Origin of the sequence: Micromonospora sp. NPDC047467 (genome assembly GCF_040643095.1) — a bacterium.
Taxonomy (GTDB): domain Bacteria; phylum Actinomycetota; class Actinomycetes; order Mycobacteriales; family Micromonosporaceae; genus Micromonospora.
On the sequence record NZ_JBEYTO010000014.1, the window covers coordinates 24,882 to 125,111 of the forward strand.

At 69.3% G+C, this 100,230-nt stretch carries 85 protein-coding genes, 9 pseudogenes and 2 CRISPR repeat arrays; of the genes and pseudogenes, 45 read left to right on the forward strand and 49 right to left on the reverse strand.

Features of this window, described 5'->3' with window-relative positions; genetic code table 11:
• The first annotated feature begins 59 nt into the window (after positions 1–59).
• A CRISPR array of direct repeats spans positions 60–2,916; the repeat unit is 37 nt; unit sequence GTTGCGATCCTCGCCCGGTCCGAAGACCGGGCGCAGC.
• A gap of 647 nt (positions 2,917–3,563) precedes the next feature.
• From ABZ780_RS29010 to ABZ780_RS29050, 9 genes are all read right to left on the reverse strand, one after another.
• Positions 3,564–4,700 (reverse strand): class II histone deacetylase, encoded by a 1,137-nt coding sequence (locus tag ABZ780_RS29010; RefSeq protein ID WP_357488072.1) that lies wholly within the window; start codon positions 4,698–4,700, stop codon positions 3,564–3,566.
• 46 nt (positions 4,701–4,746) lie between these two features.
• Positions 4,747–5,952 carry a histidine decarboxylase gene (locus tag ABZ780_RS29015; protein WP_357488073.1) on the reverse strand — a complete coding sequence of 402 codons (1,206 nt, stop codon included), beginning with the start codon at positions 5,950–5,952 and terminating at the stop codon, positions 4,747–4,749.
• Positions 5,949–6,683: a hypothetical protein gene (locus tag ABZ780_RS29020; protein ID WP_357488074.1), complete on the reverse strand. Its 735-nt coding sequence runs from the start codon at positions 6,681–6,683 to the stop codon at positions 5,949–5,951. Before ABZ780_RS29020 ends, ABZ780_RS29015 begins: the two co-directional genes overlap by 4 nt.
• A gap of 269 nt (positions 6,684–6,952) precedes the next feature.
• The gene (locus ABZ780_RS29025; RefSeq protein WP_357488150.1) at positions 6,953–8,398 is read right to left on the reverse strand and encodes an APC family permease; all 1,446 of its coding nucleotides are present in this window, start codon (positions 8,396–8,398) and stop codon (positions 6,953–6,955) included.
• 11 nt (positions 8,399–8,409) lie between these two features.
• Positions 8,410–8,784 (reverse strand): hypothetical protein, encoded by a 375-nt coding sequence (locus ABZ780_RS29030; protein ID WP_357488075.1) that lies wholly within the window; start codon positions 8,782–8,784, stop codon positions 8,410–8,412.
• A 130-nt stretch (positions 8,785–8,914) separates the two neighbouring features.
• The gene (locus tag ABZ780_RS29035) at positions 8,915–9,568 is read right to left on the reverse strand and encodes an N-acetyltransferase (RefSeq protein WP_357488076.1); all 654 of its coding nucleotides are present in this window, start codon (positions 9,566–9,568) and stop codon (positions 8,915–8,917) included.
• Positions 9,565–10,170: a hypothetical protein gene (locus ABZ780_RS29040; protein ID WP_357488077.1), complete on the reverse strand. Its 606-nt coding sequence runs from the start codon at positions 10,168–10,170 to the stop codon at positions 9,565–9,567. The genes ABZ780_RS29035 and ABZ780_RS29040 overlap by 4 nt, the downstream gene beginning before the upstream one ends.
• Positions 10,167–10,388: a hypothetical protein gene (locus ABZ780_RS29045; RefSeq protein WP_357488078.1), complete on the reverse strand. Its 222-nt coding sequence runs from the start codon at positions 10,386–10,388 to the stop codon at positions 10,167–10,169. The genes ABZ780_RS29040 and ABZ780_RS29045 overlap by 4 nt, the downstream gene beginning before the upstream one ends.
• Positions 10,389–10,789: 401 nt before the next feature.
• Entirely contained in the window at positions 10,790–10,999 is a 210-nt protein-coding gene (locus ABZ780_RS29050; protein ID WP_357488079.1) for a hypothetical protein, read from the reverse strand.
• Positions 11,000–11,127: 128 nt separating this feature from the next.
• On the opposite strand from ABZ780_RS29050, the gene ABZ780_RS29055 reads away from it, so the two are divergent.
• Together ABZ780_RS29055 and ABZ780_RS29060 are read left to right on the forward strand one after the other, a co-directional pair.
• Positions 11,128–11,919 carry a GntR family transcriptional regulator gene (locus tag ABZ780_RS29055; protein WP_357488080.1) on the forward strand — a complete coding sequence of 264 codons (792 nt, stop codon included), beginning with the start codon at positions 11,128–11,130 and terminating at the stop codon, positions 11,917–11,919.
• Positions 11,916–12,470 carry a GCN5 family acetyltransferase gene (locus ABZ780_RS29060; protein WP_357488081.1) on the forward strand — a complete coding sequence of 185 codons (555 nt, stop codon included), beginning with the start codon at positions 11,916–11,918 and terminating at the stop codon, positions 12,468–12,470. Before ABZ780_RS29055 ends, ABZ780_RS29060 begins: the two co-directional genes overlap by 4 nt.
• A gap of 10 nt (positions 12,471–12,480) precedes the next feature.
• Here ABZ780_RS29060 and ABZ780_RS29065 read toward each other — a convergent pair whose 3' ends face one another.
• The 7 genes from ABZ780_RS29065 to ABZ780_RS29095 all read right to left on the reverse strand — a co-directional run bounded on the left by ABZ780_RS29065 (position 12,481) and on the right by ABZ780_RS29095 (position 19,998).
• Entirely contained in the window at positions 12,481–13,317 is an 837-nt protein-coding gene (locus ABZ780_RS29065; protein ID WP_357488082.1) for a thiopeptide-type bacteriocin biosynthesis protein, read from the reverse strand.
• Positions 13,314–14,540, reverse strand: a complete 1,227-nt coding sequence (locus ABZ780_RS29070; RefSeq protein WP_357488083.1) for a lanthionine synthetase C family protein — start codon at positions 14,538–14,540, stop codon at positions 13,314–13,316. Before ABZ780_RS29070 ends, ABZ780_RS29065 begins: the two co-directional genes overlap by 4 nt.
• Positions 14,537–17,584, reverse strand: a complete 3,048-nt coding sequence (locus tag ABZ780_RS29075) for a lantibiotic dehydratase (RefSeq protein WP_357488084.1) — start codon at positions 17,582–17,584, stop codon at positions 14,537–14,539. Before ABZ780_RS29075 ends, ABZ780_RS29070 begins: the two co-directional genes overlap by 4 nt.
• 81 nt (positions 17,585–17,665) lie before the next feature.
• The gene (locus ABZ780_RS29080; RefSeq protein WP_357488085.1) at positions 17,666–17,815 is read right to left on the reverse strand and encodes an FxLD family lanthipeptide; all 150 of its coding nucleotides are present in this window, start codon (positions 17,813–17,815) and stop codon (positions 17,666–17,668) included.
• 66 nt (positions 17,816–17,881) lie between these two features.
• Entirely contained in the window at positions 17,882–19,111 is a 1,230-nt protein-coding gene (fxlM, locus tag ABZ780_RS29085) for a methyltransferase, FxLD system (RefSeq protein ID WP_357488086.1), read from the reverse strand.
• A 328-nt stretch (positions 19,112–19,439) separates the two neighbouring features.
• A complete protein-coding gene (locus ABZ780_RS29090; RefSeq protein ID WP_357488087.1) occupies positions 19,440–19,742 on the reverse strand; it encodes a hypothetical protein in 303 nt (100 codons plus the stop codon).
• A 7-nt stretch (positions 19,743–19,749) separates the two neighbouring features.
• Complete coding sequence (locus ABZ780_RS29095; RefSeq protein ID WP_357488088.1) at positions 19,750–19,998, reverse strand: hypothetical protein; 249 nt, start codon at positions 19,996–19,998, stop codon at positions 19,750–19,752.
• A 161-nt stretch (positions 19,999–20,159) separates the two neighbouring features.
• On the opposite strand from ABZ780_RS29095, the gene ABZ780_RS29100 reads away from it, so the two are divergent.
• On the forward strand, positions 20,160–20,675 hold the full coding sequence (locus ABZ780_RS29100) for a hypothetical protein (RefSeq protein ID WP_357488089.1): 516 nt from the start codon (positions 20,160–20,162) through the stop codon (positions 20,673–20,675).
• Between the two features lie 85 nt (positions 20,676–20,760).
• Positions 20,761–21,222, forward strand: a complete 462-nt coding sequence (locus tag ABZ780_RS29105; protein ID WP_357488090.1) for a hypothetical protein — start codon at positions 20,761–20,763, stop codon at positions 21,220–21,222.
• 76 nt (positions 21,223–21,298) lie between these two features.
• Here the strand turns inward: ABZ780_RS29105 and ABZ780_RS29110 are convergent, their stop codons facing one another.
• From ABZ780_RS29110 to ABZ780_RS29125, 4 genes are read right to left on the reverse strand one after another with little or no spacing between them, the layout of a single operon-like run.
• Positions 21,299–22,066 carry a TatD family hydrolase gene (locus tag ABZ780_RS29110; protein ID WP_357488091.1) on the reverse strand — a complete coding sequence of 256 codons (768 nt, stop codon included), beginning with the start codon at positions 22,064–22,066 and terminating at the stop codon, positions 21,299–21,301.
• The gene (locus ABZ780_RS29115; protein WP_357488092.1) at positions 22,063–23,352 is read right to left on the reverse strand and encodes a hypothetical protein; all 1,290 of its coding nucleotides are present in this window, start codon (positions 23,350–23,352) and stop codon (positions 22,063–22,065) included. Before ABZ780_RS29115 ends, ABZ780_RS29110 begins: the two co-directional genes overlap by 4 nt.
• Positions 23,349–24,110, reverse strand: a complete 762-nt coding sequence (locus ABZ780_RS29120; RefSeq protein ID WP_357488093.1) for a hypothetical protein — start codon at positions 24,108–24,110, stop codon at positions 23,349–23,351. The genes ABZ780_RS29115 and ABZ780_RS29120 overlap by 4 nt, the downstream gene beginning before the upstream one ends.
• A 3-nt stretch (positions 24,111–24,113) precedes the next feature.
• Entirely contained in the window at positions 24,114–26,003 is a 1,890-nt protein-coding gene (locus tag ABZ780_RS29125) for a P-loop NTPase fold protein (RefSeq protein ID WP_357488094.1), read from the reverse strand.
• A gap of 255 nt (positions 26,004–26,258) precedes the next feature.
• Here ABZ780_RS29125 and ABZ780_RS29130 point away from each other — a divergent pair, with 255 nt between their 5' ends.
• The 3 genes from ABZ780_RS29130 (at position 26,259) to ABZ780_RS29140 (ending at position 28,305) form a co-directional block, all read left to right on the forward strand.
• Positions 26,259–26,444 carry a hypothetical protein gene (locus ABZ780_RS29130; protein WP_357488095.1) on the forward strand — a complete coding sequence of 62 codons (186 nt, stop codon included), beginning with the start codon at positions 26,259–26,261 and terminating at the stop codon, positions 26,442–26,444.
• A 681-nt stretch (positions 26,445–27,125) separates the two neighbouring features.
• On the forward strand, positions 27,126–27,428 hold the full coding sequence (locus tag ABZ780_RS29135; RefSeq protein ID WP_357488096.1) for a hypothetical protein: 303 nt from the start codon (positions 27,126–27,128) through the stop codon (positions 27,426–27,428).
• Positions 27,429–27,489: 61 nt separating this feature from the next.
• Positions 27,490–28,305, forward strand: coding sequence for a GNAT family N-acetyltransferase (locus tag ABZ780_RS29140; RefSeq protein WP_357488097.1), 816 nt, complete (start codon positions 27,490–27,492; stop codon positions 28,303–28,305).
• On the opposite strand, the gene ABZ780_RS29145 is transcribed toward ABZ780_RS29140, so the two are convergent.
• The 7 genes from ABZ780_RS29145 to ABZ780_RS29175 form a co-directional block, all read right to left on the reverse strand.
• The gene (locus ABZ780_RS29145; protein ID WP_357488098.1) at positions 28,203–29,492 is read right to left on the reverse strand and encodes a hypothetical protein; all 1,290 of its coding nucleotides are present in this window, start codon (positions 29,490–29,492) and stop codon (positions 28,203–28,205) included. The two genes, ABZ780_RS29140 and ABZ780_RS29145, sit on opposite strands and share 103 nt — an antisense overlap.
• Entirely contained in the window at positions 29,489–30,148 is a 660-nt protein-coding gene (locus tag ABZ780_RS29150; protein ID WP_357488099.1) for a GGDEF domain-containing protein, read from the reverse strand. The genes ABZ780_RS29145 and ABZ780_RS29150 overlap by 4 nt, the downstream gene beginning before the upstream one ends.
• Positions 30,149–30,440: 292 nt before the next feature.
• Entirely contained in the window at positions 30,441–30,719 is a 279-nt protein-coding gene (locus tag ABZ780_RS29155) for a hypothetical protein (protein ID WP_357488100.1), read from the reverse strand.
• A gap of 254 nt (positions 30,720–30,973) precedes the next feature.
• A complete protein-coding gene (locus ABZ780_RS29160; protein WP_357488101.1) occupies positions 30,974–31,426 on the reverse strand; it encodes a hypothetical protein in 453 nt (150 codons plus the stop codon).
• Between the two features lie 5 nt (positions 31,427–31,431).
• The gene (locus ABZ780_RS29165) at positions 31,432–32,466 is read right to left on the reverse strand and encodes a DUF4192 domain-containing protein (protein ID WP_357488102.1); all 1,035 of its coding nucleotides are present in this window, start codon (positions 32,464–32,466) and stop codon (positions 31,432–31,434) included.
• 535 nt (positions 32,467–33,001) lie between these two features.
• Positions 33,002–33,844, reverse strand: coding sequence for a DNA methyltransferase (locus ABZ780_RS29170; protein WP_357488103.1), 843 nt, complete (start codon positions 33,842–33,844; stop codon positions 33,002–33,004).
• Complete coding sequence (locus ABZ780_RS29175) at positions 33,837–34,553, reverse strand: hypothetical protein (protein ID WP_357488104.1); 717 nt, start codon at positions 34,551–34,553, stop codon at positions 33,837–33,839. The genes ABZ780_RS29170 and ABZ780_RS29175 overlap by 8 nt, the downstream gene beginning before the upstream one ends.
• Positions 34,554–34,782: 229 nt before the next feature.
• Here ABZ780_RS29175 and ABZ780_RS29180 point away from each other — a divergent pair, with 229 nt between their 5' ends.
• On the forward strand, positions 34,783–35,466 hold the full coding sequence (locus ABZ780_RS29180) for a hypothetical protein (RefSeq protein WP_357488105.1): 684 nt from the start codon (positions 34,783–34,785) through the stop codon (positions 35,464–35,466).
• Between the two features lie 127 nt (positions 35,467–35,593).
• Here the strand turns inward: ABZ780_RS29180 and ABZ780_RS29185 are convergent, their stop codons facing one another.
• Positions 35,594–36,070: a DUF6326 family protein gene (locus tag ABZ780_RS29185; RefSeq protein WP_357488106.1), complete on the reverse strand. Its 477-nt coding sequence runs from the start codon at positions 36,068–36,070 to the stop codon at positions 35,594–35,596.
• A 188-nt stretch (positions 36,071–36,258) separates the two neighbouring features.
• Here ABZ780_RS29185 and ABZ780_RS29190 point away from each other — a divergent pair, with 188 nt between their 5' ends.
• Both ABZ780_RS29190 and ABZ780_RS29195 read left to right on the forward strand, forming a co-directional pair.
• On the forward strand, positions 36,259–37,392 hold the full coding sequence (locus ABZ780_RS29190) for a sensor histidine kinase (protein WP_357488107.1): 1,134 nt from the start codon (positions 36,259–36,261) through the stop codon (positions 37,390–37,392).
• Positions 37,389–38,045: a response regulator transcription factor gene (locus tag ABZ780_RS29195; protein ID WP_357488108.1), complete on the forward strand. Its 657-nt coding sequence runs from the start codon at positions 37,389–37,391 to the stop codon at positions 38,043–38,045. Before ABZ780_RS29190 ends, ABZ780_RS29195 begins: the two co-directional genes overlap by 4 nt.
• Positions 38,046–38,149: 104 nt before the next feature.
• On the opposite strand, the gene ABZ780_RS29200 is transcribed toward ABZ780_RS29195, so the two are convergent.
• Positions 38,150–40,729 carry a PKD domain-containing protein gene (locus tag ABZ780_RS29200; protein WP_357488109.1) on the reverse strand — a complete coding sequence of 860 codons (2,580 nt, stop codon included), beginning with the start codon at positions 40,727–40,729 and terminating at the stop codon, positions 38,150–38,152.
• A 176-nt stretch (positions 40,730–40,905) separates the two neighbouring features.
• Between ABZ780_RS29200 and ABZ780_RS29205 the strand changes: the two genes are divergently transcribed.
• Complete coding sequence (locus ABZ780_RS29205; RefSeq protein WP_357488110.1) at positions 40,906–41,346, forward strand: hypothetical protein; 441 nt, start codon at positions 40,906–40,908, stop codon at positions 41,344–41,346.
• Positions 41,347–42,057: 711 nt separating this feature from the next.
• Here the strand turns inward: ABZ780_RS29205 and ABZ780_RS29210 are convergent.
• A complete protein-coding gene (locus ABZ780_RS29210; RefSeq protein WP_357488111.1) occupies positions 42,058–42,480 on the reverse strand; it encodes a hypothetical protein in 423 nt (140 codons plus the stop codon).
• A gap of 225 nt (positions 42,481–42,705) precedes the next feature.
• Here ABZ780_RS29210 and ABZ780_RS29215 point away from each other — a divergent pair, with 225 nt between their 5' ends.
• The 3 genes and pseudogenes from ABZ780_RS29215 to ABZ780_RS29225 all read left to right on the forward strand — a co-directional run.
• Complete coding sequence (locus ABZ780_RS29215; RefSeq protein WP_357488112.1) at positions 42,706–48,630, forward strand: TIR domain-containing protein; 5,925 nt, start codon at positions 42,706–42,708, stop codon at positions 48,628–48,630.
• 558 nt (positions 48,631–49,188) lie between these two features.
• Positions 49,189–49,779, forward strand: a pseudogene (locus ABZ780_RS29220) (transposase family protein); the annotation flags it as partial.
• A gap of 26 nt (positions 49,780–49,805) precedes the next feature.
• Positions 49,806–49,997 (forward strand): annotated as a pseudogene (locus ABZ780_RS29225) (transposase family protein); the annotation flags it as partial.
• On the opposite strand, the gene ABZ780_RS29230 reads toward ABZ780_RS29225, so the two are convergent.
• Both ABZ780_RS29230 and ABZ780_RS29235 read right to left on the reverse strand, forming a co-directional pair.
• On the reverse strand, positions 49,985–50,212 hold the full coding sequence (locus tag ABZ780_RS29230; protein ID WP_357488113.1) for a hypothetical protein: 228 nt from the start codon (positions 50,210–50,212) through the stop codon (positions 49,985–49,987). The pseudogene ABZ780_RS29225 and the gene ABZ780_RS29230 overlap by 13 nt on opposite strands.
• Before the next feature lie 181 nt (positions 50,213–50,393).
• Entirely contained in the window at positions 50,394–50,549 is a 156-nt protein-coding gene (locus ABZ780_RS29235; RefSeq protein ID WP_357488114.1) for a hypothetical protein, read from the reverse strand.
• Positions 50,550–50,621: 72 nt separating this feature from the next.
• On the opposite strand from ABZ780_RS29235, the gene ABZ780_RS29240 reads away from it, so the two are divergent.
• Both ABZ780_RS29240 and ABZ780_RS29245 read left to right on the forward strand, forming a co-directional pair.
• Positions 50,622–50,939 carry a transposase gene (locus ABZ780_RS29240; protein WP_357488151.1) on the forward strand — a complete coding sequence of 106 codons (318 nt, stop codon included), beginning with the start codon at positions 50,622–50,624 and terminating at the stop codon, positions 50,937–50,939.
• Between the two features lie 207 nt (positions 50,940–51,146).
• Positions 51,147–52,882: direct repeats of the CRISPR family, unit length 28 nt; unit sequence CTGCTCCCCGCGCATGCGGGGGTGATCC.
• 142 nt (positions 52,883–53,024) lie between these two features.
• Entirely contained in the window at positions 53,025–53,216 is a 192-nt protein-coding gene (locus ABZ780_RS29245; protein ID WP_357488115.1) for a hypothetical protein, read from the forward strand.
• A gap of 26 nt (positions 53,217–53,242) precedes the next feature.
• On the opposite strand, the pseudogene ABZ780_RS29250 reads toward ABZ780_RS29245, so the two are convergent.
• Positions 53,243–53,496: pseudogene (locus ABZ780_RS29250) on the reverse strand (transposase family protein); the annotation flags it as partial.
• Positions 53,497–53,813: 317 nt separating this feature from the next.
• Between ABZ780_RS29250 and ABZ780_RS29255 the strand changes: the two are divergent.
• Positions 53,814–53,975: pseudogene (locus ABZ780_RS29255) on the forward strand (transposase); the annotation flags it as partial.
• A 185-nt stretch (positions 53,976–54,160) separates the two neighbouring features.
• On the opposite strand, the gene ABZ780_RS29260 reads toward ABZ780_RS29255, so the two are convergent.
• Positions 54,161–56,134, reverse strand: coding sequence for a hypothetical protein (locus ABZ780_RS29260; protein WP_357488116.1), 1,974 nt, complete (start codon positions 56,132–56,134; stop codon positions 54,161–54,163).
• A gap of 680 nt (positions 56,135–56,814) precedes the next feature.
• On the opposite strand from ABZ780_RS29260, the gene ABZ780_RS29265 reads away from it, so the two are divergent.
• From ABZ780_RS29265 to ABZ780_RS29350, 18 genes and pseudogenes are all read left to right on the forward strand, one after another.
• Entirely contained in the window at positions 56,815–57,111 is a 297-nt protein-coding gene (locus tag ABZ780_RS29265) for a pilin (RefSeq protein ID WP_357488117.1), read from the forward strand.
• A gap of 11 nt (positions 57,112–57,122) precedes the next feature.
• Positions 57,123–58,040 carry a hypothetical protein gene (locus ABZ780_RS29270; RefSeq protein ID WP_357488118.1) on the forward strand — a complete coding sequence of 306 codons (918 nt, stop codon included), beginning with the start codon at positions 57,123–57,125 and terminating at the stop codon, positions 58,038–58,040.
• Positions 58,037–58,924: a PrgI family protein gene (locus ABZ780_RS29275; protein ID WP_357488119.1), complete on the forward strand. Its 888-nt coding sequence runs from the start codon at positions 58,037–58,039 to the stop codon at positions 58,922–58,924. The genes ABZ780_RS29270 and ABZ780_RS29275 overlap by 4 nt, the downstream gene beginning before the upstream one ends.
• Positions 58,921–60,672, forward strand: coding sequence for a DUF87 domain-containing protein (locus tag ABZ780_RS29280; RefSeq protein ID WP_357488120.1), 1,752 nt, complete (start codon positions 58,921–58,923; stop codon positions 60,670–60,672). Before ABZ780_RS29275 ends, ABZ780_RS29280 begins: the two co-directional genes overlap by 4 nt.
• Positions 60,669–63,128 (forward strand): DUF87 domain-containing protein, encoded by a 2,460-nt coding sequence (locus ABZ780_RS29285; protein ID WP_357488121.1) that lies wholly within the window; start codon positions 60,669–60,671, stop codon positions 63,126–63,128. The genes ABZ780_RS29280 and ABZ780_RS29285 overlap by 4 nt, the downstream gene beginning before the upstream one ends.
• Positions 63,129–63,331: 203 nt before the next feature.
• Complete coding sequence (locus ABZ780_RS29290) at positions 63,332–64,183, forward strand: replication-relaxation family protein (RefSeq protein WP_357488122.1); 852 nt, start codon at positions 63,332–63,334, stop codon at positions 64,181–64,183.
• Positions 64,184–64,483: 300 nt separating this feature from the next.
• The gene (locus ABZ780_RS29295) at positions 64,484–65,170 is read left to right on the forward strand and encodes a hypothetical protein (RefSeq protein ID WP_357488123.1); all 687 of its coding nucleotides are present in this window, start codon (positions 64,484–64,486) and stop codon (positions 65,168–65,170) included.
• A gap of 97 nt (positions 65,171–65,267) precedes the next feature.
• Entirely contained in the window at positions 65,268–65,999 is a 732-nt protein-coding gene (locus tag ABZ780_RS29300) for a hypothetical protein (protein WP_357488124.1), read from the forward strand.
• Positions 66,000–66,012: 13 nt separating this feature from the next.
• Positions 66,013–66,597: a hypothetical protein gene (locus tag ABZ780_RS29305; protein ID WP_357488125.1), complete on the forward strand. Its 585-nt coding sequence runs from the start codon at positions 66,013–66,015 to the stop codon at positions 66,595–66,597.
• 184 nt (positions 66,598–66,781) lie between these two features.
• The gene (locus ABZ780_RS29310) at positions 66,782–68,077 is read left to right on the forward strand and encodes a MarR family transcriptional regulator (protein ID WP_357488126.1); all 1,296 of its coding nucleotides are present in this window, start codon (positions 66,782–66,784) and stop codon (positions 68,075–68,077) included.
• Between the two features lie 78 nt (positions 68,078–68,155).
• Positions 68,156–68,692, forward strand: a pseudogene (locus ABZ780_RS29315) (DUF932 domain-containing protein); the annotation flags it as partial.
• A 251-nt stretch (positions 68,693–68,943) separates the two neighbouring features.
• Positions 68,944–70,182, forward strand: a complete 1,239-nt coding sequence (locus tag ABZ780_RS29320) for an IS701 family transposase (RefSeq protein WP_357488152.1) — start codon at positions 68,944–68,946, stop codon at positions 70,180–70,182.
• Positions 70,183–70,778: 596 nt separating this feature from the next.
• Positions 70,779–72,566 carry a group II intron reverse transcriptase/maturase gene (ltrA, locus tag ABZ780_RS29325; protein ID WP_357488127.1) on the forward strand — a complete coding sequence of 596 codons (1,788 nt, stop codon included), beginning with the start codon at positions 70,779–70,781 and terminating at the stop codon, positions 72,564–72,566.
• Between the two features lie 58 nt (positions 72,567–72,624).
• Positions 72,625–73,080 (forward strand): annotated as a pseudogene (locus ABZ780_RS29330) (DUF932 domain-containing protein); the annotation flags it as partial.
• Positions 73,081–73,265: 185 nt separating this feature from the next.
• Positions 73,266–73,601, forward strand: a complete 336-nt coding sequence (locus ABZ780_RS29335) for a hypothetical protein (RefSeq protein WP_357488128.1) — start codon at positions 73,266–73,268, stop codon at positions 73,599–73,601.
• Entirely contained in the window at positions 73,598–74,044 is a 447-nt protein-coding gene (locus ABZ780_RS29340) for a hypothetical protein (RefSeq protein WP_357488129.1), read from the forward strand. Before ABZ780_RS29335 ends, ABZ780_RS29340 begins: the two co-directional genes overlap by 4 nt.
• Positions 74,045–74,143: 99 nt before the next feature.
• Positions 74,144–74,473 (forward strand): hypothetical protein, encoded by a 330-nt coding sequence (locus ABZ780_RS29345; RefSeq protein WP_357488130.1) that lies wholly within the window; start codon positions 74,144–74,146, stop codon positions 74,471–74,473.
• A 468-nt stretch (positions 74,474–74,941) separates the two neighbouring features.
• On the forward strand, positions 74,942–75,985 hold the full coding sequence (locus tag ABZ780_RS29350) for a C40 family peptidase (protein WP_357488131.1): 1,044 nt from the start codon (positions 74,942–74,944) through the stop codon (positions 75,983–75,985).
• A 237-nt stretch (positions 75,986–76,222) separates the two neighbouring features.
• Here ABZ780_RS29350 and ABZ780_RS29355 read toward each other — a convergent pair whose 3' ends face one another.
• Positions 76,223–76,825: a helix-turn-helix domain-containing protein gene (locus tag ABZ780_RS29355; RefSeq protein ID WP_357488132.1), complete on the reverse strand. Its 603-nt coding sequence runs from the start codon at positions 76,823–76,825 to the stop codon at positions 76,223–76,225.
• A 73-nt stretch (positions 76,826–76,898) separates the two neighbouring features.
• On the reverse strand, positions 76,899–77,690 hold the full coding sequence (locus ABZ780_RS29360) for an SDR family NAD(P)-dependent oxidoreductase (RefSeq protein WP_357488153.1): 792 nt from the start codon (positions 77,688–77,690) through the stop codon (positions 76,899–76,901).
• Here ABZ780_RS29360 and ABZ780_RS29365 point away from each other — a divergent pair.
• Positions 77,577–77,924 carry a hypothetical protein gene (locus tag ABZ780_RS29365; protein ID WP_357488154.1) on the forward strand — a complete coding sequence of 116 codons (348 nt, stop codon included), beginning with the start codon at positions 77,577–77,579 and terminating at the stop codon, positions 77,922–77,924. The genes ABZ780_RS29360 and ABZ780_RS29365 overlap by 114 nt on opposite strands.
• A gap of 30 nt (positions 77,925–77,954) precedes the next feature.
• On the opposite strand, the gene ABZ780_RS29370 is transcribed toward ABZ780_RS29365, so the two are convergent.
• Positions 77,955–80,681 carry a transcriptional regulator gene (locus ABZ780_RS29370; RefSeq protein ID WP_357488133.1) on the reverse strand — a complete coding sequence of 909 codons (2,727 nt, stop codon included), beginning with the start codon at positions 80,679–80,681 and terminating at the stop codon, positions 77,955–77,957.
• A gap of 160 nt (positions 80,682–80,841) precedes the next feature.
• Here ABZ780_RS29370 and ABZ780_RS29375 point away from each other — a divergent pair, with 160 nt between their 5' ends.
• Positions 80,842–82,779 carry a hypothetical protein gene (locus tag ABZ780_RS29375; RefSeq protein ID WP_357488134.1) on the forward strand — a complete coding sequence of 646 codons (1,938 nt, stop codon included), beginning with the start codon at positions 80,842–80,844 and terminating at the stop codon, positions 82,777–82,779.
• A 259-nt stretch (positions 82,780–83,038) separates the two neighbouring features.
• Here ABZ780_RS29375 and gdhA read toward each other — a convergent pair whose 3' ends face one another.
• The 3 genes from gdhA to ABZ780_RS29390 form a co-directional block, all read right to left on the reverse strand.
• Positions 83,039–84,385 (reverse strand): NADP-specific glutamate dehydrogenase, encoded by a 1,347-nt coding sequence (gene gdhA / locus ABZ780_RS29380; protein WP_357012906.1) that lies wholly within the window; start codon positions 84,383–84,385, stop codon positions 83,039–83,041.
• A 776-nt stretch (positions 84,386–85,161) separates the two neighbouring features.
• Positions 85,162–86,601 (reverse strand): MFS transporter, encoded by a 1,440-nt coding sequence (locus tag ABZ780_RS29385; RefSeq protein WP_357488135.1) that lies wholly within the window; start codon positions 86,599–86,601, stop codon positions 85,162–85,164.
• Positions 86,602–86,647: 46 nt separating this feature from the next.
• A complete protein-coding gene (locus ABZ780_RS29390) occupies positions 86,648–88,072 on the reverse strand; it encodes an aldehyde dehydrogenase (RefSeq protein WP_357488136.1) in 1,425 nt (474 codons plus the stop codon).
• 221 nt (positions 88,073–88,293) lie between these two features.
• Here ABZ780_RS29390 and ABZ780_RS29395 point away from each other — a divergent pair, with 221 nt between their 5' ends.
• Positions 88,294–88,842, forward strand: coding sequence for a helix-turn-helix domain-containing protein (locus ABZ780_RS29395; RefSeq protein WP_357488137.1), 549 nt, complete (start codon positions 88,294–88,296; stop codon positions 88,840–88,842).
• A gap of 238 nt (positions 88,843–89,080) precedes the next feature.
• Complete coding sequence (locus tag ABZ780_RS29400) at positions 89,081–89,308, forward strand: transposase family protein (RefSeq protein WP_357488138.1); 228 nt, start codon at positions 89,081–89,083, stop codon at positions 89,306–89,308.
• A 161-nt stretch (positions 89,309–89,469) separates the two neighbouring features.
• Here ABZ780_RS29400 and ABZ780_RS29405 read toward each other — a convergent pair whose 3' ends face one another.
• Positions 89,470–89,976, reverse strand: coding sequence for a carboxymuconolactone decarboxylase family protein (locus ABZ780_RS29405; protein WP_357488139.1), 507 nt, complete (start codon positions 89,974–89,976; stop codon positions 89,470–89,472).
• A gap of 123 nt (positions 89,977–90,099) precedes the next feature.
• Between ABZ780_RS29405 and ABZ780_RS29410 the strand changes: the two are divergent.
• Positions 90,100–90,345 (forward strand): annotated as a pseudogene (locus ABZ780_RS29410) (transposase family protein); the annotation flags it as partial.
• Between the two features lie 301 nt (positions 90,346–90,646).
• On the opposite strand, the gene ABZ780_RS29415 reads toward ABZ780_RS29410, so the two are convergent.
• On the reverse strand, positions 90,647–90,955 hold the full coding sequence (locus ABZ780_RS29415) for a hypothetical protein (RefSeq protein ID WP_357488140.1): 309 nt from the start codon (positions 90,953–90,955) through the stop codon (positions 90,647–90,649).
• Between the two features lie 361 nt (positions 90,956–91,316).
• Between ABZ780_RS29415 and ABZ780_RS29420 the strand changes: the two genes are divergently transcribed.
• Complete coding sequence (locus tag ABZ780_RS29420; RefSeq protein ID WP_357488141.1) at positions 91,317–91,628, forward strand: hypothetical protein; 312 nt, start codon at positions 91,317–91,319, stop codon at positions 91,626–91,628.
• Positions 91,629–91,738: 110 nt separating this feature from the next.
• Here ABZ780_RS29420 and ABZ780_RS29425 read toward each other — a convergent pair whose 3' ends face one another.
• The 4 genes and pseudogenes from ABZ780_RS29425 to amcB form a co-directional block, all read right to left on the reverse strand.
• Positions 91,739–92,308, reverse strand: coding sequence for a kinase (locus tag ABZ780_RS29425; RefSeq protein ID WP_357488142.1), 570 nt, complete (start codon positions 92,306–92,308; stop codon positions 91,739–91,741).
• Between the two features lie 15 nt (positions 92,309–92,323).
• Positions 92,324–92,986 carry a pentapeptide repeat-containing protein gene (locus tag ABZ780_RS29430; RefSeq protein ID WP_357488143.1) on the reverse strand — a complete coding sequence of 221 codons (663 nt, stop codon included), beginning with the start codon at positions 92,984–92,986 and terminating at the stop codon, positions 92,324–92,326.
• Between the two features lie 60 nt (positions 92,987–93,046).
• Entirely contained in the window at positions 93,047–93,229 is a 183-nt protein-coding gene (gene amcA / locus ABZ780_RS29435) for a multiple cyclophane-containing RiPP AmcA (protein WP_357488144.1), read from the reverse strand.
• A pseudogene (gene amcB, locus ABZ780_RS29440) lies at positions 93,226–94,206 on the reverse strand (cyclophane-forming radical SAM peptide maturase AmcB); the annotation flags it as partial. The gene amcA and the pseudogene amcB, both read right to left, overlap by 4 nt.
• Between amcB and ABZ780_RS29445 the strand changes: the two are divergent.
• Positions 94,119–94,394, forward strand: a pseudogene (locus ABZ780_RS29445) (nucleotidyl transferase AbiEii/AbiGii toxin family protein); the annotation flags it as partial. The pseudogenes amcB and ABZ780_RS29445 sit on opposite strands and share 88 nt — an antisense overlap.
• A 47-nt stretch (positions 94,395–94,441) precedes the next feature.
• Here ABZ780_RS29445 and ABZ780_RS29450 read toward each other — a convergent pair.
• Together ABZ780_RS29450 and ABZ780_RS29455 are read right to left on the reverse strand one after the other, a co-directional pair.
• Positions 94,442–94,912 (reverse strand): UPF0158 family protein, encoded by a 471-nt coding sequence (locus ABZ780_RS29450; RefSeq protein WP_357488145.1) that lies wholly within the window; start codon positions 94,910–94,912, stop codon positions 94,442–94,444.
• A gap of 154 nt (positions 94,913–95,066) precedes the next feature.
• Positions 95,067–96,296, reverse strand: coding sequence for a DUF6880 family protein (locus tag ABZ780_RS29455; protein WP_357488146.1), 1,230 nt, complete (start codon positions 96,294–96,296; stop codon positions 95,067–95,069).
• A gap of 60 nt (positions 96,297–96,356) precedes the next feature.
• On the opposite strand from ABZ780_RS29455, the gene ABZ780_RS29460 reads away from it, so the two are divergent.
• Positions 96,357–96,695: a hypothetical protein gene (locus ABZ780_RS29460; RefSeq protein WP_357488147.1), complete on the forward strand. Its 339-nt coding sequence runs from the start codon at positions 96,357–96,359 to the stop codon at positions 96,693–96,695.
• A gap of 24 nt (positions 96,696–96,719) precedes the next feature.
• Here the strand turns inward: ABZ780_RS29460 and ABZ780_RS29465 are convergent, their stop codons facing one another.
• The gene (locus tag ABZ780_RS29465; RefSeq protein WP_357488148.1) at positions 96,720–97,709 is read right to left on the reverse strand and encodes a hypothetical protein; all 990 of its coding nucleotides are present in this window, start codon (positions 97,707–97,709) and stop codon (positions 96,720–96,722) included.
• 6 nt (positions 97,710–97,715) lie between these two features.
• On the opposite strand from ABZ780_RS29465, the gene ABZ780_RS29470 reads away from it, so the two are divergent.
• Positions 97,716–97,904: a hypothetical protein gene (locus ABZ780_RS29470; protein ID WP_357488149.1), complete on the forward strand. Its 189-nt coding sequence runs from the start codon at positions 97,716–97,718 to the stop codon at positions 97,902–97,904.
• 1,401 nt (positions 97,905–99,305) lie between these two features.
• Positions 99,306–100,085 carry a transposase family protein gene (locus ABZ780_RS29475; protein ID WP_357005219.1) on the forward strand — a complete coding sequence of 260 codons (780 nt, stop codon included), beginning with the start codon at positions 99,306–99,308 and terminating at the stop codon, positions 100,083–100,085.
• Positions 100,086–100,230 lie beyond the last annotated feature (145 nt).

The window sequence follows — 100,230 nt, forward strand, 5'->3', positions numbered from 1 at the left end:
CGTCCGAAGACCGGGCGCAGCCCGCGTCCGGCCGGTCCGCCGACGCCGAACAAGGCGACGTTGCGATCCTCGCCCGGTCCGAAGACCGGGCGCAGCCAAGGACGGCAAGCCGGTCGAGCCCCGCGTGACCGAGTTGCGATCCTCGCCCGGTCCGAAGACCGGGCGCAGCTCTCCCGGCTGTCCGGGTAGTTGCGGGCCAGCCAGTTGTTGCGATCCTCGCCCGGTCCGAAGACCGGGCGCAGCCGGATCGAGCTTCGCGCCGACGGCCGGCAGGTCTGGGTTGCGATCCTCGCCCGGTCCGAAGACCGGGCGCAGCCGGCGACGAGTTCCGCGGCGTGGCCATGCCGGTGCGCCTGTTGCGATCCTCGCCCGGTCCGAAGACCGGGCGCAGCGCTTATGCACGGATGGGTTTGCTTGTCAACTCACATCAGCGTTGCGATCCTCGCCCGGTCCGAAGACCGGGCGCAGCCATTTCCTATCCCCACCGGGCAGCGGTGCCTTCGCGCGTTGCGATCCTCGCCCGGTCCGAAGACCGGGCGCAGCCCTGGTCGTCGAAGTAGACCACCCGGTCGATGCCCCCGTTGCGATCCTCGCCCGGTCCGAAGACCGGGCGCAGCTGACCCCCCCAAATCCCCAGGTCAACGGGGGGTCAGGGTTGCGATCCTCGCCCGGTCCGAAGACCGGGCGCAGCAGCGGCGCTCGGTGCTCGCCGCGATCGACCAGGAGATCGTTGCGATCCTCGCCCGGTCCGAAGACCGGGCGCAGCCTGGACCCCGACCTGCGCCGGTGGACCGAGGCGTTCGAGTTGCGATCCTCGCCCGGTCCGAAGACCGGGCGCAGCCGAGGCCGTCCCGGTGCACCAACTCGACGGGCAGCAGTTGCGATCCTCGCCCGGTCCGAAGACCGGGCGCAGCGACCACCCCGAGACCGAGGGGCGCGCGATGGCTATCGTTGCGATCCTCGCCCGGTCCGAAGACCGGGCGCAGCCCGACGTCGCCGGCGGCATGGCGCTGGTCTGCACCGAGTTGCGATCCTCGCCCGGTCCGAAGACCGGGCGCAGCACCCGGGCGCGGCGCTCGACGACGCGATCGGGTACCTGTTGCGATCCTCGCCCGGTCCGAAGACCGGGCGCAGCAGACGCACGGCCGCCCTGGTCGGCGACCCATCAACAGGTTGCGATCCTCGCCCGGTCCGAAGACCGGGCGCAGCGGAAACCCCAGCTCGATGTCGACGCGGATGCGCGTGTTGCGATCCTCGCCCGGTCCGAAGACCGGGCGCAGCCCCCGCATGCGCGGGGAGCAGAAGATGACAGAGCAACGGTTGCGATCCTCGCCCGGTCCGAAGACCGGGCGCAGCGCACCGCCAACCTCACCATGCAGCAACTACGTGGCAAGGTTGCGATCCTCGCCCGGTCCGAAGACCGGGCGCAGCAATCCGGTCGTACTCGTCGGGGTACTGCTCCCACCACGCGTTGCGATCCTCGCCCGGTCCGAAGACCGGGCGCAGCTCGACAAGGCGGGCGGGTTCACCGCCGGGACCGCGAAGTTGCGATCCTCGCCCGGTCCGAAGACCGGGCGCAGCGTAATACTCCAGGACGAACTGGGCTTGCTCCGTGGTGTTGCGATCCTCGCCCGGTCCGAAGACCGGGCGCAGCCCGGCCGCCGCGACCGCCAGCGCCGCCCCTGCCACCCGTTGCGATCCTCGCCCGGTCCGAAGACCGGGCGCAGCACGTTATACGCCTGCTTTGGTGGGCTCCATGGCTACTGTTGCGATCCTCGCCCGGTCCGAAGACCGGGCGCAGCTCGCCGGGCTTGCCGGAGCCAAGCTGAGGCTGACCGGTGTTGCGATCCTCGCCCGGTCCGAAGACCGGGCGCAGCCTGGAAGAACACCGAGGGCGCCGTAGTCGGAGCAGTCGTTGCGATCCTCGCCCGGTCCGAAGACCGGGCGCAGCGATCACCAAGCCACTCACTGCGGATTCTCGGGAGTCGAAGTTGCGATCCTCGCCCGGTCCGAAGACCGGGCGCAGCATCTACGACCTGATCTCGGGCGGGAAGCTGCGGTCGGTGTTGCGATCCTCGCCCGGTCCGAAGACCGGGCGCAGCACCCGCGTGTGCAGCTCCACCGAGCAGGTGCCGCCGGTGTTGCGATCCTCGCCCGGTCCGAAGACCGGGCGCAGCTTCTGCGGCCGGGGAAGACCTGCGCGGTCACCCCGGGTTGCGATCCTCGCCCGGTCCGAAGACCGGGCGCAGCCCGAGGCCACCGACGAGACCGGGCTGCGTCGGGTGTGGTTGCGATCCTCGCCCGGTCCGAAGACCGGGCGCAGCCCGCCGCGCCAGTGGCGTCCGGCGACCGCGCAGGAGGTTGCGATCCTCGCCCGGTCCGAAGACCGGGCGCAGCCTGGCGCTGATCGCCAGCCAGCACGACGACGAGCTGTTGCGATCCTCGCCCGGTCCGAAGACCGGGCGCAGCGCGCTCGCGGGGCATGGCTCCTCCAAGCCAGAGGCCCCGTTGCGATCCTCGCCCGGTCCGAAGACCGGGCGCAGCCTGTCAATGATTCGGCCGAAACTACTTTGCGTAACAACGTTGCGATCCTCGCCCGGTCCGAAGACCGGGCGCAGCGCCCCGTCGGCCTGATCCGGGCGTTGACGTTGTCAAAGTTGCGATCCTCGCCCGGTCCGAAGACCGGGCGCAGCCTAGAACGGTGCGGCCGAATTGCTTTCCGTTGATGTAGTTGCGATCCTCGCCCGGTCCGAAGACCGGGCGCAGCGATCGCCGACGGGGACAGCACGATCAACCTGGCGCTGTTGCGATCCTCGCCCGGTCCGAAGACCGGGCGCAGCGACCAGCCACCCAGACCAGCCAGCCCACCCACGACGGTGGTTGCGATCCTCGCCCGGTCCGAAGACCGGGCGCAGCAGTTGCTCAACAGCATAGATTCATCAACTTCGAGCATCACTAGACACTCCACTTGGGCGGAAGTTGCCGCATTGTCCGATTTCTTAGTTCGGAACCCCAAGCTCAACCCACCATCGCCAGAGGTTCCTAGATCAACTGATCCCAGCGCCTAACGGGGGCAGTTCGGCGACACCGCCGAACTCCGCCCATGCGGCACGGCGAGCCGCCGGATGATGGTCCGGCTTACTAGTCCGCGAACGCGACGCCGTGCACCGCCGACCGAACGTGCCCGCAGTAACTCCTGATCACTGAAATGTCCACGAAAACTCAATGGGCGATCAGGTCGAGCACGGCATCGGGTCGAGTAGGTCAGCGACGTCCGCCCGAGGCAGGCGAGGACCCGCCGCAGAAGCAGGTCATCACCTGGGCCGCTCAAGGTTCGGACACGGTGAGCGGGACATGCGCACTACCCCACCATCAGCTTCTTAAGGGCGTCGATGACGGGCGTCGGTTGAGGTAGCTGGTGTCCTTGGTTGACCCCGCTGACCGCGCCATAGGTGCCGACAAGTTGGGCCAGGTGGGCGGTAATCGCTCCGCACCATCTCCGTCGTCCGGTGTCGATGTGGATACGGCTCGGGCAGCAACGCCGGTTAGACAAGGCGTTCCAGTCAGCGAGTGGCCGGAGAGGCGGCGGTGCGGATCCCAGCCACAAGTTGGGCGGCCTCGTTGATCGCTTCCTGCTGCTGGGGCGTGAGCGGCTCGGCGGCGTATCCGGCGACGACGGCGGCGAGTGGGTCGGTGACGTGGGTGGTGGTGCCGGCGAGTTGTTCGAGGAACGCGAGGACGCAGTAGGGGGTGTAGAAGGGGCTGTATCCGCCTTCGTGAGCGCCGACGAGCCGCCCGTGGCAGAGCCGGTTGGCCGCGTCGACGAGCAGCTTGGTCATGTCGCGGTACGAGGCGGAGGTGAGCATCTGTCTCGCCATGGGGTCGAACACGCCCGCGTCGAAGCCGTTCGCGAGCAGGATCAGGTTCGGTGCGAAGCGGTCCAGTGCGGGCAGGACGACCTCGGTCATGGCGTGGAGGTAGGCGGCGTGGCCGCTGCCGGGCGGTAGTGGCACGTTGAGGGCGTAACCGGTGCCGTCGTCAGCGCCGTTCTCGTGGGTCCAGCCGGAGTCGGGTGGGAAGCAGCCGGCTTGGTGCAGGGAGATGGTGAGTACGGTCGGGTCGGTGTAGAAGATTGACTGAGTGCCGTTGCCGTGGTGGGCATCCCAATCTACGACCGCGATCCGCGCAAGGCCGAGTTCGGCCTGTGCGTGGCGTGCCGCGATGGCGATGGAGTTGAACAGGCAGAAGCCCATCCCGGAGTCGGCGGTGGCGTGGTGTCCGGGCGGGCGGGTCAGCGCGTATCCGTTGGTGATGTCGCCCTGGGCGACGGCGGTGACGAGTTCGATCAGGCCGCCGGCTGCGAGGCGGGCGATGTCGTAGCTGCCGTGACCGACCGGGGAGAAGCCGTCCCCGGCGTCCCCTCTCCCGCGCAGCTCGCTCTGGGCCTTGATGTGCTGGAGATGCTCGCCGGTGTGCGCGCGCAGGAGTTCCGTCACGGTGGCACGCCGGGGCTCGATGATCACCAGCTCGGCGAGGAGCCCGGAGGCGTGGATGAGTTCGTGGGCGCGTCGTTTGGCTTCGGGGTTCTCGATGTGCACGGCGGGTTGGATGCCGGCGGTCGGGTGGGCGGGCAGCAGGCCGGCGCTGGTGCCGGTGTCGTGCCAGAGGTATTCGGGGTGGAAGACGTAGCCGGTGCTCATGGTGATTGTCTCCGTTGGTCGGTAGGGGGAGCTCAGGGCAGGATCGTCAGCGCGCTGAGGTGCTGACCGGTGCTGCGGTCGCGGGCTGGGGCCGTGGGATCGATCGTGGCGGTGCGGCGGCGGTGAGGTCGGCGACGAAGGCGCCGATTTGGCCGTGGGTGATGCCGGGCATGCAGATGAGGTGGCTGGTGTCGCCGTCGGTGGCGAGCAGCCACTTCTTGCGTACCTGCTCGGGTGGGGTGGGCAGGACGACGGTGAAGGCGTGCGGGTGTCGCCAGGCGGGCCAGCCGACGGCGGTGAGCTGCTCGACGGTGTAGGCCGCGAGTCGGCGGGCGTGGGTGACCCGCCAGCGGTGTCCTTCCCGGCCGTGGGTGGCGATGGCGTGCCACAGCAGCGCGGCGGCCAGGCCGCACCGCGAGCCGGTGATCGTGGTGTCGGCGGTGGCGGTGTAGGCGACGTGGCGGTGGTGGGTGCGCAGGTGGTCGCGGATGAGGACGACTCCGCATGGTGTCGGCACGCCGAGGAATTTGTGGCCGCTGATGGCGATGCTGCCGATGCCGCTGGCGTCGTCGAGGCGCAGCCGCCCGTCGAGGGCGAGGGGGATGCCGGACAGGGCTGCGTCGACGTGCAGGTGTCCGCCACCGGTGTGCTCGTCCAGGACGGCGCGGATGAGGGCGGTGTCATCGACCGCCTCGGTCATGGTGGTGCCGGCGGTGGCCACGACGATGGCGGGCCAGCGGCGCCGGGTGCGGAGCTGCGCGGCTAGATGCGCGTAGTCCATCTCCCCGTCGGTGCGGGCGTCGATGACGACTCCCCGCGCGCCGAGCAGTCCGACGGTCTTGGGAATCGAGTAGTGCGCGGCGCTCGAGTGGTAGATCCGGGCTGTGGGGTGGCGTCGGTAGGCGGCGTGGAGGGCGGACAGGTTGCCCTCCGTGCCACCGGTGGTCACGTAGCCCCACCGGTCGTCGGCTGGCATGGCGAGGATGTCGGCGAGCCAGGTGATGACGGCCCGCTCCAGCACTCGTGTGTGTGCGGTTCCACCCGTGTCGGCCGGGTCGCCGATGTTGTTCCACAGGCGGTTGCCGAGGCGCGCCAGGACTTCGCTGTGGTCGAGGTCCACGGCGCCGGGAAACCCGATGCTCGTGGCCGCGGCGGCGTCGGCCTCGCGGACGAGGTGGTCGAGGGCAGCTGCGACGTCGATCGGGGCACGGCCGAGGTCCACGGCGTCGGCAAGGTTCAGGGTGTGGGTCACACCGGCCGCCCGGAGTGCAGATGGGTGGTGAGGGTGTGGTTCAGCGCGCCCAGCTGCCGCCATACGTGCCGGGTGGCATCGTCGCAGTCCTCGGTCAGGTTCTCGTGCCGGTTGAAGTAGGTGACCCGGTCCGGGTCGAGGGTCCGGTTGCAGCGGATGCCATCCACGCCGAGGCGTGCGTGCGGGTCCCGGTCGATGTGCATCGCAGTGCCGTCGGTCAGCAGCACGTAGCACTGGCCTTTGAGGTCGAAGACGGACCGGCGGCGACCGGTGGTCGGCAGGTCTCGCAGCGTGTGGGCGAGCTGGTACCAGCGGCCCTGGTCGGAGTCGAGGGTGCTGACGCCGACGCCGACGTAGGTGGACCCATTTGGCAGGCTCATGTCCCCGCCGTTGACCATCGAGCCGTCCGGCCCAAGGGGATGCCAGCGGCGCCGCATGGAGGCCGCGCGCGCGATGTTCTCGCTGGCCACCTCGGCGAGGTCGGCGAGCAGCCGAGGAAGGTCGTCGGCTTCTGGGGAGGCCAGCCACAGCCGGTAGGCGGTATGCAGCTGGTAGCCGTACGGCTCGGCGGGGACGTCAGAGACGAAGAACAACACCACCCCGTGCGGGCCGATCGCGTGGCGTTGCCCGAAGCGCTGATCCGCCTCCACCATGTGGCCGGTGTTGATCCGCTTGCACCGGTACGCGACCTGCTTGCGAAGGTCAGCCCAGCGGTGGACCTCCGGCGGCATCCCATCACCGACCGGCACCTGCTCGAACGCCGACGAGGGCGCGGGCCGAAGCGGTGGCGGTGGGACCTTGGCCTCAGGCGGTCGCGGGTAGACGGGAGGCACACGAGCCCCTCGGTAACCCGGCGGCGGCACGGGGGCCGCAGACCCCGGCGGAGCGGCGGGCGGTGCCGTCGATGCGAGATCCGGCCGCCAGCCCGAGTTGACGGGATCGAGGTCGTAATGCCTGCCAGGAGGCGGTACTGCAGCGTGGGTCATCATCGTCGCGCCCTTCAAATCGAGATGTTGATGGCGTCGGGGACGGCGTGTGTCTTCGGGCTGCCACGGCCGATGGCGGCGTAGACCTCCGGCCGGGTATGCCGTAGGTGTCCGGCCCACACCCCGCCCACGACGGCAGTGGCGGCGAGGATCGCGGGCAGGAAGAACGGATACATCGACCCGGGGGTGGTACCGAGCAGGGAACCGACGTTGCCCACCATCAGGGCCAGCACCACCGAGCCGCCGAGCACGCCCAAGGCGGGGGCGAGTCGCCACTCCCACGCACCGGCCTGCGGGCCGCGCACGCTGGCCGGGGCCGTCATCGCGGCCACCGAGGCGGCCAGCAGCAGGCATAGCAGGCCCATCGCTCCCAGCGTCGACAGCCAGGTGAACATCACCGCGATCGGGTCAGCGCCGGCCAGCGCGAACGCGCCCACCACCACGGTCGCAGTGCCGGTCTGCGTCAGCGACCCGCCGCGCGGCGCGCTGACCCTCATTGCGCTGCCGGTCTGCGCCAGGCCGGCGGGCAGGACACCTTCGCGGGCCATCGCGAACACGTACCGGGCGGCAACGCTGTGGAAGGCCAGCATTGAGGTGACGATTGCGAAGATCAGGACCAGCTCCGCGAGGGGTACCCACCAGCCGCCGAGGCGCTCCAACACCGCGAACGGCAGCCCGGCTGCAGGGTCGGCGGCCGCCTCGGCAACGGAGCCGGGGCCGACCGCCACGCCCATCGCCCACGCGGCGAGCGCATAGACCCCGCCCAGGACGACCACTCCCCCGATGGTGGCCCGGCCAACTGACCGGCGGTCGATGGCCTCTTCGACGAACGACCCCGGGGCGTCAACTCCCATGAACGCGGCCACGCAGAACGCGACCGCACCTCCTATGCCACTGACCGCCAGTCCCGAGGCGTCGAAGCCCTCCCAGGACAGCCCACCGGCCGCAGGCTGTCCGGCACCGGCCAGCACGAAGGCCGCGACGATCAGCAGCGACACCGTCAGGACGGCGGCCAGCACCCGGGTGGACAGCACGATGGCCCGCACCCCTAACACCCCGACCACGGCCAGGGCGATGCCCGCCCACACCCACCACGCGCCGCCCAACTGCGCGGTCATCGTCGCCCCGAACAGCCCGAACAGGCTGGTCTGGATGGCGTTGTACGCCACGAGGGCGACCAGGCCGGCGGCGACACCCCAGCCACGGCCGAGACCGTGGGCGAGGATGCCGTAGTAGGCCGCCGGGTGGCCGAGCTGGCGGGCCATCGCGGTGTACCCGACCGCAAGCACCGCGACCGTGCCCGCCACCAGCACGAAGGTCAGCGGCAGGGCCGTCGCCCTCGTGGTCGCGTAGGTGGCCACGATGCCTCCGGCGAGCACCACCATGGGCGCCGACGCCGCCGCGCCGAACACCCACAACCCGAACGGAGTCAGCGTCCGCCGTGCGAGGGCCACCTGCATGTGTCTCGACTTCACCGCTGCCCCCGCTGGGTGGAGTCCGGGCAGCCAGAGTGGCGGCAGCCGTTCACCGGATGACGGTTCACGTCGGCGGCGTTGGCGGCCACGAGGTACACCGCTGTGGGCCTGATCGGCCCGCTACGCCAGTAGTCCCGGTCCCGGTCGAGCCGCCGCTGCGCGAGGTCGGCCCGAGGTGTGAACCCGAACAGGTCGTGAGCGCCGTCCGGCCACTGCCGTCGAACCGCGTACCCCCACGCGTACTCCGTCGGCGCCACGTCTCCCACGCCTGCGGCGGCGCTAGGCGCGGTGGGCAACCGGGCCGACCACCGCCCGGTGCTCAGCCGCCTTGGTGGGAAGGTGGAGAGGGATCGGGTGAGAGCAGACAGCATGAGGGGTACCTCCATCGATCAGGGGTGCAAGGGTGGACTGCCGTGAGGTCAGCGCCGACAGGTGATCAACAAGTGGTGCTCGACCGGACGGTCAGGGAAAACAAGGTGCTGCCGCCGCTGCGGCCCGACCTCAAAACGGCGTCGCGGCGCGATGCAGGCGCACCCGGCGCGGTAGTCCGACGGGTAGCCGCTCGCCTGGGTGGGGCCGCCACATCCGCCACAGCGTCGGGCCGCCCGGCTCCAGCAGGATCGGTGAGCGTGGCTCGTAACCGAGCCAGGCGAACAGGTCCTCTCGAGGACGGGTGCTGCTGATCTCCGTGTACGCCGGCAACCCCTCCGCATCCAGCCTCTGGTGGTGGCTGACCAGCAACGCTCTCGCGGCACCGCCCCGCCCTGGACGGGCCACGACGTGCGCGAGGTGGTGGTGTGGTGTGTGGGGCAGCACCGCGTCGACGTAGGCGTGCAGCAGGGCGAACCGGGGAGCGTGTGGCCCGAGGAGCCGGTCCAGGTCGTACATCCACGTCGCAGCCGGCGGGGCTGGTTTCAGCCGCCTGTACCAAACCGTCACGGCGGCCAGGTCGTCGGTGGTGTCGACCTGGCCGTGCTCGAACCCGTGCGTCAGCACGAGATGCGCATAGCGGTGCAAGAGGGCCGGTCGCTGGGCCACGTCCGGAACCAGCCAGGCTCCAATGGGCCGGGCGACCAACGCGTCCGCCATGACCGTCGACAGCGCAGGGAAGTCCTCTTCGACTGCGGGGCGTACCGCCGCTTCCACCAGCCTCATGGCGCATCCCTCGGTGTGCGGTCGGGGCCGGGGCCTTCGGCCACCGTGTCCAGCCCGAACGTGGACTCCACGGCGCGTGCTGACCGTTGGCGGGACACCCACGGCGCCGAATCGAGCGCGCGCTCGAAGGTGGCGGCGAGGTGCAGGCTGTCGGGGGCGACCCCTGCCACGGGCAGGAGCTCCCGGGCGACCTCGATCAACCGCGGTGAGCCGCAGATGTAGAACGCCTGCCCTGCGCGATGGTGGTACAGGGCCCTGCCGGCGGCCTGCTCCAGAGCGTCCTGGTAGTCGGGTTCGACCGCCGGCGGAACCTCGCCGCGCCCGTACCAGACCGCTACGGCGGACAGATCGGCGTTGGTGTCCACGGTGCCGTGCTTGAGCGCGTGTTGAAGCACCAGTCGGAAGTAGCGGTAGCAGACGGGACGCCGGTCGTTCTCGTCGGGAACGAGCCACGCGACAAGGGGCACCTGGAGGAACGATTCCGCGAGCGCGAAGAGCAGCGGGCCTTCGTCGTCGGGGATGGCGCGGCGGACGGTGACGGCGGGTCGTATGGGCTGGTGACTCCTGGCCGGGCGCGTTAGCAACGCCGGGGGTGTGCTCACCGGGGGTCGCCTCTCTCGTGCTCGGTCGTCAGCTGAGGGGTAGCGCTGCGCCGCTGCATCTCCGAGTGCGCCGCCAGCTCGGCCTGTGCCCAGTCGTTCTGCTTGCAGCCGTCCGGGGTGCAGTTGAGGCAGCGGCCGCCGTTCTGGTGCTGAAGGTCCGTCAGAAGTGCGGATTCGAGCCGGTCGGCCAGCCGCACGCTCTCGTCTCGGCCGCTCATCCGTGGTTCCGGCGGCGCCGTAGAAGCGTGTGGAGCAGCCCTTTGCTGTTCGTGAAAGATGTTGCACACCGCCATCCCCGCGCCCAGCAGCCAGTGGGCGCTGCGTGGCCTCCCAGAATGCCTGGTTGCGCCGGGCCAACTCGTCGGGCGACTCGGCGAGCGAACCCGCCGGCGCGGTGAACCCGTCCTGCCGGCTGTAGAGGGTGGCCGCGCGCAGGTCGGCGACGCCGAAGGCGTTGTAGGGGTCGTCGTCACTGGCCGGGACGAACCATTTGATGCGCCGCATGGGCGTAACCCTCCTTCCGAGGGGTGCGCGGCCGGGCCCTCCCCGGCTTCGACCGCGCTCCCCGGCGGCTTGGGTGCAGAGCCGTCCCTGGGGACCGGGCGGCTCTGCACCCGGATCATGGGCGGGGCTGGGCCCGCAGGTATCGGGTGACCCGGCCGGCCGAATCCTCGGCCTGTTCGACGAGGGTGCGCAGCGGCGAATTGGCCGGGCGCCGCAGCTCGCGTGCCCTGTCGACCTGGTCGAGGCCGGTCAAGAGGATGCGGACTTCTTCGAGCGCCCGGTTGACGGTCTCCATCTCCCGAGACATCTCGCCCGGAGTGCTCATCCCTGCTCCTTGTTGATCACCATCCAACGTTCGGTAACGTTGGATTCATACCAACCATTGCAGTGGACTGGGACACAGTCAAGACCATCCCCTAGATTGGTTGGTACGACATGACGGAAGGTGTGAGCGTGCCGCAGCCGAAGTACCAGAGGATCGCCGACGATCTACGTCATCAGATCGTCGGCGGGATGCTGCGCGTGGGAGACCGGCTCCCTACCGAGCCTCAACTTCAGGAGCAGTACGACGCCTCGCGCAACACCGTCCGCGACGCAACCGCCGTGCTCGTGAACGAAGGACTGGTCGAGCGGGTGCCCGGCCGCAGCGGCGGCATGGTCGTCCGCGAGAAGGTGACGCTGACCTTCCACGCGCACCGCGCGGAGATGCCGGCCGGCCCAACGAGCGAGACGGACGCGTGGCGGTCCGAGGTCGAGCAGCAGGGGTACGAGGCGTCACAGGAGTTCCAGCTGACGATCGAGGTGCTACCGCGCGACATGGCCGAGCGCCTGCACGTGGAGCCGGAATCAGCAGCGGTGCTGCGCCGGTGCGTGCGGTTCATCAACGGGCAGCCGTCCTCCGTCCAGGACACGTATTACCCGATGGACCTCGCCAACGAGGTCCGAGAGTTGTTGTCGCCGAAGGACATCCCGCAGGGCACGACTCGGCTGCTCGCCGAGCGGGGCTTCGTTCAGACGGGCTACTTCGACGAGTACATCTCCCGGATGCCGAACCCCGAGGAAGCAGCCTTGCTCGGCTTGCAGCGCGGTACGCCTGTCCTGCTCCACATCCGCACCGGGTACACCGAGAACCGTCCCGTCCGGGTTTCCATCAACGCGTTCGCCGGCGACCGAAACCGGATCGTCAGCACCCACGGCGACGCTGCCGTCATCGCGAAGTTCCGGCCGGAGGAAGAGCCCCAATGATCATCACGCCTGCCCGACTTAGCGACGTCGACGTCATCATGAGCTGGCGACGCGAGCGCGCCGCCTGGCTGGCCGCCCGAGGCGAAGAGCAGTGGTCCATCCCGCTGCCGCGCTCCGCCGTGGCGTCGACCGTCTCGGCCGGGCAGACGTGGATGGTCTGGGACGGCGACGATCCGATCGCCACGATCACCCTGACCGCCTACGTGGACGTCGACAGCCTGTGGAAACCGGACCGCGATCCCGAGGCGCTGTGGTACCCGGAGGACGACCCAGCCGACGCGCTGTACGCCGCGAAGATGATGATCCCGCTGCGCCACGCCGGCGAGAACCTGGGCGGCGAAATGCTGGACTGGGCCGGCGGCCGAGCGTACGAGGCCGGGCTGACGTGGCTGCGGCTGGACTCCTGGACCACGAACCACCGGTTGCACGACTACTACCGCCGGCAGGGCTTCCGGCACGTCCGCACGGTGGAGTCCCGGGTGTCCGGTGCCTGCTTCCAGCGGCCGGCGCAGCGCTACACCGGCCACCGGTTGAAGACCGAGGCGAGCTGATCCCTGGCCTTCAGTCGGCGAGGATCACGTCCCGGGCCGTCGCCGCCAAAGCGTGCTGCTCGAGATACGGCAAGCCGGCGCGGTTCCATCCGGGCAGCACCAGGTACGCGAGCACGGCGCGGAGTCCCCGGGTGAGCCGTCCTGAGTGGGCCAGGGCATTCAGCTCGGCGCCGGCGGTCCGGAATCCGGTCATCCAATCGCTGGCGAACGCCAGCGCACCGCTGTTGAGCAGCGGCCCGTCCGGGGACGTGTCCACAGACAGGTAACGGAGCACGGCTTCGGCGAGGCCCGCAGGCGGCCCGGGCGGCTGCTCGACCGGCCGGCAGGCCACGACCCGCGACCACACGTCGCCCTGCTCGAACCATTCCTGCCCGGCGGCGCGCAGCAGCGCCGTGGCCAGGAGCAGGGACAGCTCACGTCGGTGGTCGCGCTGGCCGCCGGTGTCGGCGCGGTACGCCATCACCGCTCGGCTGTCGTGGTGGAAGAGGCGGTGCGCGACGCGCATCCCGTCCGGCCCGCCGAAGGCGTGCACCTCGGGCTCGTAGATGACCTGCGCCCAGTCCCGGATGCTGTCCTCGGCCCGAAGGCGGGCCAGCGAGGCGGTGATCGCTGACGTGGCCGCCTCCATCGGCACGTCCGGCCCAGGCTGGTAGCGCAGGCGCCAGTGGCCCTGCTTGCGGACAAAGAACCAGGCGGCGATCACCCGGTACTGCTCGGCCTCGGCGAGTTGCCGAGCCAGCGTGCTCGCCACCGCAAGCTCCGCCTCCGGGCTGTCGGCGAGCTCCGCGTTGAGCTGCCCCCACAGGTCCAGATCGGTGTCCACCGCGCTTTCCTCCCAGCAGGTCATGCGAGCAGCATGCAGGCGTCCCAGCCGGACACGGGTGCACCGTGCGCGGCGGTGTGCAGCGCCAGCACGACACCCGCGTCGCCTTCCAGCAGCCCTGGCGGGCTGCCATGCGGGCCGCTGCCGGACAACAGCCGGCCGACCAGCTCGGCCAGATGCTCAGCGACACAGGGCGTACGGGCCTCCGCCGCGAAGCGGGCGGCGACCTGAAGGAGACCCGCCCAGCCGTGGCAGAGGCTGTTGTCGACCATCAACCCGAGCGGGCCTGGCGTGGTCAGGCACGCGGTCATGGCGTCCTCGGCGGTGTCGAGCAACGCGGCGTCGTGCAGCGTGATCCCGGCCAGTTGCAGCGCCCTGGCGATCCCGGGGGTGCCGTAGCACCAGGACGGCCGGCCGGGTGTCTGCTGGCCGGGTCGCAGCCGCCCGGAAGTGTCGACGGTGAGCCACTGCGGCCACCACGGCGTCTCGTCGTGCGGCTGACGCCAGTCGGTGAGGAAGGTGCAGATCCGGCGGATCGCGGCGGCTTGGCCGTCGACGAGCGCACCGGCGCGGGCGGCGAGGGCGAACAGGGCGAGCGGGCCGGTGATGCCGTGGGCCATGCCGAGGTTGCCGTGCCCCTGCGCGAAGTCGGGCGTCACTCGGTTGCGCGGGCTCCGGTACGTCCACCAGCCGGGCAGTGTTGCGCCGCGGTAAGGCAGCGGCTCCGTCAGCCGCACCAGGTACGTCAGGACCTCCCTCAGTAGCCGGCCGCCCGGGTCCCGGCGCAGGAGCAACGCGCCGATGCCGGTCAGGCCGGTGATGAGGTCGAACTCGGTGGTGGCTGGCAGGTCGCCTCGGTCGATGCGGGCGTGGGCCTGGTCGAGCCGGTCGACGGTCATCGTGGCGACGGCGTCGTCAATGGTGTCCAGGGCCCGCCTGTAGCGGCCCGGCTCGCCGGCGGCAGCGGTGTGGATGGCGTACGCGGCGGCCGGCGCGCCGAAGAACAGGCCAGCGTCGGGCCCGGACGACAGGCCGGCGCTGATGACGGTGGTCAGCCAGGTGTGGACGGTCACCCAGTCGCCGAGGCCAGCGTGGGCGCGTTCGGCGTGCAGCAGGGCGACCCCGGCGGCGCCCTTGCCGAGGGACTGATGCCAGCCGGGCATCGGCTCGTCGGTGGGCGGGATGGTCAGCGGCTCGATCAGCGCGGTGAGCGTGCTGCCAGGCAGGGTGCTGATGTCAGTGGTCATCGCAGGGTCCTTCCGGTCCGGACCGTCCAAGCAAGGGCGGCTGCGCGGGCGAGGCGGTGCACGGTCTGCTCGGCGTCCCGGTTGATGCCGGCCATTCGGATGTGGTGCAGGTGCAGCAGGGACGCCAGCACGGCGTGCGGGTCGGTTTCGCCCTGGGCGAGCTGCTGCCGGTAGGCGACGAGTGTCTTCCGGCGCTCCGACCACGCCTCCCTGACCGCGCGGCCGCCGCCGACGCTCAACAGCGCAGCCCAGTCGTCGGCCGGGTCGGCGAGGCGCACGGCGTCGCGCTGCGCGTCGCGGGGCAGCGGGGTGGGCGAGTGCGCGGGGACGTTGTCGACGAGCCAGCGCATCCCGTCGGCGACGCTGCCGGTCAGGCCGGTGACGATCGCCGTCATGCTCGCCGCGGCGATCGCCTCGGGCGTGACAGTGTCCATGCGGTCGGCGGTGAGCTGGGCGACGGCAGCGGCGGAGTCAGCGGCGAAGACCATCTCGGCGGCGGCCATGGCCGGGCCGGTGCCGTACCGGCCGGTCTCGGGCTGGTAGCTGTCGAGGGTGAGGTGGCTGATCAGCCCGACGCGGCGCAGCTCTGCGGCCCACCGGCCGACCCGGGCGGCGGCCGGACCGTACCCGTCCGGGTCGGGCAGACGGATGCGCAGCCGCAGGTGCGGCTCCGGGTCGCTGTAGCGCAGGAACCACCATCCGTTGGGCGGTGCCGGCCAGTCGTCCAGTAGCTCCCGGAGGCGGTCGGTCAGCACGGTCGTCTGCCGGTCGGGGTGGCCGTACAGCTTCGCGTGCAGCCAGGTGGAGCAGCCCGGAAGGTGCCCGTGGTCCCGGTCGATGACGCGGGCCCGGGCGTCGCGGGGCCGAGGGATGGGCGGCCAGCTCAGTGCGACGGTCGACGCGAGCGGCACGACGACCTCGTGGGCGTGCCCGTCGATCCAGCCGTACGCGGCCGGGGCGGGGGTCTCGTGGAGGGTGGCGTGGCCTCGCCGTTCGAGGTGCGCGCGGAGCAGGTGCAGGTGCGCGTCTTCGCCGAGGTCGAGCCGCAGCCGCTGGTCGTCCCCGCCGACGCACACGGTGGCCGGAAGCCCCACTTCCTCGGACCAACGGGCCAGGCCTTCTCGCCACTGCGGCCAGCTCGCCGCCGCCGGGGCGACGTCGGCAGGGGTCAGGTTCCACCGCGCCGAGGAGAGCACCAGCCGCCCATGGCGGATGCGCGGCAGGAACGGCAGCTTGCTCGCCGCCGCCCAGACGAACGGTCGACACGCTGCGGTGCGCGCCCGACTCAGCTCGCACAGGAACCGCACCAGTGGCTGCGTCGCGTTGCTGAACTCCACCGAGTGCAGTGCGGTGACCTCGACCGGCCGGCCAGCCGACAGGGAGAGCAGTTGCAGCCGCCGGGCATCACCGGTGACGGCCAGGTCGTCGAGCGTGATCCGCTCCGTCCCGGGCGTGGGGTGTTCACCGAGGGACAGCAGCCGGGGCAGCACTGCCGGGGTGCGGGCAAGCTGTTCGGTGCGCAGGAGCAGCGGCGGGGCGGATATCTGCACGGCCAGCGCGTCTGGGTCGACCGTGGGCAAGTGTGCGTACGCGCGGCGGACCTGCTCCAACTCGGAGGGGTCGAGCAGGTGCAGGAACCGGCCGGTGCTGGTGCCGGCGGCGCGGTGAACCGCAACAACCACCAGGTCGAAATCGCCCCGGTCGACCGCGTCTCGCGAGGGCGCGTGCACCTGGAAGCTCAGCTCGGTGTGCGGCGGCACCTGCGTGGTGGCCGGGTCGCTGGACAGCGCGTCGACGAGCTGCTCGTCGAGGGTGATCTCGTCGGCGTCGCGCATCGCGGTCCGCTGCGCGAGCGCGAGCAGCAGTCGGTCTCGGCCGGTCATCGCCGGCGGGCGCTGCTCGTACTGGCTGCCCAGGTATCCGGCTGGGAAGCCGAGCCCGCCGTCGCTGACCAGGTCGCGTACCGGGACCACAGCGCCGGGCCCGTACCGATCGAGGAACCGGGCCTGGTAGTCCACCCACGCGCTTTCCCCCCGAGCAGCCGGGTTGAGGCGCACGAGCAGGGCGGCGGCCTCTTCGGCGGCGCGGGCGACGCGCGCCGGAAGTGCGGCCGCGCAGTCCACGCGCAGGTCGACGGCGACGGCCGCCGGTTCGGCGGCGACCCGGGTCATTCGACGGGCGGCGCGTGCCCGTCCATCGCGCGGCTGGTCGAGGTCGTCTCGGATCGCGTGCAGCGCCGGGATGAGCGCTGCCAGTCGTTCGTGCCTGTCCACGCCCGTCTGCGCGAGCTGGTCGACCAGGTACCCGAGCGGGTCGACGGCGGTCATCGGCGGCCGGAGGGCGCTGAGCAGCACCTTGCGGGTCAGCAGGTCACCGATCAGCCGGCGGATGCCCTGCTCCCACCCGGGGTAGCGCTCGGCCACGCGGGCGGCCAGTTCGCCAAGCGGCAGCGGAGTCCGCGCGATCCGGATCGCGTCGGCGACGACCGGGGAGTGCTTGACGGTCACCTCGGCCGAGGGCCCGTCCGGGTGCGGCTGGCAGGGCACGACCAGCCGGTCACCGCGGACGAAGGCCAGGTCGTTGGTCACGACCGGCACCAGGTCCTGCACCTCGGGCAAGGATTCGAGCTGGTCGACGCGGCTGGCCATCCACGCCGGCTCTGGCCGGGCCACCGTCCGGTGACTGGTCCCCCAGCGAACGGAGGTCCTGGCGGCGTCCAGGCGAAGCGGCGCGACGCCTGCGAAGAGGCCGAATGGCGTGGCGCGACTGGTCATCCGTAGCAGGTAGCGGATAGTCGAGACGACCAGTCGGCGTACGTGCCGCGTGTCGAGGAGCGGTCCGTCGCACAGCTCTCGTTGGGCGCGGTCGGCGAGGACGGGGCTGGCGAGGGCGATGGCGTCGGAGACGTCGTGCTGCGACCAGACTTCGGTCAGCCAGGCGCGCCACTGGTCGACATCGTCGTGGGTGAGGTCGGGCCAGGTCGTGGGTGGTTCGAGCGGGTGCGCGGCGGCCCGCAACATCGCCGCGTCGAGGGTCTTGAACATCAGCGGCACCTTCCCCGGAAATCGGGCAACCCCGGTACCCGCCCAGCAGGAGCGGGCGCGGCACCGGGGTTGCCGTCGTCGTCAGCTACAGCTGGTGCAGGCGCTGGAGCAGGTCGAGCCGCACCCGTCGTCGGTGGCGCGCATCAGCTCCGGCACGACAGGGGCGTTGGAAATGACCTCGGGATCGAGGTTGAGGTCCGGCGGTTCGACGATCTGGACGTCGTTGGACATGGAGGAACCTCCTCGGTAAAGGGTTGGATGTTTCAGGTCCGGCGCTGATGACGGGCGCCTTCGCCATCAGGGCCAGGAGATCGTGACCCGGGTATGGGGCTTGTCGATGACGAACCCCTCGGGCAGGTGGGAGTCGGGGGTGTCGGCCGGGTAGGCGGTGATCCATGCGCCCGGTCCGCCGCGCTGGCACTCGTTCCAGGTGCGGATCTGTTCGGCGAGCTGCTCGGCCAGCTCGGCACCGCGCGGGCCGTGGCCGCGTACGCCGAACTCGTAGCTGGTGTGGTCCTCGTCCACCGGGCGGGGTCGCATCCGGTAGGCGAAGCTGTCACCGACGACAACGGCCGGGCTGGCCGCGCGCCAGGGCGCGTTCACGAGACCGCTGTCGAAGGCCGACTTCTGCGCGGCGAGCTGGCAGAAGCCGGGCAGGGCGGTGGACAGTCGAAGCTCCAGGTCGTCGAGCGGCTCCTGCTGGCCCACGGTTACGCCGGTCCACAGGTCCGTGCCGGTCTGGGTCAGCGCCGTCCGCAGGGCTTCCGCGTCGACCTGCATGCCGCCGTCGAGGCGCAAGCCGACCTCCCGGCCGGCGAGCAGCACGAGCTGTTCCCGGTCCTCCCCGGCGCCCTGCATGGGCACAAAGCCGCACGGCCCGTATCCGTCGCTGGCGAGGTGGTCACCTCTGCGGTCGAAGGCGATGGCACGGGTCAGGTTGCGCAGCCGCAGCGGCACGACGATCCGCCCGTCCGGGGCGAGCTGGTGGATCCAGGTCGGCGGGATGTCGGCCGCGCCCACGGTGACGATGATCCGGTCGTACGGAGCGCCGTCGGGTGCCCCGTACTCTCCGTCGGCACACAGCACCCGGACGTCCGGGTAGCCGGCGGTGGTGAGGAACTGGCTCGCACGGTCGACCACGTACTGGTCGATGTCGAGGGTGGTCACGTGGCCGTTGTCGCCGACCAGCTTGCGCAGCAGGGCCGCGTTGTAGCCGCCGGAGCCGATTTCGAGGACGTGGTGGCCGGGGCGTACGTCGAGCAGCTCCAGCATCATCGCGATGGCCTGTGGAGCGGACACGGAGCTGATGGCTAGCCCGTGCTGGTCGCGCTTTGTGACCACGGCCTCGTCGGCGTAAGCCTGCGCGAGCGTGGCTTCGGGGGCGAACACGTGCCGAGGTACGGTGCGCAGCGCGTGTTCGACCGCTTCGGTGCGGACGGTGCCGTCGGCGACGAGGTTGTCGACCAGCTTGTGGCGGAAGGCGTGGGCCTGTCGTTGTTCCTCGGTCCCGTCGTGGCCTGTACTCACGTGGATACTCCATCCCCTGTCGGCGATAAGGTGGCACCGCCGCGATCCCCGAACCGCAGGAGATCGCCGGAGTGATCATGCCTCAACGCTAAGTAACGTTGGATTCATACCAACCATTGCAGCGGCAGGGCGGCGCGTCAAGGGACTCCCACGAATCCGTTACCGGAAACGACGAAGGGCCCGGAGGGGTGACCTCCGGGCCCTTCGCTTCGTACGCCGCGCTGTCGGCAATCCAGTGGAGCCGCCTACCCGGCCGACGCGACCAACCGCGGCCAGGCCGCGTTGCGCCCCGCCTCCAGCAGGGACACCAGCCGGAACGCGTGGTCGGTCAGGCCGGCGACCGTGTGCCGAGTGCCCGCTCCGGACGCGTTCGCGCCGACCCGGTAACGCCGATGTTCCAGGTGTAGACCGGGACGTCCTTCGGCACGATCTGGTCGATCGTGCGGTAGCGGCCGGTGTTGTGCTGCTCATCGGTGACGATCAGCACCCGGTCGTGACGGTCGAAGTGCGCGGCGACCGCGCCGAGCGTGTCGGTGTAGTTCTCGATGCGGAACCGCTCCATCACCTTCAGCAGCGCGTCACCACGGCGGAAGTCCACCCGGTACGACGCACCGCCGTACCCGGCCAGCATGGCGTCGTCAGCGCGCAGCGCGACCGCCGAACCGAACAGCGCGGCCAGATCGGCGTTGGTAATGTACTCTCGCTCCTGCTTCGTCGAAGTACCCGTGGCCTGGGAACATGGATGGCGACTGGTCGATCACCACGAGGGTGCGCCCGGGCAGCGCCGGCACGTTCCCCAGTGAAGCCTGCAACGCCTTCTCCAGCGCGGCGCCCCAGCGCAGCGAACCGACGGCCTTGTGGGCACCGTAGAAGTTGAACGGAAACAACCGCGACTTCGCGACCCGCGCCGGGTCGGCCAGCCGCGCGCTACCCGGTCGGCGACGTCGTCCGGCACGCCGGAGTCGTCGAAGTTCCGCAGGTCCTTCAGCAGCGCCCCGTACCCCAGGACCGGGATGACGGCCGACCAGGCGGCGGCATCCATCGGACCATGCAGCCAGCCCGCGACGGCCTCCCAGGTCATGCCGGCCACCGCGTCGACCGGTTCTGCGTCCTCGTCCGTGACCTGGCCGTGAACGATCCGGCCTGGCTGATCGACTTCCTGCGCTGGCTGCGCGTCGAGGGAAACCTGCGTACCGCGCCGCTTGTCGCCGCGGCCGAGTTCACCGCCGCGCGCCGTGGTATGCAGGACCCGGACCAACTCGTCACCACGGTGGTCGACGCGGTGCTCCAGCGCGCCGACGAGCCGGGCGAGCTGGTCGCCTACTGGACCAGTCGGTACGGCAAGTCCATCCCGAAGGGCATGAAGAAGGGCATCGCGAGGGCTGTGATCCGGCTCTACGACGAGTACAGCCTGTCCAAGTACGCCCGTGGTGAGGGTCAGCGTGTAGTGCTGCCCGGCGTCGCTGACCTCCCACGACAGCACCCGCGGCGTCGGATCCGGCGCAAACTTCGATCCCCTCGCCGGCGAGCCGGACCCAAGGACCCCGGCTGTTCCCCGCGGTGACATCCCCTACGAACTCGACCTCACCGGCTTCCCCTCCGAAACCGCGCTCGCGGACGCGGTCCTCAACCGGCTCAGCGGGACCTTCATGATCCACCGAGAACGCCGGGGAACTGACTGTTCAGGACGACAGGCGCGCATCGACGCGGTGATCCAGGGCCATGACTCCACCGCTTGGAAAGACGACGATGTCACCTTCGGACTGGAGTTCAAACTCCCGGGGCGGGACTCCGGGATCAAGGGCTACACCAAGTGGATCGCTCAGGCCGCCGACTACACCCACGTCGATTGGGACGGATTCGGCCGCCTCCCGATCCTGACCTGCCCCGGCCCTGCCGCCTGGCTGGATCGCCTCCAGCAGCACCCATCGGAGGACCCCCTGGCTGGGCTCGCACGTCGACTGACCGGCCAGCTCGGACTGGGTGAGGTCCAGCTGCGCTGGCACCACGGCCTGACCATCATCATGAACGGCGAGCAGTTCTGGTCCGAGCGATACGGCGTCCGGCGCGGCCGCATCTGGTCGACCAAGCTCAAGGTGGGCTCACGGTAACCGCCGAAGTAAGCCGCGCTCAATGAGCGCGGCTGCTGGGGGTCAGAGGGTATCCGGCCGCCGTGATCGGCGGATGTCATCCGGCGGCGGCGAGGTGAGTGATCAGAGTCCGGTTGAGCAAAGCGGCGCAGCCGGTCGACGTGACCAGCCGACTCAGGTTCTGCCAGGTCACGGCGCGCAACTGCGCGGGCGTGATGCGGTAGTGCGCGGCGAGAGCGGTTTCGACGCTGGCAGTGTTGCCCGGCAGCCGAGGCGGTGGGGCGGAACGGTCACCGAACGGGTGGTCGGTTTCGGGCAGGATCCGCTCGCGGGGAATCTCACCGATGGCGGAGAGGCGCCGGGCGGCGCTGTGATTCATCGAGAAGTAGCAGCCGAGGTCGACGGCGCGGCGGGTCTGGTCCGGTGTGCCGAGCCACCAGTGCAGGATCGCGCCGCGGATGGGCCGGCGGGCCAGCGCGGCCAAGAGCTCGTCGTGGGCGCCGGTCGAGTGGAGGCTGGTCAGGCGCGGGTGCTGCTGCAAGATCTCAAGGATGGTGTCGAGAGTGGCAGTCTGCCGGGGCAGGTTCGCCTTGCTGCCGTCGAGGCCGATCTCGCTCACGTACGGCGTCTGTGCCACGAGCTGTTCGAACCAGCCGGGATCGAAGCTGCTGTGGTTGCGGGCGAGGCCGGGGTGGCAGCCGGCGCCCCAGATGACGCGAGCATCACGGCGCCGCAGCGCGGTGTCGGACTCGGCGAGGGTGCGGCAGGCCGCGAAGACGACGCCGGGCAGGGTGATGAGGTCGGCCGGGTCGATGGCGGGATCGATGTGGGCGTGCATGTCGAGGGCGGGCTGGCGGGCGCTCATCGGGCGACGGTCTCCAGCTCGTGCATGCCCCGCTCGATCAAGGCTTTCGCGGCGGCCAGGGGGTAGTGCTCCGGCAGGGTGAGGCTCAACAGGTCGGCGGTCCGCAGGCCGCGGGCCAGGAAGCCCCGCAGCGCAGTCTCCATCGATTTGTCTCGCAGGTAGCCGGCCAGGTTCGGGTCGCCGGCGTCGTTCAGGTAGGTGGTCTGGTCGCGGATGCCGCTGGCGTTGAAGGACGCGCGTCGCAGCAGGCAGCCGAAGCAGACCCCGCAGTGCGACATCACCGGGTAGTGGTGACTGCGGTGTCCGGTGTGGCCGCAGGAGTGAGTGCCCGAGAGGAATCCGGAGGCGGCGTGAACGCCGATCAGCTCGCCGGTGCGGGTGAACATCTCGCCCTTGGTCATGGCGGCCAGGGGGTTGATCACGGAAGCGTGCGCTCCGCTGGCGGCGGCAACCTGGCTCAGTTCGTGCAGGAAGTACGGGTGCGTGGTGCGGGTAGACAGGCTGCCGCGTTGGTCGGCGCTCAGCGGCAGGTTCAGGGAGGCGAATCCGTTCTCCGGGATGTGCAGGTCGAGCTCTTCGATGGACGCTACGGCCAGCCCCAGTGCGAGGAACAGCAGCGAGCGGGTCCGGGTGGATCGCTCGTCCGGGAACGAGTGGCCGCCCGGTTGCCTCAAGTTGCGGCTGAAGCGGATCTGCTGATGCGGCAGGTCGGCGGCGCCGGTCAGGGCGGTGATGCGGGCGGCGATGTCGCGCTGCAGCGGGGCGATGGTGGTCGCTCCGACATGGGAGAACAGCAGCTGCCGACGGCCGCCGAGCTCGTGCTGGCTGAGCAGGGCCCCGACGGCCGAGTCGGCGCCGCCGCTGAGCAGCACCACCCGTTCAGAGCCCGGGTAGCGGTATGGGGAGAGCGGCTCGGCGGGCAGCCGGCTGCGGCGAAAGGTCAACGACCACGAGTCACCGGAAAGGAAACCCAGCAGGGCCTCCCAGCGGGCCTGGGTGCCCTGCCAGGCCGCCGGGTCGGTGACCGGCACGTCCAGCTGCAGGTCGCGGCGCGACCAGCTGGCACCGCTAGCTCGGCGCAGCACCGACCGGTCGGCGGCGTAGACCAGCACGGCAAGCCGGACAAGGTCGGCGTTGGCGGGTCTGACCGGACCGAACAGGCCGAGCCGGGGGCGCAGACGGGTGGTGAAGGAGCCGGTGCCATTCGGTGTCCAGTAGAAGGTCGACCCGGCTTGTGCCGGCGTGAGCTGTTCGGGAAGCTGGAATTTCATCGTGAAGGTGGTCATGCGTCACCCCAGATCACGCGCAGCGACTCGATGCCTTTCGCGATGGCCGTGTTCAGCTCCTGTTCGGTTGCCCCGGTGGCACTCAGCTCGGCGTTCCCGGCCAGCACGCGCGCGGTGGCACGCATCTCATCCTCGGCGGCCAAGATCGCCGTCGCGGACGGGTCGCCCTGCTGCAGGCGGGCGGCCGTCTCGGTGCAGGCGGCCTCGAAGATAATCAGTGCGATGGTCTCGCGGACGATCTCGTCGGGGGTCGGGGGGCTCCCGCCGGAGTGGGCGTCCAGGATCCAGCCGGCGATCTCGGCGGCCACCAGCCGCTGCTCGTGGTCCTCGATCGTGCCGTCTGCCAGGGGGCCGCAGGCCGCGTCGACGATGGCTTTGGTGACCTGTAACGGATCCTGGTTTGCGCGCAGCGCGTTGTAGTCGAGTCCGAGGTCGGCCAATGCCTGCGCGTCGCCGGTGCGCAGGCCGTAGGCAGCGGCTGCGGCCCGGCTTGCCGCGCGCGCTGAGGCGGCGACGGATCGCTGGGCACCTCCCCCACCGCCACCCCCGCCGGCTCCGCTGGCGCGCCCGCCTCCTCCGGGGCCGTCCGCGCCGCTGCGGAACAGCCGCAGGGCCGGACGCAGCGCGGCCGGCGGTAGCGCCGGGCGGGGCTGGTTGTTGCCGGCCGCCGCGGCGATGTCGGCCCACTTCGAGACGGCGTCGCGCAGGTCTTTGCCCGCCTTGCCGCCCCCGCCGGTGTAAGACCCTTTAGTGCCCACGGATTACTCCGCGAGGCCTGGTAGGAGGGTGAGCGTCCGCTTCACTTGGGTGTTTGTCGCGGTGTCACGCCAATGCCGTAGCAGCGGGGCGAAGGCCTCGGTGTCCTTCTCGAACGCGAGGATCGTGGAGGGCTTCAGGTCGTCCGCGGGCAAGGTCATCAGCGTCTCGTTGGCCGGGCCGGCCAGCTGCGGGTGCCGGGCGACGAGCCGCAGGATGGCGCTGACCACGGTGAGCTGGTTGCTGGGCTGGTCCCGGCCGACCCGGGTGAGGTAGTCGACCAGCAGGGTGGCGTCGGCGACGCCGAGCGCGTCGAGGTCCTCGTCGGTCACGGACTTCTGCTCGGTCCGCGAACGGGACAGCAGGTTCGCGGCCAGGTCGCGCAGCCGGCTCGGCAAGCCGGTGTCGAACAGCGGTCTGCCGGTGAACGATGCGGCCAGGTACAGGTACGGGGCGAGGTCGTTGTTGGCCAGCGCAGGCGGGAGTTTGGCCCAGCGCAGCAGGTCATCGTCGAACTCCGCCGCCGGAACTCCTGCCGGCGCTGTCGCAGTGGCCCGCTTTTTGCCGGCAGGCTTCGGCGCCGGTTCCGCACTGGTGTCCGGCTGCGGCGTCGGGTCGCTGATCGCCCGTCCGGCCGCCTTTTCCAGCGCGCGGATCTGGTCTCGCAGCTCGCCCTTGGCTAGCCAGTCCAGAACTTTCGTGAACCCACCCTTGATCAGCTTCTCCAGGACCATCAGCTTCGCGACGACGTCCCCGTCCAGGGTAATCCCTCGGTGCCCGGCCACCGACTGACGCACCCGCAGGTCGTTGAGGAAACGCTTGATCCGGCGTGGGTTGCCGCGCAACTTCTCGTACAGGATCGGGGTCAACCGAGCCGCGAACGCCATCTCCGTGGTGACGTTGCGGCCCTTGAGCACTGTGCCGAGATCGTCGAGATTGCCGCCCGCGCGCCGCTGCTCGTCGCAGTGCCGGGTGTAGAAGTCCAGCTCCTCGCGTTCGATGGAGTGTGACAGCTGAAGCAGGACCAGGTAGGCCTCGGTGTCGAACCTGCTCAGCGCGGGAATCGGCACGGTGGTCTGCACGATCTTGTGCAGGTACAGACTGGCCGGCTCCTCCGGGCCGAACTCGTCGGCCGGATCCAGGGTGCCGCCGGGTTTCGGGAAGCGCTCCCGGATCGCGTCGGCGACCCGATCCTCGTCGGCGGCGATGACGAACGCCATCTTGGGCACGGCCAGGAACAGGCGGATCGCCTCAAGGGTCTCGATCACCGTGTCGCGAAGGCACCGGTCGAGGTCGTCCACCAGGACGACCACGCGTTCAACCCCGGAAAGATCCTTGGACGCCATGAGCGTGCCGAACTCGGTTCGGAATTGGTCGAGACCACGCGGCGCGCCGGCCCCATCACCGGAGGGCTCGGCGACCAGCTCCAGCAGCTCCTCGACCTTGGGCAGCTGCATCGTCAGGCCGGTACGGGCGGTCAGCTTCAGCGCCTTGGCCCACTGGACCCGTTTGGCGAGTTTCTTGGCCAGCTCCAGCGCGACACGCGACCCGGTGTCGGTGTGCAACTCGTGCAGCTTGCCGATGACGGCGGCAAGGATCTCACCGATCAGGGTTTCCTTCGCCCCGGCGGCCGGGTCGTAGCGCCAGGGGTCGGTACTGACAATGAGGATCTGCTTGTCGGGGCCGAGATTGCGCTCCCTGAGACCGCTCTCGATGAGCTTGAGGACGGTGGTCTTCCCACTGCCCCACGCCCCGGAGACGCCAATGGCCAGGGGGTCGAGGGTCTCGTCTAGGACGGCGTCGATCACGGTCGTCGCCACGGCGGAGAACGCCAGCAGGTCAACGTTGTGGGGCTCATCCGACCACAACCCCGACCGATGCTCATCAGTGCGCATCACGCTTCATCCTCCCCAGGAAAGCGACATCGCAGCCTAGCGTGGTGAGTGGTCCGCCACCGGCCCCACACAGTGTCCGGCTTAGAACATATGTCCACCACTGCGACACGCGGTCCTCCTGCGGGGATCCTGAATGTCAGCCGCCAGCGGTTGGCAACCACGCAGATCGGCGGCAGTTCGGATGCAGGCCCCGGCGACGGTGGTAGCCGACGCGCTCGGCTTCCACCAGACCAGCACCGCCCGGCGCGGCCGGCGGTGTCACAGCATCTCGGGAAGCTGCGGTTGGCCGGGCTGGTCACGGTACGGCGGGAGGGCCGCCGCGCCCTCTACACGGCCCGAGGCGGGCACGTGCGTCGGCTCGTGACGGAGGTATTGCAGGCCGCGTCGCACCGGGTCCAGGGCATCCCCGAGCACGACCTGAGCCGACAGGCTAGTCGATGAGCTTCAAGCGCGGGTCGGCAAACCAGTCACGGGCGAACTGGCGCAGCGCGTCGGCGTTGACGGCCTGGCAGGCGACGGTGCCTAGGCGTGGACTGCTTTGACGGCCTCTTTCTGGCCGGTCGCGGGGCCGCCGACGACCTTCCGGCGCGGCGGGGTCGGTGACGAACGCGCGCACCTGGGCGAGCTGGTCGGCGGGCAGGTCGGACCGGTAGTTGACATCACGTACCCGTCGCCGATGACATGGCCGAACGAGGTGGCCGGGGCCGTCTCGCCGGGCTCGAAGAAGTCCTTGGCCGGGTGCGCGTTGGCCGGGAACGTCTCGGTCCGTTTGCGGACCTCGCATCCGACGGACGCCGCCTGAGCTTCGGCCTGAACCGGGCGGAGCACCCCCTGCCGGAGGTGATGACGAGGACCGCTGTGGCGACCACACCGGTCGCGACCAGCGCGCCATGCAAAAGCCGCCCGTCCCGCAGGCGAGGCAGATAGGTGCCGCCACTCTGCACATCCGCGTCCGCTCAGTGCTGACCGGCCGTCGACGCAGAGGACCCGGCCCAGCCCCACGCCCCGCCCGCCCGACCACCGGAGGGACGGAGCGGATGAGCGTCGACTACGACGAGAACCCGATGACGACGGAGCTTGTGGGGCTGGCCAGAGCACCGGCTTCGACACACCGAGTCGTGGGTGTACACGCACGCGGGCAACTATCGAAGGGCAGAGCAAGCGCAGGACCGCGCGCTCAAGCTGTATCCCGCGTCGCAGACGCGGCTACGCACTCAGGTGCAGCTACACCAAGCGGCGGCGCTCATCCGCAATGGGCATGTGCCGGACGGGCTGCGTCTGGCGGCCGACCTGATGGACGGGCTACCGGCCGATCAGCACAACGAAATAGTTCGTAGCGTCGCCCGCCAAGTCGCTGCAGCTGTGCCCGAGCCCGAGCGAAGCCGGCCACTATACGACGATCTGCTCAGCCGGGTACGGCTCTGACTGCAACACGAGCACAACTCGCCGGCGCTGCCGCACAGGGATCGGCCCGTAACATCCGGTCATGCTCAGCTACACCGCCCAGACTGGCCCGGCCGTCAGCCATCTCTTCGGTCCTCTCGAAAGCCTGTACGCCCTCGTGTATGCGGAGCCCCCCTACAACGAGGGGCCGGAGCAGGTCGCCAGATTTCGCGAGGGCCTGCCTGGGGAAGCCACCCGGCCCGGGTTCACGTTGATTGCTGCGGATGAGGGTGGGCATGTGATCGGAGCGGCGTACGGGTGGACGATGCCCGCTGGCACCTGGTGGTCCCGCGCCGAGCAGGAACCCTCCCGCGAGGTGCTCGACGCGGACAAGTTCGCAGTGATGGAGTGGATCGTGCATCCCGAGCGTCGAGGCGAGGGCGTCGGTTCGGAGTTGATGCGGCGATTGCTAGCAGACCGGCTCGAACATTGGGCGACCCTCGCTTCGGATCCCCGGACGCCCGCCCGAGCCATGTACGAACGAGCCGGATGGAGACAGGTTGCGACATCGGTGCTCCCGTGGGGCCGCCCATGGACCTTCTGGTCCTGCCCCTGCCTGTCGTCGACGTCTGACGCTCCGTTGAGACCGCGCCGAGGGTGCGAGGTCCCCCGCTTACCCACGTTCCTGAAGGAACAATTGCAACCTCAGGCGAAGGGACGCGCGAGGCGGCGGCCGTTCAGCTATCTGCGACGTTTGCATTCGAGGCCGGTGGTGGCGCAACTCGGTGACCGACGCCACCACCGGCATCGCTGCTGCTACTGCTCTTCCGGGCTCGGACGGCGGCTGCTGAGCATGCGTACGGTGGTGCTCAGTTTGATCGGCGCGTCGTCGGGGCCTCTGAGGAAGGGGTGGATGTAGACGGGGCGGCGCAGCGCTCGGCCGGGGCCGTGGGCTTGGTTGCGCCAGTGGCCGGAGACCCAGGACCGGCTGGTCTGAGAGCGCTCGTGGCTGCCTGGCGTCGGTTCGTCCGGGCCTGGGGTGGTGCGGCGACCGCGGATGCGCACGATGCGCAGCTCGGGTAAGGGCCGGTTGGTGCGGGCGTAGGTCTTGGCGACGGCTTTGTCGACTCGTGCCGTGGTGACGTCTGCGGTTTGCTGGGCGATCAGCAGCCACGTCGCGACCAGCGCTGCCGCCGGATGGTCACCGGGTATCAGGTGCTGTTCGGGGAGGTGGGCTGCGCTCGTCGGTGCGAGCCAGCCGACCTGTTCGCGTAGCCGCTGCAGCGGCTTGCCGTGCAGTCCGGCGCCGACGGTGCGGTAGAGGACGACGCGCAAACCGTGGATGGTGTTGGTCCAGGACGCGGCGGTGAGCTGTCGGTGTGTGACTGGTCGGGGCCAGATGAGCATTCCGTCGGTCGCGGGGGTGAGGTCGCGGCTGAGGTGTACGTCGGGGAGCTGGGCTGCGGCGTGCTCGGCCAGGTCGGTGAAGTCGTTGTCGATCCAGTACAGGTGTGATCGCTCGAGACCGGCGGCTATCTGCTGACGTGCGTCGGTGATTGCGAGCGTGGCGGGCAGGTTGTCGGTGCCTCGGTAGAAGCGGGTGAGCCGGTCACGGACCTTGGGCAGCTCTGCGGCGGTGATGGTGGTGGCCGGCCAGGCGGTCGTCGTGATGAGTGTTCGGCCGGGGAGTCGGGCGTTGAGGAACGCCTGGTGCAGCTCCTCGATTCGTTGTCGTGCCTGGGGATGGTTGGCGAGGCCGAGTGCCTGTACGGCGCGGTCGATGACCTTGTCGTTGCGGCCGTCGTCGATGTGGGTTTGGCAGGCCGCGCATGCTGCCCAGGAGTGGCCGAAGTCCTGGACGAGCCCTGCGGTGGGGCCGATGGCGATGGCGGTCACGTCGCCGCCGCGCAGTGTCCAGATCGGGTAGGGGTCGCCGCAGAAGTCGCAGCTTCGGCGCACGGTGTCGAGCTGGCTGACCGGGACGGGCGCGGGTTGGTGTCCGTCGGTGGCGAGGTGGGTTGGGTGTACGTAGGTGGGTGGCATGCCGAGGGTGTTCAGCGGGGCGAGGCAGGTCTGGCAGGCCATCTCTTCGTGCGGGGCGGTCATGCCGTGGCCCCGCCGGTCGGCTGGCGCCGGTCACGCAGGCGAGGCCCGCGACGGTGCTGTGCGGGCGGCATGGTCATGCCCGGCTGGTAGATGGCGTGGCGGTTCCGGCCGTTTCGCTTGGCGTGGTACATGGCGATGTCCGCGCGGTGCAGGGCCACGTCAGTGAAGGGGTCGCTGGTGTCGACGAGCGCCAGGCCCACGCTGGCGGTGATGGTGACCGTGGCGGGGCCGCCGTCTGCGGGAGACGCGACGGGTTGGGCGATGATCGTGGTGATGGTGTCGGCGATGCGGTTCAGGTCGTCGGTGCGGGCCGGCAGGATTGCGGCGTATTCGTCGCCGGCGAGCCGCGCGGCGGTGCCTCCGTGAAGGGCGGCGATGTCGGTGATGCGCTGGCCGATGTCGATGAGGAGGTCGTCTCCCCGGCGGTGGCCGTGGGTGTCGTTGACGCGTTTGAAGTCGTCGAGGTCGATCAGGGCGACGATCAAGGGCTGCGCGGGGGCAGTTTCGGCGAAGGTCGCGTGCGCGGCGTGCAGGCCGGCGCGGTTGAGCATGCCGGTGAGCGGGTCGTGGAGCATCGACCGGGTGGCGTCGGCGAGGTGGGTGCGGAGGCGGTGAATTGTCGGCCAGGCGGTGAGCCTGCCCAGGGCGAGCGCCACCGCGGCGGTGGCGATCATGATCAGTGGTAGGGACACTGGGTTCCTCCTTTGCGGGAGAACCCGGGACGCGAACGTTTGGTAGGCGGCGCGTCCCGGGTCCTGATACGACGACGGCCCGCCTCTGGGGCGGGCCGGGTTTACGGGTTCGTGCCGCTCGGGCTCACGGCATCGGTGACGACGTCCCGAGGAGGCGTCATCGGGTCGGTTCAGTCAGCAGTGCTCGTGATGGTGTGCCTGCGAGTGGGTTGGAGCATCGGCGTGCGATGTGACGTCGGCCGACCGGGAGTTGGTGTCAGCGGCGCAGCGGGTGCGCGGCCTGGTCGGCGCGGAGTTTGGCGGGTAGGTCGGCTGGTATCTCGGCGTAGGGTGCGACGGCTATGAGCACCTCGGCCGGGTCGAGAATCGTCTCGATCCGGCCGAGCTGGATGGTGTCGGGTTGGTGGTGGGGTTCGGTGACCGGGTCCCAGGTGAAGTCGACGACGGTGGCGACGTACGTGCGGTGGGGGTTCCAGCCGACCTGGATGGTGTACCGCTCGAATCCGGGTTTGGGTGTGAGGGTGTACAGGCTCATGGGTTCCTTTCCTGGGTTGCTGCCTATGCCCGGCGCGTCCTGCGCCCGTAGCAGGTTGTGCGGCAGCGGCCGATGACCTGGATGGTTCTGCCGGGTGAGAGGTTCCGTCGTCGTGGGCCCACTCCCCCGTCGTGAGCCGCGCTGCTAGGCGCCGACCGGGTCTGGTCTGCCACAGCCGCGAGGGAGCGCGGCGTGCTGTTGCGCCCCGGGTCAGACGGCGAGCGGGGGGGTGCCGCCGGCAGGTGGGCCGGTGCTCATGCCGGCAGGTGGCGGGCGCGTTCCTCTGCCACTTCGAGGATCTTGTCGCGTCGCGCGGCGGGCAGGTCGGCGAGCAGGTCGGCGTAGTGCTGTTCCTGCGCGGTGAGCGGCTCGGCGAACGCCGCCTTGTAGGCCAGGCGCGCTGCCTCGTGTGCGGCCTCGATCGGGCCGCTGTGGTCGTAGGCGGAGGTGACCTGGCGAAGTTGCGCGGCTGCCGTGAGCGGGTCTCGGGACAGGGTGGTGTCGTAGAGGCGGAAGTTCGCCGGAAGGTCGGCTGCGGTGATCGCGGTGATCAGGCACAGGTTGGCTTGGACGTCGTAGGAGAACGCCTCGGTGCGGGTGGGCGTTTCCCCGCGGGCGCGCAGTGCGGCGCGTTCGGCGTGCCAGCGCAGTCGGGCCTCTTCGGCGGTGCGGGCGAGGGACAGCAGGATGCTGCGAATGGGATCCACCGTGGTTACTCCTGTACTGAGGCGGTGTTCGGGCTCGGGATGGATGGGTTGGGGTGGGTGCTGGTGATCGCCTGTTCGACAGCGGAGGGCGGCACGCCGGCGTGCAGGGCCTGCAGGAGCAGGTCGGCGAGCTGGTAGTCGGGGTCGATCTGCAGGGCACGCTCGGCGGCCATGACGGCCAGGACGCCGTCACCGCAGCGCCATGCGGTGAGCGCGAGGACGGTCGCGGGCGCCGGCACGAGCGGCTCGTCGGCGCGGCGGGTGACCTCGGCCCAGAAGGTGACGTGCTGGTCGTGCGGTTGGGTGAGGTCGACGGCGAGGTCCCGCACGGGCTTGTGTGTCAGCAGCACGGTCAGCCGGGCCACCTCGTGGTCGGTGAGACGTGTGCCGTCGTCGTGCTGTCGGAGCGCGCCGCGGACCGTGTGGACGCCGGCCTCGTACACCGTGGCGCTGCCGCTGGCCTTCAAGGCCGCCATGCGGGCGGTCGCCTCGGTCGTGGCGTGTCGGATGCCCTCGCCGGTGCTGTCGACGGTGGTGAAGCGGCTGGCCACTGCCGCCCGGTCCGGCCTTGCGACGAGCCCGGCGACGGTCGCGTGGACGGCGACGAGTGAGGTGGTGGGGTCGACGGGGGTTCCCTGTGGTGGGCAGCAGCCGGGATCGTCGCAGGTGAGGCTGAAGATGCGGCTTTCGGTGACCCGCAGCAGTTCCCGCACGGCCAGGCCGGTGGCGGTGAACGCCTCGCCGACGACACGCAGCGCCGGGTCGATGTGTCCCTGGGTGCCGTAGCCGACGATCACGAGGTCGCTGATCGGCTGCTGCCGCTGCACGACCGGAACGAGGTGAGCGGTGAGATCGCGCAGGTGATGTGCGGCGGATGCGGGGGCCGGCAGGTCACCTCGGGCGGCGAACACGATCCGCCGGTCTCGGCAGGCGATCACGACGATGCTGCCGTCGCCGGGATGGAAGCCGATGAGATACGGCACCGCGGCAGCCAGGTCGGCCGAGGATCGGACCGTCAGTTGGTTCTCGGGGAACGACACGTTGATCTCCCGTCAGAGTGGGGTCGGTAGAGGAGTGGAAAGCCGGCGGGACGGCGCAGTCGTCGCGCATCGCGCCGATCCGCAGGCAGGTGCCACCCGAGGGTGGGGCGACGCATGTTGTCCTCCGTAGGACAGCAAGGAGGCGGCCACCGGTTGGTGGCCGCCTGAAGGGCTGGTGGATCCGCGCCCTGGTCGCGCGGGGGCGAAGGGTGGGGGATTGGTGCGTGCCAGATCCGAGGCCGGCGGCGGCAGCCGACCAGGGTTGGTGGGCGCGATGCCGTCGCGAGGCGTCAGATCAGAGGCACGTGAAAGGTAAGGAGAGTCCTCAAGCTAGCCGGTCCGGGAGCGCCGTTGACGAAGCTGTCGGGTTCGGCCTCCTGACAGAACCTGACAGCCCGGCAACCCTGTCGGGTCTGCTGGCCCGCGGCGGGACTCGCCGGAACTGAGGCTCCCCTGGCTGATCTCGGTCGGCGGCGTGGTCAAGCCCTCCGGCGTCGGTCTCGTCGGGTTCGATACTCCTGAACTCCGGCAAGTCTCAAGGGCGGCGGAGGACCAGCACGTCCTCGTGCGCCACCAGGTGCACGGGGATGCCGTCGTCGCGGCTGCGGCGGACCGCCATCATTGCGAACATGCTGGCGCGGTGCACGACCTGCCCGTCGCGGACGGCGGCGAGCATCGCCGCCGTCCGCTCCACCGGGACCAGCCCGGCTGACCGTGCGACGGCGAGCAGTTCGCCGGGCAGGTCGATCAGGTCATCGCGTTGGCGACGTACCGGCCGGGAGGTGATCACCACGGTCCCGCCGGGACGCAGCAGCTGGTAGCTGGCGGACAGGATGGAGGCGAACCCGTCGAGCAGGCGGGACCACCCCGCGTAGGCGAGGTTGCCACGCTCCCGGTCCCCATACAGGTGGTCCCGCTTACGCACCCCGGCCCTCGTCGTCTGCACGAGGCCATGCGTCCCGCGCCCGTACGGCGGCGAGGTAAGCACAAGGCTCACCCGGCCGACCGCCGACGCGGGCACCAGGTCGAGCAAATCGGTGGCGTCCCCGGTGAACACCGTCGCCGTACCGGCCGCACCCTGCGACGCGGCGAGGGCGACGTTGGCATCGGCGAGCGCGGTGTAGCGGGGCTCGATGTCGATCCCGATACCCTGCCGGCCGAGGTGCATGGCCTCCACCAACGTGGTGCCGCACCCGCACATCGGATCAAAGACCACATCGCCCGGCGCGGTGTACGCACTGATCGCGTGCGCGGCCAGGTGAGGCAGCATCTTGGCCGGATGGCTGGAGGTCTGCCGGACGTAGCGGCCTCGCCGCTGGTCACGGGCGGGTATCTGGCAGGTCAGCCACACCGACGTGATCGACAGGCTCTCACCCATCGACTCCCCCGCCCTCTATAGCGCTACGGATCATGATCAGAACATCGGTGTGGATCGCCAGCTGCGCCTGCTCGCCGCGTCGGGGCAGCCGGTCGGCCGCCACGATGTGCTGCAGATACGCCAGCCCGGCCCGCTTCGCGGCGATGACGACGTCGACCGGCAGGGCGACGTCGCCGTGCGCCAGCACCACCGCCACGCAGCCGCCCGGCACGAGATGGGCGCGGCAGCGAAGGAAAAACTCAACCGGAGAGGCGTCGGCAACCGGCCAGCCAGTGACGATCAGCGTCGCCGACTCACGGCCCCACCCGACCGGGCGCGCCGCGTGCAGATGACTACGGCGGTGTGCCGCGATGATCGCGCGCGCCAACTGTGGTCCTTCGGCCAGGTCGATGATGAGGTCGGACGGGTGGGTGAGGTTGTGGACCAATCGCACACCCATCGCGTTGGACATGGCCTCGCCCTCGTGCGGGGCGGGGACCGGCCAAACAGTGATCGGCACAGGCGGGTCGCCGGGCACCACGTCCCCCACGGGAACCGGTGCACGGTGATGGTTTCTGTCGGTCATGGGCACGGTGGCCCCCGGACCGGCGGGCGTACTGACGATTCCCAGTGCGCCGCTGACAGGCCGATCGAACCCATCCCTGACCTGACAGCACCGGTCACCAGACCGGTCGGACAGCGGCATCAGCGAACCGGCGGTGCTGAGCACAGCGGCGAACCTGACACGCCCGGTCACGACCTATCCGGGTCTGACAAACACTCGTTGTGTCAGGTCGCGCTGTCCCAATCGGAGGTCTCGGAGTCTTCGCACGAGGCGAAGCGCTCCCGGCAAGGGGGACATCACCATGGCAACGACCACGCGCACGAGGACGGCCAACACGGCTCTGACCACCGCCGAGAAGGCTTTCGCACTGCTGACCTGCGAACCCGCACCGCTGGTGTTCGACGCCCGGCCGGTGCCGGGCCTGCCAGACACCACGATGGCGCTGGACGAGCTCCGCAAGCTACTCATGGTCGAGCGCTACGACAGCGACACCACCGACGAGCTGTGGCGGCAGCTGGCCCACCACGCCCGCGAATGGGGACCGGCCTGGGTCGTCGGCGCGATCGGCGTGGCGTTGCCCGCGCTGACGCACCTCGCGGCGAAAATCAGCCGCGGCTACGCGCGTCACGCCGACGACGTGGACTCCGAAGTCCTGGCCGGATTCTTGCAATCGTTGCGCAGTGCGGATCTCGCCCCGCCCCGACTGTGGCTGCGGCTGTGCTGGGCAGCCTGGCGCGCCGGAACCGCGGTCATCAAGACCCACGACGGCGAGGAACTGCCGCTGGACCTGCCCACCGGGTCGCGCTCACCAAGGATGCCGTACGGGCATCCGGACCTGCTGCTCGGTCGGGCAGCCGCCGCCGGCCTGATCACGGCCGAGGCCGCTGAATTGATCAGCGCCACCCGGTTCGGCGACGCGCTGATCGAGCAGCTGGCCGCCGAGAAGGGCGTGACCGGACCAGCCCTGCGGATGCGCCGCCGCCGCGCCGAACGCATCGTGGCCGACGCGGTCACGCGCGGCGACCTGTCCGGTCCGAGCTCTTCGGCCAGCCGCCGCGAAGGCGCCATAGCCGCCTGAGAGCACCACCCGGTCGGCAACAGCTGAGCGACGTCGGTGCCGTCCCGCTCTGGATCGTGCTGCTGCTCGCGGTCGCTGCTGCCGGAGCCGCTGTAACCGACCCCGCAGACGGGGCCTGCCTCGAGCGTCACACCCGGGTTTGGGCGAGGTCGCGGCTGGCGGTGGCTGGAATGGCCCGGGGCCAGGTCCATGCGGCTCGCAGGATGAAGGCCAGGAGCAGCAGCTCGAGCCCGATGGAGAAGCCGTAGAAGTAGAGGTAGGTCCAGGACTCGCCGTCCGCGTTGTACACCGTGACGGGGATGTAGAGCGTTGCCACGACGAGGTTGGTGGCGCGGTTGACGCGGGCGGGGAGTGTCGTGGAGAGCAGGATCATGAGGATCGGGATGGCCATGAGTGTGAGCGCGAGGGCGACGAAGGTTGGGCCGGTGTCGAACTCGTGCACGGCGCCGGCCAGGATGTGGTTGATGAAGCCGGGCTTGTACAGGGCGAGGTAGTCGACGTAGATGTAGAGGAACATGAAGCTGGCCCAGGCCGCGGCGAGCTTCGCCTGGACCGGGATGTGCGCTTGCTGGAGCGCACCGGCTGGTCTGCCGGTTCTGGTCATCACGTCTCCTGTTTGCTGGCGTCAGCCGGGTCGGCTCACTCGATGTCTCCACCATGACCAGCGTTGGCGGGCGCCACATCCGCTTGCGGGCTCCGGCTGTCCTGGCCCCAGGCGCGGGACACTCGCCGTACTTTCGGCTGATCCGCCCTGAGGGGCGGCCCCCTTACGTTCTCTGGGAGGGGGGAAGCATGCTTGCTGAGCTCTGGGCTGAGCCTCGCCCCACACGTCCGCCGGTGCGGGTGTGGCGGGACTGGGCGCTGTCCTCGGCTCTTGTCGTGATCTCGGTCGTCGAGTTGCTGCTGCGCGACGACAGGGCATGGGCGCCGCTGCTGGTCGGTGTCAGCGTCGTGGTCGCGGCGTGCCTGCTGTATCGACGCACGCGACCGCTGGCCGCAGTAACCGTTGCCTTCGGAGCCGTTCTCGTCTTCGACATCGCGAGGATCGCGGTCATTGACGCCACCGGCCTGCTGGGTATCGCAGGGCTGCTCGTGTTGCCCTACGCCCTGCTGCGCTGGGGGGCAGGTCGCGAGGTTGCCCTCGGACTCGGCATCATCCTCGTCTGGCTACCCGTCACCCTCGTCGCGGAGTCGACCTCACCCGCGGAGAAGGTCGCCGGTTACGGCTTTTTCTTGTGCTCGGCCGCGCTCGGAGCGGCAGTGCGCTACCGCACCAGAAGCCACGACCGCGATGTCGAGCAGGTCCGGCTCCACCAGCGCAACGAACTCGCCCGCGAGCTGCACGACACGGTCGGCCATCACGTCTCGGCCATCGCCGTCCAGGCACAGGCAGGTCGCGCGCTGGCCGCCACGGATCCGGAGCGTGCGCTGGCCACCCTGGTCACCATCGAGGAAGAGGCGTCCCGGACGCTCAGGGAGATGCGAGCCCTCGTGGGCGTGCTGCGCGACGGTACGGACGCCGATCTCGCCCCTCGGCGAGGAGTGGTGGACATCGAACGACTCGCTCGTCCCGGCGGCGAGGTGCTGGGCGTCCGCGTGCAGGTCTCCGGTGACGCCGAGGCCGTTGAGCCGGCAGTCGGCACCGCCCTCTACCTGATCGCCGCCGAGGCGGTCACCAACGCGACCCGCCACGCCTGCGGCGCCACCCACGTCACCGTCGACGTCACCGCATCCCGCGGCCAGGTGCACCTGCGGGTGCGCGATGACGGCGAGGCCACCACGACCAGCTCCCCGCACGCCGGCTACGGGCTGCGCGGCATGGCCGAGCGGGCGAGCCTGCTCGGCGGCACCCTCCGGGCGGGACCTGCCCCGGACGGCGGCTGGAGCGTCGACGCCTCGCTTCCTCGGACAGTGCGCGCGTCATGACCATCCGCGTGCTGGTCGCTGACGACCAGGACATCGCCAGGGCAGGGCTCTGCATGATCCTGGACGCCCAACCGGGCATCGTCGTCGTCGGCGACGCCGCCGACGGCCGCCGGGCGATCTCCATGGCCCGTTCGCTGCGTCCCGATGTGTGCCTGCTGGACATCCGCATGCCCGAGGTCGACGGGATCGAAGCCACCCGCCAGCTCGCCGGGGCCGACGTCGCCGATCCTCTGGCCGTCGTCGTCATCACCACCTTCGACCTCGACGAGTACGTCTACGGCGCGCTCAAGGCAGGCGCCCGAGGCTTCCTCCTCAAGGACGCCGGCGCCGAGATGCTCACCCAGGCCATCCATGCCGCCGCCCGGGGCGACGCCCTGATCGCACCGAACATCACCGCGAGGCTCCTGTCCTCCTTCGCGAACAGCCGCTCGCGCTCGGTGCCACCTGAGCCTGTCGAGCCGCTGACCGCTCGCGAGGAACAGGTCCTGCTGGCTGCCGCTCGCGGGCGGACCAACAGCGAGATCGGCGATGAGCTGTCCATCAGCCTCAGCACGGTCAAGACCCACATCGCCTCCCTGATGCGCAAGCTCAACGCCCGCAACCGCGTCGAGATCGTGATGTGGGCCTACGAGACACGCCGCGTCGGCACCTGATCGGCGCCCGCATACGCGAGTCGCGGAAGCAGGAGTGCCGAGGGCCCGGATATAAGTTGCTCCGGCCCGGCGCCGGCCGTGATCGGCCGGCGCCGGATGCCGGTTCAGCGCGTTGCGGTGCGGTGCAGCTGGACGGCGCCGGAGGTCAGATCGCGTGGGGCGATCCGGTCGACGTCGAACTCGGTGCTGCCGGGGCTGTGGTCGTAGATGACCGTCCCGGTGGTGGTTTCGAAGACGACCAGGCGGGCCCGGTCGGTGGGGATGGCCACGCAGTCGGTGCGGCCCGACGAACAGGCGTCCCAGCCGTAGATCACCCAGGTGTAGCCGGATCGGCCGTTGAGGGTTCCCGTACCACGGGAGGCGACCTTGCCGTCCTTGGTGAGCACGAGCCATTCCAGGGAGCTGGGTTCGAGCCGGAAGCTCGTCCCGTCCGTCCACGCCTTGCCCTGGCCGACCGGGGTGGTGGCACTGCTGCTCTGGTACTGGGCGGTGTTGTGCAGCCATGTCTGGCCGGCCGCGTTCGGCTCGCTGACCAGGGCGCCGGCCGGGGTGGCGGTGGAGCCGTCGATGTTCGCGGTGCCGGCGTCGGGGTCGTAGACCACAATCATGCTGCCGGAGGTGTCGATGGCGGCGTCGTCGTCGCGGACGGTGACGTCGATGGTGTACATGCCGGCGTCAGTGAAGGTGTGCGTGGCCCGGCAGACGTTGTTGGTGGCAGTCACTGATTCGGTACGGCCGTCGTCCCAGACGACGGTGCAGGTGTGGGTGTCGTTGGTGCCGGGATCGTTGAACGGGACCTTCAGCTCGAACGCCGTACGGGCCCGATGTACGGGCCACTGGGTGGGCGCGACGGCCGCGGCGGCCGCGCGCAGCGGGCTCGGCGCGGGGGTCTCCCGCAGCGACGGAGCGACGTTGCTCAGCGTGACCGTCGCGCTGTCGCTGACCGCTCCGTTGACGCCGTCGTCGGCGGTGAGCGTGACGGTGAAGGTGCCGTCGTCGGTGCAGCTGATCGTCGTGACCGGCGTGCCGGCGTCCTCGAAGGCGCAGGTAGCGCCCGCGTCCACGTCGGAACCGGCGGTGTATGACCACCGGGTGCTCGGGGCGCCGCCGTCGTCGCGGGCGGAGCCGTTCAAGCCGACCGGGCTGCCCTCGTTGCCGCGGCGGTCGGGACCGGCGCTGACCACCGGCGAGTCGTCAACGTCGGGGTTGTCGGGCGGGGGGTTGCTGACGTTGCCGTCGCCGACCGGGATGAACAAGTTGTCGTAGTCCAGCAGCCGGTCGTTCTCCATCCAGATGCCGATGCGGCCACCGGCCTCCTGGTTCTCGGCGCGGGCGACGAACCGGACGGAGTAGTTGTCCGGCAGCTGCACCGGCCGACCGCGCTCGAGGTCCTCGTCGTGGAACTCCGGTCCGGCCGAGCCCTCGTACGTGGCTGCGATCGGGTACTCGTCGCAGTCCCAGTTGGGAACGGTCGGGTCGGCCGGCGGTGGCGGCATCGACGTGCGGGCGCAGGTGTTGGTGGAGACGGTCCGGTTGCGGTCCGCGCGGAACCGGTGCTCGGCGCTCTTGGCGCGCGGGATCCGGTGCAGCGGGTCGCTCGCGGTCGCCCCACGCAGGACCTTGTTCGGGTTGGGCGGCCAACTGGCCGACGGGTTCGCGCGGGCCTCCTCGATGTGCACGGCGGCGCCCTTGATGGCCGGGTCGGTCGTGCTGAGGAAGATGCCCGGGACGGCGCGGTCGAAGACCGATCCGAGCTGCCGGGCACGGGCGCTGCTCAGATACCACGCGCTGTCGAAGCGCATCCCACCTTCTTCGCTCTCCGTGTCGACGAACTGGAAGTACCAGCCCGGCAGGTCGAAGTCGTACTCGATGTGGAACACGCCCGTCGCGATCTGCTCGCCGTTCGCCGCGGCCGGCTCACGGGCATCGGACATCAGCTCGAAGAAGGCGTAGTTGTTGGCCCGCCAGCCCGGGATCGTCTTCTCGGTGTCGTCGTCCGGCCCCGGGAAGCACGCGTAGTCGTCGTCGACGTCGAAGACGGGGTCGCGATAGCCGCCGTCGCACTCCATGGTGGCTTTCATTTTCGCCGTCGGCGCCGAGAACACCCCCCGGGCCCACAGCACCTCGACCTCGAGGGTGAAGCTTGCCCACCGCAGTTTGCTCGGGTCGTTGATGTGGCCGCCCTGCTTGCCCTCGCCGCGCAGCATGTTCTGCGAGAGGTACTCACCGCTCAACCGGCACGACGGCGGGAACAGCCCGCATTCGATCGCCCCGATGTACACCATGTGGCTCTGGCAGTAGGAATACCGGTTCTTGATCCAGCCCTGCTCGCGCTTGGCCTCGTCGCTGTGCTCCTCGCACTGCTCGCGCGTCGCGTAGTCGTACACGTCGTCCGGCAGCGACCCGCGCGGGAAACGCCCGGAGTCCACCACGTAGCTCTCGGGACCGGCCGCCGCGGCTCGCGGCCGCGCCCTGGTCGACTCCGAGGGCCCGTCGGCGGTCGCCGGCTTGACGCCGAGGTTATCGAGGTTCAGGTTCTTGCGGAACTCCTCGCTCACCCGCTCGGGATGCTCGATGAGATCCGGGTCGGAGATGACGTACGCAACGAGCTTGCGGGTCGTCTGGTCCGGGCTCGGCTCGGCGTGGGCCGGATAACCGGGGATCAGGCCCACGAACATCGACATCAGGATTGTGACAGGCAGCAACCATCGTCGCATCAGCGCAACTCCCCCGTGGATAGGTGATGTGGGAGTAGTTCAGTCAACGATGCTGGTCGATGCAAGGGTGAGTAAGCATGCGGACACTCACAGTCGGCGGGAGATCGCTACCCTCGTAGTCGACCGAGCGGGGAGGGGTCAGCATGGCGGCGCTGGTCGAGCACACCGAGCTGTACGTCGATGTCGACTATCGACTGTTCGCGATGATCGACGACAGCAACGACCGGCGCAACGTTCCGCCCCCACCGCACGAGCTCGATCAATGGGTCAGCTCGGCGTCGGGCTACGTGGTGGTCGAGAACATCGACGACGCCGTGGTGCTGGGTAGCGACACCCGGCTGGAGACCTGGGACGGGCCGGCTGACTTCGATCCGGCCGACTGGGACCGCAGCCACGTGCTCGAGGTGGTCTTCGAGTCTGGCATCCTCGGGTTCTCCAGCGGCACGGCCGGCGGCATCGCCGACGCCTACCGCCTTCCGCCGGGCCGCCGATGGAGCGTGCGGCTGGCCTGGCGCACCGAGGCGCCGCCCGCTCCGGACGAGCTGCCGACCGCGTCGGTCCTCATCCAGTTCAGCCCGGCCTGAGCCGCCGAGCCGACACTTCGCGGTCGGGCGTGTCAGTCCCCGTGAGTTCGGCAACACCCACGCAGACGCTGACTCTCGGCGCTACTCAGCGCTCAAAGCGGGCAGGCACCCACCGCCTGCGGGCCCGGGCGACCGTGGTCACGGCGATCCGGCGGCGCACAATCAGCGCCGCGACGACGCCCCCGGCCAAGGCCAGAATGCTGGCCGTCGGCACGGGGTTCTGGCGGGCGGCGCCTCCCGCCTGACGCACCCACGGCGAGGTGGCTTCCCGTACGCGGGTCCCACGCGTTCTGATCGCGTGGCGCAGGCGGGGCCAGGTGTCTCGGGCGTACAGATCGGGTCGTCGATGGAAACGTCCGAACCGTAGAGGTCCGCAGACCCGAGTCCGTCTGGCTGCCAGTCTTCTCACTGCTCATGGCATCGCCCGCTCCACGATGGGCCGACGGTGAGCACTGTGGCGCAGCTGGCCGAAGTCTTTCACCGACGCCGCGACCAGTGCGAGGTCACCGTCCTGGACGTGTGGGGGTGGCGAACACGGTACGGTCCGCGTACCGCTGTCGAGGAATCTCGGAGAAACGCGTGACCGAGCATCCGCTCAGCGGCTAGATGTGTGCACTCGGTCTTGGGTAGACCGCCGACCAGCGATAGATACCGGCCCAACTCGCCGCGGGAGAGCTGCGCTCAGACCAGAAGGACCTTGTTGGCTAGCCGTTAAACTGCTCCCATTCGAGGCGAGAGCGTAGGGGCCGCAGGGCTGAGCGTCGGCTGCCGGCTGCCGGCTGCCGGCTGCCGACGCTCAGCCAGATGCCACTCCCGCCATAGTCGACGGCCTCGGCGACCAAGCCGGGAGCCACCCAATGGCGTCGGGTTGCCCGGTACCCGCATCGGCTGCAGCGGCGGGACGGGAACCAGATCCTCGACGAACCAGTCCAGCACCTCCGTGGTGACCGTGGCGAAACCGGTGAACGGTGAGGTGCTCGCCGCTTCGTTGAGGGCGAACTGGAACACAAAGCCGCTGAGCTGTTCCCGCTCGCGCAGCCGCTCCGGGCCGCCGTCGTACCAAACCACCGGATCATCGTCGGTGGGGTCGATCAACGCCACCCAGACGCCCTGATTCTCGGCCGCGAAGACCACCAGCGGCTCGTCTTCCAGGTACTCGATCCTCTCGAGCGACTTTTTGAAGTCCTGCCGGCCGAGGATCTCCGTTTCGACCAGAGGGCCGGACAGGTCGCGGTCGGTAGGTCAATGCTGCGCGAGGACGATTGATCGCGTGGCGCTTCGCCCCGGCGACCCGGTGGCCGCCCCGCGCCAGCCTTGAGGTCGATCCCGGCCTTGCGCACTCACGGTTAACCTGGCGGCATGGGTGGGCCGCCATGGCTGGAGTTCGCCGATCAACTCGGTTCGATCGTCGGGGCGGCAGCAGGCGTGCTGAGCGTCGCCCTCGTCCTGCGGCGGGCCCGGTCGTCGTCCACGATGTCCCGATCGGTCGCTGCACCGTCGCGCTGGCTGTGGGTCAGCGTCGTCTCGGGACTGCTCGCGGTCGTCGCCGCCGCGCTGCACCTGTTCGGCGGGGGGAGAGTCGGGCTCGCGGTGCCGATGTCCGTGGCGGCGCTCGTCCTCGGCGCCGCCGCCGCGACCATGTACCTCGTCGACCGACGCCGACCCCTGCTCGCCGACCAGCATCCGCTCCGCGCGCTCCTGGCCGCGCAGTGGGAGGACGCGGCGACGCACCGGTACCAGTTCTTCGCTGGCCATGCTCCGGCGCTGCCGAAGGTCTACGTCGAGCAGCGGGCGATGACGCCGGCTGACCTCGCGGGCAAGGCGCATCCCAAAGTGCTGACCGTCCCGCAGATGCTCGCCAACTTCGACGACGCTCTGGTGGTAGCGGAGCCGGGCATGGGCAAGTCCACGATGGTGGCTCTGATTCAGCATCTCCAGTCGCGGTGGTGGCTCGACGCCAAGCGCGGCACCCGGCTGAGCCGCGCTCCATTCGGCCCGGTCGTGCCGGTCGCGGTGCCGGCCAGAGCGCTGGTCGACCGGCGACTTTCCGACGCGCTGGCGGAGTCCTACGGGCTCCGGAGCGGCGTCGACGTTGACGCCGTGCTCTTCAATGCGCCCCCGCTACCCGGCACGCGGTGGCTGGTCCTCATCGACGGGGTCGACGAGGTGCTCAGCGGCAACGACCGCTCGGATGTCGTCATCAGGATCGCGAGTTGGCTGCAGAGTCCCAGCCCGGCGCAACGGTTCCTGGTGGCCACCCGTCCGCTACTCTTCGGCGAGTTGGCTGAGGTGAAGGGCCGTTCGGTGGCGGAGTTCGCGCTGCGCCGGTTCGATCCCACGGACCTGGAGACGTTCGCCAGCAGATGGTTCGCGGCCCGAGCCGCCGACGGTAACGGCGCAGCCGACGCGCAACGATATCTGCGCGCCGTGGCGGCAGCCCGACTCGGTGCCGTCGTCGAGGTGCCACTGCTGGCCACGATCGCCGCGCTGGTCTTCGAGCACGATCAGCACCGGCCGCTGCCGAGTAGCCGTACGGAGCTGTACGCGGAGTTCGTTCGGCATCTGCTCGCCGGTAGGCCGTCAGTCGTCGAGCAGCGCGCCCGGATCCGCGCCGAGTTCGAGCGCTACGGCGATTCGGGCCGGCGGTTCTGGGCGTGGCTCGACCGGAACCTGAAGGACTTGGTGGAGAACCTCGCCGACGCGCAGTTGACCAACGACACGTTGTCGCTGGTCGAGCAGACCCGCACCTGGGTGCGCGACCAGGCGCCGCGGGACACGCTCGACGCGGTCCCCGACTGGGACCGGCACGTCCGCGCGATGTTGACCAGCACCTCGGTGCTCGTCGAACGCGGTCCCGGCCTTGCCTTCACCCACCGCAGCCTGGCGGAGTTCCTCGCCGCAGGGGAACGGGCGAGGCACTTCGACGAAGCTGCGTGGCTGGCGGACGTGCGGGCCCCCAACCGCCGCAACCTGGCACTGTTCGTGCTGGGCCGCCGGCAGCACGTACCGGCCGATCCTCTCGTCGAGACGCTGCTGAACAGCCAGGACGCCGATGTCGCCATCGCCGGCGAGATCCTCGCCGAGGGCATCGACGTCGCCGGCCCGTTGCGTCAGCGGGTCATCGACGCTCTGCTCGCCCAACTCCGGGCTGAGGATCCGACCGCACCCGAAGCGCTACAGGCGCTGGTCGCGCTCTGCCGTGACGACCGTGTCGCCGCCGCGCTGCAAGCGATCACCGCGGACGTCGCCGCGCGGCCGTGGGTTCGTCTGCTGGTCGCTGACGCACTCGATGAGGCCGCCGTGACCGCGGGCGGCGTCCAGCGGCTCGTCGTGGACCCGTCGATACCGAGCAACGTCCGCCGCTGGGTGCAGCGAGCCGCGTCGGAGCCAAGCAGTTCCCGTTCCGCGCCCGACGCCGCTGCGGCATCGGTGCCGAGCCACCTCCAGGCGTTCGCGTACCGCAGAGCCCTCAACGAGGGCCACAGTGAGCCCGGCTACCGGCTCATGGTCGCGCTGGAACTCGCTGGCTCGGGCGATCCGCCGGGTGTGACGGCGCTCCGCGGCTGCTGCGTCGACCGCGGGCTACGAGTCGACCTGCGGTTGCAGGCGGCCCGGGCGTTGCTGCGCCTCGCCGCCGCCGACCACCTCGACTGGCTCCGCGGCCTAGCCGCCAACGAACACCTCGATTCCGACTCCCGAGCGGCCGCGGCGACCGCGTTGCTCGAAGTCGACGACAACGACGCCGAGCGGCTGGTCCGTGAACTGGCCGCTCTGGACGACACGCTCGCCAGTCGGCTGCCAGCGATGCGCGTCGCGCTTGACCCGACAGCCCGGCCCGGCCGGAGCGGCTACGACCGCTTCGACGAGGTGCGGCTACGTGCTCCGGGCAAACACCTAGCACCCGACGTCGCTTCCCAAGTCGAGCAGACGACGGGGTCCGGCCAGATCATTACCTTCTACTCCTACAAGGGCGGCACCGGCAGGACGATGGCGTTGGCGAACGTCGCCTGGATCCTCGCGAGCAACGGCTACCGCGTCGCCGTGCTCGACTGGGATCTGGATTCGCCCGGCCTGCACCGGTACTACCTACCGTTCCTGCTCGACGAGGACCTGAGGTCGTCGCCCGGCCTGATCGATATGCTCCGCGACTACGTCTCGGCGATGATGGATGCGGGCGGTGATCGTGCCGAAGCGGCCGAGGCGGCCGTCGACGTCAGCCCCTACGCCACCAGACTCGGCTGGACCTTCCCGGACAACGGCCTGATCGACTTCGTCTCGGCCGGACAGCAGAACTCCGGGTACTCGAGATCCGTCGCGACGTTCGACTGGAAAGCCTTCTACGAGCGCCTCGGCGGCAAAGATTTCTTCGAGGCGCTCCGCGCGGACCTGCGTCGGCGCTACGACTTTGTCCTGCTCGACAGCCGGACGGGCATCGGCGACGGTGCCTCCATCGCCACCGTGCAGCTACCCGACACGGTGGTCAACTGTTTCACGGTGAGCCAGACGGGGATAGACGGGGCGGTCGCCATCGCCCGTTCGATCCGCGATCAGCGGCCGGCCAACCCGGTGCGGATGGTGCCCGTGCCAATGCGCGTCGAGTCCGGCGAACTGGCGAAGCTCGAGGCCGGCCGCGACTACGTCCGCGCGCGATTCGACCCGATGCTCACGTCGTCGGGACGAAGCGACCTCGACCGCTACTGGGCAGCGGTGGAGATTCCGTACCGGCAGTTCTACGCCTACGAGGAGATCCTTGCGGTCTTCGGTGACCGACCCGGGTCGGTGGGTTCCCTGCTCGCGGCGTACGAGCGGCTTACGAGCGAAATCACCGGCACCGGCATGGAGCTTCCGCCGATCGACGAGCGGGAACGCGTCCGCTGGCTCGCGGACTTCGACCGAAGTCGGATCGCGCCCACGTCGACCTCGCTGACCATCAGCTACGCGGCGCCGGACCGGATGTGGGCCGAGTGGATCGGCGCCCAACTCAACTCGGCGGGGCAGCCCAGCGTGCTGTTCGAGATCCGGGACTGGGTGGCGGCGATGGACGGTGCCGACCGGATGTTGGTGGTGCTGACACGCGCATACCTGGACGCGGCGGAAGCCACCGATGTCGCGCGGGTCGGAGGCGAACGACTGACGCAAGGGCCTGACCCGTTCCTGGTTCCGGTGCAGGTCGGCCGGGTGCGGCCAACACGTGCCTTCGCCGTCGTCCCGACCGTCGATTTGGTCGACATGACCGAGGACCAGGCACGCGAGGCGTTGTTCGCCGCGTTGCAGCCGCCGAACCCTGTCCCCCGAATCGCCGGCGCCTGGCCGCGATTGCCCACCGTCGCACCGCAAGTGTGGAACGTGCCGGCGCGCAACCCGAACTTCGTCGGACGCGACGCGATCCTGCAAGCGCTGCACGGCCGACTGGCCGAGCACCGCGCCACGGCGGTCATCGGCAGGGCCGGCATCGGCACGACCGAGGTGGCGCGGGAGTACGCCCACCGATTCGCGGCCGCGTACCGGCTCGTTTGGTGGGTAGACGCCGCAAGCCCGCTGGCAATCCCCGATCAGCTCGCGCAGCTCCATGCGAGCCTCGACCTGGGCCGCACGGTCGATGCCCTCGACCACCTTAAGCGGACCGACCACTGGCTTATCATCTTCGACAACGCCGACGACCCAGAGGCCCTGCGCGCTTACCTGCCCCACGGCCCCGGCAGCGTCCTAATCACCTCGCGCAGCGCGGCCTGGACGGACGCCGTCGATGCCCTGCACGTTGACAGGCTCGAACGGGCCGAGTCAATCGCGCTGGTGAGGCGGCGGGTGCCCGGAATCGCGCCCGGCGATGCCACGGCCATCGCCGAACGCTCCGACGGCCACCCGCTCTTCCTGAGCCTCGCCGGCGCGTTCCTCGCCACAACGGATATGACGGTGCCGGAGTACCTGGAGGGCCTCGACCGCTCGGAGACCCACAGCGAGTTCTTCGTAGGGCTGACGGTCCAGCGGCTGCGCATGCAACGACCGGCCGCCTACCGGCTCCTGGAGATCCTCGCCTGCTTCGAGCAGGAGACCGTTGCCATCCGGACGCTGTCGTCGCCCGCGGTGTTGCGCGAACTCGACGAGTACGAACCCGACCTCGGTGGCTCCCCCGCAGCGTTGGTCCGTGACATCGCCCGGCTCGGCATGGTTCGCATCGACACCGACGCCGACACGGCCATCACGCATCGGCTCCTGCAGCGCACCATCCGGGAGACGATGCCCGAGGAGCGGCTTGTCGCCACCCGCAGCCTCGCTCGACGACTGTCTGCCGCCGCTGCGCCGGACCGAGCGCCGCACCTGTCCGGCGATTTCGCACGCGCCCTGAAGGTGGCGCGCGAAACGTGGGACGACCGTCGGTCTTCCGTCGGGGCGAACGACCCCCGCACGCTCGACGCTGCCCACGACCTCGCGATCGTCCAGTTGCTTCTCGGCGAGTTCACCGAGGCGACCGAGCGGGACTGGGACACCTACGGCCGGAGACTGCGTACCCGCGGCCCGCGGCACCCGGCGACGCTGCTCAGCGAGGACAACTACGGTCGGGACCTACGCGAGATCGGCGACTACGAGGGCTCCCGGAACCAGTTGGTCCGGACCCTGGAGACCGCCCGTGCAGTGCTCGGCGGCGAGCATCCGGTGAGCCTGCGCGTCGGCCGGAATCTCGCCGTGAGTCTGCGCCGTCTCGGCGACGTCGCTGCCGCTCGCGACCTGATCACGTTCGCCCGCGACCGCTGGGCGGCGACGCGGGGTCCGCGGGACCCCGAGACCGCCGCGTGCGACGCCGAACTGGCCTGCATCTGCGCCGCTGAGCAGGACAGTGACCACGCGAAGCACCACGCGGTGGCGGCACTCGGGGTGTATCGCGACACGTACGGCGAGGACCACCCGCTGACCCAAGTGGTCGCGAACACGCTGGGCGTGGTGCTGCTCGGCGCTGACGATCCTGGCGGGGCCCGCCCGGTCCTGGCGGATTGCGTCCGGCGTCTGCGCGGTCGGCTCGACGAGCGCCACCCCTACGTCCTGGTCGCTCAACTGAATCACGCCACCGCCCTGGGTGACGCTGACGAGGCGAGACGCCTCGACCAGCATGTCCACAGCCTGCTGGCCACCCGGTACGGTTCCCACCATCCCCTGAGCAGGGCAGCCGCGACCAACGTCGCCCTCGGGGCGGGTGACGGGGCCAGGCTCACCATCGACCTAGAACCGCTGGTTCTGCCCATACCGACCGGGTCCGCGCCAGATGCCGGCGACCCTGATCGCTGGTGATCGGCGCTCGGCCAGGAGGTAGCGGCTGTGTGGCGCGCAACGTTTGCGGAGGGCACCTACCTTGTGGCTATTACACGGCGAGAGACGGCGCTGAGGGCCTAGCGGCTCGACTACATCGGCCGGCTTCCCGATTGGCTGGCCGGCTGTCGAACTGCGGCCTGCCGACGCCAATCACAAGCCCATCACGCATTGATGTGCGGCTCATGCTGTCGTAGTGGTGACGTCGGTCCAGGTCCCGCGAGCTGAGACCCAGATCCCACTGGCGGACCTCTGAGCAGGGATTTGAGTTCCCCCCGCCTTGACGGAGCGGTGGTTACCTGCTGCCGGCTGGTGCAGGGGCGGCGATAGTTGGTTCGGCTGGCTCCGTCTGGCGGGTGTGCCAGGCGGTCTCGTACTCGTCAGGGCTGAGGTAGCCCAGCTCGCGTTGGATGCGGTGGGTGTTGTACCAGCCGTCTATGAGCCTTTTCCAAGCTGATCTTGCAGCTCAGGGTGGATGCGGCGAGCCCGGAGATCGATGAGGGCGAGGCTCCAGGTAAGACAGCAGTCGACCAAGATCCGATGCCCCGACCGGGAGCCTCGCCTGTGCTGTCTTACCCTTCCACGATCTCGCTGTCCAGCCGCACCCTGAACCACCTCGCCGACCCCATCCGCCGCCACCGCAACCAGCATCGACCCCGGTGGCGGCACCTCGACCCGGGCCGGCAGGCGCTGCTCGCCCTGGCCCACCTGCGCAACGGCGACACCTACACCCGGCTCGCCGCCGGGTTCGCCGTCGGCATCGCCACCGCCTGGCGCTACGTACAGGAAGCAATCGTGCTGCTCGCAGCAGTCGCCGAGGACCTGGCCACGGCGATGCGGCGCATCCGGCAACTGGCGTACGCGATCCTGGACGGCACTCTGATTCCGATAGACCGGGTCGCTGACCAGAAGCCGTACTACTCCGGCAAGCACAAGCGCCATGGCGTAAATGTGCAGGTCATCGCCGACGCCGCCGGCCGGCTCATATGGGCCTCACCGGCACTGCCGGGCTCGGCGCACGACCTCACCGCCGCCCGTATCCACGGCATCATCGAAGCGCTGACCAGCGCGGACGTGATGACCTTCGCCGACAAGGGGGCTACCAGGGCGCCCGGGGCAGCGCGCGCACGCCGTTCAAGCGGCGCCGCTTCCGGCCGAAACTGTCGCGCCGGCAGAAGGCGGTCAACCAGGCACACGCGAAGATCCGAGCCCGCGGCGAACGGGCCATCGCCACGCTCAAGACCTGGAAAATCCTGACCAAGCTCCGCTGCTACCCGCGCCGCGCCACCGCGATCGTGCAGGCCATCCTCGTCCTGCACCACGTCGAAGCGAACCGCTACGCAGGATGAAAAGGGCTGTGAAGGTAGGCGAAGATCGCGTTCTCGGCCTCGTCGCGGGTCCGCCAGGACGTGCGGTAGACGAGTTCGATCTTCAACGTGGACCAGAAGTTCTCCATCAGGGCATTGTCGAACGAGTCGCCGTCTGCGAGGCACCCAAACCCGCCGCAGCGGCCCGCCGCCGAGGCGGCAAGTCCGACCAACTCGACGCGGTCGCCGCCGCCCACGCCGTGCTCGCCCTACCCGTGCAGCGCATCGCCGCTCCCCGAAGCGACGGACCACGCGAGGCACTGCGCCTGCTGCTGGTCTGCCGCCGGCACCACAGCGACGCCCGCACCGCCGCGATCAACCTGACCAAAGCGCTGATCCCTGACCGCCGACGACACCCTGCGCCACACCCTGCACGGACTATCGACCACCACTCAGGTCACCCGCCTGGCCGCCCTCGACCTGCCCGAAACCACCGACCTGCCCATCGAGCAACACACCCGCCGCCGCGAACTGGCCACCCTGGCCCGCCAGATCCAAACCCTCGACGCCACACTCGCCGACAACCACCGGCACCTACGCACCCTCGTCGGCCAACTCTGCCCACCCCTGCTCGACCAACCCGGAGTCGGACCCGTCACCGCCACGATCGCCCTCACCGCCTGGTCCCACCCCGGCCGCATCCGATCAGAAGCCGCCTACGCCACCCTCGCCGGCACCGCCCCCATCCCCGTGGCCAGCGGCCGCACCGACCGACACCGCCTCAACCGCGGCGGCGACAGAACCCTCAACAGCGCCCTGCACACCATCGCCCTAACCCGCCGACGTATCCACCCCGAAACCCGCGACTACATCACCCGCCGCCGCGCCGAAGGCCGCACCACCAGAGAAATCACCCGCTGCCTCAAGCGCTACATCGCCCGACAGCTCTACCGCACCATCACCACCCACCACCGCACCCCTTGACAACCCCACTCACAGATCAGCTGTACCTAGCTCTGCACTCCAGGCCGTACCCCGACATGAGCCTCACCAACTACGCTGTAGCCGAGCTCGCTTGCCCCTCCACGTACGTCCTTGTACCAACCAGAACCGAGACCGAGCGGGATGATCTTGCGGAAGCTAGTGAACAAAGACTGCGAAGTCGATCTCTAACGCTGCAGGTCAGGAAGTCTGCTCCCCGCGCATGCGGGGGTGATCCCTACTGAGTAGTCGCCTGGGCTCTACGCTGTGCCTGCTCCCCGCGCATGCGGGGGTGATCCCGAGGGGATCAAAGCGGAGGCCGAAGTGGAGCGCTGCTCCCCGCGCATGCGGGGGTGATCCATGAGCACCACCCTGGCCGGCCTTCACGAACGCCTGCTCCCCGCGCATGCGGGGGTGATCCCGAGGGATGCCTCTACCTGTCGACGGCTACAGACTGCTCCCCGCGCATGCGGGGGTGATCCGTGGTTGCCGTAGATGTTGACCAGGGTGCCACCCTGCTCCCCGCGCATGCGGGGGTGATCCCGCGCTGCGGAGTCTCGGGCAGGCGTACGCCGACTGCTCCCCGCGCATGCGGGGGTGATCCGGACACCTCGTCGACGAGCAGCAGGATGTGCGGGCTGCTCCCCGCGCATGCGGGGGTGATCCCTTCTCATCCAGATCGGCCAACCGATCCTCGATCTGCTCCCCGCGCATGCGGGGGTGATCCCAGCACGAAGACTGACCAGGATGGAGAGCAGCACTGCTCCCCGCGCATGCGGGGGTGATCCCAGGCATCACGGCCGGGTCGTCCGACTGGCGGACTGCTCCCCGCGCATGCGGGGGTGATCCGTCCTCCGGCGGGGACTTCCAGGACGGGGCCCTCTGCTCCCCGCGCATGCGGGGGTGATCCGTCGACATACTTCACGTATCCCCCGCTGGGGATCTGCTCCCCGCGCATGCGGGGGTGATCCTTCCAGCACCGCACCGGCAAGGCCATCGCCCGCCTGCTCCCCGCGCATGCGGGGGTGATCCCGGGAACGGCTCCAGGTCGGCGTCGGCTATGGCCTGCTCCCCGCGCATGCGGGGGTGATCCCGACACCGACGGTCACACGTACGTCGAGGTCTGCTGCTCCCCGCGCATGCGGGGGTGATCCCCAGTTGTCGATGTGGGTCGACGCGGTGACAGCCTGCTCCCCGCGCATGCGGGGGTGATCCGCCGAACATGGTGATCTCCTCAGATCGGAAGCTCTGCTCCCCACGCATGCGGGGGTGATCCCGGTGTACCCAGGTTCGGGCGGGGCCGAGCCATCTGCTCCCCGCGCATGCGGGGGTGATCCCGTCCACCGGATCATTCCGGCGGCGGCGACGATCTGCTCCCCGCGCATGCGGGGGTGATCCACGTCGGCAACATCTGGCGCAGCGCGGTATTCACTGCTCCCCGCGCATGCGGGGGTGATCCCTACGACCCCGAGATCGACGACAACCCGCTACCTGCTCCCCGCGCATGCGGGGGTGATCCCGGCACCGTCTACCTCGGTGCCAGCTTTGCAATCTGCTCCCCGCGCATGCGGGGGTGATCCGGTCATCGACGGTCGGGTGGTGGGTAGCAAGCGCTGCTCCCCGCGCATGCGGGGGTGATCCCGCGATCGAGTTGTGGTCGGTGTGGCAGGCCCTCTGCTCCCCGCGCATGCGGGGGTGATCCAGTACGACTTGCCCGAGCCGGACGGCCCATAGACTGCTCCCCGCGCATGCGGGGGTGATCCCCTCCGCAGCCTCTTCCGCCGCAACGCCGGACCCTGCTCCCCGCGCATGCGGGGGTGATCCGGCGTGGCCCGCGCGTAAGCGTCCCGATGGCACCTGCTCCCCGCGCATGCGGGGGTGATCCCGCGACGACGTTGCCCTTGATGTTCTGCCGGATCTGCTCCCCGCGCATGCGGGGGTGATCCTGCCCCGTCGCACCCGATGGGGTACGACGGGCAACTGCTCCCCGCCGCCATGACGTCGAGTCAGCCTGGCAGCAGGAGTTGCGCAGCCAACTGGAAACTGCGCGCGCCGCCCATGACGACGTAAAGGTGGTGCTTGGTTCGTATGAAGCTCGGCAATCCCAAGGTCCGGCTGGCGGAAGAATTGTGGCCGGCGCTGCGGGCGAAGTTCGAGCGGGAGTGGGTGGCTGGCGAGCCTGTCACGCCCGTCGTCAAGCTGATCGCTGATGTCCGCCGCATCTACCACCGCATCAGCGGGATCCGGGCGATGGCGGTTCCTGACGGCTTTGATGCGTGACGCCGTTAGCGTCCTCTGAGACATTTTCATCCTGGGTAGCGGTTGGTTTCGACGTGGTGCAGGACGAGGATGGCTTGAACGATCGCCGTGGCTCGGCCGTGGGCAGCAGCGCAGCTTGGTCAGGATCTTCCAGGTCTTGAACGTGGCGATCGCCCGTTCTCCGCGGGCGCGGGATCTTCGCGCGGGCTTGGTTGACGGCCTCGTGCCTGGATGACAGCTTCGGCCGGAAGCGGCGCCGCTTAAATGGGGTGCGCACGCTGCCGCGGACGCCCTGGTAGCCCTAATGGGTGCAGAGCGGGTCGGGCCTTGCCGCGACTCCTTTGGTATCCCCGGCGTTCGACGCCTCACGATAAGGCGGGAGCTGCTGCGTGGCTCGGCCCGCTCTGCAGGTTCGGGTCCGATTGGATCTGTTCGTGGTTCGAGCCCGCCAGCACGGAGCATCCCTCGGTTATCCGGGGCCAGGAGCCCTCGACGTGAGACGGGGAGCCGTGCCGGTCGCTGGGATCAAGGACGGCTCATCGGATGTCAGGCCATCGAGCCTTTCCATTAGGGCGCCGCATGATCCCGATCAGGGCAGAGACCAGCCCAACTCCCGGCATGGAGGACATATTGAAGGTCACCTGCGGCATCGACTGGGCCGCGAAACACCACGACATCGCGCTCGTCGACGACAACGGCACTCTGGTAGCGAAGGCCCGCATCACCGAGTCCGTCAAGGGCTTCCAGACGCTTCTGGCGATGCTGGTCGAAGCCGGCGACGACGGCGACTTCCTGCGGAGGAGGTTTGCGAGGGCTGTGCCGGCGACCCCGACGCCGACCAGCAGTATGAGGGCAGCGCCGATTGTGAGGCCGATCCTGAAACGGCGCGGGCGCCTATCCTGCGGTACTTGGGCGGCATGACCTTCGGTTTTGTTGGGTCGTGGCGCTTCCCTTCTGGACCTCTACTACCAGGCGACGTGGTTGGACTCGATACCGCCGCCGGTGACCCAGTGGTCGGGTCCGTCGGCGGAGTAACACAAGGTGGAGTCGGCTGCTCGTCCGTCGCCGCCGATGGTGAATTTCTGGCTGTAGAAGCCGCCGGGGTCTCTAGAATCGCGGCAGGTGACGGTGACGGCGGCACCGGGCGTGAACCCGGAGAGGGTGACGTTGTACCAGGAGCCGAATGGAGCCGCGCCGCCCCGGGCGAGGTCGATGCGCGGGCTCCCGGCTGGCGGGGGTGGTGGGGCGTTGCCCCACGACACGTGGTTGGACTCGATACCGCCGCCGGTGACCCAGTGGTCGGGTCCGTCGGCGGAGTAACACAAGGTGGAGTCGGCTGCTCGTCCGTCGCCGCCGATGGTGAATTTCTGGCTGTAGAAGCCGCCGGGGTCTCTAGAATCGCGGCAGGTGACGGTGACGGCGGCACCGGGCGTGAACCCGGAGAGGGTGACGTTGTACCAGGAGCCGAATGGAGCCGCGCCGCCCCGGGCGAGGTCGATGCGCGGGCTCCCGGCTGGTGGCGGTGGCGGTGCTTGGGTTCTCGGTGGCGGTGCTTGGGTTCTCGGTGGCGGCGGCTGGGTGGTGGTGCCGCCCGTTGGGGATGTGGGCTTGGCCGTCAGGTGCAGCATGAACCGGCCCGGCTGGTCATTGCCCCAGGACGAGAAGAGGTCAGGTAGTTGCGGGAACGTCGAGGTGATGATCCCAAGAACCTTCAGGAGCTTGCCGAGGTAGCGCAGCCGGTCGCTGGCCTGCTTCAGACCCTCCTCGGCTTCCTTGGCGTAGGCGGCTTCGCCGTATAGGTCCTTTGCCGACTTAAACGCTACATCAGGGTTGTCAAGGTTTTTCAGCGCTTGCGTGACGAAACATCCCAGGAACGCCTCGGCGCCGTCGGCCGACGGGAACGGCAAGAGTTTATTGATGCACATCCCCACGATCCACGCGGCGCTGGTCACTTTCTGGCGGGGATCGAGTCCGAGCACACTCATCCCGACGCTGAGCCCAGCGCTCCATGGATCGAGATAGGCGTTGAAGTTCTTTCTCTGCGTCTGCTCCGGCTGTTTGTACCCGGCGGTGAACCAGCCGTTGCCGGCGAGCAGCACGTTGCTGCCTGCGTCGTGGCCGGTGACGTTGGCAACGACCCGCCGGAGCAGGTCAGGCTGGCCCTCGACCCACACATAGTCCGCACCGGCGGGCACCGCCACCCACTGGTAAAACCGGCGGTTGGACTGCACCTGGATTTCCGCTCGGTCGGCGTTGGCGATGGCGCACAGATGCACCATCGTGGTGCGCTTGTCGATGCTGCTCCAACTCGGAGCGGACAGGCCGCTGCACGGCCGGGCGTCGGTGCGCTGGGTGGTGAAGTCCGCGAACGAATCGGCGAGCTCGCGGACCCAGTCCGGGACCGGAATCCACCCGAACAGGTTGGGTGAGAAATCCTTGGTCGAAATGTAGGGCACCCCGTCCGCAGTTCGCGACACACTCTTGGCCTCCCACCCCCCACCGTCGGGCTTGTGCAGCACCACCGGCAGCGCAGCTTTCGGCAGCTGACGCATCGCGCCTGGGTCGTCGAACAGGATGGTGATCGGCGATGCCAGCGACGTGCCCTCGAACGCAACGTCAACACCCATGCCTCCGACTACGACGAGCGAGCCGTCTGGATTGTCGGATCGCAGTCGGTGTACGACGACCTTGCCGGCCGTGGCGAACGCACCCGACGGTGCGGTGAGGTGCCCGAGCCCCGGCACCGCGACCGCGAGGGGGCGATCCGGCGCAACGGCCACCACAATGGCGTCGCCCTCCGTCCGCACCGTCGGGCTTGGCAAATCGGAGGACGGCTGCGGCTCGACGGCCTCTCCCTTGTCTTTCTTGGAGCATCCGGCCGCAGGGGCGAGCAACACGAGGCAGGCGGCCATCGCGAGGGCGCTCCTGATCCTGCTCATCGGTACCTCCCTGCCGACGGTGAACACATCATCCAGGCCAGCACTGGCTTTAGCGCGTTGCAATACCTAGATCTCAGATGAACGCTTCGCTAAAGCGATACAAACGGATGCCGCTGGTCTTCCTCCGACCGAGCAAGTCTCAGCCGCTCGACGGATAACGATCTCCGACGCGGTCTTCGTGCAACACAAACTCGACGAACTCAACTCGGCAGATCCGGGCAGGCGTTACGCGGTCAGCCCAGGGGTATCTGACAACGAGGGTCGTCCACCCGTGCTGAGTGATAGATCCCGCAGACGTCAAGTAGCTGCCTTCTGAAGGAGGTCCTACCTGCTGTCCCAGTTCACTCCGAGTACTCTCTTGCGTTTCGGTCCGCGCCGACCTTTCTGGTTCGCGGTCCCTGGGGACTACGTGTGTCGCTGACTGGTCCTGTCAGGTTGTGACGGGTGTCGGGCGAGTTCGATCGGCCTGACAGCCGAGATCTGGGCGATGCATGTCATCCACGGCATGCCCGCCCGGTGGGGACCCTCATCCGGCGAGGCTGATGGTCCGGCACGGCTGGCGCGGCGTACTGACACCGCAACCCTCGCCGAAGCAAGGGAGGAGCGCCCCCACCGGCCCAGTCGAAGCTTCGCCCTGGTCCCCACCGCGGCGGCCCGCAGAAGTCCTGTGGAGCGTCGCAATGCACACAACTCTGTCAGTCCTGTCCGATCTCGCTGCCGCCGCGTCGCAGCCACTGGCGGCTCCAAAATCGATCAACGAGGTCATCTCCTCGATCACCGCGTGGATCATGGGCATCATCGCGCTGGCCGCGACGATGTTCCTGGCCATCGGTGGCCTGCGCTACATGGCCGCCGGTGGTGACCCGGCCCAGGTCGAGCAGGCGAAGGGCAACTTCAAATCCGCTTTGATCGGCTACGCGTTGGCGGTTCTCTCCCCCGTGATCCTGCAGGTACTGCAGGGCATCATCGGCGGCTGAGGACACCGGTCATGGTCGACTGGATGATGGACGACCTGGTGGAATGGCTCGCCGAGCGGTTGCAAGATCTCCTCGGCGGGCTCTTGGCCTATCTGACGTCGTCGATGTTCCTGTCGCCGGACGTCACCGTGTTGCCGCAGGTGCAGACCATCGCCGCGAAAAGCGCGCTGGTTGTCAACGCCTGCTACATCCTCGCGCTGGTGACCGCCGGCATCGTGACGATGACCAGTAGTTCGGTCGAGATGCGGTACGGCGTCAAGGAACTCGTGCCACGCCTCGTTGTCGGGTTCATCCTGTCGAACTTCGCGGTTGCACTCTGTGCCGTGCTCATCGATGTCGCCAACGCGTTGACGGTGGCCATGGTCGGCACTGCGGCGCCGACCACGCAGGCGGTCACGATGGCTCGTACCCACGTGGCTGCCGCGCTCACCGATCCATCCAGCGCCCTCATCGCGCTGGTCATCGGGTTGCTGATCGTCGGGCTGATGTTCGCCCTGGTCACCGGTTGGGTCGTCCGCGTTGCGGTGCTGGTCATCCTGGCTGGGCTCGCCCCACTCGCGCTGGCCTGCTATTGCCTGCCCTGGACGCAACCCACCGCCGACCTGTGGTGGCGCAGCTTGCTGGGCTGTCTCGGCACGGCGGTGCTGCAGGCCATCGCGTTCTCCACCGGTATCCACCTGCTCACTGACCCGGACGCGAGTATTCCGGTCCTGATCGGCCTGCCGGGCTCGGACGTGTTGAACCTGTTGCTGGTCGCGGTGGTGTTGTGGATGACGGTCAGGATCCCCGCGATGGTGGGACGCTACGCGACGGGCAAGGGGTCACCGAACGTCGGCGCGGTTCTGCTGCGGGCAGTGGTCATCCAGGGCATCACCCGCCGTCTCCCGCGCGGCGGGCTCGGGCGTGCCGCCTTGCGAGGTGGGCGATGACGATCGAGGACAGTGCCCCGCGTGCCGTCGTCCCGGCCAACGTCAACGAGCCTGACCGCATCGCGTTCGGGTTGACGTTCCGGCAGTTGGGCATCATCGGCGGTGCCGGCCTTGTCGGCCTCGGGGTCTACGACACGTTCGGGCATCTACTGCCACAGGCGGTGTGGATCGTCGCCGGGGCGCTCGTGTTCGCCGTGGCGGTCATGGTGGCGCTCGGCCGACGTGACGGCCTGCCGCTGGACGTGTGGCTGCGGCACGGGTTCGCGCTCAGCAGCAGACCGAACACCCTCGCCCCGGGTTCAGCTCGGACCAGCGCGGTCGCGGTCGTGGCCGGCAACCCAAGCCTTCCGGCGCCGCTGCGCTCTCCGGCTACGGCGCTCAGCCCGACCGGAGTCCTGACCAGTGAGGGCAGCGGCAAGGTCCTGATCGCCTGCGGCACCACGAACATCCACCTGCGCACCGGGGGCGAGCAGGGCGCGCTGTTGGAAGGGTTCGGCCGGTTCCTCAACAGCCTGACCGGGCCGGCGCAGATCGTCGTGGCTGCGCAGCGGCACGACCTGACCGTCTACGCGCAAGCAGTCGTCGACCACGCGCCGCGCCTGCCGCACCCGGCGTTGCAGGCCGCCGCCGACGACTACGCCGAGTTCCTGCTCGACCTCGACAGCCAGCGCGATCCGTTACGCCGCCAGGTCGTCATCGTCACCGGAGAGCTTGGGGCTGACGCCGGCGTGCGCGCGCTGTCCGGGCTCGGTGTCGAAGCCGCCCTTTTGGACGGGCCGGCTGTCGCCTCCGCGCTGGCCGGCGCGGTCGATCCGTTCTCCCCGCCGGTGCCTGGCCCGCGTGCGGTGCCCGGCACCCCGATCACCCTGCGGAGCACAACATGAACCTGCTGAGAAAGACCAAGACGAGTGACGCGGGCGGGGAGGGGATGCCCTCCCCCGCCGCGTTGTCGGTCACGCCGTGGCACGTGCAGGTCGGCGACGGGTATGCCGCCACCTACGTGGTGTGCGGTTATCCGGCCGAGGTCGGCCCCGCCTGGTTGGACCCGCTGCTGTCCTACCCGGCACGGGTCGACGTGTCGGTGCACCTGGACCCGGTGGCGCCGCAACTGGCCGCGCCGATGCTCAAGCGCCAACGCGCCCGCCTCGAATCCTCGCGCCGCCTGGACGCCGACCAGGGACGCTTGGGCGATCCGATGGTCGAGGCGGCCGCAGCCGACGCCGCCGACCTCGCTGAACGCGTCGCTCGCGGCGCGGCGAAGCTCTTCGACACCGGCATCTACGTCACCATCCACGCCCGTACCCTCGACGAGCTGCGCACCGTCACCGCGGGCGTGAAGGCGGCCGCCGCCAGCGTGCTGCTGGACCTGCAACCGGCCACGTTCCGGCACCACCAGGGCTGGATCTCCACGCTGCCGGTCGGTGTGGACCCGCTGCGGATGCGCCGCATCCTTGACACCACCGCCCTCGCGGCGGCGTTTCCCCTCGCCTCGGCGGACCTCGCCGCCCCGTCCCCCGGCACCGTCGCGGCACCCGAGGGGCTGCTGTATGGGGTCAACACGACCAGCAACGGGGTCGTGATCTGGAACAGGTGGGCGCAGGACAACCACAACTCGGTCGTGCTGGCCCGCTCCGGCGCCGGTAAGTCGTACTTCGTCAAGTTGGAGGTGCTCCGCAACCTCTACCAGGGCAATGTTGTGTCCGTCATCGACCCCGAGGACGAGTACGCGCCCTTGGCCGAGCACGTCGGCGGCACGGTCGTGCAGCTCGGCCAGCCGGGCGTCAGGGTCAATCCCTTCGATCTGCCCGCCGACCACCGGGCCGACACCCTCACCCGACGCGGCCTGTACCTGCACACCCTGATCGCGGTCATGCTCGGGGCGGCCCCGCCGCCGGGCGAGCGCGCCGCGCTGGACCGGGCGATCACCGCCACCTACGCCCGCGCCGGAATCACCGGCGACCCGGCCACCTGGACGAAACCCGCGCCGCTGCTACGGGACCTCGCCGACACGCTCGCCGACGACGACGACCCGGCCGCCGGGCAGCTCGCCGCCCGGCTCGCCCCCTGGACGGTCGGGAACTTCGCCAACCTGTTCGACGGGCCGACCACGACCGTCCCGACCGGGCACCTGGTGGTGTGGTCGCTGCGGCACCTGCCCGACGAGCTGCGCACGGTGGGCACGCTGCTGGCGCTCGACTCGATCTGGTCGGGCATCGACACCCCGGCCACGAGCAGCCGCCGGCAGCGGCAGCTGGTCGTGGTGGACGAAGCCTGGCTGCTGATGCGCGACGGCGAAGGCAGCAGGTTTCTGTTCCGGATGGCCAAGGCCGCGCGGAAGCGCTCCGCCGGGCTGTGCGTGATCACGCAGGACGCGGCCGACGTGCTGTCGACCGACCTCGGCCTGGCGGTGGTGTCCAACGCCGCCACGCAGGTCCTGATGCGCCAGTCCACACAGTCCATCGACGCGGTGTCCGAGGCGTTCGGCCTGACCGCCGGGGAGTCGCGGCTGCTGCTGTCGGCGCCCCGCGGCGAGGGACTGCTCGTCGCTGGTCGTAGCCGGATTCCGTTCCGCAGTGTCGGATCGGCGGCCGAGCACAAGCTTGCCGTGACGGGAATCGGGGAGGCCGAATGACATCCACCCCGACCTGGCCCGCCGACGTGGGGCATTGGATCATCGCCCGGCCGTGGCTGGGCTTCATCGCCGCCGCCGCGATCGTCAGCGCGGTGTTCGGCCACGACCGACTGCTCGCCTGGCGGCACCAGCGGTTCACGGCCGGCGCACGGTGGCTGACCATCGCCGCCCCGCCGGAGGTCACCGCCGAGGCTGCCGCGGCGTTCTGGACCACGCTGGTCGGCGTGCTGACGCCGTCGGTGTGGCAGCAGCGCCTGTTCGGCATCCCGCACGTCGGGTGGGAGTACATCTGGACCGGCCGGTCCCTGACCATCCGGGTCTGGGTGCCCGGCACGGTGCCGCGCGGCGCGGTCGAGGCCGCTGTCCGGGCGGCCTGGCCTGCGGCCACCGTCATCACCGCGGATGCCGCGCCGCCGATTCCGCGCACCGTCGCCGAGGAGGTGGGTGGGGCGCACTGGCCGCAGCGCACCGACGGGCTGCCGCTGCGCAGCGAGCACGACATCGACCCGCTGCGGGCGCTGTTTTCCGCCGGGGCCGAGGTACGCCACCGCGAACACGCGTGTGTGCAGATCCTCGCCCGCCCGGCGCCCACCCGCCGGGTCCGCTCGGCCCGCAGGGCCGCGGCGGGCAATCATCGCCACGGGCAGCCTGACCTGGCCACCCGCGTGGTTATCGGGACGGTGCGGCTAGCTATCGAGCCCTTGCTGTGGTTCCTCGACGCGTTCACGCCTGGCTCGTCGCGGCCCCGCACCTCGGGCCATGCCCCGGTGCGTCCGGCCGAGCGGGACCCGGTGGCCACCGCTGAGGCCCGCACCGTTGTGGACAAGGCCGTGCGGGTGCCGCACTACGAGATCGCGGTCCGGTTCGCCGTCGCGGCTGACGCCGGCACGTCACCACCAGACCCGCAACGGGCCGCCCACGTCCGCTCACGCCTCGGCGAGCTCAGGCACACCATCGCCTCGGCCGCCGCCGCGTACACCGGCCCGAACCGGCTGCGCCGGATGAAGATGCCCCACCCGGTGGCCACGATCGCCGGACGGCGACTGCAGCGCGGGTTCCTCGCCACCGTCCCGGAACTCGCCGCCCTGGCCGCGCTGCCGCAAGACCTCGCCGTCCCGGGCCTGGACCGAGCGCGGGCCAAGGCCGTGCCGGCGCCCGTGCAGGTGCCCTCCGGCGGGCGGAGCGTGAAGGTGCTGGGCCGCTCGCAGATCGGCCACCACAGCATCGGCCTCCGCGTGACTGACGCCCGGCAGCACGTGCACGTCGTCGGTAAGACCGGCGTCGGCAAGTCCACGCTGCTGCTGAACATGATCCTCGGCGACATCAAGGCCGGGCGCGGGACCGTGGTCATCGACCCCCGCGGAGATTTGATCACCGACATCCTCGACCGGTTGCCCGCCTCGTATGCCAAGAAGATCGTGATCATCGACCCGGACCAGGAGAACCCCGGCTGCTTCAACCCCCTCGATGACGGCGGCGATCCGCACCTGGCCGTGGACAACCTCGTCGGCATCTTCGCCAAGATCTTCCAAGGCCAGTGGGGGCCACGCATGGACGACACCATGCGCGTCGCCTGCCTCACCCTGATGCGCCATGCGAAACCAACCCTGAGTCTGGTCCCGTCGCTGCTGCAGGACCGGGACTTCCGGGCCCGGTTCACCCACGGCCTGGACGACCCGGACGGCCTCGGCGGGTTCTGGCTCTGGTACGACGGCATCAACGAGCAGTTCCGGGGCCAGGTCATCGCACCCGTCCTCGCCCGGCTCCGGGCCTTCCTGCTGCGCGACTTCGTCAAAAGCGTCATCGGTAACGCCCACTCGTCGTTCGACATGGGCCGGGTCCTCGACGGCGGGGTGCTGCTGTGCCGGCTACCCAAGGGCATCCTCGGCGAGGAGACCAGCCGCATCCTCGGCTCGATGATCGTCGCCCGGGTATGGCAGGCCGCCATCGCCCGCGCCAGCATCCCCGAAGACCAGCGCAAAGACGCCAACCTCTACGTCGATGAGTGCCACAACTTCCTCACGCTGCCCGGCAGCGTCGGCGACATGCTGGCCGAGGCGCGCGGGTTCCGGCTCGGGCTCGTCCTGGCCCACCAGGACCTGGCGCAACTGCCCAACGACATCGCCGCGGCGGTGTCGGCCAACGCGCGAACGAAGCTGTTCTTCACCGTCGACCCCACCGACGCCCGGGACCTGTCCCGCCACACCAAACCCGAGCTGGATGAGCACGACCTCGCTCACCTCGACGTCTACACCGCCGCCGCCCGGCTGCTGGTCGGCAACCGGGAGCTGCCGGCGTTCACCTTCGTGACCAACCCGCCGGCGCCGCCGGTGGGTGAAGCGACCGCGATCCGGCAGGAGTGCGCCGCCGCGCATGGCCGCACCGGTGGTGAGCCGCCGATGCAGCAGCTCGCCCGTACCGCGATGAAGCGGCGCATGACCGACCGCGACCGCTGACCCGGGCCGCGCGTTCGAGGGCTCGGCGGGGTACGGCACCGGGGGCTCGTCTGGGGGTGTCCGCGATACGAGACCCCACACGAGCCCCGCGCACCTGGCCTGTCAGGTGCCTGACCTGCCCCAACCCGCCCGACGCCAGGACCGGAATCGAGATCGACTCATCCAGACTCCCTACGGGACTCTCTCTCCAGGGGTGTATCCACATGCCGCAATCACGATCGGCCAGCCTCCTTGCCATCTATCCCCACATCACCAGCCGTGACCGTCAGCTTCTGCAGCTGCTCGACGACCACCAGGTCCTCACCACCGATCAGATCCACCGCATGCTGTTTCTCGCCCGACGGACCTGTCAGATCCGCCTCGGTGAGCTGGCCGCGCTGGGCCTGCTGGACCGGTTCCGGTTCGCCCGCGCCGGGGGTGGTAGCCATCCGTGGCACTGGACGCTCGGCCACCAGGGGCACCGGTTCCAGGCCGCCGCTCACCGCCGGCCCGAGCCCACCGTGCGCACCAGCCGTCAGGGCGTCGACCGGCTCTCGGCGAACCCGAACCTGACCCACCTGCTGATGGCCAACGAGTTCTTCGTCCGGCTCACTGTGTACGCCCGCCAGCACCCGCAGGCGCGGCTGGACCGGTGGTGGTCCGAGACGATGACCACCAGGCAGTTCCGCACCATCACCGCCGACGGGCACGGCCTGTGGAGCGTCGCGGACACCACGGTGGGGTTCTTCCTGGAGGCCGACACCGGCACCGAGCCGCTGGGTCGGGTGGTGGCCAAGCTCGACCGGTACGCGCAGCTGATCCGCCGCGGCGGCCCCCGCTACCCGGTGTTGTTCTGGCTCGGCAGCGAACACCGGGAGGAACACCTGCACCGGCTCCTGCGCGGCCGCCGCGACAGTGTTCCCCTCGCGACCGCCAACCACGCCACGGACCCCGCCGAAGCGGTCTGGCTTCCTGACGGCGCCTCCGGCCGAGTCCGGCTCACCGGATTGCCCAGCGACCACGGGCAGCCCGTGGCGGACAACCCGAACTACGACGAGAGCGGCTTCGTGCTCTGACAGACCCTGACAGGCTCACGGCAGATCCTGTCAGCGCAGCTCAGAGGCGCAATCGGCAATCCTGACAGAGCGGCTGCTGTCAGGTCACGACGCTACGGTGCAACCTCTTCTTTTGCTCGCACCACCGCCCGTCTGTCCCCCTGGACCTGCCCGCGCCAGCGGCATCACCCACAGCCCACCGTCGAGGTCGGCTCGTGATCCACGCCTCGCGCCCCTGCACGGCAGCTTCCCGGCACAGACGCCGCGACCCGGTGACAGCACACCCCAACGCCCACCCCTGCCCAAAGGGAGCACCCTGCCATGCCCACACCGCTGTTCGACCAGGTCGTCGTCACCGTCTGCTTCGCCCCCGGCGACGACTCCGACTGGTTCGCCGCCTCGGAAAAGGTCAACGACCTGCTGCACGCCGACGGCACCCCGGCCCGCCGCTACCACGTCCGCCACCGCCGCCTCATCGGCTGGCTGACCCGCTTCCTCGGCTACTACCTCCTCGACGCCGCCCGCCGCTTCGGCGCGGTCACCATGGCTGCCGGAGGCCGCAAGGGTCGCCTCGACCTGACCGGCACCGCCGCGAAGGCCTCCCACCACGCCGCCCTGCGCTGGCGTGCCTGGAACACCCACATCGCCGCGACAACCCGTCCAGCCCATCCGTGGGAGGACTACCTCGCCCAGCACGACGCCGACCCGACCAAGCTCCGCCTGGCCGAGGCCCGCCGACGCTTCGAGCAGCAGCCCCGCGTCCTGGCGATGCTCGCCCACCAATTCGACCCGTACGAGCTGTCCGTCTACCAGGCCGGCGAAGCCACCTACGTCGGACTGCACTGGCGCACCGCGCTGATCGGTGACGCGCTCATCACCACCGACGGCCGGCTCCTCATCCCGGCCAGTGACTCCTTCGCTGACCGGTTCCGCTTCCTCAACGAAGCCTGCGCCTACCTACGTGGCCTGCGCTCCAGCGCCCGACTGTGCGCCGTCGCCATCGCCTAACCACCTACCGCCCGAACGCACCGAAGACCGGTCGCAGCCCCGCTGCGACCGGTCCTCGCCATGCCCACAACCCGACCGTCTGCAAAGGAGACCTCTCGTGTTCCTGACCGATCCCGCGCTGCGCCGCATCGCCGCCGACACCAACGACGTCCTGCCCGAACACCTGTGGCGCCACGACACCGCCACCCCCGAACCACTCGGCGACCTCGCCCGCATCCTGCACCAGACAGCCCGCGACTTCACCGACAGCACCACCGGCCTCGACCAGGCCCTCGCCCGGGCCGGTGTGCTCGCCGAAACCGCCCGGCAAGCGCTGACCGCCCGCGCCGACCTGCACATCGCCAGCTACCGGCAGACCCTCACCGACGCACTGGTCGCCCGCGAACGGCACACCGTCCTCGGGACCGCGCTCGTCACCTGCTACCACGCCTGGCGCCACCACCGGCCCATCAACGACGGCGACGAGCGGTACCTACTCCTGCGGCGCTGCGACCCGTCGCGCGGCGTCGCGACGCTACGGCGCAACGACCCGCACACCTGGCTGGTGGTACCCGACGTCGAGGCCGCCGGCACGTTCGACATCCCCTACCCGGATCGCGTCGTCGGCGAGGTCACCGAAACCGATCACGGGTGGACGCCCACCGCCTACATCGCCCGCCCGAATCACCCGGCCCCGCTCGCCACGGTGTATCCACTACCCGCCTGCGGTGACCTCGCCTCGGCCTGCCGGTCCCTGCTGCGCTGGTGGCACCTGCGCCACTCCGACACCTGGCGCAACCGCACCCCGGCACAACTCGACCCCGCCGAACTCGCCCACCTCACCAGTTGAAGCCGGGGACCTCATGCCGCACCTCGACACGATCAGCCGCTGGATCACCGCGACGACCGAGCGCACCCTCGACCAACACGCCACCGACCCCATCCCCGCCGCCGCGCACCTGCCCGAAGCCGCCGCCAACCTGCGACACCTGCGCACCGAACTGCTGCACGCAGTCGACCAGCTGCGCACCCTCCTGATCAACGAGGACGACCTGAACGGTTCCACCAGTATGGTCGCCGGCCCGGTAGAGACCATCAAAGAGTTGGCCCGGGAGTACCGGTATGCCCGCAACTGGATCGACACCCTCATCGGCGACGCGGCGCGGGCCGCATACGCGCAGGCGAACCCGGGCCGGTCGGTGCGGCGGCGCTACGTCAACCCCGGTGACACGGTCCTGGTCGTCCTGCCGCACACCGACGCCTGCCGCCGACAGAACCTCGCCGGACACGCCACCCCCATCAAGGTCGGCACATCCGACGCCAAGCTCCGCCCGCCCGGCAGCGTCAACCCGCTGTATCTGTCCCACGCCGACGCCGGGATCTACCGCGATCCGACCGAGGACCGCCTCTACATCCTCCAGGCCGACGAGGCCATCCCCGGCCACTGACCGGCCGACGCCGCACCACTCACCGCCACGACCACCGGGCCACGCCTGGGCGGCACCCCTCGGCGGCGCACGACGTCACGCGCCTGCCGCACTGGCCGCTGCCCCGCGCCCCCGGCGCACCACCCGCCCCGGCACACCACCGTGCCCGGCGGCCCTCACCAGTTCCCACGAAAGGAAAATCCTGATGGAACAGCTGTCGCTGACGCCTGCCACGCAGGCCGTCCTCGACGCCCTGACCGACCTCGGTCAGGGCGACGTCCACGAGTTGGCCGACAAGTCCGGCAAGGCCCGCTCGACCACCGACAAGGCGATCAAGACCCTGGCCGACGCCGGTGTCATCGTCGCGGTGGACCCCGACACCGACCCGGCCGAGGGCACCCCCGCCCGGTGGACCCTCGCCACCCCGAGCGACGCCGACGCCCTCTCGCCCGCCGACCCCGCCGGCGAGACCGACATCGGCGAACCGGAGCCCAACAACGCGGCCGACCAGCCGCACATGGAGGTACGCCACCAGCCCACCGATGCGGTCGCCGACACCGACGCCGAGAACGACCGACCGGACGACGGCAGCGACGACGCCGTCGACACGCCGGACACCGAGACGGCCGACCAATCGGGCAGCCAGGTCGACAGCGACGACGCGACCGAGTCCGACGGCACCACCGTGGACAACGCCGACCGTGAAAAGGACGAGCAGGCACCGATCGTCGCGGCCGTGCAGCCCGCTCGCCCTGGTGACCGCAAGGTCATGGCCATCAAGGGTGTCCTGGCCGACTACGGGGACATCGGCGCCACCCTGGACCTGATTGTCGGCGAGAGCGGTATCAGTCACCCGACCGCCTCGCGGCTGCTGACCGCGATGGAGCAGGCCGACGCCGCCCGCCGGCTGCCCGGCCTGCCGCAGCGGTGGATCCCGGGCCCGACCAAGGCCAGCGAGGTCGACCCGAACCCGCAGCCGCCCCGCTGCCCGCTGTGCTACCAGGTCATCCGCGGCCTGGCGACCGCGCCGAGCGCCACGGCCGCGGTGCTGCCCCTGATCCGGCCGGACGGCACGCTGCACGTCGTCGCGCCGGACGGCGAGACCCACGTCGTCACCCTGCCCCAGAGAATGCCGCCGCGCGCGACGGGCATCACCGCGAGCGTGGGCCGCCGCAGCGACGGGACCGCCAACGCCGACGGCAGCCAGCCGTTCGGCCGGGGCGAGTTGGAGAAACTGACCCTCGACGTCCTGGCCGCGAACCCGGGCCGGGCGATGAGCCCGCAGGACATCGCCACCGCCATCAGCGGGCAGCTCGGCCGCGCGGTCAGCTCCGGGGCGGTGCGCAACAACTGCACCAAGGCCGCCGCCGCCGGCCGGATCCTCCTGGCCTCCGACACGCCGCTGACCTTCACCTACCCCGCCCAGCCCGACCAGAACCCCACCCCGAGCACCAGCACGGACAACCCCGGCCAGGACAACAACGACGCCGAGCAGTCCTGACCCGCACCATCCCCAACCCATCGTGGGGGCCGAGCGCATGCGCTCGGCCCCCGCGGCATATCGAAGAGGAGAACCCCTGTGCCGCACGAACTTGAGACGTTCACCGACGGAACGACCGCCTTCGCCAGCGCCCGCCTGTCGGCCTGGCACCAGCTGGGCACCGTCACCCAGCACACGATGAAGGCAGAGGAGATCATGGCCGCCGCCCGGCTCGGCGACTGGGGCGTACGGACCATCCGCACCGTCGGCATCGACATCGTGGGCGGTGTCGAGGTGCAGATCCCCGCCGACGACAAACGCATGACCGTGCGCCGCAACCCGGTCACCGGCGCAACCGAGTACCTGGGCATCGTCGGCACTGACTACACCGTGGTCCAGAACGAGCAGTGCGCCGAGATGCTCGACCGCCTGGTCGATCAGGTGGGCGGCGCCCACTTCGAAACCGCCGGCAGCCTGCGCCGCGGCAAGTCGGTGTTCGTCACGATGAAGCTGCCTTCGGCGATGGAGATCGCCGGGGTGGACCGCCTGGACCTCTACCTCATCGGCACCACCTCGCACGACGGCACCGCCGCGCTGCGGGTCGACGCCAGCCCGATCCGGGTGGTGTGCGCGAGTGCGGCCTGAAAGTCGCTCTACTCCAGTGGGATAGGTAAATAAGGAACGCCTATCCCCTCGCTTGTGACCAAGGGCGAGTCCCCTAGTACTCCAGCAGGAGATCTGTTCGGACCTGCTGGAGCAGTGTGGTTTTGTCCGTGGGTAGGGAGCAGCCACCGCTGAGTCTCGTGGTTGTGTGGACCAAAGATTCGGCGGTGGCTGCCGCTTACAGAGTAGACGCCCAGCGATGGTTGGGGCTGTTCGACGAGCTGATGGACGTGGTCGGGTCGTGCTTCGGTCGGCCTGAGTCCCGCCGGCGGGTGCGGGACTTCATGGCCGGGCTGCTGGCACCGCTGCCGACCAAGAACTGTTGGACGATCGCGGAACACGCCGGTGATGACGGGCCAGGAGGAATGCAGGACCTGATCGGTCGGGCCAGGTGGGACGACGCGCAGGTCCGCGCCGACGTGCGGGACTTCGTCGCGGTCAAACTCGGGCATCCGGATGGTGTGCTGCTGATCGACGAGACCGGTGACCTGAAGAAGGGCGTGCACACCGTCGGGGTGCAACGGCAGTACTCCGGTACCGCCGGGAAGATCGAGAACTGCCAGCTCGCGGTGCACCTGTCCTATGCCTCACCACAAGGTCACACCCTGCTCGACGTCGCTCTCTACCTGCCGAAATCGTGGACCGACGACCCCGAGCGACGGACGGAGGCCGGGGTGCCCGACACCGTCGGCTTCGCCACGAAACCGCAGCTGGCACGCCGGCTGATCGACACCGCCCTCGCGGGCGGGTTGCCATGCCGGTGGGTTGCCGGCGACGAAGCCTACGGCGGTGACCCGCACCTGGCCGCGGCGTTACGCGACCATCGACTCGGCTACGTCCTCGCGGTCGCCTGCTCGCACCCCGTCCCGACCGGACTGGGCATCCAGCGAGCAGACCAGATCGCCGCCGACCTGCCGACACGGGCGTGGCAGCGGATCTCGGCCGGCCAGGGGGCGAAGGGCCACCGCTACTACGACTGGGCGTTCATCACCCTGCCCCTGGCCGCCGATGAGCACGACGGTCACCACTGGCTGCTGATCCGCCGCAACCGCACCACCGGTGAGCTGGCGTTCTACCGCTGTTGGTCGCCCCACCTCGTCCCCCTGCACCACTTGGTCGCCGTCGCCGGCAAACGGTGGAGCATTGAGGAATCGTTCCAGGCCACCAAAACCGGCCTCGGCCTGGACCAGCACCAACACCGCCGCTGGCGGGCCTGGCACCGCTGGACCACCCTCGTCATCGCCGCCCACGCGTTCCTCGCCGCCGCCGCAGCGGCCAGCACCACCAGCCCAGACGGCCTGATCCCGATCACCGTCAACGAACTCCGACGGCTGTTCCACGCCCTGATCATCGAACCCGCCCGACGCGTCGGCGACGTCATCGCCTGGTCCATCTTCCGACGCCAACACCAAGCCGAAGCCAAGATCAGCCACTACGCCCGACAAGCCCTCACCGAACCCTGAAACAGATCTCCTGCTGGAGTACTAGGAGGCGTGCGGTTCTGGTAACGGAGCCGTGCGGAGCCCTCCGATAAAGAGACCTCAAGGCTGGGTGGGCCATCACCTGGCACAAGGTAAGGGGAAGGACCGAAGGATGAATGAGAGTGAACCTCTGACGAGGCCTCGTCAACGACTACGCCGCATGGTGCAGAACACGGCGGTAGGGCTATGGCTGCAAAGCCGACGTGCCGGCCAGTTACTAGCGCAACGGTCGGACGGTCACCACGGCCCCGGGGTATAGGAGGCATCCTCCCGGTCCGCATCTGGACGGAGTGGAACAGGACAACCCCGTAGTGGTCCAGGTCAGCCTGGTAAGCCGGAGGCAACGAAGGCCGAAATCCGCTGCGGGCGAAGGAGAGTCCGAGAAGCGAACGCCACTGGGGCGAAAGCCCAGGGAAAACGACGGAACGCAGGGCACCTTGGCCCTCCGTCCATAACCCGGTGGATACGGGCAACTGCCCGGCCCGAAAGGGAGCTGACGCGGACTTGGTGGACCTTTGAAGAGGGCAACGCACAGCAGTCAGCATCAAGAAACCCGATTAGACGCAAAGGAGGTCGACATGACCGCAGCTGTGGCCGTAGAGGCCTCTGGAGTGAAGAAGGACTTGAACGACACCCAGCTCTGGCACAGCATCGACTGGGCCAAGGCCGAGGATGACGTACGGCGGCTGAGGCAACGCATCTTCAAGGCGACACAGGAAAACGACCTGAAGAAGGTCAGGAATCTGCAGAGGCTGATGCTGCGCTCCCGCAGCAACCTGGTGGTCTCCATCAGGCGGGTAACGCAACGCAGCATGGGCCGCCGCACACCCGGCGTAGACGGGTTCACAGCACTGCGGGACATCGACAGGGGAAGGTTGCTCAGGCAACTCTCCGGGAAACCGACGTTCAGCAAGCTGCCAGTGCGGCGGGTGCACATCCCGAAGGCGAACGGCAAGATGCGACCACTCGGCATCCCGACCATGAGGGACCGGGTCGAGCAGGCCAGGGTGAAAAACGCCCTGGAGCCGGAATGGGAGGCGCGTTTCGAAGGGCGAAGCTACGGCTTCAGGCCCGGACGAGGGTGCCACGACGCGGTCGAGCGGATCTTCAAGACGGTGTCGCGGAAAGACGCCCGCAGACTGTGGGTGCTGGACGCGGACCTGTCGAGTGCGTTCGACCGAATCAACCACGATCGCCTGCTGGAGGCCATCGGCGATTTTCCTGCCCGCAGGGAGATCGAGGGCTGGCTCAAGGCTGGGGTGATGGAGCACGGGCGCTTCGCCCCTACAGAGGACGGCACTCCGCAAGGCGGCGTGATCAGCCCTCTGTTGCTCAACATCGCACTACACGGTATGGGAACGGCCGCAGGGGATGATCCTAATCTCACCACAGAGCAACGGCTGTGGAGGAACAGCCCCTTCCTGATCCGGTACGCCGACGACTTCGTGGTGCTGTGCACCACGCAGGAGGAGGCGCTGAAGATCAAAGCGAACCTGGCCACCTGGCTGGAACCCAGAGGTCTGGCGTTCAACGAGGAGAAGACCAAGGTCGTCCACCTCGATGAAGGCTTCGACTTCCTGGGCTTCAACGTCAGGCGGTACGACGGAAAGCTCCTGATCAAGCCGAGCAAGGACGCGGTCAAGAGGGTCAAGACAAAGATCCGGGAGATCGTCAAGGAGATGGCCACAGCCACCACCGGCGATCTCATCCGGCGTCTCAACCCTCTGATCAAGGGATGGACCACCTACTACTGCCACGCTGTGTCCAGCTGGACCTTCGACGGTCTGGAGAACTGGATGTACTGGCGGATGATGCGGTGGGCCAAACGGCGGCACCCGATGAAGAGCACGGACTGGATCGTGCACAACTACTTCGGGCGCTTCAATCCCACCCGCCAGGACAAGTGGGTCTTCGGCGAGAAGGAGACCGGCGCGCATCTACGAAAGTTCTCCTGGACGCACATCCGCAGGCACGTGATGGTGAAGGACTCGGCCTCCAAGGACGACCCGGCACTGTCAACGTACTGGGCCGAGCGCACCAGGAAGGGCACGTACCCCCAGACAGACCGGCAGCTGAACGTCTACCTGGCTGCCCGGCAGAAAGGCCTGTGCCCGCTGTGCGGGCTGGACCTGATCGAAGGGGCCGCATACGAGCCCGACAGCGTCCGCGAGTGGGCCGACTGGTTCCTCGCGACCGCCAGAACTGTCAACGCGCACCACCTGACCTACCGCTCACGCGGAGGATCAGATCACAACTCCAACCGTGTACTCATCCACTCCGACTGCCACCGGAAGCACCACGCTTCCGCTGACAGTCATGATTCCCAAGTGCCGCCCCCAGGGGTCCGCTTGAGCCGGATGCGATGAGAGTCGCACGTCCGGTTCTGAGGGGGGCCTCTGCCTGAGAGGGCAGGGGCCTACCCGACACACCCAACGCGCCGCGTTCGCCCACTCCGCCGGGCACTACACGTTCCGGCACACCTCCAACGTCAACTCGCAGATCAGCCAGGCCCGTGAGGCGCTGGGCCTGATGTGGACGTACATGGAGACCTTCGAGAAGGCCGCCGAGCGGATGCTGCAGACCGAGTTGACCATGCGCGAGTTCGAGAAGGTCGTCGCCGAGGTGTGGCCGGTCAAGGACAACGCGTCCGAGCAAACCAAGAACAACGCCAAGCAGCGCCTCGGCACCCTCAAGTACCTGATCCGCGAGGCCGACACCCAGAAGGCGATCACCGGCACCCGGTGGGCCGGCTACCAGGCCATCACCGAGTACCTCGACCACTACCAGCCCGCCAAGAACGAGACCGCCCGCGCCAACCGGGTGCTCACCGGCAACGTCGGCGAGCTGAAGGTGACCGCCTTCGACCTGCTGAAGGTCTGACCGCACCTCGACCCCTCGGGGCAGCGGTCCGCCGGCCGCTGCCCCGGCCCGCACAGGACGGACACACCCATGGCACAGCCGAGCACCACCCAGCGCAGATCAGACCGGACGGGCCACCGATGATCCGCCACATCCGTCACCCCCGCGATTTTCGACAGTCGGTGTGCGGCCTGCCCGCTGCCGACGTGCAGCGGTGGGAGACCGATGACCCGCCGCGCGTCGAGGTCACCTGCGAGGACTGCTACACCCTGCTCCCCGAAGCGCGACGACCCGACGACGCCAACCACCCACCCGGGGACCCGACACTCATCGACACGCTGCGGCGCATCGTCGCCAACCGTCAGCACGCCAAGATCGACGGCGTCCTCGTCGACCTGTGGTCGGCCAGCGTCACCGTCCTCATCTGGGACCACCTCCGCGACGACAAACGGCAACAGCTGCTGACCCTGCCGTCACACGAGCTGATCCTGCGCTGCACCGCGATCTACACCCGCGTCACCGCGAAGAAGGACCACCAGTGACCGGCCCCCGCCGACCCCAGTGGTTCCACTTCGGGCCGTGGGTCTTCTCCATCGACGCCGCGCAAGCGCTGATCGCGGCCTCACCCCACGACACCCGCCCCCTGGACGTGCCGGCGTGGGCCGCCGCGTACGGCCTTACGCATCTTGACAACCCCAACCCGTGGTTAACCAGCCTCATCGGCCCGACCGACACCGCCGTCAACCGGACCTACGCCATGACCACCGACCTGACCCAGCCGCTGATCGTGGCGCAGATCAGCGTCAACAAAGCACCGCCTGGCCCGCTGCTCATCGACGGAACCCACCGCCTCTACCGCGCCTGGCGCGAGCACGTACCGCGGCTGCCGGCCTACGTGCTCACCGTCGAGGAGACCCGCCAGATCCAGGACGACCGGCTCCTCGGACCAGGCGGAACGTCCACCATCCCACCGCCGAACCGATGACGGCCTGACACCACCCATCCCCACCTCGTACGCCTCGGAAGCCGCCCTACACCGGCGGCGACCGAGGCGTACGCCCATCCACCCCTTGCGGAGGAACCCGTGACGCACACGCCACCGTGGCGCAGGGTCTGCGACTGCCGCTGCATCCTTCACCACCGCCAGCCGCGCACCACCTACAACGAGTCCGGCTGCGCCTGCACCATCACCTGCACCACCCAGCCGATCACCTTGCTGACCAACCAATGGGGCCGCGCACTGTTCCCCGACCAGGGCGGCGACCTCTGGCAGGTCCCCGCCATGGCCAACGGCACCTGGGACTGGGACCGCGCCACCGAGATCGACACCCGGGCCGACGTCTACAGCATCGGCCTCGTCATCGACCACCTGCTCCGCCAAGCCGCCAACGTCCTCGGCGCACTGCCCGACTAACAGTGACCGCTCAAGGTGGGCCGCCCTCGTGGGCGGCCCACGACCTTTTCGTGCTTCACGACCAGAGGAGACATCTACGCACACCGCACCTACCGCAACGCCCGCGAGCGCACCTGCGACTGCCGCTGCCGCTGCCCGATCCCACCACGGCCAGCCGCGCTCGACTACAACAACCCCGACTGCCACTGCCTGGCCACCCGCGCCAGCCAACCCATGACCTTGCTTGCCCCACAGATCAACGGCGCCGCGTTCCTCGACCTCGACGGGCCCTCTGGTACGCCTGGAGCCCGGCCACTGGGACTGGCGCTACGCCACCTGCGTCGACGTGGGCCACCCACTGTTCCCGGCCAGCACCCTGATCACCGGACTCCTGCGCGAGACCCACGCCGGACTACTCCCCCTTCACTACCGCCTCTAGAACGCGCGTCGCGGCCACCGGCCGGACACCGCACGCAGACCAGCCCTTTCTTGCTATCCCGAGAGGTCATCGCCACGACAAAGATCATCATCGGCGTCGTCACCGTCGTCGTCATCGCCTGCTTCGGCCTGCCCCTCCTGCTGCTGACCTCCGTCACCGGCGGCGGTCCCGGCGGGTGCGCCATCGCTGCCCCGCCCGCCCTCCGCCCCTCCGGGCAGCCGCCCGGCCCCGGCCGATGGGACACCGAGCACCTCGACATCGCCGCCACGATCATCGACGTCGGGGTCGCCAAAGGCGTCCCCCGCTGGGGCTGGATCGTCGCGGTCGCCACCGCCATGCAGGAATCCGGCCTACGCAACCTGCCCCACCTCGGCAACCGCAACGACCACGACTCCCTCGGCGTGTTCCAGCAACGCCCCAGCCAAGGCTGGGGCACCATCGCACAACTGTCCGATCCCGCCTACCAGGCCGGCACGTTCTTCGACAAACTCCAGACCGTGCCCGGCTGGCAGACGATGCCCCTCACCCGGGCCGCGCAAGCCGTCCAGTCCTCCGCGTTCCCCGACGCCTACGCCACATGGACCGACGACGCCCTGCACCTCGTGGAGCAGTTGACCAACACCCTCGCCGACTGCACCGTCGACGCCCTCGACGCGCTCCCCTCCGGGTTCGCGCTACCCGCCAACACCCCACCCGCCGCAGCGACCGCCATCGCCTGGGCCGTGAACCAACTCGGCACGCCCTACCACTTCGGCGGCACCTGCACCGACCCGCACTCCGGCGACCCCGACAAACAATGCGACTGCTCCTCGCTCATGCAATCGGCCTACCGGGCCGCCGGCATCCCCATCCCACGCGTCACCACCGACCAGGTCAACGCCGGAAAGCCGGTAGCTGACCCGACGCTCCTGCTGCCGGGCGACCTCGTGTTCATCCCCGGTAGCCGAGGCACCATGGCCAACCCCCGCCACGTCGGCATGTACATCGGGCAGGAACTGATCATCCAGGCGCCACGAACCGGCGACACGGTCAAGATCTCGCGACTGAACAACTGGTCCGGCCAGATCGCCGCCATCAGGCGGGTTGGGCTGTAGGAGCCGCAATCGCGCTCCACAGCGCGGTACCTCACGCGACGGCCACGGCGACTCTCGCCAACCCTTCGAATCGGTACACCGCATAGCAGCTCTGGCTCATAGCCCACCCCCTCGTTGTCGGAAGCGAGGAAAGCCGGCGATCGTCTGGTTGTGTCCGCAACGCACAGATGATCATGCGGTGGCCGCCCTTATTCCCGCGGGATCGAGGTGGTCACCTCACGAACGGTGCCTGCCACGCTAAGCAGCCAGGGAGGCAAGGATTATCTCTCGGGCTGCTCGGACCGTAGCCCCGAAGGCGGCCGGATCCCGGCCGATACGTTCCGCGCCAGCGCGCATGACACCGGACAGCAACTCCACTGCGAGGTGCGGGTCGCCGACGTCGCGGAATTCACCGCGCGCCATCCCGTCCCGGACAACGTATTCCACCTCGACCACGATGGCGTGGAACGGGTTGTCCGGCCCCTTGGGCGCCTCGGCGGTCGGCATGCGGGTACCCGGCCGGAACATCAGGTGCATGGCCGGATCCGTGAACGCCTCCAGGACCTCCTGGATGATTTCCAGCATGCGCTGCGCTGCCGGCTCCGCGGTACGCGCGGCGATTGCGGTTACCCGCTCGACCGTGGGCCGGCCTCTACGCTCGGACAACGCCAGGATCAGGGCGCTCTTGTCGGTCGCATAGTTGTACAGGGTGTTGCGCGCGAGCCCGGCCCGGGCGGCGATGTGGCCCATGTTGATCGATTCGTAGTCGCGTTCGAGCAGCAATTCCCGTATCGCCTCGGCGAGGCTGGCCCACACCAGTTCGTGGTGCTCCTCGATGTTGACTCCCCGGATACGCGGCATCCGATCATCCTCCTTCGCTGGAGTCGCGCCTGCCCCGAGTGTGTCGTGCTCGTTGCGCAAGGGAGGTCGGTGACTACGCGGTGACTTGCTTCGGGTAATGGCGGCGCAGGTTGGCGGCGAGAATGCGGTCGAGCGTGCGGTCGGACAGTATCCGGGTCAGAGGGATGATCATGGCGGCATCCCGGCCGGCGGTGTAGCGGGCACGCGGCTTGCGGGTCGTCACGGCCTTCACGATGATCCGGGCGGCGGCATCGGCGGTCAGGCCTGATGCGGTGCCCGAGGCCATCAGGGCGTTGTTCGCCTGGACCAGACCGCCGTAGCGCTCGACCTGCTCTGGCGTCATCCGCGCGGCCAGGTCGTTTGCCGTGGCGACCCCGCGGGTGGCCATCTCCGTGCGGACGCCGCCGGGCTCAACCACGACCACGTGTACGCCCAGCGGCGCGACCTCCCGACGCAATGAGTCGCTGACCGCCTCCAGGGCGAACTTCGCGCCGGCGTACGCGCCGTAGGTGGCCATGGCGGCCCGGCCGCCGATCGAACTGATATTGATCACTCGACCCTTGCTGCGCAACAGGGCTGGCAGGAGCGCCTGGGTGACGGCGATGTGGCCGAACAGGTTGACCTCGAACACCCACCGCCACTGCTCCATGGGCAATGTTTCGACCGGCCCGTTCACCTGGATGCCGGCGTTGTTGACAAGCGCGTGCAACTCGCGAGGGTCTGCGGCGACCCGGGCGGCGAGCGCGTTCACGTGCTCGGACTCGGTGATGTCAAGGATGACCGGTTCAACGCCGGCCGCCCGGATGGCGTCGCCATCACGATCGCGTCGTACGCCAGCCAGGACGTGGAATCCCCGGCGAGCCAGTTCGTGGGCGGCTGCCGCGCCCAGGCCCGTGGAGGCTCCGGTCACGACGACCAGCTTCTGGGTTTCGCCGCCCGTACCCGTGGTCATTGCCTGCTTCGTCACGACGCCATACTCCTTTATGCGACGGCCTGTCGCAAACGTTACGACGATCTGTCGCCAAAACCAGCTTTACGGGAGCGTGCCGATGCGCAGGCCGTACGAGGTGCAGCCAACGGACCAGGCAAACGGCGTTGAAACGTGCACGGGACGACCAGGCGGAGACAGTCAGTTCTCGTCCAAGCTGCTTCGCAGCTGAGTGGCGAGCGCGATGGTGTCGTCGTGCGGTTCGGCGTCGAGGTCGGCGAGGGCTTTGGTCAGTGCGCGCAGCAGGGTTCGAATGCCGTCGGCGTCGCCGAGGGCGTGTCGGGCGTGCATCGCCTTGACGTAGAGGGCCTCGTTGTAACGGTCGAGACCGATGGCCTTGGCGAGCAGGTCGGATGCGGCCTGCGGGTTGCTGTCGAGCAGGTCGTCGGCAAGCAGGAGATGTGCTTCGGTGCCCCAGCGGCGGACCGTTTCGCGGTGGGGTTGCAGCCATTCGTAGTCCTGACCTTCCGCGAGAGGTGCGGTGTAGAGGTCGCAGGCGGCGGTGAGGAGTTCGCGGCGGCGCGGTCCGGTGGCGATGGTGGCGCTGCGCATCAGGTCGCGCAGGGTCCACACGTCGACGTCCACGCTCGCCGGGTCGAGTAGGTAGCGTCCTGCGGATTTGATGACGTAGGCGTTCTTTGTCGCGGCGGTTCCGGCGCGGCCGAGGACGTGTCGTAGGTTCGAGGCGTTGGTGTGGACGCGTTGGTCGGCTTGGCTGATGCGGGCGTCGGGTTCGAGGTATTCGCCGATGTCACGGGTGCTGGCTCCGTCGGGGTGCACGGCGAGGTAGACCGCGAGTTCCAGGGCTTTGGCTCGCAGCGGTCGGCCTTCTGCGGTGATGCCTTCGATGCGCGGTGCGCCGAGCACGCGCAGCCGCGCCCGTCCCGACAGGGCGTCGGCGGTGGGTGTGACGACGGTCGGGGTAGCCGGGTCCGTGGCGGTGGCCATGGTCTCGGTGCGGCTGGCGTGTAGGGGCACGATCGTGACCGGTACGGCTGTTGAGGTGCTGGCGGGCTGTTCGCCGGTCTGCGCCTCGCGGAGCGTGGTCAGGATCTGGAGGGCGGCGGCCGGTTCGAGCACGGGCAGCCGCGGTGGCACCGGGTCAGCGGGCTGCCCGGAGAGGAGCGTGGCGTGTCCGTCCGGGGTGACCTCGACGGTGGCGCCGTGGGCCCATTCGCCAAGTAGCAGCGCGGACATGTGCAGGCCTTCGCCCAGGGCGAGGGCGACCTTGGCGCGCATGCGGGCACTGGCTGGCGGGGTTCCGGTGACGAGTACGACCGGCGGTAGGGCTTCCTCGTCGGGCGCTGTCCGTCGCAGCTCGTCCAGGTCGGTCAGGGCGTGCTCATCGAGGATGCGGCTGCGGTGCAGCAGCTGGGACTCGATGACGGTGAGCGCGTCGTTGATGCTGTCGGTCACGTACAGGCGCGGCCATGGGTTGAGGGTCACCGCGTCCGGTCCGAGCAGCGTGGTCAGGATGGCGGCGTCGATGACGACCTCGCCGCGGGCGTCGGGGTGGTGCGGGCCGCCGGAGGCCAGCACGGCGACGAGGGCGGCGCGGGCGGCAGCGTGGGCGCCGTCTCCGACGATTCCGGTTCCGCCGCCCGGCAGTAACCCGAGGTCGGGTGCGAGAGCGAGCGGCGGGCTGTCGTCGCTGCTCGCATCCGCCGGCTCGGGATCATGGGCGGCCACAGCGCGGCGGACCTGGACGACGGTCGGGGGCAGTTCGGTGGGCGGATCATCGTCGGGCTCGGAGGTGTATCGACGGCGGCGTTGGAGCCAAACCATTGCGGCGGCGGCGCTGATGGCGGCGGCGAGGGACCAGGGCAGCCAACCGGAGTCCGACAGATCCACACCCTGGTCGTCTGTGGCCGTAGGACTGTTCGTGGCGGGCGGCGACGTGGCGGGGTTGGAGACCCCTGACGACGGCGCCGGCGACGAAACGGACCCGCTTGGGGCTGCGGACGGCGTGGTGGTGGGAGTGCCGGCCGATGGCGGGGGCGCGGGTGGCGCAACGGCGGGATCGGGCGGGTCCGGTGCGGCGCTCGGCGATGAGGGTGGTGTAGCAGGCCGGTCCGACCGGGGGGTGGGGGGTGTGGCGGCTTGTGGTGGGCGGGCGTCGGTAGGGAGGCGCAGCTCCCAGCCGGGGTAGATGAGGTCGCAGTCGCGCAGGACACCGCCGACTGGGAAGTGGCGGTGTTTGTTCAGGCGGCAGACCTCCGGCCACCGGCTCGCGTCGCCGAGCCACTCCTTGGCGACCTTGGACAGGGTGTCGTGTCGCTCGACGGTGTAGAGGTAGCGCTGGTCGGCGACGTGGATGATGGCGGGTCCGCGGGCTGCGGCTTGCCGGGGAACATCGGCGCGCTCGGTCGCAGCGACGGGCGTGGAGGGTCGATTTGAGTGTGGCGCCGCGTCGAGGGAGCCGGCGGGGGTGACGGCGAGCGCGGCGGTGCCGGCCAGACCGAACACGAGCCGGTGCAACGGGGTTGGCAGCCTGAGTAGGGGGATGCGCCACCGGGTCACCGCCGCGAGGATCTCGGCGAGCAGGAGCAGTGTGAACACGCCCCACAGCAGCCACATCGCCCAGAGGGCCGCGCCGATGAGGAAGTCCGGGGTGAACCGTCCACTGGAGCGCGCGAACCAGTCGGGGATCTGCGACCAGGCCGGCAGCCGGCGCAGCGGGTTCCCACCCGCGGTCCACAGCAGCGCGGGAACGGCGACCAGGAAGAGGCCGGCGCCGATGACGCCGCGAACAGCCCCGCCGAGGGATGGTCTCGCGCGTCGCGGCAGCGATTCTGAGGGGATGCGGACGGTGGGTCGTGCACCGTACTCGGCGAGTTTGTCGTCTCTGCCCCGGCGCGTCTGCGGCACCTGTCCCCCTGCGGTTGATCCCCCGATCTTCTTCGGATACACGAGGGTGAGTGTCTCTGGCTATCCCATCGGGAGAGATTCTCACCATCCGCGTACAACGAGTCACGTTCAGCGGATCATGGTTGACACCCGGTCGCCCTCACCGGCGAGACTGCCCCTCATGCCAAGCGGGGGCACTGTGTTGTCGATCGACCTCAGCTCGTCGGCCATCGCGGCCACTGTCAGCCGCCACGGCCTGAAGATCCCCATCCTCATCGACGGTCGCCTCGTCATGCCGCCCGGCGCCGCCATCGGCCCCACAGGGGAGATCTACCTCGGCCTCGACGCCACGGCCGCGATGTCGCTGCCCGCCGACCACCGGTTCGTCGACAACCCGACTGACCTCCTCGGCCGGCCCACCAACACCGCCGACGCGGCGCAACCCGACCCGGTGGATCTGCTCGCCACCGTGCTGCGCCACGTCACCCATCACGCTGCCGTCCACGTCAACGGGCCGATCACCGCGCTCACCGTCACCGTTCCATCGAGCTGGGGACCGCGCCGCTGCGGACACGTCAACGAGGCTGCAACCCGCGCAGGGTTTCCACCTCCGGCCCTGGTCACCGCACCCGCCGCCCTCGCCGCATACGCCACAATGCTCGGCGCCACCGTGCCGGCAGGCTCCTGCGTGCTCGTATGCCAGGCAGACCGCGAACCGGCGACCCTCACCGTCCTGCAAACCGCTACCGACGGCTACCGCGAACTCGCGACACATCAGATCAGCCTCGACCAGGGCCTCGACCACCTCATCGCCCAACGCGTCGTCGCGATGGCAACCATCGACGCCGACCCGCTCCGAGCGGCGATGACCGCAGCCGGAAGCGATGAAGCGGGCGACGGGCGTGTTCTCCTGGAATCTGTTCGGGCCGCCAGAAGCCTGCTCGCGACCCACGACCAAGCAGCGATCCTGCTGCCCGCGCCCCGCTCACCCGCCGTCATCACCCGTCACGACGTCACGGCCGCCGCGCAGCCCTTCCTCGACCAGATCCCCGGCGCAGTCGACGGGCTCCTCGACGCGGCCGACGTCGACACCACACACCTCGCCGCCGTCGTCCTCAGACCAGCCCTCGGCGTACCCGCGCTGGCCGAAGCGCTCACCGCAGCTGCCGGCAAACCCCCTACGCTCATCGACCACCCCCACGCCCTCGCCGATGGGGCGCTCTGCCTCACCACCACCCACCAATCAGGCCCCGCAGCCGCCGCACAGCTACCCCGCGTCCGCCTACGCATCAGCGACCTCACCGGCGCCCTGCTCCTCGGTGCCTGTTCCCTGGCCCTGCTCCTGCAAGCCGTCCTCACCGCTTACATCTCCACCTACAGCACCTGGGTCGTCGGCGTCCGCACCTCACTACCGCAACTCGGCGCCGCCGGCGCACTCGTCATGCTCACCGCATTCGCCGTGGCGCACCTGGCACCCACCACCTGGCTCGCCGGAACACCCACCGCGTCAACACCCGAACCCACCACCGGCAGCCTCATCCGACGCGGATACCTCACCACCGCCGTCGGCGGCACCATCACCGCCGCGCTCTACGGCCTCGCCACCGGCACCGCCGTCGAATACGACTACACCCCCTACCTCACATGGACCCTCGGCGCCGCCCTACCCCTCGCAGCCTGCGCCGCCCTCATCGCCGCCACCGCACCCCGCATCCCCGCCGACGCACTACCCACCTGGCTCGCCCTGACCCGCCCCGCCATCACCCACGCGATCACCGCCACCGCCGGCATCTACCTCATGCGCGCCGCACTCACCCTCACCACACCCATCTCCACGAACACCACCGCCGCAATCGCCGGCAGCATCGGCGCAGCCCTCCTCGGGATAGCCACCGCCCTCACCATCAGCCGCAGCCGCACGATCCGCGCCATCACCGCACCCGGCCTCGCCATCGGCTACGCCCTCGTCTTCACCGTCGACACCACCGGCGCCCTCATCGTCGGCTACCTGGCCGCCCTCACCTGGTGGGGCATCCGACTCACCGCACACACCCTGCGGCTCGCCTTCCCCCAGCCAGGAACAGCGCTGCGCCGCCTCACCGACCGGACGGGCGGCTGAAGAACGGGAAGCCTCTCGGCCGCTACCACCGCACCGACAGCGCGATGACGACGACCAATCGCTTTGACCATCTGCGCAGCGTCTACGTCGGTAGCAGCAGATCCTCGACCCATTACTCGTCCACGCTTTCCTAATACTCCGGCAGGAGATCGGAATTAACGGCGTTGGGTGAGAATCGTCGTAATGGGCGGGATCGGCGGATGAGGGCGCGGGATTCCCCGGCCCTGCCCAGCATCCTCGCTACGGGTACGCCGCCGTCTCAGATGAGGCCGTGGGCGAGCATCGCCTCGGCGACGAGCCGGAAGCCGTCGATGTTGGCTCCAGCGACGTAGTTGCCCGGCATGCCGTACTCGTCGGCGGTGGCGTAGCAGCGGGCGTGGATGGTCTGCATGACTTCCCGCAGCCGCTGCTCAGAATGGTCGAAGGTCCACGAGTCGCGGCTGGCGTTTTGCTGCATTTCCAGCGCGCTTGCCGCGACTCCGCCGGCGTTGGCCGCCTTACCGGGCGCGAACCGCACCCCGGCCTCGGCGAAACTCCGCACCGCCTCCGGCGTGGTGGGCATGTTAGCCCCCTCCACCACGGTGGTGCAGCCACCCGAGATCAGGCTGAGCGCGTCGGCGGCCGTGAGTTCGTTCTGCGTCGCACAGGGGATCGCCACGTGGCAGGGCACCTCCCAGATCGGGCGACCGGCGACGAACGTGGCGTGCGGATGGGCCTCGACGTATTCGTCGATCCGTGCCCGGCGGACCTCCTTGACCTGCTTAAGCACCTCGACGTTGATTCCCTTTTCGTCGTGGACATAGCCAGAGGAGTCCGAGCATGCCACCACAATGCCACCGAGCTGATGCACCTTTTCGATCGCGTAGATCGCCACGTTGCCCGAGCCGGAGACCACCACCCGCTTTCCGTCGAGGCTGTCGCCGCCATCGGCGCGTAGCATCTCCTCGGCGAAGAACACCGCACCGTAGCCGGTAGCCTCCCGGCGCACCTGGGCACCGCCGTAACTGAGGCCTTTGCCGGTCAGCACCCCGGACTCGTACCGGTTGGTGATCCGCTTGTACTGCCCGAACAGGTAACCGATCTCTCGGCCACCGACTCCGATGTCGCCGGCTGGCACGTCCGTGTACTCGCCGATGTGCCGGTATAGCTCGGTCATGAACGATTGGCAGAACCGCATCACCTCCCGATCGGAGCGGCCCTTGGGGTCGAAGTCCGACCCCCCCTTGCCGCCGCCGATCGGCATGCCAGTCAACGCGTTCTTGAACAGTTGTTCGAAACCGAGGAACTTCACGATCCCCAGATAGACCGACGGGTGGAAGCGAAGACCTCCCTTGTACGGGCCTAGTGCGCTGTTGAACTCCACCCGGAAGCCGCGGTTGATGCGGACCTCACCGCGATCGTCCTCCCATGGCACCCGGAAGATGATCTGCCGCTCCGGCTCGCAGATCCGCTCAATGATCTTCGCGTCGGCGTACTCGGGATGCCTCTCCAGGGCCGGCGCCACACTGTCGAGCACCTCCCGCACCGCTTGGTGGAATTCGAACTCGCCAGGGTTGCGCCGCACCACCGAGGTGAAGATCGACTCAAGCTTGTCCTGTACCGACACGAATACTCCTCGGTGTGCAACCATGGCCGGTTTGCGGCGGCACGCTAGGCGCCCTACGGGTCACCCCTCACCGCACGACCACTTCAAGAGCGTTGCTGTAGAACGACCTGTCGTGGTACGGCTGCTTCGGCGTGTTGAGCGAGAAGCTCCGGCAGGACGAGGTCTTCTCACGGACCTTGTCCTTGCCGGCGCTTCGTCGTCGTTCAGTTTGACATTCCCAGTTGCTGGTCCGTTATCGGCGGTGCCGTTTGGCGAGGTGACGGGTGTGCCGTAGCCCACTGGCGTTGCTGGTCGGGTGTCGGAAAACCGGTCGCCGCCGGGCCGGGGTCGACAGCGGTCGTCCTGGCGCTCGCTGCGGCGACGGCGGCGGGGATGAGTAGTGATACAGCGGTTCGACGATCTGGCGGGTCTGCACCAACGCCGACCCGCAGGCCCTCGACTCGGCGATTGGAACGTGCGCCAATCATGGTCGCCGTCGCCGTCCTGCTGGCCCAACTGCTGGCTCTCGTTAAGCTCACCCGGGACAGCCGCCCCACCTGGGTGCCAGCCACCGAGGATCGCGGCGAGGGCATCTTCCTGCGACTGGACGAGACCACCGTCGCCGCCTGCGAATCCGACGGGAAACAATCGCCGAAATCGTGGCGCGCGTCGGGGGGTGCTCAATTATCGAATCTCATTCCACGTGAACCGCGGCTCACGCTACTTGGTCGGCGTACGGGACCAGGGCCGATTCGGTGACATCCCGTCCGCCGCCCCCTGGTCCGACGCGCCCTCGCCTACGCACGCCGCGCGACCAGCGGGGCCGGTGCCACACCGCTCGCGCCCGTGCGGGACGCTCGGCGGACGGCGGGCACGACAAGCGCCGCCACCACTGCCGCGAGCGAGGTGACGGTCAGCATCTCGAACCCGTGGGTGAACCCGGACTCGTACGGCAGACCGTCCGGGCGCAGGTGGCCGGTGACGATGCTGCTCATCACGGCCGCTCCGATCGATCCACCGATGGTCCGGATGTTCGCGTTCATCCCCGCCGCCACACCGGTCTGCGCGGCCGAGACGTTCTGCACGATCAGGTTCGTCATGGACGCGTATGCCAGGCCGATGCCGATCCCGAACACGGTCGAGGCGACCACGATCTGCCAGCGTGCGTCGTGGGCCACGGCGAGCAGGGCGCACGCGGCCACGCTGAACGCGGAGCCCGCGGCGAGTTGTGCCTTACCACTGAGGATCCGCTCCATCCGGCCGCTGACGATGCCGGTCAGGAACATGGCGACGAGCATCGGCACCAGCAACAGCCCCGCCTCGGTGACGCTGGCCCCGAACCCATAGCCCGCGACCGTCGGGGTCTGCACGAACTGCGGCAGGAACGCGAGGATGGCGAACATGCCCGCGCCGAAGAGCAGCGCGACCAGGTTGGTGGTCCACACCGCCGGCAGGCGCATCACCCGCATGTCGATGAGCGGGTTGGTCGAACGGGTCTCGGTGATCACCCAGGAGACCAGGACGAGCACCGCGAAGAGCAGGAGACCGAGGACCTTACCCGAGGTCCAACCCCACGCCGGGGCCTTGCTGACCGCCAGCATCAGCGCGACGAGCCACCCGGACAGCAGTACGGTGGCGAGCCAGTTGATCCGGCCCGGCGTCCGTACGGGCGACTCCGGCACGAGGAAGTGCGCCGCCACGGCCGTCGCGATCAGCATGACCATGGGGATCCAGAAGAGCCCACGATAGCCGAAGGCGCCGACGATCGGCCCGGCGAGCACGGTGCCCAGTCCTCCGCCGGCGGCGAGCAGGGCCGACATCGCCCCGATCGCCGACGTGGTCCGGGCCGCCGGGAACTCGTCCCGGATGATCCCGAACGACAGCGGGAAGACGGCACCACCGACACCCTGCACGATCCTGGCCACGATGAGCACGCCGATGTTCGGCGCGATGACGGCCAGCAGGCAGCCGGCGATGAGCGCGACCAGGGAGACGACGAACATCCGCTCCTTGCCGACCATGTCACCGATCCGTCCGAGGATCGGCGTGAAGACCGACGCGGAGAGCAGGTACGCCGTCAGCACCCAGGTCACGGTGTTCTGCGAGGTGTGCAGGTCGTGCTGGATCGTCGACAGCACCGGGCTGACGAGCGACTGCAGCATCGCGAAGAAGCCGGCGCCGGCCGCGAGGATGGCGAATGTGGTCCGGTAGGGGGTACGGGTGGTGGTCCGAGCCACGAAAAGACTCCAGTTCTCGGTGGTGGGGAGCGGACAGCGCTCCTACTCAGACCGCGATGGTCTTGTGCTCCACGTACTGGGCCAGGCCGACGGCTCCGAACTCGCGGCCGACACCGCTGCCCTTGTAGCCGCCGAAGGGCGCGTCGAAGCCCGGGTCGGCGCCGTTGACGGTGAAGAAGCCGGTACGGATCCGGCGGGCGAGCGCCAGGCCACGCTCGACGTCGGCCGTCCACACCCCACCGCCGAGCCCGTACGGGGAGTCGTTGGCGATGCGTACCGCGTCGTCCTCGTCCTCGTAGGCGATGACGACGAGGACCGGTCCGAAGATCTCCTCCTGGGCGATGCGCATGCCGTTGTCGACGTCGGCGAAGACCGTCGGCCGTACGTAGTAACCGCCCTCGAGCCCTTCCGGCACCTCGGGACCGCCGGTGACGAGACGCGCCCCCTCGGAGATGCCGAGTTCGATGTAGCTGCGGACCCGCTGCTGCTGGTCGGCGCGGACCATCGGGCCGATCCACGTACCCGGGTCGGCGGGGTCTCCCACGACGAGGCTCTCCGTCATGGTCTTCACGGCCTCGACGATCTCCTCGTAGCGGCTGCGCGGGGCCAGGATCCGGGTGTGCGCGACGCAGGATTCGCCGTTGTTGCCGAACGACAGGAACTTGAGTCCCTCGACCACGGCCGCGAGGTCCGCGTCCGGCAGGATGATCGTCGCGGACTTGCCGCCCAGCTCCAGGCTCACCCGCTTGAGCTGCTGGCCCGCCACGGACGCGATCGTGCGCCCGGCGGCGGTCGATCCGGTGAAGGCGACCTTGTCTACGTCGGGGTGCGCGACGAGATACGCGCTCGTCTCCCGGCCCGCCGGCAGGATGCTGACCACGCCCTCCGGCAGCCCAACCTGCTCGAAGATCTCGCCCAGCACCAGCGCGTCCAGCGCGGTCTCGGGCGAGGCCTTCAGGATGACCGTGCAGCCCGCCAGCAACGCCGGAATCATCTTCACCAGGGCCGACTGGTGCGGGGCGTTCCACGGGATGACCGCGGCGACCACACCGACCGGCTCGCGCCGGATCAGCGGGCCGGATTCGGTTGCCCGTTCCTCCCACCCGAAGGCCTCGGCGGCCCGCAGGTAGGCGCCGGTCTGCTCCGCCAGTGCGTGCAGCGTCCACCGGGTGAACCACGACGCGGAGCCGTTCTCCGAAGTGATCAACGCGGCCAGTTCGTCGGCCCGCGCCGCGTGTAGTTCGTTGAATCGGGCGATGACCGCCTGGCGTTCCTGCGGCGTCATCCGGGGCCACGGCCCGTCGTCGAAGGCCTTGCGCGCGGCGGCGACCGCCCGGTCGACGTCGGCCGGTGAGGCCTCGGCGGCCCGCCCCACCAGCGACTTGTCGTGCGGCGAGTGGACGTCGAGCAGGCCGCCCTCGGCGGGCGCGACCCATTGGCCACCAACGTAGAGCTTGTCGTGAACAATCACGGCGATTACTCCCTTATTGCTGGTTTTGCGCCGATTCGTAATCGGCGTCTGGACTGCGGCCCCGCCGCGTACGCGTTCCGCGTCGCGATCATCAAGGGCACAACGTTGTGGCGTGTTGTGCGGCTAGGCACCACACGAACGTAGCACTTAACTTGGGTCCCGCCACTAGCATGTGCAGCTAGCCGCGTGACCTGCCACACAGGGGTAGAGTTGACGGCACTATGAGAGCCGACGCAGCCCGTAACCTCGACACGGTCCTCCACGTGGGTGCTCGACTACTCGCGCAGGATCCGGCCACGAGCATCGCCACGATCGCTGCCACGGCCGGCGTCGACCGGCGCACCGTCTACCGCCGATTCGCCACCCGGGAGGCCCTGCTCGCCGGGGTCTACCAGGCCAAGCTCGACGCCTCCGAGCGCGCGCTCGACGACGCCCGGCTGACGGAGGCGCCGGTCGCGGTGGCCCTGCACCGCTATGTGGAGGGCGTCATCCCGGTCATCCGGCGCTGGTCGATCCAGGTCCTCAAGCCAATGATGAACATGGACGTCGAGGCCGCGGCCCGGAGCAAGCAACTCGGCGAGCGGCTCGACCGGTTCATCCAGCGCGCCACCGACGAGGGGCTACTCCGCGCCGACCTGCCACCGGGCTGGGCCAGGACGCTGCTGGACCAACTCGTGAACGCCGCCGCGGAAAACTTTCCCGACCTGGCCGCCGCACCCGCCGCCGACCTGGTCGTCGACGCGCTGTTGCGCGGCATCGGGCGAAGCTGACGGGCAGGCACTGTCCGAACCGCTTCGGCGGCGGGGCCGGCGACCGGTTGGGTCTAGCGGTAACCACCCCGGGCGTTGCGCTCCGCCTGGGCGTGCCACCAACGAGGCGGGGTCGGCCCGGCCGCGAACACGACACCACCGCCGTACGTGCCCACACCGAGATCCTGCCCCTCCCTGACCGCGGACGGAGCCGACCTGCGAACCCTCGGCGATCTGGGCTCCGAAGGGCTGGCCAACATTGTCACCGTCGCGTTTCAAGAAGCCCAAGAACGGTCGGCTCACCCTCGTCCAGCAGCAGTTCAACAAGGCACACAGCAGCCTGCGCGCGATCGGCGAACGCGGGAACTCGCTACTCCAGATGACCTTTAAAGCGCTTCGCAACGTCAGCCGCGACCCGTGGCGGATCGGGAAGATCGTCGCTGTCGCGCTGACCATCCTCCATATCGATCATGATTTCACCACATGACGACCGTCAGTAGTCAGCCCCTTGCTCGGAATGGCTCATCATCATGCCAGTTCAAGGCTTCAGGGCCCCGTCGGGGCGCGTACCGCCTCGACCACCGCCCGTCGGGCGCACTGCGGCCCCCGGACCCGCCGCCCCGCACACCACCAACACCCCTGAAACCCTTACTTACCAGGGTCTGAGCGTTCCGGGTTCTCTGCGAAGACCTGGGCCGCGACCTGGTAGCCGTCGAACGCGCGTGCTACGCCAGCGTAGGCCGCGACCTGAAGAAAGACTTCGGCGATCTCTTCCTTGGTAGCGCCGGCGTTGAGCGCGATGCGGAGTTGACCACGGAGGGGCTCCAGGACGCCGAGTGTCGCCGCGATGGTGACGGACACCAGTGCCCGCGTCCGTGTATCTAGGTGCTCGGTGCGCGGCCAGACGTCGCCAAAGGCGTGCATCGTCGCGATCCGTTTGAAGTCTGCGCCGTTAGCTGGCTCACCAGGGGTGGCGCCAAGAAAGCGCTCCAAGCGGAAGCCCAGCAGACGCTCAGCCGTGTCCAGGGCGGCGGCGTACCCCGGGTCTGTCGCCGCAAATGCCGGATGATCCGTCGTCACGATGCTTACTCTTCCATGCACAAGGACGAAGCAGGCGATATCCGGCATTTCGAAGGGTGACTGAAGGTCGCGCACCTCAGTCGAGCTGATCAAGGAAGAGCGAGCCTTCTGACTACGGCCACGTCCGCAACATCGATGAGGACTGAGGAAGACAGCGCTTACCGTAGTTGCCGCACCCCAGGGCCCACCCCGTGCGTGGATCTATGGTGGTCGGCCAAGCGCGACAACCACGACGGCGACATTCAGATCATCACCGTCGCGGACGGCTGGCCGATCTGGACCTCCGAGGTACGACCCGGCCGCGAGCACGACACCACCGCCGCATGCACCCACACCGAGATCCTCCCAGCGCTCCGTGACGCCGCTGGTTACCCGCGCACCCTCGGGGACCTGGGCTACGAGGGCGAGTCGGACACCATCACCGTGGCCTTCAAGAAACCGAAGCGCTCGTCCTGCTGCACGTCGAGCACTCTCGCGCCACATGATCACCCCTAGTGATCAAACGGTTGCTCGGAATGGCTCACTGATCTCCCGCATGGCCTGCGGCGCGCGCATCGATCTGGTGCGCTCGCGCTGAACCGGCGTAGACGAGCGTCACGGTCGCGCCGTCTTGGCTCGCGGACAGTGACTCCTGGACCAGCTACGCCGGCTCGACATTCGCGAGCTACTCGACCGACTCGCCACCCGGCACTCACCAGACGCGCGGCCCCCTCCAAACGCCAAGCTGCCCAGCAGGCTGACCGGCTCAGACGCCCGCAGTCGGCAGCCCACCAGCGTCGGCCACCTCCGCCCAGCCCGGCCAACGCAGCGGTAACCCGGCCGCGTCCCGGCCACGCGGCATGCGCAGCCCCACCAGGTCACCGGCCGACACCCCGGCCACCGTCAACTCCGCCGCCCGTTCCTCGACGCTGCTGACCAGTTCCGCGTAGGTGAGGTCACCCGCGCCATCGACCAGTGCCGCAGCCGAGGGCAGGTGCTGGGCCTGCGCAAGGATCGCCTGCCACAGTGGCCCCTCCCCCACCGGCGATGTGCGGATGTCGATGGCCTGACTCATGAAGGGCTCCCGGGTGTCGCGAACAGCTACAAGGCGTGCCGGCGCAAGACCCTAGGGACCCTCTGCGGTTCGCGGATGAACACCGGCCGACGCTCCGAAGCATCTTGATCACGGGTCCGTTCACCTGGTAAGCGCCACCGCCGACCGGCCAAGCGTGCCGCTGCCTGCGGAAACACCGCAGGCGCAGGCCCATCGGCGATGAACTATGCGTGAACTCGATGACGCAGGCGTGGGGTCGCAATCGCGCAGGAGTCGCATGACCGACCCGAAAGGGGCACCGGGAGCCGAGCGCATTGTCACGGCAGCATCGAAGGTCAGTCCGGAACACGGCCGCTGGTTGAAGGCCCTATCGTGCGATCTGGTGTGGGCGACGACCTGGATGAGCGACGCGAACGACGTACTCGCACCCCTGCTCGGGCTACCGACCCTGCCGGTCGTGCACTGGCCCGACTCCGACGAGATGGGCGTCCTGCACTGGAAGACCCGTGGGCTGGTCGAGTGGGCGCAGGGACGCCCCTTCGTCTGGGTCGACGACGAGATCTCCGACGCCGATCAGCAGTGGGTGTCGACTCATCATCCAAGTCGAGCCCTGCTGCATCGGGTCGATCCCCGTCGCGGGCTGACCGAGCACGCCTTCACTGTCATCGAGAGCTGGCTCAGGCGGGCGCGGTAGGGCGAGCTGCACGTCGTCGCAGTCGCCGTGCTGGGCGGGCTGTCTGGCTACTCGGGACCGACGGTGGCGAACGGTGCGCCGGAACGGCACCGGTAGCCGGCTGAGCTGCTCTACGGGGACGGAACGTTCGGCAGTCGGTCGTCGTCGCGTCCAGTCTGGGATAGCCCAGCCACAACGGCGATGGCCTCGACGGCGTCGTCCAGCCCGGTGGTCTCGGGAAGGACGAGCTCGTCGGACCAGCCCAGGACGTCATGCGCGGCGTACCAGCCGCTCATGTCCTCGGCCGTGAACTCACTGACCTGCGGGCGCGTGAGGTGCCGGCGCAGGGTCTCGGCCAGGGACACGTCGAGGTAGCAGAACAGCGACCGCCCGCGGTGGCCATCCCGCAGAGCCGTCAGCATCGCCCGATAGCGGCTGGTGTGCATGATGCCCTCCAGCACCACGTGGTACCCGTGGTCCAGCGCGAACCGAACAGACTGCCCGATCAACGCCGGCGCCGCGCCACCGGGCTTGTCACGCTCTCGCAGCACGATGCGGCGTAGGTAGTCCTGCTCGACCAAGGCGCAGCCCCGGCCGTGCCGGCGTCGTAGCTCGCGGGCGATGCTGCTCTTGCCGGAGCCGGAGTTGCCCCGGATGCAGACGAGGATCGTGTCGGGGCTGCCCGTGGGTTCAGCGACCACGACGCCTCCTCGGCTTCAGTCGTTGCGCACGGTGAGGTGGAGGGCTGCGACGGTCAGCTGGGTGAGGTCGGGAAGCTGGTCCTCGCCGATGGTGACGCCGCGCAGGTTGTCCAGCGGCGTCTTGAGGCCCTGAAGGCGGCTGCCCCGCAGGTCGGTGCCGTCGAGGTGGCATGAGTCCAATTCCAGTCCGGCGAGGTCACATGACCGCAGCGCGATGCGAGGTAGTCGACAGGAAGACCACGCGCCGTTGGTGAGAGTGCAGTCGGTGAAGGCGACCGAGCCGGCGGCGGTGACGCGGTGGAGGGTCGCGTAGTCGAAGCGGCAGCCGTCGAACAGGACGTCCTTGAGGCGTACGTCGGTGAGTCTGGTGCCCGTGAACCGGGAGCCGGTGATGGCGCAGCGTTCGATGGTGATGCCGGTCAGGGTCGCGCCGGAGAAGTCGGTGCGGGTGATCTCGCAGGCGTACAGGCTGCCCGCTTCCCAGGTGCTCGCGCTCAGGTCCACGCCGATGATCAGGCTGCTGCGGATGCGGGCGTCCTCAAGGCGCGAGCCGTGCCACGCGGCGCCCTCGACGAGGGCCTCGGTGAGGCCACCGTCCAGGTCCGTCGTGGTGTCGAGGTCGTCCGGTTCGAGGTCCGGCAGCAGGACCTTCACGTCGCCGATCGTGGTGGTGCGCATGTGTCCTCAACCTGTGTGGGCGCGGGGTGGGCACGCACCCCCGCGCGTCCCGTGGTGGGGCTACTTCTTCTTGTTCCAGTTGTCCCAGCCGGGTCGACTGTCGAACTTACCCTTGTTAGCCCAGGCGGGGCGGTTGTCGAACTTCGCCGCGTCGATCGACGCTACCGACCGCTGCGGGTCGACGCCGAGGCGGGCGAGTTGCTCGGGTGCCGCGTTGATGAGGGTCGCGAGTGCGTTGGTCATGGTGCTCCTCCTTGAGGGGTGAGGTGATCCGCGGCGGCGCGGACGAGGGCCTGTCGGGTGGTCCGGCAGTAGGTCGTCTCTCGGGCGGTGAACGTCGCGTGCTCGAAGTAGCGGTTGCCGGCCTGGGCGCCACGGCAGAAGTCGTAGAAGGCGCAGTGGTCGGCGCAGTCGTTGAGTGCCGTGACGAACTCGGCGACGTAGCCCAGGTCGCCGGCGCCGGCGAGCATGGCGGTGATCGGCTGATGGAGGACGTTGCCGGCAATGAAGTCGCCGTATCGCGGCTCGGTGATGCCGAGCAGTTCCGGTGACAGCAGCACCACCTGCCCATCCCAAGAAACGGTCGGGATCGGCTCGTACAGGGCGTGGTCGACGAGCCCGGCGCGGGTGGCGGCGAGATAGTCGGCCAGCCGATCCACGTCGCGGATCCGCAGCGGGCTGCCGCCGACACGACGCTCGATGACGTGCTGCCAAAACCGGTACGCGGCATCCTCCGACACCACTGCCCGATCGGCGCCCTCCTGCTCTTCGATGTTGAAGCCCACCGACTCGCAGCCGGGCAGGCCGGTGAAGAAGTCGACGAGGGCGCCCGCGTGGTCGATGGTTTCCGGGGTGACTACACAGATCACCGAGTACCCGACCCCTGCGTCGGCCAGGGTCTGCATGCCGCGCAGGGTCCGGGCGTCCGTCGCGTTGCTGGCCCGGTCGAGGCGGTTCCGGTTCAACGCGCCCGGTCCGTCGATGCTGACCCCGATCTCGAAGCCGTAAGCGGTGAACAGCTCGCACCACTGTCGGTTGATCAGAGTGGCGTTCGTCTGGATCTCGTGACGCACCATCCCCGCGCGCCGCAGCTCCTCGAACGGGGCCAGTAGGCCCCGGAACAGCCCGATGGGTGTGGCGGTGGGTTCGCCCCCATGCCACACGACGCTCACTTGATGACCGCTGTTCTGCTGGGCGATCGACTCGGCACAGGCCCGCGCAGATCGCTCTGCAGGTCGGCGGCCAGTACGGGTTCGCGTTGGCCGGTGGGCACGCGATCGCCGCCCATGGGATCCTCGTCCGCCCCAGCGAGGACGTCGATCTGTTCGCCGACTGGCAACGCCGCGCCGACTTCCCTACCGCCGTCGACGAGGTGATCGCCGCCTATCGTGCGGAGGGCTTCCGCGTCGACATCGACCTGCGGCTCGACACGTTCGCTCGGCTACACGTCACCGATCACGGTACGTCCGGGTCAGGGTGCTCGGTCCGACAGCGGCTCGCGGCAGCGTCATCGATCAGGGAGCTGTCGAGCAGCCAGTCAATGGCCCGGCGGGTTGCCCGAGCCTGGTGGAAGGCGTGCCAGACCGTCAGCAGGTGCGGATGCTCGTCGTGCAGTTCGTCCCTGAACCGTCGGAAGGCACCCCTGCCTTGGACGGCCCGCAAGAGTCTGCGGCCCGCCTGCTCGTCGCTGACCCGCTCGGCAAAGTCGACCATGTCGCGGTGCCAGACGGAGGGCGGTAACGCCTCGATCGGAACCAGGTCGAGTTCATCCAGGTCCACCGGTGTCTTCCCGTCGATGCCGCCGTCAGCCGTCCACATCATGATTTCGCCGCTGACCGGGTCGATGAGCCAGCGGTACTCGTCTGCGCTCTGGTCCTGCAGCGCCGTGGCGATCTCCTCGAGATCGAGGTGGCGTACGTCGAGCATGGTGTCCACTCCCGTTGCCGTGGTCGTCGGCAACCACGGTAGGTCCGCTTCCCTCTCGGCCGCGAGACTGCCGGCCCGGCCGATTATCAGCACGGGGACCGAGGGCCATGAGGTGACTACTGCTCCAGCAACCTGGAATCGGGAGACCGGTCAGCTACAGCCCAGCGGCGTCGAGGGTCTTGAGGAACGTCGGCCGGCGCTTGTGCTCAACCCGCAGCTCGGCGAGGTACTGCCCAAACGCCGCATGTTCTCCGGTGGCCTGGTATGCCGCTTGCAGGGCGGGGAGCAACGCGACGGCCCGCCGGTAGCGCCGCTTGTCGGCCGAGTTGAGGATCGCCTGGTCGACGAGGTCCCGGTACGGCTGGATAACCTCCTCCGGATGCGTGGCGACCCGCCTTTCCAGCAGGGTCTGCCACTGCGGCCCGCCGAGCCACCGCCGGTGGTGCAGGGCCTCCTGCCAGGCCTCGTCGTCACGGCCCACCGCCAGCAGCATGTCGACCAGCTCGGAGGCGTACGCCGGCTGCTGGGTGATCCGGTCGCGCAGCACCTCCATTGCCCACGCCGTCGGATCGTCGCCGCCGGCTGCCTCCACGGTGTCGATCAACGATCGGTACCCGCCAGCGGTGGGATGTCGTGCGAACTCCTCCCGCCGGACCCGCACGGCACCCGGCGGGTCGCCGGCGGCGACGAGCATGTCGACCAGGAGGTCGCGGAGCCGGTCGGTGTAGGGCGAGCCCGCGTTGGCGGCCACGCCCCGCCGGGCCCAGTCCATCGCCTCGTCCCGGCGTCCGGCGGCATGTAGCGCCTCGGCGATCCGTTGGTACTGCACGGCGTTGGTCAGGTGCTCGGCCAGCACCGCGACGTACCGGTCGACATCTCCCGATACCTCAGCGAGCTGCTCGCGCAGGTCACGCACCGCGAACGCGCCGGTCCACGACTCCGGGTCGGCCACACGTGCCCGCTCGGCGACCAGCCGCTCCACCTCCGCGATCCCCCGCCTCCCCAGCGCCGGAGCGAAGTCGGCCAGCCGGACGCGGGGCCAGCCGGGACCGTCGCACTCCAGCTTCACCAGCCAGCCGGCCAGGCTGAGCGGGTTCGGCAGTGCCGCCACGCATGCCTTCGCGTACAGGTCCATGAGCTCCTGCAGGTCGTCTCCGATGATTCCGGAGGAGTCATCCAGGTACATCAGGGCCCGGGTGATGCGGCCGACGGCCTTGCGCAACATCGGCACCGCGAGATCCGCCCGACCGTCGGCAACCAACCGATCACACTCCTCGGCCACCTGGCGGGCGGTCTGCGAGTACTCCCGTCGACCCCGGTAGGGATCCCGCCGGCGGTCCCAGCGCAGCCGGTCCACCAACACCGTCAGATCGTCACCGGTCATCTGTCCATCTCAGCAGACCACGACCCGGCGTCGGGAACGCGCCGCCCTACCGTGTGGGGCGTGCCGAATGACCAGGATCTGGACAACGCAATCGAGGCGATCGTCGTCGACGCCTACGGCGCCGACGAGCAACACAGCGCGTTCCTCGCCGTGATCGAGGACGAAACACTCCTGCCCACCGCAGCCACTTTGCTGGGCACCCCGGTCACCGTCACCTCGATCGACTACACGAACGAGGCACGCGGCCTCGTCGCCGCCTGCCAAGGCCCGGATGGCGCGGGCGAGGTCACCCTCGCCGACCTGGCGTTCCCGCCGGACACGGTCACCGCCTGGATCCACGCCGCCTACCGGCGCTACCTCGGCCTCACGCCGTTCCCGGCCCGGCCGAGGCCCGAGTGAACCTGCCCAGCACCTGACGGTGCCTCAGCGTCGGCGGGCGTAGGCGGCCAGCCGCTCGCTGACCGGGCTGACCCGCGGTCGCGGCGCCCGTCGGAAGTGCTCCGGCTTGTACGCGCGGAGAAGTTCCTCACCGTCGCGGGTCCAGTCGAAACGGGGCTTCTTCAGCAGCCGCCGGAACACCACACTGGCCCGCTCGGGATCACGCGCGGCCAGCCGACGCAGCACCAGCGGGCCGACGCTGTCATCCTGCAGGTACGCCAGCGTGTGCTCCCGGTAGCGGCGGCGGCGCAGCAGGTCCGGATCCGCGAACGCCGCCTCCACCAGACCGAACTCGGCGTAGAAACCCAACCCGTCAATCTCGTCGTAGATTATCGCCACCGTCTCCGCGTCCAGGACATCCGGCGGCAACTCGAACACCGCCGCCTCGTCACTGGCCGGGGCGGAGGACGGCGTGCCAGACACCTCCGCACGGCAGAACGCGTGGTAGGCGGCCATCCGGCCGACGACCTGATCACTGGCCACCACCATGAGGTCGCTGCCGAAAAAACTTACGAACCGGTCCCGATCCTGACGTTGCAGCTTCCACGCCTGGGCCAGCTTCTCCGGGTTCCGGTACACCGCCTCCGGTGCGCGCAGCGACATCTCCAACGCCATCTGGTACGCGACGTCCCGCTCCTGCGCCCGCCACACGTTCATCGGGCCGCTGATCATCCACTCCTCGCCCACCGCCACCAGCCGAGCGAGCAGGAACGACCGACGCGGTGACCGCCGGAACACCGACGGACCCATGTTGGAACGCACCCGGTAGGTCAACTCATCCACGAGGTTCACCACGACCAGCGCCGGCCCGTCGCGCCCCTGCACCTCGAAGGGCCCCTGCACCACGTCCCGCCATCCGAGCAGCATCTGACGCTCCGGCTCGGACAACTCCGGGTGCGCGGCGACGAATTGCTCCACCACCGTCCGGCCGTTACGCAGCCGATGCTCCAAAACGAAGTAGTCCCACAAAATCATCAAGGTGTGCTCGTCGAGCGAAAACCGCTCGTCATGCTGATCCGCCAGCACATCGTCGAACCCTCGCTCATAACGTCGCTGCTGCGAGAACGCCACCAGCTGCTGCTTCAGCTCACCCGCACGATTCAACAGATCATCATCAACGGTGACCGGCACGGCCTGTTCCTACCACGACACGGCATCCACGGGATCTGACCCCCTGCCAACCGGCTCACCGGCTCACCGGCTCACCGGCTCACCGGCTCACGATGCGGCGCCAGCCGACGGCCCTGCTGCGAGAGGAGGATTGCCGAGCCACCCGACGACGCGACATCTGGCAGCAGCTTCAGCACTTGACGCGGAATCAAGAGACCAAGATGCCGCCTCATCCAAGACGCAGATGGAGCGGCAGGTCAGAGCGTTACAAGCCGAGCAGGCCGGCGGCCAACCATGCACCTGGTTACCGCCAACAAAGATCATCCGTTGCCGGATGTTACCGCCGTTACCCGAGAAGATCTTCATCTCCCCAGGTCAACCGGTCGGGACGGCCGGATTCGAACCGACGACCCTTGACCCCCAGGCAACCAACACGACCCCGCCACCTGCTGCTTCACATGCTTTCATCTCCTGTGGCGGTCCCCCGCCGTGCATCCTCGTCCACCGGCGTCCGTCGCGATCGTCACCCAGATAGTCACTCAGTTGGTCCCCCACGCGATGTTCGATAAGCCAGAGCGCCAGACCCCCGCACGCCGCCGAGGCCGCCTTCGGCAGAATATTGATCAACCAGTCCTGCTGATCACGGGAGTGTCATGGCCAGAGCCGAAGATGAAGCGGGCGACACACGGAACGCGTTCAAGAGCATGTTGGCGATCGGCAGTCTCAGCGGTATCGCTCTGGTCGCCATCGTGGCACTCATTGTTCTCCTGTGCTGCGCTCCCTGCCTCTGGTATCGGTCCCTCTCGCCAGACCTGCCCTTCAACTGAATCCGTCCGGCCGGCACGTCAAGCGAACCTTGACGCACGGACGGACGCTGCCGAAGCAGCCGGAGTCGGGTGTCGGCTCTCGTGTCACGGACCGCGCCCCCGGCGAACACCGCCACAGTGGCGCAGTTGACCTAACCTGGCCCAGCACGGACCCGGCTCCCGGGGTCGGAGCTGGCCACCGGCGGCCACCCCTCCCCTCCCAGGTGAGGGGTTGACCTGACCCTGAGCGGCTGCGAAGCCGGCTCCTGGGCGACCGGCATGCCGCCGCGCGGACGCCGCCCCCATGCTTGGGGCTTGCCGCGCGGACCCGGCACGCGCCCTCCCTGCGCCGCGCTGCTTGGGCGCGGCGCGGCCGGCTGCCGGCGACGGACCTCCACCACTCTCGACTCTCCCGTCTGCGGCGGCCCCTTGGGCTTTCCGCAGTCGCCATGGACCGGATCTTCGACGCTGAGGCGTAGTCACTCAGTTAGTCACCCAGGTACGACAAAGGGGCCGTCTCGATCTTCCGAGATGGCCCCTCACCTGCGTCGGGACGGCCGGATTCGAACCGACGACCCCTTGACCCCCAGTGAACTAAGGGACGTCTCGTAACCCTGGTGTCTGTCTGTTGAGGATGGTCGGGCAGGATGCCTGGGTGCAGGTGATCTCGGCAGCTCGCTCGGAGTGGATATTCCCTTTCACCGGGTTGCAGCCCGACCAGTTCCGCAAGCTGGTCCGGCTGGTCGGCGAGCGTGGCGGTGACGGCATCGCCGACGGCCGGCCGGGCCGGCAGTGGGCGCTGGATCTCGCTGACCGGGTGTTGCTGGTGGCGGCGTACTGGCGGACGAATCTGACGATGCGCCAGATCGGCCCGCTGTTCGGGGTGTCGCACTCCGCGGCGCACCGGGTCATCGACACCCTCGCGCCGCTGCTGGCGCTGGCGCCGGTACGCAAGCGGCCGGTCGAGCAGATCGCGATCGTCGACGGGACGCTGGTCCCGACCCGTGATCACCGCCTGGCGGCCCGGAGCAAGAACTACCGGTACTCGACGAACCTGCAGGTCGCTATCGACGCCTCCACCCGCCTGGTCATCGCCGTCGGTGACCCGCAGCCGGGCAACCGCAACGACACCATCGTCTACCGCACCTCGGGCATTGCCGAGACGTTGGACGGGCGGCCGGTGATGGCTGACGGTGGCTACCGGGGCAACCCGGAGGTGATCATGCCGTACCGCAAGCCTGCCGACGGCGGTTCACTGCCGGATTGGAAGGAAGCCCTCAACGTCGAACACCGGACCGTCCGAGCAGGGGTTGAACACGCTCTGGCCAGGATGAAGTGCTTCAAGATCCTGCGCGACTACCGCCGTGCCGCCCACACATTGGCCGACGCCGCTTCCGGCATCGCCAACCTCCACAACATCATCCTCGCCGGCTGACCACCGGGCCGGTGCCGGGCAACGCCTTCACCCAGTTACGAGACGTCCCTTAGTGCCTCGTCATGCGGCCTTGAACGGGTAATCGGGATGGCGGATCTTGGAGTTGATCGCGTATCCGGTTTTGGGTTGGGCGTGTTGGTTGCGC

Bases quoted from the DNA above. Each gene is read 5' to 3' on its own strand.
- ABZ780_RS29010 (WP_357488072.1), bottom strand. From the start codon at position 4,700: ATGAGCACCGGCTACGTCTTCCACCCCGAATACCTCTGGCACGACACC.
- ABZ780_RS29020 (WP_357488074.1), bottom strand. From the start codon at position 6,683: ATGCCGCCGGAGGTCCACCGCTGGGCTGACCTTCGCAAGCAGGTCGCG.
- ABZ780_RS29025 (WP_357488150.1), bottom strand. From the start codon at position 8,398: ATGCAGGTGGCCCTCGCACGGCGGACGCTGACTCCGTTCGGGTTGTGG.
- ABZ780_RS29030 (WP_357488075.1), bottom strand. From the start codon at position 8,784: ATGCTGTCTGCTCTCACCCGATCCCTCTCCACCTTCCCACCAAGGCGG.
- ABZ780_RS29035 (WP_357488076.1), bottom strand. From the start codon at position 9,568: ATGAGGCTGGTGGAAGCGGCGGTACGCCCCGCAGTCGAAGAGGACTTC.
- ABZ780_RS29045 (WP_357488078.1), bottom strand. From the start codon at position 10,388: ATGAGCGGCCGAGACGAGAGCGTGCGGCTGGCCGACCGGCTCGAATCC.
- ABZ780_RS29050 (WP_357488079.1), bottom strand. From the start codon at position 10,999: ATGAGCACTCCGGGCGAGATGTCTCGGGAGATGGAGACCGTCAACCGG.
- ABZ780_RS29060 (WP_357488081.1), top strand. From the start codon at position 11,916: ATGATCATCACGCCTGCCCGACTTAGCGACGTCGACGTCATCATGAGC.
- ABZ780_RS29065 (WP_357488082.1), bottom strand. From the start codon at position 13,317: ATGACCTGCTGGGAGGAAAGCGCGGTGGACACCGATCTGGACCTGTGG.
- ABZ780_RS29070 (WP_357488083.1), bottom strand. From the start codon at position 14,540: ATGACCACTGACATCAGCACCCTGCCTGGCAGCACGCTCACCGCGCTG.
- ABZ780_RS29075 (WP_357488084.1), bottom strand. From the start codon at position 17,584: ATGTTCAAGACCCTCGACGCGGCGATGTTGCGGGCCGCCGCGCACCCG.
- ABZ780_RS29080 (WP_357488085.1), bottom strand. From the start codon at position 17,815: ATGTCCAACGACGTCCAGATCGTCGAACCGCCGGACCTCAACCTCGAT.
- ABZ780_RS29090 (WP_357488087.1), bottom strand. From the start codon at position 19,742: ATGCTGGCCGGGTACGGCGGTGCGTCGTACCGGGTGGACTTCCGCCGT.
- ABZ780_RS29100 (WP_357488089.1), top strand. From the start codon at position 20,160: ATGCAGCCAGCCCGCGACGGCCTCCCAGGTCATGCCGGCCACCGCGTC.
- ABZ780_RS29105 (WP_357488090.1), top strand. From the start codon at position 20,761: ATGATCCACCGAGAACGCCGGGGAACTGACTGTTCAGGACGACAGGCG.
- ABZ780_RS29110 (WP_357488091.1), bottom strand. From the start codon at position 22,066: ATGAGCGCCCGCCAGCCCGCCCTCGACATGCACGCCCACATCGATCCC.
- ABZ780_RS29115 (WP_357488092.1), bottom strand. From the start codon at position 23,352: ATGACCACCTTCACGATGAAATTCCAGCTTCCCGAACAGCTCACGCCG.
- ABZ780_RS29125 (WP_357488094.1), bottom strand. From the start codon at position 26,003: ATGCGCACTGATGAGCATCGGTCGGGGTTGTGGTCGGATGAGCCCCAC.
- ABZ780_RS29140 (WP_357488097.1), top strand. From the start codon at position 27,490: ATGCTCAGCTACACCGCCCAGACTGGCCCGGCCGTCAGCCATCTCTTC.
- ABZ780_RS29145 (WP_357488098.1), bottom strand. From the start codon at position 29,492: ATGACCGCCCCGCACGAAGAGATGGCCTGCCAGACCTGCCTCGCCCCG.
- ABZ780_RS29155 (WP_357488100.1), bottom strand. From the start codon at position 30,719: ATGAGCCTGTACACCCTCACACCCAAACCCGGATTCGAGCGGTACACC.
- ABZ780_RS29170 (WP_357488103.1), bottom strand. From the start codon at position 33,844: ATGGGTGAGAGCCTGTCGATCACGTCGGTGTGGCTGACCTGCCAGATA.
- ABZ780_RS29185 (WP_357488106.1), bottom strand. From the start codon at position 36,070: ATGACCAGAACCGGCAGACCAGCCGGTGCGCTCCAGCAAGCGCACATC.
- ABZ780_RS29190 (WP_357488107.1), top strand. From the start codon at position 36,259: ATGCTTGCTGAGCTCTGGGCTGAGCCTCGCCCCACACGTCCGCCGGTG.
- ABZ780_RS29195 (WP_357488108.1), top strand. From the start codon at position 37,389: ATGACCATCCGCGTGCTGGTCGCTGACGACCAGGACATCGCCAGGGCA.
- ABZ780_RS29200 (WP_357488109.1), bottom strand. From the start codon at position 40,729: ATGTCGATGTTCGTGGGCCTGATCCCCGGTTATCCGGCCCACGCCGAG.
- ABZ780_RS29205 (WP_357488110.1), top strand. From the start codon at position 40,906: ATGGCGGCGCTGGTCGAGCACACCGAGCTGTACGTCGATGTCGACTAT.
- ABZ780_RS29215 (WP_357488112.1), top strand. From the start codon at position 42,706: ATGGGTGGGCCGCCATGGCTGGAGTTCGCCGATCAACTCGGTTCGATC.
- ABZ780_RS29245 (WP_357488115.1), top strand. From the start codon at position 53,025: ATGAAGCTCGGCAATCCCAAGGTCCGGCTGGCGGAAGAATTGTGGCCG.
- ABZ780_RS29260 (WP_357488116.1), bottom strand. From the start codon at position 56,134: ATGAGCAGGATCAGGAGCGCCCTCGCGATGGCCGCCTGCCTCGTGTTG.
- ABZ780_RS29265 (WP_357488117.1), top strand. From the start codon at position 56,815: ATGCACACAACTCTGTCAGTCCTGTCCGATCTCGCTGCCGCCGCGTCG.
- ABZ780_RS29270 (WP_357488118.1), top strand. From the start codon at position 57,123: ATGGTCGACTGGATGATGGACGACCTGGTGGAATGGCTCGCCGAGCGG.
- ABZ780_RS29275 (WP_357488119.1), top strand. From the start codon at position 58,037: ATGACGATCGAGGACAGTGCCCCGCGTGCCGTCGTCCCGGCCAACGTC.
- ABZ780_RS29280 (WP_357488120.1), top strand. From the start codon at position 58,921: ATGAACCTGCTGAGAAAGACCAAGACGAGTGACGCGGGCGGGGAGGGG.
- ABZ780_RS29285 (WP_357488121.1), top strand. From the start codon at position 60,669: ATGACATCCACCCCGACCTGGCCCGCCGACGTGGGGCATTGGATCATC.
- ABZ780_RS29290 (WP_357488122.1), top strand. From the start codon at position 63,332: ATGCCGCAATCACGATCGGCCAGCCTCCTTGCCATCTATCCCCACATC.
- ABZ780_RS29295 (WP_357488123.1), top strand. From the start codon at position 64,484: ATGCCCACACCGCTGTTCGACCAGGTCGTCGTCACCGTCTGCTTCGCC.
- ABZ780_RS29305 (WP_357488125.1), top strand. From the start codon at position 66,013: ATGCCGCACCTCGACACGATCAGCCGCTGGATCACCGCGACGACCGAG.
- ABZ780_RS29310 (WP_357488126.1), top strand. From the start codon at position 66,782: ATGGAACAGCTGTCGCTGACGCCTGCCACGCAGGCCGTCCTCGACGCC.
- ABZ780_RS29320 (WP_357488152.1), top strand. From the start codon at position 68,944: ATGGACGTGGTCGGGTCGTGCTTCGGTCGGCCTGAGTCCCGCCGGCGG.
- ltrA (WP_357488127.1), top strand. From the start codon at position 70,779: ATGACCGCAGCTGTGGCCGTAGAGGCCTCTGGAGTGAAGAAGGACTTG.
- ABZ780_RS29355 (WP_357488132.1), bottom strand. From the start codon at position 76,825: ATGCCGCGTATCCGGGGAGTCAACATCGAGGAGCACCACGAACTGGTG.
- ABZ780_RS29375 (WP_357488134.1), top strand. From the start codon at position 80,842: ATGCCAAGCGGGGGCACTGTGTTGTCGATCGACCTCAGCTCGTCGGCC.
- ABZ780_RS29395 (WP_357488137.1), top strand. From the start codon at position 88,294: ATGAGAGCCGACGCAGCCCGTAACCTCGACACGGTCCTCCACGTGGGT.
- ABZ780_RS29415 (WP_357488140.1), bottom strand. From the start codon at position 90,955: ATGAGTCAGGCCATCGACATCCGCACATCGCCGGTGGGGGAGGGGCCA.
- ABZ780_RS29430 (WP_357488143.1), bottom strand. From the start codon at position 92,986: ATGCGCACCACCACGATCGGCGACGTGAAGGTCCTGCTGCCGGACCTC.
- amcA (WP_357488144.1), bottom strand. From the start codon at position 93,229: ATGACCAACGCACTCGCGACCCTCATCAACGCGGCACCCGAGCAACTC.
- ABZ780_RS29450 (WP_357488145.1), bottom strand. From the start codon at position 94,912: ATGCTCGACGTACGCCACCTCGATCTCGAGGAGATCGCCACGGCGCTG.
- ABZ780_RS29455 (WP_357488146.1), bottom strand. From the start codon at position 96,296: ATGACCGGTGACGATCTGACGGTGTTGGTGGACCGGCTGCGCTGGGAC.
- ABZ780_RS29465 (WP_357488148.1), bottom strand. From the start codon at position 97,709: ATGATTTTGTGGGACTACTTCGTTTTGGAGCATCGGCTGCGTAACGGC.